The organism is Gemmobacter caeni, assembly GCF_003054195.1.
Lineage (GTDB): Bacteria > Pseudomonadota > Alphaproteobacteria > Rhodobacterales > Rhodobacteraceae > Gemmobacter > Gemmobacter caeni.
In genome coordinates this window covers 1-86782 of the sequence record NZ_QBKP01000019.1, presented here as the reverse complement: position 1 = coordinate 86782, position 86782 = coordinate 1, and the positions used below count along the sequence as shown (strand labels likewise).

The following is an 86782-nucleotide window of genomic DNA, read 5'->3' as shown; positions in this document are numbered from 1 at the left end:
GTCTTGCCATGGTCTTCTCCTCGCTCGCAGCATCATGCTGCTGTTACGCGGAAAATCCACTTATCCCGGCTGTTCAGGTTCCCGCAGCCACCTCTCTCGACCGCCGGGCTCACCGAAGCGGAGGTCGCCGTCGGCGATACTTTCCGGCTGGGCGACGCGCTGATCCAGGTCTCGCAGGGGCGCCAGCCTTGCTGGAAGCTCAACCACCGCTTCGGCGTGGCCGACATGGCGCGGCGCGTGCAGCAGGCCGGACGCACGGGATGGTATTACCGGGTGCTCCAGACCGGCACCGTTACCCCCGGGGACCGTCTGGAGCTGATCGACCGCCTGGCACCGGACTGGACTTTACGACGGCTCTGGCACGCTCTCTATGTGGACCGGATGAACCTGGTCGAACTAGAAGGCATCGCTGAGCTCGATGTCCTGGCCGAGGGCTGGCGCAAATACGCGCTCCGGCGGTTGGAAAGCCGCCGGGTCGAGGATTGGAGCGCAAGACTGGACGGCTCCGCATGAAAGCCCCCCCTTTCGTCATTTCCATCCAGAGCCAGGTGGTCTTCGGCCATGTGGGCAATTCCGCAGCGCTCTTCCCGATGCAGGCGGCAGGCCTCGAAGTGGCGGCGATCCCCACCGTGGTCTTCTCGAATACACCCGATTACCCGACCCTGCGCGGCGGCGCCCTGCCGCCCGAATTCTTTTCCGACCTGCTGCAAGGCGCTCGCGAACGCGGTCTCTCCGAGCGGGCGGATTACATTCTCACCGGCTATATCGGCTCGCTCGACGTGGCCGAGATGGTGGCGGATTTCGTGGCCGAGGCGAAGGCCGCGAACCCGCGCCTGTGCTACATCTGCGACCCGCCTCCCTTGAGGGAACCAGCCGATCGTTGACCCGTGGTGCGGATTTCCCCACTGTGTCGTGATGATTTACGTCCTAGCATATCCACAGTTTGACCCGAGGGCGACAGCGCTCCGCCATCAAGTTTCGCAAGACCTCATTGATTGCAATCAATATTCATGAGATACACCGACTTAAGATCAATCATCGGGACCAAGAACTGAATTTCATGGAGCAGGCGCAAAGGAATCCGTTTTCAGCTGCAGTAACCGTTTTTCACGAGCGCTGGCTCCCCGAGGAGTCCACACCTGCGGGCTATGCTGCGCTGATCGATGCCTATGCGCTCGCAACGCCCCTGCCCCGGACACTTTCCGCCATCGGCCCACGTCACAAGGTCTACGAGGCTGACGGCTGGCGCCTCTACACGCCCCGCCATGAACCCGAGGCGAGCCTCATCGGTCATCTGACCTTCGCGCTGCGCTACGAGGGGCTGGATCTGGCAGTTCTCAAGCGGCTGTTCAAGGCAACCGGGCCAGAGCCGATCCAGGCCATTGTCGAGGCTGCCCCGACGGGCAGCTACGCGCGCAGGATCTGGTTCCTCTATGAATGGCTCCTCGGCGCGGAATTGGAGCTGCCCGACGCTACACGCGGCAATTACGCGCCCGTGGTCGATGCCAGGCTCCAATGGGACGCAGAGGGCGCCCCCTCGACGCGCCACCGGGTCCGCAACAACCTGCCCGGCACCCCGGATTTCTGCCCGATGATCTTCCGCACTCCGGCAATCGAAGCCTTCATTGCCCGCGATCTGGCAGCCGAAGCCCGCGCGGTACTGGCCGAGGTGCCCGCCGATCTGCTCGCGCGCACGGCGGCCTTCCTGCTGCTCAAGGATTCACGGTCGAGTTTCCAGATCGAAGGCGAGAACCCGCCCCAGGATCGTATCCGGCGCTGGGGCCAGATCATCGGTGACGCCGGGCGCCATCCGACCGACCGGGCAGAACTCGAACGCCTCCAACGCATCGTCATCGGCGATGCCCGCTTCGTCCATCTGGGCCTGCGGCAGGAGGGCGGCTTCATTGGCGAGCACGACCGCACGACCGGCGCCCCCCTGCCCGATCACGTCAGCGCCCGGCATGAAGACCTGCCTGCGCTGATCGCCGGGCTCGAAGCGTTCGACCGCGATATCGCCCCGCGGCTCGACCCTGTTCTGGCGGCCGCCAGCCTCGCCTTTGGCTTCGTCTACATCCACCCGTTCGAGGACGGCAACGGGCGCCTTCATCGCTACCTGATCCACCACATTCTTGCTGCACGCGGCTTCAATCCGCCCGGGCTGGTCTTTCCGGTGTCGGCGGTGATCCTCGAACGGATCGAGGCCTATCGGCAGGTGCTCGAGAGCTATTCGCGTCGACTGCTGCCCCATGTCAGCTGGCGCCCAACCGATCGCGGGAACGTCGAGGTGCTGAACGACACCGGCGATTTCTATCGCTTCTTTGATGCCACGCCCCATGCCGAATTCCTCTTCGCCTGCGTGGCCCAGACCATCGACCATGACCTGCCAGCAGAGACCCGGTTCCTGCGTGCCTATGACGGGTTCAAGTCCCGCGTCTCGGGCCTGATCGACATGCCGGACCGCGTGCTCGACCTGCTCTTTCGCTTCCTGCACCAGAACGGTGGCAGGCTTTCCGGACGCGCCAGAGCGAAAGAGTTCGCCGCTCTGACCGATGAGGAGGCTGACCGGATCGAAGCCATCTATGCGGAGTTGCGGGAGGAGTTCTGAGGCCGAACCTCCTCACCCAAACCGTTGGCCGGCTTCAGTGAAGGTGTAGCCGTTGGCGACGATGGTCTCATCGACGACGTCATCCGACGACAGATAGTCAAACTCGCGCTTGAGCTGGCGGTAGAGCCAGCGGGCCAGATCGCGCAACGCCTTGATAACCACCTCCTCGGCGTCGGCGGTCAAGTCCTGCCAGCTCGGGCTATCACGCTCGACCGAGATCGCCATGCAGTACTCATGGTAATAATGGCCGCGATGGGTGGCTTCGGCGCGAAGCTGGTAGAAATTTCGACGCTGGATCACCTGCAGGGCATCGGCGATGCAGTGAAGCTCGGTGTCCTGCGGTGCGTATTCCCTGATCCGGCGTGGGGCGCCCTTGCGGTAGGCATAGAAGATTTCGAAGCACGCGCCATCCCCCTGGCTCCAGAAGCCTCGGAACCAGATGCAAGGCTCCCGTCGGGTGCCGCCGCCCATCAACCGGACGGTTCGGGTCTTGAGGTTCAGCCCGAGGATTTCGGCGACGCGCTGGAAATCCTCATAGACGGCATCGTACCAGTTATGGTCGAAGCCACCCAGACCTTCCCCCCGTCCGTGATCATGGATGCCCGCTGACGCGGGCGAAGACGAAGACCACGACACCTAGTCGAATGAGCGAGAGGGGGGCCAGCTAGGTCCCTTTTCCTTGTCGGTGGCCTGCCGATGGCCCCGCGTTAGCGGGAAATGCCCCCAAGCCTGAAATTCAGCTTGAAGACAAATTTTTATGTTTTTTATCATATATTTGCGTGAATCTCGAAAGCGTGGCATAGCTAGATCACCGAAGCGCAAACGGAAGCCGAAAGGAGGCCCGCCGATGCCAAGATGACCTAGAGAAAGGAGATACACGCTTGGACACTACCTTGATGCTCATGGCCCGCTACGAAGGCCGCCCCATCCTGCCGGTGGAAGTAATCTGCAAGGACTTCTTCCCCCACCTGACCCGCGAAAAGTTTCTGCGTAAGGTGGCGGACGGCGCAATCAAGCTGCCCCTTGTACAGATCGAAGGTTCGCAGAAGAGCGCGAAGGGCGTGGACCTGCGCGACCTCGCGGCGTACTATGACGAACGGCGGGAAGCCGCCCAGAAGGAATTCCACCAGCTTCACGGGTGACGCTCAGTCGCCCTTCTGTATGACTTCCGTATGACCTACCGAAAACGCGCCGCCTAACCAATTGGTTATGCGGCGTTTTTCATTCTGTCGGTAAAATCCATCATAGGCGCCACGGAAAGTTTGTGCGAGGGATACATCGGTGCGGGTTCTGTCATAGGCAGGGCGCCCGTCCGGCGAAGGCAGGGGCCGGTTCGGGCTGGATTACAAGGGCGTCGCTATACACACCTGCGACGACGGGGCCAAGCCATTCGGGCGATTTTGGCATTTTCCGTGCTGCATCGCACGCGGATCGGTGATCTAGAAGATGTAAACTACAGGACAGCCGATGCCGAATCCTTCCGTCACACTCCTGACCGGCCGCGCCGCCCCCCTAACGGGGCGGGATATCCTCAGCGGCATCGCCAAGACGCCTGTCGACCGGCCCCTGTCGCTTGGCCCCGGCGGGCTCGAAGGTGACGAACAGGCCGACCTGCGGGTGCATGGCGGGGTGGAAAAGGCCGTGCATCACTATCCGCTGGATCACTATGCCCTGTGGCGGGCCGAACTGGGCGACCTGCCCCCGTTGCGCGCACCGGGCGGCTTTGGCGAGAATATCTCCGCTGCCGGACTGACCGAGGCGGATGTCGCGGTGGGCGATGTGTTCCGGCTGGGCAGCGCCATCCTGCAGGTGTCGCAGGGGCGCCAGCCCTGCTGGAAGCTGAGCCACCGTTTCGCCGTGCCCGACATGGCGCGGCGCGTGCAGCAAAGCGGGCGCACCGGCTGGTATTACCGTGTGCTGCAATCCGGTACGGTAGCCCCCGGCGACCTGCTGGAGCGGATCGAACGTCCCGTTCCGGAGTGGAGCCTGCACCGGCTCTGGCATGCGCTCTATGTCGACCGGCTGAACCGGGCCGAGCTGGAGGGTATCGCCGCCCTTGACCTGCTGGCCGAGGGCTGGCGCAAATATGCGGTCCGGCGGCTGGAAAGCGGCCGGGTCGAGGACTGGAGCAACAGGCTGGACGGCCCCGCATGACCCCGCCCCCTTTCGTGATCGCCATTCAAAGCCAGGTCGTCTTCGGCCATGTCGGCAATTCCGCCGCGCTGTTTCCAATGCAGGCGGCGGGGCTGGAGGTGGCGGCCATCCCCACCGTGGTGTTTTCCAACACCCCGAATTACCCCACGCTGCGCGGTCGCGCCCTGCCGCCGGAGTTCTTTTCCGACCTGCTGCAAGGCGCGCGCGAACGCGGTCTGGCGGAACGGGCGGACATCCTGCTGACCGGCTATATCGGCTCGCTGGATGTGGCGCTGATGGTGGCCGATTTCGTGGCCGAGGCGAAAACGCTGAATCCGCGGCTGACCTATTTGTGCGACCCGGTGATGGGCGATGCGGGGCCGGGCCTTTATGTGCCCGAGGCAATTGCCGATGTGATGCGCAACCGCCTGTTGCCGCTGGCCGATCTGGCGACGCCCAACCCGTTTGAACTGGGCTGGCTGACCGGAGGGACAACCCGCACGCTGGCGGATCTGCAAACCGCGCGTGACAGGCTGACGCTTGCCCCGGCGGCGCGACTGATCGTGACCGGCTGCGCGCTGGAGGATACGCCAGAAGGCCATATCGAAAGCGTCATCCTTGGCCCCGGAGGAACAAGCCGCCACCCGACACCGCATCTGCCGATTGCCCTGCCCGGCACTGGCGATCTGTTCGCCGGGCTGGTGGTCGCGGGTCTGGGCCGGGGGCTGACGCTGCCCCGCGCGGTGGAAACCGCGCAGGTGCTGACGGCACGCGCGCTGGCCCATGCGCAGGCGCTTGGCGCGGGCGAGGTGGTGCTGACCGAACCGGAGTTCCGCCGCGCACTGCTGACACTGGGAAGCCCCTGACCGGCGCCTCAGCCCTCGCGCCCGTCGGCCCCCAGCAGCGCCGCGAGTTCGATGGCATTGCGCACCCCCATCTTGGCCAGAACCCGGCCGCGATGCACCTCGACCGTGCGCATGGCGATGCCAAGCTGGTCAGCGATCTGCTTGTTCAGCGCCCCGGTCAGCATGGCGCGCAGCACCTCGTCCTCACGACCCGACAGGGTGGCGCGGCGGGCGGCCAGATCGCGCCGCGCCGCCGCCTCGGCCTCGGCCGCCTGATGGGCGGCGATGGCGCGCAGGGCCAGATCGACGATCTGGTTGTCATTGAACGGCTTTTCCACGAAATCGAAGGCCCCGGCCTTCAGCGTGCGCACCGCCACCGGCACATCGGCATGTCCGGTCAGAAAGATCACCGGCACCGGATTGCCCATGGCGCGCAGCCGTTCAAACACCTCCGGGCCGGAAAGCTCGCCCATGCGCACGTCAAGGATGACGCAGGCGCAATCCTCCAGCGGCTGCGCGGCCAGAAATTCCTCACCCGAGGCCCATCCCCGCGCCGCCACCCCGCGCGAGGCCAGAAGGAAGGCCAGCGCGTCGCGGATCGCCTCTTCATCATCGACGATATGGATCATCCCGCTCATTCCGCTGCCCTTTCCTGTTCCCCGGCCACCGGCAGGCTGACCCGGAATACCGTGCCGCCCGAGGCCGCCGCGCGATGGGTCAGCTGCCCGCGGTGCAATTCGATGATCGAACGGCAGATCTTCAGCCCCATGCCCATCCCCTGTGCCTTGGTGGTGGCGAAGGCGTCGAACAGCCGCCCCGCCACCTCGGGCGCGATGCCCGCGCCATGGTCCTCGACCTCGATCACCGCCTGCCCCTCGTCCTGCACCAGCCGCACCGTCAGCGTATCGCCGGACCGCGTGTCGCCCATCGCCTCCATCCCGTTGCGGATCAGGTTGATCAGCACCTGTTCCAGCAGAATCCGGTCCGCTGCGACGCGGGGAACGGCGGAAATCCCGGTCACCAGCCGGACACGGTGTTCGCGTGCATCCGCCGCCAGAAAGCCCACGGTTTCCTCTATCACCTCGTCCAGCGCGATCTGCGAAAACTGCGGCTCGCGCTTCTTCACCAGATCCTGAATGCGGCGGATGATCAGCCCGGCCCGGCCCGCCTGCTGCGCCAGTTTCTCGGTCGCGCCGCGCAACATGGCCGGATCGGCGCGGCCGCTGTCCAGCAGGTTCAGGATGCCCGCCGCGTATGAGGCGATGGCCGACAGCGGCTGGTTCAGCTCATGCGCAAGGGTCGAGGCCATCTCGCCCAGCGTCACCAGCCGCCCGGTGCGCGCCATGGTTTCATCCTGTGCACGGGCCAGACGGGCGGCGCGTTTGGCTTCGGTGATGTCGATGACCGATCCCATCCAGCCGCGATGCGCGCCCTTCGCGTCGATCAGCGGCGCCTCGTAGACCTGCACGTCGATTTCCTGCCCGTCGCGGCGGCGAAAGCGCGTCTCGAAGCTCTGGCTGATTGCACCGCCCGCCGCCAGTGCGCGATGGCGGGCCTGCGTCTCGTCCAGCCGGGCCGGGTCCCAGTAGGGCATCGGCGGGTGATGCCCGACAAGCTCGCCCGCCTGCCAGCCGACCAGATTGCAGAAGGCGGAATTGACGTAGAGAATGCGGCCCTGATGGTCCTTGGCGCGCAGGCCCACGGTCAGGCTTTCCTCCATCGAGCGGCGAAAGGCCGTTTCACCGCGCAGCCGCAATTCGGCGCTGCGCCGCCGCTCGGCCGTGCGGAACAGCACCAGAAGCGCAAGGATGGCAAAAGCGGCCAGCCCCGCGATGGCCCCGATCATCAGGGCAGACCGGAAGCCCGCAGGCGCGTCATAAGCGGTGATGCGCAGCAATGTGCCCCGGATCGGCGGGTCAAAACTGATGGCATGCGAAGGGTTTGCCAGGTCCGGCTCCAGCCGCTGCCGTTCGGCCAGCACCCGGTCATCCCCGGCAAGGATGCGCACGCCATATTGTTCGGCGATCCACCACGGCACATGGCGGTCCAGCATCACCGGCAGGGCCACGGTCGCGCTGACATAACCGCTCTGCCCCGGCAGCGGCAGCGCCAGGGTCACGCGCCCGTCGGCGCCGACCGCGCCGTAGACCGGACGCGTCGCCTGTGCGCCGGTGCGCCGCAACAGCGCCACCAGATCGGCGTCACTGGCAGCCCCCGCGCCGGGCAGCGCGCGGGCCGGACGGCCATTGGCATCATACCAGACGATCGACAGGAGTTCGGGATTGTTGGCGATATGAAGCCGCCCCCGTGCATCCAGCGCCTGCGGTGGCACGCCCCCAGCCGCATCCAGCGCCAGCCGCACCAGCATGTCCTCGTCCACCGACAGCTGGAAGCGCAGGGTCTGTTCCACCCACAGCGCATCGGTGGCGAGCTTCACCCGTGCCTGTTCGGCCTCGCTGCGGCTGACGGCCCAGACCAGCGCGCCCACCGTGGCGACCAGCGCCACGATGGCAACCAGCGGCACCAGCGACAGCAGATCCAGCCGTCGCAGTCGCGGCCGCCCACCCTCGACCGCCCAGGGGTCGCCCTCTGCCCCCGGCGGAACCGCCGATGCCGCCCGCGCCTCCTTGCCCTGCGCCAGTGCCGTAACCTCCCCCTGCGCCGCATGCCCCTGTTAGCGGGCGAATTGCGGAAACCCACAATAGCGGTGGCGCGTCCCGGCTGGCAAGAAGGTGAGGACCGCCGGGAGGGCGGAGAACACGGAGGAGATTCCCATGCTGACACGTCGCAGCCTCGCCCGCCTTGCGGGTGCCGCCGTCATCGCGCTTTCGACCGCGCTGCCCGCGCTGGCCGAACCCATCGTCATCAAGTTCAGCCACGTCGTCGCCCCCGACACTCCCAAGGGCAAGGGCGCCGAGAAGTTCAAGGAACTGGCCGAGGCCTATACCAACGGTGCGGTGAAGGTCGAAGTTTACCCGAACAGCCAGCTTTACAAGGACAAGGAAGAGCTGGAGGCGCTGCAACTGGGCGCCGTTCAGATGCTCGCCCCGTCGCTGGCGAAATTCGGCCCGCTGGGCGTGCAGCAGTTCGAGCTGTTCGACCTGCCCTTCCTCATGGGCAGCTATGACGATCTGCGCAAGATCACCGATGGCGAGGTCGGCAAGGGCCTGCTGGCCAAGCTGCAGGACAAGGGCATCACCGGCCTTGCCTACTGGGACAACGGTTTCAAGATCATGTCGGCCAACTCGCCGCTGCATGTGCCCGATGATTTCCTCGGCCTGAAAATGCGCATCCAGTCCTCGAAGATCCTTGAGGCCGAAATGCAGGCGCTGGGGGCCGTGCCGCAGGTCATGGCCTTCTCCGAGGTCTATCAGGCGCTGCAAACCGGCGTTGTCGACGGCACCGAGAACCCGCCGTCGAACATGTATACCCAGAAGATGAACGAGGTTCAGAAGCACGCGACGCTGTCGAACCACGGCTATCTGGGCTATGCTGTCATCGTGAACAAGGCTTTCTGGGATGGCCTGCCGGAAGATGTGCGCGCCAATCTCGACAAGGCCATGGCCGAGGCGACCGTCTATGCCAATTCGATCGCCAAGGAAGAGAACGACAAGGCGCTGGAAGCGATGAAAGCCGCCGGAACCACCGAGTTCCACGAGCTGACGGACGAAGAACGCGCCGAATGGGTGGCCGCGCTGAAACCCGTGCATGAGCAGATGGCAGACCGTATCGGCGCCGATCTGATCCAGCAGGTCTATACTGCGCTCGGCACCAACTGATCCGGCCTTCCCCAGAGACCGGGTCCACCACCTGCGGGGGCACCACCGCGTGCCCCCCTTTTCACAGCCGCCGCCCGGACCGGGGCCGCCGCTTACCCCAACGAGGTTCGCCATGATCCTGCGCATCCTCGACCGCTTCGAAGAAATCCTCATCTCGCTTCTCATGGCTGCGGCCGTGACGCTGATCTTCGTGGCGGTCGTTCACCGCTTTTCCATCGGCTTTGCCGCCGATCTTGTCGCCTGGGGCCGATCTGCCGATATGGCCTGGCTGCAATCCTTCGGCCGTTCGGCCTTCAAGGCCATCAATTCGATCAAGCTGACTTGGGCCCAGGAAGCCTGTATCTACCTGTTCGTCTGGATGGCCAAGTTCGGCGCCGCCTATGGCGTGCGGCAGGGCATCCATGTCGGCGTCGACATCCTTGTCGAGCGGCTCGAGGGCAATACCCGCAAGCTCATCACCATCATCGCCATGTCGGGCGGCATCCTGTTCACCGCGATCATCTCGTGGATCGGCACGGATTTCGTCTACCACGTCTATCACGGTGGCCAGACCTCGCCCGATCTCGAAATCAAGATGTGGCTGATCTACCTGGCGGTGCCGCTTGGCTCGGCCCTGATGTGCTTCCGCTTCATACAGGCTTTGTATCTGTATCTGACCACCGGCTACATCGCCCATCACGACCATGGCGCCGTGGACGGGCTTGAGGACGAGGCCGACGATCTGGCCAAGGGAGGCCACGCATGACCGCGCTCATCATCTTCCTCATCCTCGCGCTGCTGCTGGTCACGGGGATGCCGGTCTCCATCGCGCTGGGTCTGACCGTCTTCACCTTCCTGTTCGGCTTTACCGAAATCCCGATGGATTCCATCGCGCTGAAGCTGTTCACCGGGATCGAGAAGTTCGAGATCATGGCGATCCCGTTCTTCATCCTTGCCGGCAACTTCCTCACCCATGGCGGGGTCGCGCGGCGGATGATCCGCTTTGCCACCTCGATGGTCGGGCACTGGTATGGCGGCATGGGTCTGGCCTCGGTTCTGGCCTGCGCGCTGTTTGCCGCCATCTCGGGCTCCTCGCCCGCGACGGTGATGGCGGTGGGTTCCATCCTGATCCCGGCCATGGTGAAACAGGGCTACCCGCCGCAGTTCGGCGTGGGCACCATTGCCACCGCAGGCGGGCTTGGCATCCTGATCCCGCCCTCCATCGTGATGGTGATGTATTCGGTCGCCACCTCGGGCATGGTCGTCACCGGCGCTGACGGGCAACCCGTGCTGTCGGCCTCCATCGGCACGCTGTTCATGGCGGGTGTGGTGCCGGGCCTGATGCTGGCGGCGATGCTGGGCGGCACGACGATCTTCCGCGCCTGGAAGAATGGCTATCCGCGCATGCCCCGCGCCTCGATGCGCGAACGGCTGAACGCCTTCCGCGAAAGCGTCTGGGGCCTCATGTTGATCGTCATCATCATGGGCGGCATCTATGGCGGCATCTTCACGCCGACCGAGGCCGCCGCCGTCAGCGCCGTTTATGCCTTCATCGTGGCGGTCTTTGTCTACAAGGACATCAAGCTGACCGAAGTGCCGAAGGTGCTGCTGTCCTCGGCCGCGATGTCGGCGATGCTGCTTTACATCATCACCAATGCCGTGATGTTCGCCTTCATCCTGACGTCGGAGCAGATCCCGCAGGCGCTGTCGGACTGGATCGTCAGCCTTGGCCTCGGCAAGATCGGCTTCCTTCTGATGGTCAACGTCATGCTCCTGTTCATCGGCATGGTGATGGAGCCTTCGGCCATCGTGCTGATCATGGCGCCGATCCTCTATCCGGTGGCTGTGAAGCTGGGGGTCGATCCGGTGCACTTCGGAATCATGCTGGTGGTGAACATGGAAATCGGCCTCTGCACGCCGCCTGTGGGCCTGAACCTTTACGTCGGTTCTGCCATATCCCGGCTGGGGTTGACCGAGGTGACGCGCGCCACCTTCCCCTGGCTGGTCACGGCGCTGCTGTTCCTGATGATCGTGACCTACATACCCGAGGTCTCGCTCGCCTTCCCCAGAATGCTGGGCATGAACTGACGGAAAGGCCGGGCCCTGCGCCCGGCCTTTTCATTCGGTGCCCTGCACCGCACGCATGAAAAAGGGGGCAGGTTGCCCTGCCCCTGAAGTTCGATGAAAGATCCGTGGTCGGGATGGGCTCAGAAGCCCATCACCAGCGACACGCCCAGCTTGTTGTCGGTGCGGATCGCACGGCTGTCGTTGTATTCGGTCAGATAGCTGACGCGGGTCGCGAACTTGTCGGTCATCTTGAAGTTCACGCCGAGGTCGTTGTTGATCCGCAGTGCGGTATCCGAATACAGGATGTCCGTATCGTTGGTCGCGAACACGTTCTCGTTGAACTTGTAGAAGAACCGCGACGAGGCGATGTAGCCGGTTTCGGTTTCGCTGTTGTCCAGACCATCCTTCAGATAGCTCACGCCGATACCGGCCTGAACGCGCCAGGTCATGTCCGGGGTGTTGACCACGCGGTAGCCCGGACCGAAGCCGAGGAAAGCGTCCGTCTTCACGTCCCCTGCGGTCGCGGCCAGGCCATCGGTTTCCACCCGGCCCAGAACGAAGGCATAGAAGCTGTCGTTGAAGTAGTAGTTCGCGTCATAGACCGCGAACACATCTTCCTTGGTCTTCACGCCATCATCATCCGCGAAATCCAGCGCGACGCCGATGTTCTGCACCCAGGGACCCGAGGCGTAGCGCATCCGGGCGCCGGCAGTGAATTCCTGGCTTTCATTGTTGCCGGTCTTGCCCGAGTAGCCCAGCGAGGCCGAGCCCGAGAAACCCTGACGGAATTCCGGGTTCGAGAAACGGGCCGCATCTTCGGCGCGCGCCATATCCTCGGCCACGGCCTCGTCGATATCGTCGATACGGTCATTCAGGTCACGCGTACCAGTCAGATCAGTCTGCGCCATGGCCGGAGCCGCGATCATCAGCGCCAGAGCCGAGACTGCAACATTTTTCCAGATCGTGGTCATCTTGATATCCTTTCACTAACAAGAGCGGGTGCATCGCACTTCCGCCGCTCACGAATGGACATCTAATCCTTTGATTTATCTGGACAATATTAAGAAAACTCGGGTCAGCCTCAAGAATTACTCGTCTCCTTCCCCCTTGAAACCTCCGGTCGTCAGCCCCGAGGCCAAATATTCAGCCTCGGAGGGGATTTAGCGACGCTCCGGCGCCGGTCAGAGGTCATCCAGAAGGTCGTTCACCTCTTCATCCAGACGGGCGACCACCGCTTTCAGTGTCGATTCCGCAACATCGGCAAGCTCTGTTTCCAGGTCAGAACGCCAGATCACCCAGGATTCCAGCGTGAAATTCGGCGCGTCTTCCACAAGATGCAGTTGTCCGGCATCCAGGAATGGCTTCACATAGCGTGCAGGCAGATAGGCCGCGAAAGGGCGCGACCGGATGTAGCTGCCAACCAGCGTGCCCAGGGAAAGCTGGAAATTCGGGATCGGCAGTTCCGGCAGCGCGGTTTCATGGAAGCGCAGGAAATCCGGGCCCCAGTCCGCGAGGATATAATATTTGCTTATGTCCTCAATCTGGCAATCCTCTGTCGGAGCGACCAGAACAAGCTGGTCCTCCAGCAAGGGCTCGCAGCGCAGTCCGGTGCGCGCGATGGGGGTGAAGCTCAGCCCCACATGCATCTCGCCTTCGGCCATCCGGCGCAGGATCGTCTCCCCCCCGCCCAACTCGGCCCGCAGCGTCGCCTCGGGCAAGGCGGTCTTCAGCCCGTCGAGCCAGCGAAACCCCAGCCGCGGCCACAGCGCGGCTTCGGCACCTATGGTCAGGCTGGCGGGTTCCGCCTCCATCGCGCCGACCTGGCGGCGCGCCTGATCCCAGCTTTTCAGGATTGACCAGGCATGGCGGCGGAACTCCCGCCCCGCCGGGGTGGGTTCAACCCCGGTCTTGTGCCGCAGGAACAGCGGGCGGCCAAGCTGGTCTTCCAGCCGCTGCACCCGCAGCGAGACCGCCGATTGCGTTACATGCAGCCGCTCGGCCGCAGAGGCAAAAGCGCCGGTGTCTATCACTTCAAGGAAGGTCCGAAGCAGCTGCATATCCATTGCACATTCTCCACTGGTCCCAGTGGAAAGGAACATGCGGCAGCGCAGGTTCCAAGTGCAGGGGGAATTAATGCAAAGAGATTTCCAGCCGGTCCCGCTCACTTCGTGACGCGCGGGCCTCCCTGCTGTAACATCCCGTTATCGCGGTCGGTTCCCGCGCGGCAGGATTTTCAGCGGTGCGGAAAACCGGGCTTGGCGGCACGCGCCTCGACCTGCACGGGGATCAGTTCACGGCGCACGACCGGCGCCCTGGTGCCGCCGCGCGGACCTTCGTCATCCTGCGCCTGGCGCATCACGGCAATCGCGAACTGGGCACCTGCGAAAATGACCCCGTTGCTCACGAACAGCATCAGACCCGCCAACCAGCCCATTTCGGTTTCCAGCACCAGATGGCCCAGATTGCCGATGTTGAACCACACGAGCAGCGCCACGAAAACGGCGGCGAGCGCATAGCCAATGGCCACATTGACGATATAGAGCCGGACAAGCTTGGGCATGACGAATCCTCCTGTCACCCTGACCCTAACACTCCTGTCGCGGGGCACCAGCGCCAAACCGTCGCAGGTGCAGCATTTTATTGCGCGGAACAGGGCGCTGGCGGCAATTTGCCGAAACTCAGGGCGTTTGCGGAAGGAATTCCAGTTTCAGCCCGTCCGGCCCGGTCAGGATCAGCCGCCCGTCCCGCAGGCTCGCGGCATCGACCTCTGCCATCGCAGCCAGATAGCGCGACTCGGCTTCCAGCGCCGGGCAGGCCATGCGGGTCGCTCCAAACATGCCGAAGCGGAAGGCGGGCAACTGCCCTTCGCGCGCCGCGAACCAGCGGTTGCAGGGCGCCTGCCCCGTGGCGCGGGCGGGGTCGGTCAGATCCAGCGTGGCCCGTTCGGCGAAGGTCTGGCCATTCAGGCGCTCCAGCCGCCAGATACGGGCCAGTTCGGCTTCGGTCGGCACGGGCTGCGAGGCGGACGGTTCGCCGCCCGGCAGACAGGCGGCGAGAAAAACGAGGGAAAGCGTGGCAAGTGGTTTCAACATCACAGGTCTCCTTTCCCCTTCCGACGCAGGGCGCCGGACGATCCTTGGCGGATCAGGCGGAAAAAGCCTGTGGCTTTTCCTCACGCGCCATATGATCCAGAACCGCGTTAACGAACTTCGGTTCCTTGCCTTCGGGGAAAAACGCCTTCGCCACCTCGACGAATTCGTTGATCACCACCTTGGGCGGCGTATCCATCGCCACAAGTTCGGCCCCCGCCGCGCGGAACAGTGCGCGCAGCACCGGGTCGATGCGGTCAATCGGCCATTTCGCCACCAGCGCCCGGTCGGTCATCTGGTCAATTTTGGCCTGCCAGTTCACGGCCTCGCTGACGATCTTGCGGAAATGGGTCAGATCGCCCTCCGCCATTTCGGTGCCGTCCTCGAAGACTTCACCAAACCGGAAGGCCTCGAATTCGCGCACCACACGCTCGACGGTCTGGGACGAGGTTTCCATCTGGAACAGCGCCTGCACCGCAAAGAAGCGCGCGGCGGAGCGTTTCAGCTTGCCATCGGGTTTGCCGCTCATGCCAGATGCCCCCCTTCGGCGCGGAAACCGATGCCCTTGCGGGCTCCGGCCCAGCGACGGGCATGGGCGATCAGATGCAGCGCGGCAGCGGCGGCCCCGCCCCCCTTGTTCTGTCCGGCCGGATCGGCGCGAACCACGGCCTGTTCGCGGTTTTCCACCGTCAGAATGCCGTTACCGATGCAGGCGCCTTGCAGGCCCAGCAGCGTGATGCCGCGGCTGGAATCGTTGCAGACCGTATCGTAATGCGTGGTCTCACCCCGGATCACACAGCCCAGACCGACATAGCCGTCGTAATTCGAAAGCCGCTCCGCCAGCGCGATGGCCGAGGGGATTTCCAGCGCGCCAGGCACCTCGATCACTTCGGATTCCGCACCGCAGGCGGCAGCCATGGCCTGCGCCCCCGCCACCAGATTGTCGGCGATGTCCTTGTAATAGGGCGCCACGACGATCAGGAGCTTCACCGGCTTGTCGAACTGCGGCAGCGGCAGCGTGTAATGCTGTTCATTGGCGGCCATGGGTCACTCCTTGATCGCGCGGGTGCCGGAGATCGACAGGCCATAGGCATCCAGCCCCACGACCTTGGGCGCCTGATGGTTGGTGACCAGCGTGATTTCGGTCAGCCCCAGCGCGGCGAGGATCTGCGCGCCCAGCCCGTATTGCCGCAGCGTCTGCGGCGAGGCCTCGCCCGCCTCCACCAGTTTCATCGAAGTGTCGCGCAGCAGCACGACCACGCCGCGCCCCTCGGACGCGATGACTTTCATCGCCCCCGACAACTCGCCCGCCGTTTCGACGCCGCCGATCCCCAGCACATCGGCCAGCGGATCCAGCGCATGCATCCGCACCAGCACCGGACCGGGCGCCGCGATATCGCCCTTGGTCAGCACCACATGTTCAGCCCCCTGAGCCACATCCGAGAAGATGCGCATGACCCATTCGCCACCGTGAACCGAGGTCACGCGGCGGACGGACGCCTCTTTCACCAGATTGTCGTGGCGGCGGCGATAGGCGATCAGGTCGGAAATCGTGCCGATCTTCAGGCCGTGACGCTGCGCGAACTGCACCAGATCGGGCAGCCGCGCCATGGTGCCGTCGTCATTCATGATCTCGCAGATCACCCCGGCGGGCTTCAGCCCGGCGAGACGCGACACATCGGTCGCGGCTTCGGTATGACCGGCGCGCACCAGCACGCCGCCGTCACGGGCGCGCAGCGGAAAGATATGGCCGGGCGTCGCAATATCCTGCGGACCGGCCTTGTCGTCGATGGCCACCGCGATGGTGCGGGCGCGGTCGGCGGCGGAAATCCCGGTTTCCACCCCTTCGCGCGCCTCGATCGAGACGGTGAAGGCGGTTTCGTGGCGCGACGAGTTTTTCGACGCCATCAGCGGCAGGCCAAGCTGGTCGATCCGCGCGCTGGAGAGCGTGAGGCAGATCAGCCCGCGCCCGTGCGTCGCCATGAAATTCACCGCAGCCGCGTCACACATCTCGGCCGGGATCACCAGATCGCCCTCGTTCTCGCGGTCCTCATGGTCCACGAGAATGAACATGCGGCCCTTGCGGGCGTCTTCAATGATCTCCTCGGTCGAGGAAATGGCGTCGGAAAAGTCGGTCTTGTGTCCGGTCATGGCACGTCTCCGGGAAGGTGTTCCCCTGCCATTACCGCAGCGCCCCGGCGATTGCCAGAGTGCACAGTCACGGGCACAGAGTCAAAGACCTGCGTCAAAGACCCTGCGCGAAGATGCGCGCGGCCGGAAGGTAATAGCCCAGCCGTCCGGCCACCACCCATTCCGGTTCGAACGGCGCATCGCCCACCAGCACCACGCCCTCGGCCGGATGGCCGGCATGGGCAGCCCGCAGCGCCGCGCGGATTTCGCCAAAGCGGCCCCAAGGCCGGGGCGCCGCGTGGCTGGCCTCCAGCAGCGGCTGCGCGGCAGACAGCGCGGCAGGCGTCAGTGGCGCCACCGCAAGGCCGATACGCCCCGCCTGCCCGATCCTGCCCAGCCCCGCATCTGCCCCCGGCACCCGCAGCGCGTTGGAGGAAAACAGGAAGGCCACAACGTCATGCCCGGTCGCGGCACGCACGCTGGCATAGGTTTTGTAATCCAGACCGAGTTCCCTGGCGCGGCGCACCCGGCCGCGCACGATTTCGATGGGCAGATGCGGCACCAGCGCCGCGCGCGCCGAACGCCAGCAATGGCGCCGCCACGACAGGCCATTGGTCTCGGGCCCGCCATTATGGCCGATGCCGGGTAACGGACGATCCGGCGTCACGCCCATTCGCGCAGCCGCGCCACATAGCGGGCCATGGTATCGACCTCGAGGTTGATCTTCTGGCCCACCGCCACCTCGTTCCAGGTCGTCACCGCCTGGGTATGCGGAATGAAGTTGATGCCGAAATCGCAGCCCTCGACCTCGTTCACCGTCAGCGACGTGCCGTTCAGCGCGACAGACCCTTTCGGCGCGATGAACTTCGCCAGCGTCTCCGGCGCGCGGAAGGTCACGCGCAGGCTGTCGCCCTCGGGGCGGATCGCCACCACCTCGGCCACGCCATCGACATGGCCCGAGACGATATGGCCGCCCAACTCGTCCCCCACCTTCAGCGCGCGTTCAAGATTGAGCCGCGTTCCTTCAGCCCAGCCCCCGATATTGGTCTTGCTGACGCTTTCGGCGCTGATCTGCACGTCAAACCAGTTCTGCGGCGCGCGCCCCAGTGCGATCACGGTCAGGCAGACCCCGTTGCAGGCGATCGAGGCGCCAAGGTCGATCCCGGCCACGTCATAGGACGTACCGATCCTTGCGCGCAGGTCGCCCTTCTGCTCCAGCTCCAGCACCTTGCCGATATCGGTGACGATCCCTGTGAACATCGCGTCTCTCCTTGCCGTTTCCCGATGCCTAGCCCTCTGGCGGCAAGCGCGCAAGGGTGGCCACCTGATCGTCACAAAACCGCCGCGCTTTTTGGCAGAATGGTCAAGAATTTGCGGGATTTCCCCTTCATCCCTGGCCCTGCCGTGCTAAGGCAGGAAAAACGGACGAGTGGACATGGTGACAGGCAGACGGATCACGGGAAGCGAGGGCGCAGCCCCTGCCCTGACCGGCGAGGGGCGGCGGTTCCTCTTTCTTCAGGGACCACACGGGCCCTGGTTTCACCGGCTGGGACGGATGCTGCGCGCCGCTGGTGCACAGGTCTGGCGCGTGGGCTTCAACCGGGGCGACCAGGCGTTCTGGCCCGACCGTGACAGCTTCATCCCCTATCGCGGCCCTGCTGCCGACTGGCCTGCGACCTTTGGCACCCTGCTGGACGATCATGCGATCACCGATATCGTGCTTTACGGCGATACAAGGTCCATCCATGCCGAGGCAGTGAAGCTTGCGCGTGCACGCGGCCTGACCGTGCATGTGTTCGAGGAAGGCTATCTGCGCCCGCATTGGGTGACCTATGAACGCGGCGGGTCCAACGGCAACTCGCGGCTGATGGACCTGAGCCTGCACCAGATGCAGGCCGCATTGGCACAATCAGACACCGACCTGCCCGATGCCCCGGCACACTGGGGCGACATGCGCCAGCACATGTTCTACGGCGCGCTTTACCACTGGTTCGTGATGACGGGCGTCTGGCAATATCGCGGCTACCGCCCGCATCGCGCCCTGACCGTGCGGCAGGAGTTCTGGCTTTACTGCAAGCGTCTGGCGCTCTTGCCGCTGCATGCCGCAGAGCGCAGGCTGGCGACGCTGCGCATCCGGCATGGCGGATTTCCCTATCATCTGGTGCTTTTGCAGCTGGAACATGACTCCAGCTTCCAGATGCACTCGCCCTTCCGCACCATGACCGAATTCCTGCAAGTGGTGATCGAGGGTTTCGCCCGTGGCGCGCCGCCGCATCATCATCTGGTGTTCAAGGCGCATCCGCTGGAAGATGGCCGTGTGCCCGTCGCCCGTGCCATCCGTGATCTGGCGCGGGAACATGGCGTGCAGGATCGCGTGCATTTCGTGCGCGGCGGCAAGCTGGCGCTGTTGCTGAACCACGCCCGCAGCGCGGTCACGGTGAACTCCACCGCCGCGCAGCAGGCGCTTTGGCGTGGCCTGCCACTCAAGACCTTCGGCGCTGCGGTCTATGCCAAGCCGGAATTCGTTTCGACCCAGAGCCTCAGCGATTTCTTCCGACAGCCCATCCGCCCCGACAGCCGCGCCTATCGCGACTACCGGCGTTACCTGCTGGAAACCAGCCAGGTGCCCGGCGGCTTCTATTCCGCTCGCGGGCGGCGTGTCCTGCTGCGTCAGGTGGTCGACATGATGCTGTCGCCGGAAGACCCCTATGATGCGCTGACATCGGGAAACGCGGCACCTCGGCAACAGTTACGGCTTGTCAACTGACGTATTTTCGCCGCACGGCACGAGAGGCTGGCGTTTTTTCAACCCCTTGGCTAGGGTTGCAGGAAAAAACTTGAGGCATAATCCATAAAGGAGCCCGAGCAGTGAAAGTGAATACCACCCGGAGGGCCACGCTTGTTGGCCTTGCTGCGGTTGTAGGGATGGTCAGTGGATGCGGGCTCCCCCGTTCCGGTCCCAACAAACGCGAGATTTTTGCGGGTTCCGTGATGAAGAAGGGTGATGCCTTCGTCGTGACCGTGAACAGCCGCGTGACCCGTGCCACTTCCGTCATGCCCGCCTACGGGTTCAGCGATGCGTTCCGCAAGGCCGGGACCGTTGGTTCCGATACGATCAATGCGGGCGATGTGCTGACGCTGACGATCTTTGAAAACGTCAAGGATGATCCGCTGCTGGGCAATACCGGCCAGCGGGTTTCGGTGCTTGATCAGGTTCAGGTCGACGGTCAGGGCTATATCTTCGTGCCCTATGCCGGCAAGATCAAGGCGGGCGGCCAGACGCCCGACGGGCTGCGTCAGGCGATCACCCGCAAGCTGGACAGCCAGACCCCCGATCCGCAGGTCACCGTGCAGCGGCTGGCGGGCGACGGCCAGACGGTCTCGGTCTCCGGCGCGGTCGGCGGGCAGGGCGTCTTCCCCATCGAACGCCCCACCCGCACGCTTTCCGCGATGATCGCCAAGGCAGGCGGCGTGGCCATCGAACCGGCGGTCGCCGTGGTCCGCGTGACGCGCGGCACCCAGACCGGCAAGGTCTGGCTTCAGGATCTGAACGAGAACCCGGCACTGGATATCGCGCTGCGCGGCGGCGACAAGATCGTGGTGGAACGCGACCAGCGTGCCTTCACCGCCCTTGGCGCAACCGGGGCGCAAAGCCTTGTGCCGTTTGAAACCCAGACGCTTTCGGCGATCGAGGCCATCGCTACCGTGGGCGGCCTTGCCACCACCCTGGCCGATCCCACCGGGGTATTCGTCTTCCGCAACGAACCGGCCGAGATTGCCAATCAGGTGCTGGGCCGCAAGGATCTGCGCGGTGATCAGCGCATGGTCTATGTGCTGGATCTGACGCAGCCCACCGGCATGTTCGAGGCGCGTGATTTCCTGATCCGCGATGGCGACACGCTTTACGTCACCGAGGCGCCGTTCACGCAATGGTCGAAAACGATCAATGCGATCACCGGCACCGCCAATGCGGCCAGCAGCCTCGCCAACAGCAGCACATCCGGAAACTGATGCCGCTGCAAACCGCAGAAACACCGGCCGCCGGGGGGCTTCCCCGGCGGCTGTTCTTTTACAACGCGGGCTTTCTGCGCCAGCCGCAGCTGCGCCGCATCCTTGCGCTGGCCGGGCACGAGTTGCGGCTGGGCCTGCCTGGCCCCGCGGATGGCGTGGTGGTCTGGGGCCGGTCGCCTTATGCCGCGCGGGGCGAGGCGGTGGCCGCGCGGCGTGGCGTGCCACTGGTGCGGCTGGAAGATCCCTTCCTGCGCTCCTTGCGGCCGGGACGCGCGGGTGATCCGCCGCTGGGGCTGATGATCGACGGGATAGGCGTGCATTTCGATGCCAGCGCGCCCTCGCGGCTGGAAACGATCCTCGCCCGCGACCCGCTGGACGATGCCGCGCTGTTGCAACGCGCGCGCGACGGGATCGGGCGGCTGCGGGCCTTGCATCTGTCCAAATACAACCTGCACGATCCCGCCGTGCCGCCCCCCGCGCCGGGTTATGTGCTGGTGGTGGATCAGACGCTGGGCGATGCCTCGGTCCGCTGGGGCGGCGCCACGGCGCAGACATTCCAGGACATGCTGGCCGCCGCGCTGGATGAAAACCCCGGCGCGCGCATCCTGATCAAGACCCACCCCGAGACCCTGGCGGGGCTGCGGCCCGGCCATTACGGCCCCGAGGCGCTGTCGGATCGCGTGCAGATTTGCGCCGATCCGGTCTCGCCGCATGATCTGCTGGATGGGGCCATCGCGGTCTATACCGTGTCGTCGCAACTGGGGATGGAGGCGATCTGGGCCGGGCACCGGCCGCGCGTCTTCGGCCAGCCCTTCTATGCGGGTTGGGGGCTGACACGGGATGAACAGCCTGTGCCAGGGCGGGGCCGCCGCCTGACGCCCGCACAGATGTTCGCGGGCGCGATGATCCTTGCCCCGCTCTGGTATGATCCCTGCCGGGACCGGCTGTGCGGGTTCGAAGAGGCGGTGGACCAGCTGGAGGCCGAGGTGCGCGCCTTCCGCGAGGATCGGGCCGGGCATATAGCAACCGGCATGCGGCTGTGGAAACGCGGGCCGCTGCGCGGCTTCTTCGGCGGGCACGGGCGGCTGAGCTTTCGTGACCCGCCCGCGAAGGCTGCCGATCTGGCACGGCGGCGCGGCGCGGGCCTGCTGATCTGGGCCGGGAAAGAACCAGAGGGGCTGGCCGCGCCTGTGATGCGACGGGTGGAGGATGGATTTCTGCGCTCCCGCGGGCTGGGTGCGGAACTGGTGCCACCGCTGAGCCTCGTGACCGATGATCTGGGCATCTATTACGACCCGACGCGGCCCAGCAGGCTGGAGCGGCTGATCGCAACGACCCCGCCGCCCGGCGGGCTGCGCCGGGCCGAGGCACTGCGAACGCGGCTGATCGGCCTTCGCGTGACGAAATACAACCTTGGCGGCGCGCTGCCCGACCTGCCCGAGGGCCATCGCATCCTCGTGCCCGGACAGGTGGAGGATGATGCCTCGATCTGCCTTGGCGCGGGCGAGGTCTGCACCAATCTGGCGCTTCTTCGGGCCGTGCGCGCGGCGCATCCCGGCGCGGTGATTGTCTACAAACCCCACCCGGATGTCGAGGCGGGCCTGCGCCCCGGTGCGGTGCCGCCCGATCTGCTGCGTGCCGAGGGTCTGGCCGATGTGATTGCCGATCGCGCCGATCCGGTGGCGCTGATCGAGGCCTGTGCCGAGGTCTGGACGATGACCTCGCTTCTGGGCTTCGAGGCGCTGCTGCGCGACAAACCTGTCACCTGCCTCGGTGCGCCGTTTTATGCAGGCTGGGGCCTGACCCGTGACCTTGGTCCGGTGCCCGAACGCCGACGCCGTGCGCCCGATGGCCACCCTCTGCCGCGCCCGTCGCTGGACCAGATCGCCCATGCCGCGCTGATCGCCTATCCACGCTATCACGACCCGCTGACCCGCCGCCCCTGCCCGCCCGAGGTCGCGGTGGACCGGCTGGCACAGGGCACAATCCCGCATCAGGGGCCGCTGAACCGCCTCATCGCCAAGGCACAGGGGATGCTGGCCAGCCACGCCTGGATCTGGCGTCAGTAGATATAGCGGATCTGATCGGTCCAGTAGCGTTCCATTCGCTTCAGCGACTGGTTCGCATCCTCGACCATCGCGGGGCTGAGCACACCGCGTTTTTCCAGACCCTCGGCATGGCGCGAGAACAGGTCATGCAATTGGCCACGCACACGCCGCCCCTTTTCGGTCAGTCGCACCCGCACCGAGCGGCGGTCGATTTCCGACCTCTGGTGGTGCATGTACCCCAGTTCCACCAGCTTCTTCAGATTGTAGCTGACGTTCGACCCCTGATAATAGCCGCGCGATTTCAGCTCACCCGCCGTCACCTCGTTGTCGCCGATGTTGAACAGCAGCAAAGCCTGCACCGGGTTGATTTCCAGTATCCCCAGCCGTTCGAATTCATCCTTCACCACATCCAGCAGCAGGCGGTGAAGCCGTTCGATCAGCGCAAGGTTTTCCAGATAGCCCAGCATGAAGGCCCGATGCGAGCCGTCCAGCACCTGTTGATGAACCGTCATCCCTGTCTCCACCTGTCTGATCTGGGTGGAGATTCGGCAGAAAAAGGAAAGATCGCGTAAATTGCCGCGGATAACCGGCGCAATTTTAGGCGTTTTCGCCGGCGTGGCTCAGCGGCCTGGTTGCAGCCTGCGGCGGGCGTAATCACCGATATGGCCGATCAGCGCGGCAAAACGCTCCGGCGCGGGTTGCTGCCCCAGAACCCAGGGCAGCAGATCCTGATCATTCTCGGCCAGAAGCGCGTCGTAAAGATCCAGCGTGTCGGCATCCATCGCCGCCAGATGCACCTCGGCATAGGGGCCAAGCACCAGGTCCATTTCCTTGGTGCCGCGGCGCCAGCTGCGCATCTGCATCCGCTTCAGACGGGCTTCGGCCGTTTCCCTCATCAGGCGCTCACTTCCATCAGGGCTTTCATCCTGCGCTCCATCTGGCCGAGATCGCGCGCAAGGGCAAGGGCCTGCGCACGGATGCGGGCCAGTTCGGCCAGCGCGCGGCGCGTTTCGGTTGCGGCGCTGCGCTCCGGCGCCGGACCGTCCGGCCCCTCGCCCTCACCCGTCAGCAGCCAGACCAGCGAGACATTCAGCATCCCCGCCATCATCTGAAGCCGGTTGGCGCGCGGCTCCAGCATGTCGTTTTCCCATGCCTGCACGGTTTTCAGCTTCACACCAAGCCGTTTGGCAAGCTCGTCCTGCGTCATGCCCGCGCCCTCGCGCGCGCCTGTCACGCGGTCGCCGAAGGTCGCGGTTTCCTCGCTGAACCAGCCCTGGGTATCGGTTTCCGTCATCTTGCCTCTCCTTCTTCTGATAGCGCTTGATAGACCGGGGGGCGCACCCTAAGAGAAAGCGGCAACAAATCCAACCCTTCAGCCCGGATTCCTGTCATGGCCTTCCTGTCCGACACCCTTGCCCGCGTGAAACCCTCGCCCACCATCGCGGTCACCACCAAGGCGGCGGAACTGAAGGCGGCGGGCCGCGATGTGATCGGCCTTGGCGCGGGCGAGCCGGATTTCGACACGCCGCAGAACATCAAGGACGCGGCCAAGCGCGCCATCGACGAGGGCAAGACCAAATACACCGCCGTCGATGGCATCCCCGAGCTGAAGAAGGCGATCTGCGCCAAGTTCGAACGGGAGAACGGCCTGAAATACGCGCCGAACCAGATCACCGTGGGCACCGGCGGCAAGCAGATCCTCTACAATGCGCTGATTGCCACCTGCAATCCGGGCGACGAGGTCATCATTCCCGCGCCCTACTGGGTCAGCTACCCCGACATGGTGCTGCTGGCGGGCGGCACGCCGGTTCCGGTGGTGGCGACGCTGGAGAATGATTTCAAGATCACTCCCGCCCAGCTTGAGGCGGCAATCACGCCGAAAACCAAATGGTTCATCTTCAATTCGCCCTCCAACCCCACCGGGGCGGGCTACAGCCATGACGAGCTGAAAGCGCTGACCGATGTGCTGATGCGCCATCCGCAGGTCTGGATCATGTCGGACGACATGTATGAACATCTGGTGTTCGACGATTTCACCTTCGTCACCCCGGCGCAGATCGAACCCGGCCTTTACGACCGCACGCTGACCTGCAACGGCGTCTCCAAGGCCTATGCGATGACCGGCTGGCGCATCGGCTATGCCGGTGGCCCGGTGGAGCTCATCAAGGCCATGGCCAAGGTGCAGTCGCAATCGACCTCGAACCCCTGTTCGGTCAGCCAGTATGCCGCGCTGGAGGGGCTGACCGGGCCGCAGGAGTTCCTGACGGATAACAAGGTGCTGTTCCAGCGCCGCCGCGATCTGGTGGTCTCGATGCTGAACACCTGCCCCGGCATCACCTGCCCGAAGCCCGAGGGTGCCTTCTATGTCTATCCCGACATCGCGGGCTGCATCGGAAAGACCAGCGCGGGCGGCGCGCATATCGTGGATGACGAGGCTTTCGCCACTGCCCTGCTGGAAGAAACCGGCGTCGCCGTGGTCTTTGGCGCGGCCTTCGGGCTTTCGCCCAACTTCCGCGTCAGCTACGCTACCTCGGACGAGGCTTTGCGCGAGGCCTGCACCCGGATCAAGACCTTCTGCGAAGGGCTGAAGTAAGGAACCGCATGGCCGACCGGATCACCGCCAACCTGCCCAGCCGCGACTTCGGCGCGACCGAAGCCTTCTATGCGCGGCTGGGGTTCACCCGTCAGTGGCGGGACGAGGGCTGGATGATCCTCAAACGCGGCGTGCTGGAACTGGAGTTCTTTCCGCATCCCGATCTGGTCCCCGGCGAAAGCTGGTTTTCCGCCTGCATCCGGGTCGATGACGTGGACACGCTGCACACCGAATGGCAGGCGGCAGGTCTGCCCGGTGATCATCGCGCCATCCCGCGGCTGACCGGCTTCTTCCAGCCCGGCGAAGCGCCGCGCATGTTCGCGCTGGTGGATGCGGATGGCTCGCTGCTGCGCTGCATGGGAAATGGGGGCTGACATGGCGGGCGACCTGCCGGACTATTATTTCCGCATCCGCGAAAACGGCGCCGTGGTGTTCAAGGTCGATACCGAGAACCGGCAGCGCCGCATCGACATGGATGAAATCGCCACCATCAACATCAAGAACGGCAATGTGAAGCCGCATGGCGACCGCAAGCTTTCGGATGCCGAGATGCAGGTGATCCGCGACTGGATGGCCGGGCGCAGCGCCCTGCTGGCACGCCGCGACATCGACGACATCCACCGCGCCGTGGACTACATGAACATCACGACGCAATGGGTGCAATCGAAAGCCAGTGACGCACAACTGGACGAGGTGACCGACTCCCTGCTGCTGGCGATGCACGACCTGCGGTCGGTTCTGGTGCGCAAGAAGGCCGAACGCCTGCTGAAAGCCGCAGGCGAGGAAGCGGCCGAGGAGTGAGCCTGAAGGCGATAGGACTGGCTATTGCGGAACTGCGCGTATGGCGGGCAAAGTGGTCGTTGACCTGATATGCTTTGCCCTGCATCATTTGAACATGTTGCAGGCTATTGTCGATTATTGGCGGAAGCTGAAGGGATCGGTGCATCCGGATGATGCCACGACCTTTGGTAGGTTCGGCGAGCACGGCTTCAATCTCGATTTTCCTCCGCCAGCATACATTGGCGATATTCTGAACGCGCCAATAATCATACTTGATAATAATGGCGGGTTCGACATGCGAACAACGCCTACTGAATTTCCCGATGCACTGGCACATGAGGAATTTCGTGAAGCTTTGGCATTCCCTCAGCGACTTGATTTGTCCGCCAGGACAGTCGCACCATACTATCGTTCCCGGAATTATACACGTTTTCTCATGTCCGGCGCGGCTGCGCTCGTCAACGGTGTGGCGTATCGCTCCGTCAATGGCGATGCAAAAAGAGTTAAAGAACTAACTAGAATTCTCCCTTCAGCAAAGTTTCACCGAAACTGGCTCATCCAATCAGTATTACCCTTAGTCAACAGAGGAGAGCGATTTCTTGTCATTCATAGGTGGGGACGATGGGCGCCCGCCACCGATGTCTTCCGCGCGCACCCAAACGCAATTTTCTCCACAGCACAGATTAGCAAGGATCTATCGAGGCAGGAATTGGCCGCTGCCGAAGCATTTCTTCAACAACTGAAGTGACCGTTCACTCTGGGTCTCAATTTTCTCCCTCGCCCGGAGCCTGCAAACCAACAGTGCAGGTGACGCTGGCCAGCCGCTCAGTTCTGAAATGCAACACAATCGCATTCACACCGGACGGGGCACGCGGCTCCAGAAGCGCCACATCAGCAGGGCTGAGGCGATCAACAGGCCGATGACCAGCCCGAGCCACAGGCCGGTGCCTCCCAGCCCCGCCCGGAAGGCGAGGAACCATGAGGTCGGAATCCCCACTGCCCAATAGGCGAAGCTGGCGATCCACATCGGCACGCGGGTATCATGCACACCGCGCAGAAATCCCAGCGCCAGAACCTGTGCCGCATCGGCAAGCTGGAACGCCGCTGCGAAGGCCAGCAGCAGGCTGCCGAAGGCGATGATCTCGGCCGCCTCGGGGTTGGCGTGGTCGATGAACAAGCCGACGATGGGTTCGGGGTAGCTGAGATACAGCGCCACCTGTGCCAGCCCGACAGTGGCGGAAATGGCGATGGCCACCAGCGCACCACGCCGCAGGTTGCCCCAGTCGCCCGCCCCGGCGAAGCGGCCGGTGCGCACGGTGGCCGCATTCGACAGGCCCAGATGCAGCATGAACCCCAGCGCCGTCACCTGCATGGCGATGCCATGCGCCGCCAGTTGCACGGTGCCGATCCAGCCCATCATCAGCGCCGTTGCCTGAAACAGCCCGCTTTCGGCCAGCCCGGTCAGCCCGATGGGCCAGCCAAGGCGGAACACCAGACCCATGGCGTGCCAGTCCGGCCGCCAGAAGCGCTGGAACAGGTGAAAGCGCCGCAGTTCGGGCAGCCAGCCCGCGTAAAGCGCCAGCGCGGCACTGGTCAGAAGCTGCACCAGCGCCGAGGCAAGACCGGCGCCGCGCACGCCCAACTCAGGCGCGCCCCAATGGCCAAAGACCAGCGCATAGCACAGCGCCCCATTCACGAAGACCGCGCCCAGCGTCAGCCAGAGCACGACTTGCGTGCGCTCCAGTGCGGCAAGATAGCTTTTCAGCGTCATCACCAGCAGTGCGGGGGCAAGACCAAGCCCGGCGATGCGCAGGAAATCCCGCGCCAGCGCCGCCACCTCGGGCTTTTGCCCGGCGGCCAGCAGGATCGGCTCGGCCCACCAGAACAGCGGATAGGCGATGAGGCCGCAACCGATGGACAGCCAGAGCCCCATGCGGGTAGCCCGGCGCACCTCGGTCTCGTCGCCGCGGCCCAACGCCTGCGCCACCATCGGCATGACGGCCTGTGCAAAGCCTGCACCCAGAACGAAGACGACGAAGAAGCATGACCCGCCGATGACTACCGCCGCCAGTTCGGCCACGCCATACCAGCCGACGATGACAGTATCGACCACATGGAGCAGCATCTGCGCCAGGTGGCTGCCGACCAGCGGCAGGCCAAGCGCCAGCAGGGCACGCAGATGCGTTATGGGGGAAAGGAGCCGGATCATGCCTTCGCTTTACCAACTGGTCAAGGCCGCGGCAAGATGCCGCAATTTTAGTCAGAGGGCGGATGTCAGCAACCCGGCCGAGACGATGGCGACCACAAGGCCCACCGCGATCTCGATCATCGGCACCGCGCGGGCCAGCCTGCCGCCTGAAAGCCCCTCGAAAGCGCCCTCGCGCAGGAAGTAGGCCGAGGCGGCGACAGCTACCGTCACCGTGGCCGTGCCGATGCCCATGGCATAGACCCCGGCCACCCCGGCGGCGGCAATGCCCATCTGCCAGCTCAGCACCAGCAGGAACAGCGCCCCGGAACAGGGCCGCAAGGCGATCCCCGCCACCAGCGCGGCGGCATCGCGCCAGCCGGAAATCTGCGCCACCTGTTCCGGGGTCGGGCCATGGGCATGGCCGCAGCCGCAATCGGGACCGTGGGAATGATGATGATCGTGATGGGGATGCGCCTGCCCCCGCCAATGTGCCACGCCGCGCCAGACGAGCCACAGCCCGATGCCGAGGATCATCGCATGGCTGACCGGCGCCAGAACGGTCTCGGTCACGCCTTCAATCTGCGTCCGCGCCCAGCCAAGGCCCACCATCAGCGCATAGAGCAGCACGACGGCGACCGTGGCCTGCGCAAGGCTCGACACCAGCGCCAGTGCCGCCAGCCAGATCAGCGAGACGCGCCGCGCCATGCCATAGCTGCCGATCAGCATTTTCCCATGCCCCGGCCCCGCCGCATGGAAGAACCCATAGGCGAAACAGACCGCCAGCAACCCCGCCAGCGCGCCGGGCGCCCCGGTGGCGATGCCGCGCACCGCGCCCGCCATCTGCTGCTGCACCTCACGCGCGCCGGCCAGCGCCCAGAGCCGCAGCGCGGTGAAACCACCGCCCGCCCACAGCGCCAGCAGGCCCAGCGCCAGAAGGGCCGCGAACAGGATCACTCCGCGCCGCATGTCACCACCAGCTCATCGGCGAAATTGGCGCCCACCGCCGGGAAATCAGCCTCCACATCCTGATCAGCGCCATATTCAGCCAGAGCCGCCAGAAGCTGCTCATTTGCCGCCGTGGCATCTGGGGCCAGCACTTCGGCCTTGCAACCTTGTGGCAGCGCGGGCGTAAAGGTCGGCGGCAGGGCAATCGTATAGGCGTTATAAAAGCTCGGGTCATAGGCCTGCACCCGCAGCGGTTGTTCCAGCGGCAAGGCCGGGTCGATCCGGCGCAGATGCGTGGAGGTCAGCCGCCCGCCCTCGAATTTCGCCGTCCAGTCTTCGGGCGGCCCCAGAGGCACCGGGGTTTCCCCCGACAACAGGTAGGTGTCGCCACTGAAGCCGGTATCCCAGTTCATGTCGAACCCCTGAAGGGCGGCGGTTTCGGCCGCCGTGGCATTGCCGTCATGATCGGCGTCCAGCCCGCGTTCCTCGACCAGCACCATGGAATAGAAATCGTCATAGACCCAGGTGATGCGCAGCGCCTCGGCCCGTCCCCCGGCATCAAACAGAACCTCGACCCCGGTGTCGATCCAGACATGCGGATGCGCCAGCGCCGGAAGCGGCAGGCTTATGGCAATGGCAAGTGCGACAGCCCTCATGCCGACTGCTCCGGCTTACGGGCGATGAAATCGACAAGGGCAGAGCGGCCGGAATGGCCGCGCCCCTCGGAAATCTCGGCATCGTAATCCCCGGCCCGCAGCACCTCCCAGCCCGCGAAATCGGTGCGCAGATCCTCCAGCCGGTACATGTTGGCGGGATCGGACGGTCCGCCGGTGCCATAGCCGACCTGACGGGGCGCGTAGCCGTGCAACAGCACAAGGCCCCCCGGCACCACCGCCTGTGCGATGCCCTGATGGATACGGGCACGCAGGGGCGGAGGGGCGAACTGGATGAAGATGCCGACCACCACATCAAAGGGCTGCGACCAGTCCCAGCCCTCGATCCCCGACTGGCGGAAATCGACCGTCACCCCCCGCGCTTCGGCCAGCGCGCGTGCCTTTTCCAGCGCGACAGGGCTTTGCTCCATCGCCGTCACGCGATGGCCCCGCCCTGCCAGCCAGACCGAATTGCGCCCCTCGCCATCGGCAAGGCACAGAACCCTTGCGCCCTGCGGCATGACCCCGGCCTCGCGCGGCAGAAAGGCTGCCGGTTCGGTGCCGAACAGATAGCCCTCTGCCGAATATCGTTCATCCCACATGGCGCGCCCTCCGATCCTGTCCCCACCGGGGTAAGGCCGAAGCCGCGCCCCGGCAAGAGGCGCGGCACGCTGCGGTCAGGCCTGGGCGGCTTCCTGCGCCCGCGCGGTGGCGGGCGTCTTGCCGGCATCAAACGCCTTGCGGAAATCCGGCGGCAGCGCGGTATCGAGGATATGCCCCGCCCCGCCAATCACCTGACTGGCCCGCCCCACGATCAGCGGATCGGGCGTGCCGATGACCGAAGCATCCTTGCCCGGATAGTCGATGGTCGACAGGAAATGGCGCATGCAGTTCAGCCGCGCGCGTTTCTTGTCGTTCGACTTCACGATGGTCCAGGGCGCATCGGCGGTATCGGTGTAGAAGAACATCGCCTCTTTCGCCTCGGTATAATCATCCCATTTGTCGAGGCTCGCCTTGTCGATGGGCGACAGTTTCCACATCTTCAGCGGATCGGTCTCGCGCGCGGTAAAGCGGCGGTGCTGTTCCTCGCGTGTGACCGAGAACCAGTACTTGTAAAGCCGGATACCCGAGCGCACCAGCATCCGCTCCAGTTCCGGCACCTGGCGCATGAATTCGAGGTATTCCGAGGGGCTACAGAAGCCCATCACCCGTTCGACCCCGGCGCGGTTATACCAGCTGCGGTCGTAAAACACGATTTCCCCGGCGGTCGGCAGATGCTGGATGTAGCGCTGGAAGAACCATTCGCCCTTTTCCTTGTCCGAAGGCTTGGTCAGGGCCACGACACGGGCATAGCGTGGGTTCAGATGTTCCATGAACCGCTTGATCGTGCCGCCCTTCCCCGCCGCATCACGGCCCTCCATCAGCACCACGAACTTCTGCCCGGTCTCCTGCGCCCAGATCTGCACCTTCAGCAGCTCGGCCTGCAACAGCGCCTTCTCTTTTTCATAGGGCCCGCGCCCCATCAGCCGGGAATAAGGGTAGCGGCCGGATTCAAACGCCTCGCGGATCGCATCCTGATCGGCGCGGGGAAACTGGCGCGGACCATGGGCCACGGCAGGGGTGGCGGCGGGCGGCAGTTCGGGCGGGCCATCGGTGGCCGCGGGCGCGGCAATCGGCGCGACGGGCACGGCGGCGGGGTCGGCGATCTTGGCTGCGTCTTCCATACGGGGCTCCCTTGTTACATGCGTTCGGGGCACCTTTTCCGACCGCACAAGCGGGCACATTGATCCGCGTCAATCCGGCGCAGCAGAGCGGGGAAAGTGACAGTTTTGCAACGAGATTGTAACGATCCGAACCGCCAGGCCGAAACAGAAAGGGCGGCAAGCCCCAGACCTGCCGCCCTCTGTGGGGGAAAATGTCTACCTTATCAAAATGACCGCAGTGCCAAAGGCTTTCGTCATGCCGTAACCCTAGCCCCCGGCCTTGGGCGCCGCATACTCCATCTGCGGTAAAAAGGCGTTAACGTGGCAGGAATTCGGCGAGCCGATCTAGAACCTGACGCCATTCGCGGAAGAAAAGCAGCTGCCCGGTTGCAGGCAGAAACTCCACGCGCAACCGGGGGTAATCGTCCATCAATTCTCGAATCGTCTGCACCGGAGTCTGCGGGTCCTGATCTCCCTGAAGCAGCAGCACCGGCACCTTGCAGCGCCGGATCAGCGCGGACCAGTCGCGCTCGGAACTGATGCATTCGCGCGTGAACGCCTCATGCGCGGAGAAGCGCGCCGCCAGACAGACCTCGGAGCCCGCCAGCATCGCTTCGCGCACCTGCGGATCGGCGAAGGTTTCCATATCGGCGGGTGATCCGCCATTGACCTGGGCAAAGAACTTTTCCTTGCCCAGCTTGCGCGCGAGGCTGAACCCGGCCTGCACCAGAAACGGCAGAACCTTCGGGGCATAGCGTGCATTGGCAAGGATGAAGCGCTGCCACTTGTCCATGCGCTCATACTGCGCGGCGGTGCGCAGCGGCAGTTGCGCAGCACAGCCGATCACGCCCGAGACCATCCCCGGCCGCAGATCGGCCAGCGCCAGCGCAAAGCGCAGATCCGCCCCCAGCGCGATGACAGCCACCTGCGCGATACCCAGATGATCCAGCACCGCCGCATAATCCTCGGCCACGCCCTGAACATGGTCGGTCCCGCGCCCGTGCAGATCGCTTTCGCCATAGCCCGCCCGCACCGGCACGATGATGCGCAGACCGCGCCGTTCGGCCTGACGCTCGGCTTCGGCAGGCCAGCGGATCAGGCCATAATCAAGGTGCATGAACAGCACCGGCACACCGCCCGGCGCACCGAATTCGATGAATTCCAGCCTGCGCCCGGCAGGCCCGCGCAGATGCTGGAATTCCACATCCCGCAGAAGCCCCGGCCCCGCCACCTCGCGCACCCCCGAGGTGGGGATGAAAGAGACATCCATCAGCCCCAGCACCACACGCACCAGTTCCGACTGGCTGTGGGTTTCGGTCTTGGCAAGGATCGAGCGCGCCTGCGTCCGCACCGTCTCGATCGAGCGGCCGCGCTGTTCGGCGATATCTTTCAGCGGCAGGCCCAGCGTGATACCGCGCACGATCTCCACCTCGGCCAGCGTCAGCCCGAAGGCCTCCTGCACCGTGGCGCTGAATTCGGCAGGCCAGTAAAGTTCCGTCGAGATGACCAGCGCCAGCGGATGCGGTCCGGGTGCTGCGATGCGGCTGACCCGCAGAATGACCGGGCTGCCGGTGGTGACCGACCGGATGCGCAGTGTCGCCACCTGTTCGCCCAGACCCAGCGCCACTTTGCGGATCACCGCGCGCAGGGTATCCACATCCTCGGCGTCGAAAGGCAGCGCCGTCAGCGCCGCCCCATCGGACAGGCCGAAGGCATGCTGCGCGGGCCGGTTGCAGGCGGTGATCTTCGGCCCGCCGTCACTGACAAACGCGGCAGACCGCGGGATGTCATCCAGCAGCAGGCGATAACCGCCCTCCTCGCGCGTGGCCTCGTAACGGTCCAGGAATACCCGCGCCCGGTTGATATGGGCGTCGATCTCGGGATCGTCCAGCACCACGGCATGATCCACCGGCCCGCTGCGCAACGAGGCCGCACGGTCCTCCCACACCTCCAGCAGTTCCTCAAGCCGGATCGGGTCGAGCGCCACCTCGTAAAGGCGGTCGACAATCTCGGCCTTCTGCTCGCGCTCGGCAAACTGCGCGGTGGGCGGTTTGACAGGACGTTCGGTCATGTTCGCTAGCTTGCGCATCGCAAGGAACGAAGCAAGCGCGCTTTACATTCCGGCCATCAGCTCACCCTTCTTTCCACCGCTTTCACCACTTCGGAATGGCCGTGCCCGCCCCCGGTCAGCAGCAGCGCAACCCCTGCCAGCATCAGGGCAAGCCCGCACAACTCCACGGCAGAGAAGCCATCCCGGAACAGGAATCGCGACAGGATCAGCGCCAGCGTCACCTCGGTGCAGATGATCAGCAGCACGACCTCGGCAAAGCGCGCGCGGCGCAGGGCCTCCATCTCCAGCGCCGAGGCGATGATCAGCGTCACCACAACCCCGGCCAGCGTCACCCAGACCGGGATCTGCCCCCATCCTTTCAGGAAAAGTGCTGCGGTCAGATAGAACAATGCCGCAAGGGCCGCGATGGCGGCCGTCATCAAGCCAGTCATGAAAAACCTCGTCAGATGCAAAAGATTTGAGACGCCGTAAAATCCGGGCGCCTATCGATATCCTGCCCCCAAACCGCGATTCCGGCAAGACGGTTGCCGAATCTGCCCCGCGCATCGGATGAAGGGATATCCCTTCAGGAGGTATCGCCTTGATCACGCTTTACGGCTGCTATCGCTCCCGCGCCTCGCGCCCGCTCTGGCTTCTGGCCGAAACAGGCACGCCCTTCACCCATGTTCCGGTGATCCAGGCCTACCGTCTGCCCGATCCCGGCGCCGCCGATGCGCCGGTCAACACCGCCTCGCCCGGCTTTCTGGCGGTGAACCCCATCGGCCAGATCCCCGCGCTGGTCGACGGCGATCTGGTGCTGACAGAAAGCCTCGCGATCTGCCTGCATCTGGCCCGCCGCGCCGGTGGCCCTCTGGCGCCGAAGGACGAGGCCGAACTGTCGGCCAGCGAAAACTGGGCGCTGTTCGCCGCCACCGCGATCGAACCGCATTCCCTGGCGATCCTGCAATCGCAAGATCCGCAGGTGGTTGAGGCCGAGGCTGCAAAGCTGGCCCGCGGGCTTGCCCGGCTGGAGGCGCATCTTACCGGCCGCGACTGGCTGTCGGACCGCTTCACGGTCGCCGATCTGATGGTGGCCGAATGCCTGCGCTACGCCCAGGGCCACAAGCCGCTGATGGAGGCGCATCCCGCCACGGCCAGCTGGCTGGCCCGCTGTCAGGCCCGGCCGGCGTTTCAGGCCATGTGGCAGGCGCGGTCGGCGGAACCGGCCTGAGGCCTACAAACTGCGGTGACGTCACGGGCGGGACGCAACAGCTTGCGCCCCGCCCGCCCGAATGGTCTAATCGCGCCCCTGAAGACGCCCGCAAAGAGGAATCGAGCAGCCCATGCCCACCGACATGTTCGCCGCCCAGCCCGAAGAATATAACGCCTCCTCCATCGAGGTGCTGGAAGGGCTGGAGCCCGTGCGCAAGCGGCCCGGCATGTATATCGGCGGCACCGATGAACGCGCGCTGCATCACCTTGTCGCCGAGATCCTCGACAATTCGATGGACGAGGCGGTGGCGGGCCATGCGAACCGGATCGAGGTCGAAATGCACGAGGATCATTCCGTCACCGTCCGCGACAACGGGCGCGGCATGCCGGTCGATCCGCATCCGAAATTCCCCGGAAAATCCGCGCTGGAGGTCATTCTGACCGTGCTGCACGCGGGCGGCAAATTCTCGAACAAGGCCTATTCGACCTCGGGCGGTCTGAACGGCGTGGGGTCTTCGGTGGTGAACGCGCTGTCGGATTCGCTGATCGTGCAGGTGGCCCGCAACAAAGAGCTTTACGAACAACGCTTCTCGCGCGGTGTCCCGCAGGGGCCGATTGCAAAGCTGGGCGCCGCCCCCAACCGGCGCGGCACCACCGTGACCTTCCACCCGGACCCCGAGATCTTCGGCTCGCTGAAGCTGAAACCCGCGCGGCTGTTCAAGATGGTGCGGTCCAAGGCCTATCTGTTCTCGGGCGTGGAAATCCGCTGGAAATCCGCCATCGAAGACGGCGAAACCCCGCAGGAGGCCACCTTCCACTTCCCCGGCGGCTTGGCGGATTACCTGAGCGAAAGCCTGCAAAAGGTTGAAACCTATTCGGAAAAGCCCTTCGCCGGTAAGGTGAGCTTCACCGAGAAATACGGCGTTCCCGGTTCCGTCGAATGGGCGATCAACTGGACGCCCGCGCGCGACGGCTTCATCCACAGCTATTGCAACACCGTGCCCACCCCCGAGGGCGGCACGCATGAGGCGGGCTTCTGGGCCGCGATCCTGAAGGGCGTGCGCGCCTATGGCGAGCTGGTCAAGAACCGCAAGGCCGAACAGATCACCCGCGACGACCTGCTCGCGGGAGGCTGCGCGCTGGTGTCGTGCTTCATCCGAGAACCGCAATTCGTGGGCCAGACCAAGGACCGCCTGTCCACCGAGGAGGCCGCGAAATGGGTCGAGGGCGCGGTGCGCGACCATTTCGACACCTGGCTGGCGAATGACACCAAATCAGCGGGCGCGATCCTCGATTTCCTTGTGCTGCGCGCCGAGGAACGGCTGCGCCGCAGGCAGGAAAAGGAAACGCAGCGCAAATCTGCGACCAAACGCCTGCGCCTGCCCGGCAAGCTGACCGATTGCTCCGCCAAGAACCGCGAGGGGACGGAACTGTTCATCGTCGAGGGTGACTCGGCTGGCGGGTCGGCCAAGGGCGCGCGCGACCGCGAATATCAGGCGCTGCTGCCCTTGCGCGGCAAGGTGCTGAACGTGCTGGGCGCGGCCTCGAACAAACTGGCCGACAATGCCGAGATCCGCGACATCTGCGAGGCGCTGGGTGTCAGCATGGGCACGAAGTTCCGCACCGATGACCTGCGCTATGACAAGATCATCATCATGACCGACGCCGATGTGGACGGTGCCCACATTGCCAGCCTGCTGATGACCTTCTTCTTCACCCAGATGCGCCCGCTGATCGACAAGGGCCACCTCTACCTCGCCTGCCCGCCGCTTTACCGGCTGACGCAGGGCGCCAAACGGCTTTACGTCGCCAATGACGCCGAAAAAGAACACTGGCTGGAAAAGGGCCTTGGCGGCAAGGGCAAGATCGACGTGCAACGCTTCAAGGGACTTGGCGAGATGGACGCCAAGGACCTGAAGGAAACCACGATGGACCCCAAATCCCGCACCCTGATCCGCGTCAGCATCGACGAGGACGAACCGGGCGAAACCGGCGATCTGGTCGAACGGCTGATGGGCAAGAAACCGGAACTGCGCTTCCAGTACATTCAGGAAAACGCGCGGTTCGTGGAGGAACTGGATGTGTGAGGGGGCTTCCCCTCACCCCACCGCCACATTCACCGCCAGCGCCAGAATGACGGTGTTGTAGAAGAACGACACCACCCCATGCGCCAGCACAAGGCGGCGCAGGGCGGCACGTTCGACGATAACGTCGGAGACCTGCGCGGTCATGCCCACGGTGAAGCTGAAATACAGGAAATCCCATGGGCCGGGGGTCTGATTGCCCGGAAAGCTCAGCCCCTTCGCGCCCTTGTCATACCAAAGCGCGGCATAATGGAACGCCGTCAGCACATGCAGCACCGTCCAGCCCAGCGGGACCGAGGCGACGGCCAGCGCCACTTCCACCGGGCCACCGTGATTCATCGCCAGCGCAATGGCGCCAAGGCTCAGCCCGACCGAGCCCAGCGCCAGCGCCGCAATCAGCGGCACACCCTCGTCCGACAGTTCGGAATGGCGGCGCAGATCCTCGGGCGACATGCCGCGCAGAAACAGGCCGACAAGCCCAAGATAGACCAGAAAGGCGCTGTCGGCCGCCAGCAGCACGGCGCGTGCGGCACTCAGCCCCCAGAGCCAGCCCGCACCGCCCAGCGCCACGCCAAGCATCAGGGCAAGGACAAAGCGGCGGTGGCGGGCGAACATCGGCTACCAACCCTCGCCAACCTGCCGCATCTCGGGCAGGAAGCTGGCCATCATCGCGGGCAACTGGTTGCGCCCCGGCCCGGCGGCAATGATCACCAGCCGCGATCCCGCCATCCCCTCGGGCCATCCGGGCAGGCTGCGCGGCGGGCTGAGGATATGCTGCACGGCATGGAAGACCGTGGGACGTCCCGGCAGTTCCTGCAATTCCACCAGCCCCTTGAGACGCAGAAGATCAGGGCCATAGGTCGATTGCAACGCGCCGATTGCCATCTGCATCACGCTCGCCTCGATCGGCTGATCGGCCATGAAGCAGAAGGCGGTGACGCTGCCGCCATGGTGGTTGGCACTGTGATGGTGATGATGGTGGCCGGTGCTGGCGAACCGCAACCACTCCGCCACCACCGGCGGCTTGCCCGCCACATCGTAGGCGGCAATCGAAAACAGCCGTTCGGCAGTCAGATCGGCGGCGGTCACCACCCCGGCATTGGGGGCGAGCGCGGTCAGACGCTCAACCACCGGCGCCGGGTCCGCCAGATCGGTTTTCGAGATCACCAGCAGATCGGCGACGCCCACCTGCCGCCGCGCCTCGTCATATCGGTCCAGCGCCTCGGTCGCATTGGCGGCATCGACCACCGTCACCACACCGTTCAGCACGAAATTGTCCAGCATGATATCATTGGTCATGAAAGTCTGCATGACCGGAGCAGGATCGGCGAGGCCGGTCGTTTCGATCACCACGCGGCTGAAGGCGGGGTCCTTGCCGCTGTCCGCCTCATCCTTGAGGCGCAGCAGCGTCAGCCGCACATCGCCCGAGACCGTGCAGCATATACAGCCGGTGGAGGAGGCAAAGGCGCGGTCGCCCACGCCCTCCATCAGCCCGCCATCCACATCCACCGCGCCGAATTCATTGACGATGACCGCAGTATCGCCAAAGCCCGGCTCGGTCATCAGCCGGTTCAGCAGCGTGGTCTTTCCGGCGCCCAGAAAGCCGGTGAGGATGGTGACGGGGATGCGGTCGGTCATGCGGGTCTCCTGTTCCCGCCCATCGGTAGCCGCACCGCCCCTTGCGCGCAAGTCAGCGCGCCAGCGCGAGCAGACCCGGCACGTCCAGATACGCCTCCATGTGATCGGCGAGCGCGTCCAGCGTCGCCTCGACTGTGGCCTCATAGCCCAGCGCCGATGTGGCCCCGAGGCCCCGCAGGAAGGCCGCGCGGAAGGCATCGGCCCGGAACAGCCCGTGCAGATAGCTGCCAATGATGCGGCCATCAGCCGAGACCGCGCCTTCGGGGGCGCCCTCGACAAAGGCGAACGGCCGGGTACGGGCCGGGCCGTCGCTGCGCCCGATATGGATTTCATACCCCTCGACATCGAGGCCGGTGGCGGCATGGGTGGCGCGGGTGCGGGTCAGCCGCTTGTCCGGGGTCATCACCGTCTCAATGTCCAGCAGCCCCAACCCCGGCGTTTCGCCCGCCGGTCCCTCGATCCCCTCGGGATCACGCACCACATGGCCCAGCATCTGATACCCGCCGCAAATGCCCAGCACATGCCCGCCGCGCCGCACATGGGCGGCAAGATCAATGTCCCACCCCTGCGCGCGCAGGAAGGCCAGATCGCCGCGCGTCGATTTGCTGCCCGGAAGGATCACCAGATCGGCGTCGCCCGGAATGGGCTGCCCGGCGGGCAGCAGCGTCAGCCGCACGGCAGGCTCCTGCGCCAGCGGGTCCAGATCATCGAAATTGGCGATCCGCGACAGCGCGAGGCAGACCACATGCAGCGCGCCATCGCCGCGCGCGCGTGGCAGGTCCAGCGCATCCTCGGCGGGCAGCCGCGCGGCATCGCCAAACCACGGCAACACTCCGAACCCACGCCAGCCGGTGCGATCCGCGATCAGCCGGTAACCGCCATCGAACAGGCGAACATCGCCCCGGAACTTGTTGATGATGAACCCCACGATCATCGCAGCATCCTCCGGGTCAAGCACCGCCTGCGTGCCGATCATCTGCGCGATCACTCCACCCCGGTCGATGTCCCCGGCCAATACCACCGGCACATCCGCCGCCCGCGCGAAACCCATATTGGCGATATCGCCCGCGCGCAGGTTGACCTCGGCGGGGCTGCCCGCCCCCTCGACGATCACCAGATCATGCGCTGCCCGCAACCGGGCAAAGCTTTCCTGCACCGCCCCCATCAGACGTGGCTTCAGCGCCGGATAGTCCGCCGCCCGCGTCGTGGTCAGCCGCCGTCCCTGCACCACCACCTGTGCGCCGGTCTCGCTTTCCGGCTTCAGCAGCACCGGGTTCATGTCCACCACCGGCTCCAGCCCGCAGGCCAGGGCCTGCAACGCCTGCGCCCGCCCGATCTCGCCCCCGTCAGATGTAACGGCGGCGTTGTTCGACATATTCTGCGGCTTGAAGGGCGCCACCTTCAAACCGCGTCGCCGCGCTGCCCGGCAAAGCCCCGCGACCAGCAGCGACTTGCCGACATTCGACCCCGCCCCCTGGATCATCAGCGCCGTCATCGCGCCTCTTCCTGGACAGGATGGGGGCGCTGCCCCCTCGGCCCTGCGGGCCTCACCCCCGGGATATTTAAGGCCAAGATGAAATGGCACCCAGCCCGATTTGGGCGCCGCATCCCGGGCCGTTTCCACGGCAGAGACGCGGCGCTTTCACCTTGGGCGGCCATCGGGATCCCTCCCTGTTCCGCCCCTTCAACCTGCCGCGATTCGGTTAACATCTCGTTGCTTTCATCTTGGCCTTAAATATCCCGGGGGAGTCGCGCAGCGACGGGGGCAGAGCCCCCTCCCCGGCCGGTCAGAACTCGACGCCCTTCTGACCCTTGATCCCCGAGCGGAACGGATGCTTCACCAGCGCCATCTCGGTCACCAGATCGGCCAGTTCGATCAGCTCTTCCCTGGCGTTGCGGCCCGTGAGGCAGACATGGGTCATCGGCGGCTTCTCGTCGCGCAGGAAGTCCAGAACCTCGTCCAGCGGCAGATAATCGTAGCGCAGCGCGATATTGATTTCGTCCAGCAGCACGAAGCGGATCTCCGGGTCGCGGATCAGCTCTTTCGCCTTCTCCCAGCCCTTGCGCGCCATGGCGATGTCACGGGCGCGGTCCTGGGTTTCCCAGGTGAAGCCCTCGCCCATGGCGTGAAACTGGCAGAGACCCGCGAAATTCTCTTTGATCAGGCGCCGCTCGCCCGTGTCCCAGGCGCCCTTGATGAACTGCACCACGGCGCAGGGCATACCATGGGCGATGCAGCGCAGGATCATGCCGAACCCGCTGGAGCTTTTGCCCTTGCCCGCGCCGGTATGGACAATGAGCAGCCCCTTTTCGCCTTCTTTCGTCGCCATGATCTTGTCACGGGCGGCTTTCTTCTTCGCCATCTTGGCGGCATGGCGGGCCAGATCCTCTGCCGGAACTTCGGTCTGCGGGGCGGTATCTTGCATCGTATCCTCCTGTTCGCGGGGCAGCATAGCGGTGGCCCTTGTCCACCGGAAGCCGCGAAGCGACGGCCCGCGCGCGGCGCGCGCCATGTCGCGCCTGCCCGCCGAAGCGGCGCGGGCCGCGCTTGACTTCGCCGGGGGATGTGGCACAAGCGGGCCATGCTGGTTCCTGCCGCGAGGCAGGTGAAAAGGGAATGCGACAGGCTCAAGGGCCAAGCGCAGCCGCCCCCGCGACCGTGACCGGAGAGACCCCATACCACTGGCAAACAGCCGGGAAGGTCGGGGTCGGGGAGAAATCCACTCCGCAAGCCGGGAGACCTGCCAGCGATCTGTTTTGACGGGCGGACGGGGTGTTCCGCGACCGGCAGAGGTGACTGCCTGTCACCCCTTCCGCGCCTGCATCCCTTTTGCCAAGGAAGGGATGATCCGATGGCGCAGACCACGCTCCATGTCTGTCTGACCTGCCGGCGCGAGGGGGTGGACCCCGCCGCGCCGCGCCCCGGTGCCGTGCTGCACGAGGCACTGGCTCAGGCAGGCGCGCCGGAAGGCGTGTGTATCGTCGGGGTCGAATGCCTGTCGGCCTGTTCCAACGGCTGTGCCGTCGCACTCTCTGCCCCCGGCAAATGGACCTATGTCTATGGCCGGCTGGACCCCGAAACCCATGTCGCGGCCATTCTGGACGGCGCCACGCGCTATGCCGGAACCGCTGACGGAGTGGTGCCCTGGCGCGAGCGACCCGAGGTGTTCCGCAAGCAATGCCTTGCCCGCATCCCCCCATTCCCCTCTGACGCAACACAGGAAGCCGCCGAATGACCGATCTGACCAAAGTCCCCGTTACCGTGATCACCGGCTTTCTGGGTTCGGGCAAGACCACGCTGATCCGGCATCTCATGGCCAATCCGCAAGGCAAGCGGCTGGCCGTTCTGGTCAATGAATTCGGCACCGTGGGGGTGGATGGCGAGATCCTGAAATCCTGCGCCGATGCGAATTGCCCGGCCGAGAATATCGTGGAACTGGCGAATGGTTGCATCTGCTGCACCGTGGCCGAGGATTTCATTCCGACGATCGAGGCGCTGATGGCGATGCCGCAGCGCCCCGATCATATCCTGATCGAAACCTCGGGCCTCGCGCTGCCGAAACCGCTGCTGAAAGCCTTCGACTGGCCCGCGATCCGCTCGCGCATCACGGTGGATGGCGTGGTGGCGCTGGCCGATGCCGAGGCGGTGGCGGCGGGGCGTTTCGCCCCCGATGTCTCGGCGGTGGAGGCGCAGCGCGCCGCCGATGACAGTCTTGACCACGAAACCCCGCTGTCCGAGGTGTTCGAGGATCAGATCGCCTGCGCCGATCTGGTGTTGCTGACCAAGGCCGACCTCGCGGGCGAGGCCGGTCTGGCCGCCGCGCGCGGGGTGATCGAGGCCGAGGCGCCGCGCAAGCTGCCGATCCTGCCCGTTTCGGAAGGTGTGGTGGACCCGCGTGTCGTGCTTGGTCTGAATGCGGCAGCCGAAGACGACCTTGCCGCCCGCCCGAGCCATCACGATGGCCATGATGACCATGAACATGATGATTTCGACACGGTGGTGATCGAACTGGGCGAGGTGGCGGACCCAGAGGCGCTGCAAGCCGCAATCATCCGGCTGGCCTGCGAACAGGACATCCTGCGCGTGAAGGGCTATGTCGCCGTAGCGGGCAAGCCGATGCGGATGCTGGTGCAGGCCGTGGGCGCGCGGGTACGGGCACAATATGACCGCCCCTGGGGCGACACACCGCGTGCGACCCGTCTGGTGGTCATCGCCGAGCATGACAAGGTGAACGAAGCCGCCATCCGCACCGTGCTGGAGGGCTGAGCCTTGCACGTCGTCTTCCGCGAAAGTCACGGGCTGGAGGAGACCGACACGCCGTTCGATCCGGGGCAAAGCCCGGCGGATCTGGTGGTTCTGTCGTTTTCCGACAGCGACCTTGGCGCTTTCGCGGCAGGATGGCAGCGGGCGAAAGCGGCGGGCGATGTGCCTTCGCTGCGGCTGGTCAATCTGGTGGCGCTGCGCCATCCGGTGTCGGTCGATACCTATGTCGAGGCGACGCTGTCCGGGGCGAAGGGCATTCTGGTCCGGCTGATCGGCGGTGAAAGCTATTGGCCCTATGGCCTCGCCTCGGTGCAGGATCTGTGCCGACGCAAGGGCATCGCGCTGGCGGTGCTGCCCGCCGACGGGCGGCCGGATGCGCGGCTGGACGACCTTTCTACCCTGCCCAGCGGCACGTTGCGCCGTCTGGCGGTGCTGTGTGACGCGGGCGGCGCGGTGGCAGCGCAGGCGGCGCTGGCGCAACTGGCGCTGGCGGCGGGGCTTTACATGGCGCCGGTGGCCGGGGCCAAGACCCTGCCCGATAGTGGCTGGTATTGCCCTGACCGGGGCGTCATTGCCTCGCCCGAAAGTGAAGCGCCGCTGATCGCCGTCACCTTCTATCGGTCTTACCTGACCGCCGCCGATACCGACCCGGTGGATGTGCTGATCCGTGCGGCGCGGGCGCGGGGTTTCCGGGCCTTCGGCCTGTTCGCCCCCTCGCTGAAAGGCCCGCATGCCGCGCTGGTGGCCGGGGCGCTGCAGGCTGCGCAGCCGGTGGCGGTGATCAATGCCACCGCCTTTTCCGCCAGGGGCGAGGCTGGTAACTCGCCGCTGGATGCCCCCGGCTGTCCGGTCTGGCAGGTGGCGCTGTCGACCGCGCGGCGCAAGGATTGGGCCGCCGCAGAACGCGGGCTGTCGCCCGCCGATCTGGCCATGCATGTCGTGTTGCCCGAGGTCGATGGCCGGATCTTCGCCGGGGTGGTCAGCTTCAAGCAACCCAGCCCCCGCGACCCTGACCTGCAATTCTCGCGCTTCGTGCATCGCGCCGATGCAGACCGCGTGGCGGCGGTGATCGACAAGGTTGCCGCGCGCTATCGGCTGGGCGCCACGCCTGTGGCGGAACGGCGGCTGGCGCTGGTGTTGTCCACCTATCCCGGCAAGGGCTGGAACCTTGCCCATGCCGTTGGCCTGGATGCGCTGGCCTCGACAGAGGCCATTGTGGAAACGCTCCGCAGCGCGGGCTACGCGGTGACGCCCGGCACGGATCTGGGCCGCGCGCTTCAGGCCGAAACGCTCGACTGGCCGCTGGCGGATTATCGCGCCGCGCTGGCTGCCCTGCCCGCGCCGCTGCAAACGGCCCTGCACGCCACATGGGGCGCCCCCGAGGATGACCCGGCTTGCGAGGGCCAGTTCTTCCGCTTCCGGGCGCTGCGTCGGGGCGCGGCGCTGGTGGCGCTGCAACCGGAACGCGGCACGGCGGCATTGCGTGATGGCGAATATCACGACACTGGCCGCGTGCCCTGCCATGGTTATGTGGCCTTCTACCTGTGGCTGCGGGCGCAGGGGCTTCATGCGCTGATCCATGTCGGCGCGCACGGCACGCTGGAATGGCTGCCCGGCAAGGCGGTGGCGCAATCCGATGCCTGCTGGCCCGAGGCGCTGGTGGGCGATCTGCCAGTGATCTACCCGTTCATCGTCAATGATCCCGGCGAGGCGGCGCAGGCCAAGCGCCGCATCGGTGCGGTCACCTTGGGCCATATGCCGCCGCCGCTGACGCAGGCGGGCACGCCCCCCGCGCTGTTGCGGCTGGAGCGGCTGCTGGACGAATATTCCACCGCCGACGGGCTGGACCCCGCGCGCCGCGACCGGCTGGTGGCCGATCTGCGGGCCGAGGCGCAGGCGGCGGGCGTCGAGGCCGATCTGGGGCTTGCCCCCGATGCCTCGGCTGCCGAGGCGATGGTGCGGATCGACCGTTTCGTCTGCGACGTGAAAGAAAGCCAGTATGGCGAGGGGCTGCATGTCTACGGCGCATCAAAGGGCGAGGCCGCGGGGCTGCTGACGGCGCTGGACGCGCGGCATGTGGCGCCGGGGCCTTCGGGGTCCCCGGCGCGGGGACGGCTGGACGTGCTGCCGACCGGGCGCAACCTTTATGCCGTCGATCCGCGCGCCGTACCCAGCCGCGCCGCCCATGCGCAGGGCGTGAAACTGGCGGAAGAGCTGATCCGGCGGCATTTGCAGGATCAGGGCGATTACCCGCGCGCGCTTGTGGTGGACCTCTGGGGGTCGGCCACCATGCGCACGGCGGGCGAGGAATTTGCCATGGCGCTGCATCTGGCCGGGCTGGCGCCGCGCTGGGACGAAGGCTCGGCCCGTGTTTCGGGGTTTGAAATCGTGCCGCCCGCCCTTCTGGGCCGCCCGCGCGTCGATGTGACGTTGCGGGTGTCGGGCCTGTTCCGCGATGTCTTTCCGGGGCTTGCGCAATTGTTCCAGCAGGCGGTGGGCGCGCTGGCCGACCGGGACGAGGATGAGAACCCCTATGCCTCCGCCCCCGGCCCCCGCGTCTTTGGCCCGAAGCCGGGCCTTTACGGCACCGGCATGGGCGCCGCGCTGGAGGATTATTCCGATGCCGCCCGCGCGGCGGCAGGCGAAGCATGGCTGAACGCCTCGGAATGGGCCATCGACGCGCAGGGCGCGGTGACCCCCGACCGGGCGGCGCTGGAGGCGCGGCTGCGCGGGGCCGAGGGCTTCGCCCATGTGCAGGATCTGCCCGAAACCGACCTGCTGCTGGCCGCCGACCATGCCGCGCATGAGGGCGGCTTTGCCGCCGCGCTGGCGCGGCTGGGCGCCGAGACCGTGCCGCTTTACCATCTGGACGCCACCCGCCCCGATCGGCCGCAGGCTCGCCTGCTGGGCGAGGAGATCGCCCGCGTGGTGCGCGCCCGCGCCACCCATGCGGGCTGGGCCGAGGGGATGATGCGCCACGGTTTTCGCGGCGCGGCGGAAATCGTGGCGACGGTGGATCACCTTGCTGCCTTCGCCCATCTGACCCGCGCCGTGCCGGGCCATCTGTTTGACCTCTGCCACGAGGCAACCCTGGGCCGGGCCGAGGTGGTGGCGTTTCTGGAACGCGAGAACCCCGAGGCTTTGGCCGCGCTGCGCGACCGCTTCCACGCCTTGCATGCGGCAGGGCTGTGGGTGACGCGGCGCAATTCCATCGCAGCCTGGCTGGAGGGTGCGGCATGAGCGGCGTCGGCAAAGGCGTTCCGGTCGCCGGGGGGCTGTCTGCCCCCCGCGGGGGCTACGCCCCCTCCCCCCGAGGATATTTGGGCCAGGATGAAAGCAGGCCGCCGGGGCCAGACCCGGTCATTCAGGGCTGGTGCCCCGGCGCGTTGCGGCCGATGGTCTCGGGCGACGGGCTGGTGGTGCGGGTGCGGCCCCGGCTGGGGCGGCTGAGCATGGAACAGGCGGCGGGGATTGCCGCTCTGGCCGCCGCGCATGGCAACGGGCGGATCGACCTTTCGGCGCGGGCCAATGTGCAGCTGCGCGGGGTGCGGGCGGAAAGCCATGGCGCGCTGGTCGAGGGGCTGCGCGGGCTGGGGCTGATCGACGCCGATGTGGCCACCGAAACGCGCCGCAACATCGTGGTGCAGCCGTTTCACGACGCGCTGACGCTGCGCATCGCGGCGGATCTGGCGGCGGCTCTGGCTGCGCCGGATGCGCCGGACCTGCCGGGAAAATTTGGCTTCGCGGTCGATACCGGCGCGGCACGCGTGCTGGAGGCCACCGCCGCCGACATTCGGATCGAGCGGCATGGCGACGCGCTGCTGTTGCGCCCCGATGGCACAGCGTTGGCGAAGCCGGTTCCGCCGGACACGGCGGCAACCGAGGCGCTGACACTGGCACGCTGGTTTCTGGCCGCAGGCGGCGTACAGGGCGGGCGAGGCCGGATGGCGGCACTGATCCGCAGCGGTGCCCTGCCGCCGGGCTTCGGGATCGAAACCACAGCGCAGGGATTTGAGCCCCGCCCCGGCCCGGTGCCGGGTGGCGTGCTGGTAGGCTTCGCCTTCGGGCAGATGGAGGCCGGAACGCTTGCCGCGCTGGCGCGGTTCGGCGCGCTGCGGGTGACGCCCTGGCGCATGCTGCTGGTGGAGGGCGCCGCACAGGCGCCGGACCTGCCCGGCCTGCTCACCGATCCGGCCGACCCGCTGCTGCGCGTCATCGCCTGCACCGGTGCCCCCGGTTGCGGGCAGGCGCATCGGCCGGTCCGTGATCTGGCGCGGCAGCTTGCACCGCATCTGGACCGGCTCACGCATGTCTCGGGCTGCGCCAAGGGGTGTGCCCATCCCGGCCCCGCCCCCCTCACCCTGACCGCCACACCCGAGGGCTTTGCCCTCATCCGCAATGGCCGCGCCGATGCGCCGGCGCTTTCCCATACCACCGCCGCCGCGCTCCTGGCCCGGCCCGAACGACTGAGCGACCCCGATGCCACACCTCTATGAAACCGATGGCGCCACGATCTATCTGCATTCCTTCGCCACGATCCGGGCCGAGGCCGATCTGGCGCGCTTCACGCCGGAGGAGGAGATTGTCGCGGTCCGCATGATCCATGCCGCCGGGATGGTGGGGCTGGAGCAGCACATCCGTTTCACCCCCGGCATGGCGGTGGCGGCACGGGCGGCACTGGAGGCGGGCGCGCCGATCCTCTGCGATGCGCGTATGGTCAGCGAAGGCATCACCCGGCCGCGCCTGCCTTCGGGCAATGCGGTCATCTGCACCCTGCATGACCCGGAGGTGCCGGAGCTTGCGCGCGCCATGGGCAATACCCGAAGTGCTGCGGCGGTCGAACTGTGGCGGCCGCATCTGGCAGGTGCGGTGGTGGCCATCGGCAATGCGCCAACCGCGCTTTTCCACCTGCTGAACCTGCTGGAAGACCCCGCCACCCCGCGCCCTGCCGCGATCATCGGCTGCCCCGTCGGCTTCATCGGCGCGGCGGAATCGAAGGCTGCGCTGATGGCAGCCCCGCCCTGCCCGGCCATGGCGGTGGAGGGGCGGCTCGGCGGCTCGGCCATCGCGGTCGCCGCCGTCAACGCGCTTGCCAGCCGGAAGGAATAGGCCATGGCCAGCATCATCTGTGCCGGGCTTGGCCCGGGCGACCCCGACCTGATCTCGGTCCGTGCCGACCGGGCCCTGCGTGGTGCCAGCCAGATCGCCTATTTCCGCAAGGCCGGGCGGCGCGGTCAGGCCCGCAGCATCGTCGAGGGGATGCTCGCCCCCGGTGTCACCGAATATGCGATGGAATATCCGGTCACCACCGAACTGCCCTTCGACAGCCCCGAATATATCGGGGCGCTGGCGCGGTTCTATGACGCCTGGGCTGACCGGCTGGCCAGCCTGCCCGGCGAGGTGGTCGTGCTCTGTGAGGGCGACCCCTTCTTCTACGGCTCGTTCATGCATCTCTACGCCCGGCTGAAGGACCGGGTGGAGGTCAGCGTGATCCCCGGTATCACCGGCATGGCTGGCTGCTGGCACGCCACCGGCCAGCCCATCACCTGGGGCGACGATGTGCTGAGCGTGCTGATGGGTACCCTGCCCGAACCCGATCTGGTGGCGCATATGCAGCGCGCCGATGCGCTGGCGGTGATGAAGACCGGGCGCAACCTGCCGAAGATCCGCCGCGCGCTGGAAAGCGCGGGCCGCCTGTCCGAGGCCTGGCTGGTCGAGCGCGGCACCATGCCCGGTCAGCGCATCGCGCCGCTGGCCGAGGTGGATACCGCCGACTGTCCCTATTTCGCGGTGGTTCTGGTCCATGGCCATGGCCGCCGGCCGGAGATTGCGGAATGACCGGCGCGGTCATCATCGCGGGGCTTGGCCCCGGCGACGCCGCGAAAGTGACGCCCGAGGTCGCGGCGGCGCTGGATCAGGCCACCGATGTGGTGGGCTATATCCCCTACGTCGCCCGCGTGGCGCCGCGCCCGGGCCTGACGCTGCACCCTTCGGACAACCGGGTGGAGCTGGACCGCGCCACCCATGCGCTTGAAATGGCGGCAAAGGGCGCGCGGGTTGTCGTGGTCTCCTCGGGCGATCCCGGCGTTTTCGCCATGGCCAGCGCGGTATTCGAGGCGCTGGAGGCGCGGCCCGACCTCGCGCATGTCCCCATCACGGTGCTGCCCGGCATCACGGCGATGCTGGCCGCCGCCGCCGCCGCCGGGGCACCGCTGGGCCATGATTTCTGCGCCATCAACCTCAGCGACAACCTCAAGCCCTTCGCGCTGGTCGAACGCCGGCTGCGCCTTGCCGCCGAGGCGGATTTCGCCATGGCCTTCTACAACCCCCGGTCAAAATCCCGCCCGCACCAGTTTGCCCGCGTGCTGGAGATCCTGCGCGAATGCTGTGACCCCGCGCGGCTGATCACCTTTGCCCGTGCGGTCTCCACCCCGGAACAGCACCTGCGCACCGTCGCACTGGCCGAGGCGACCGAGGATATGGCCGACATGCGCACGGTCGTTCTGGTGGGCAATTCGGCCACCCGCCGTATCGGCCCCTACGTCTACACGCCAAGATCCGCCTGATGCCCCGCGCCGCAGTTTCATCTTGGCCCAAATATCCCCGCCGGAGGCATCCTGTCCCCGCCACTTGCGCGGCGGCCAGGTCAGCGCGCCAGCCAGCCCATGACGCTCGCGACATCGCCGAACCGCGCGCGCGGCGGGATCGCGGGCCGGTCGATCATCACAACCGGCAAACCCAGGTCACGCGCGGCATCGAGCTTCGCGCGCGCGCCGCTGCCCCCGGCATTCTTGGCGACGACATGGGTGATGCGATGGTCCCGCATCAAAACCAGATCGCCCGCCAGATCGAAGGGACCGCGCGCCACCACCGCCGTCGCATCTGGCAGCGGCAGCACGCCCGGCGGATCGACCAGCCGCAGCAGATAGTGGTTACCGGGTTTCCGGGCGAAATCCGCGACATGCTGCTTGCCGATCGCCAGAAACACCCGCGCGCCCGCCTTGGGCACCGCCGCCACCGCTTCCGCCAGATCAGGCACGCAGGTCCAGCGGTCGCCCGGCCCGGCCTGCCATGCCGGACGCTCCAGCGCGGCCAGCGCAACGCCGGTGGCGGCGCAGGCCGCAACGGCGTTGTGGCTCATCTGCGCCGCGAAGGGATGGGTCGCGTCGATCACATGCGTGATCCCCTCGGCCCGCAGCCAGGCCGTCAGCCCTTCGGCCCCGCCAAAGCCCCCGACACGGGTCGGCAGGGGCTGGGCCAGGGGCGCATCGGTGCGCCCGGCATAGGAAAACACCGCATCCGCCCCGGTCCCGGCCAAAGCGCGGGCAAGGGCGCTCGCCTCGGTCGTGCCGCCCAGAAGAAGAATGCGCGTCATGGCTGATCCCTGGCTCCATATCCTCGGTCTGGGCGAAGATGGCCTTGACGGGCTGCCCGCCGCAAGTCGTGACCTGCTGGATGCGGCGGAAATCATCATCGGCGGGCCGCGCCATCTGGCGCTGGCACAGGCGGGGTCGCGGGGTGTCGCCTGGCCGGTGCCGTTTTCCACCGCCCCGGTGCTGGCGGCGCGCGGGCGGCGCACCGTGGTTCTGGCCTCCGGCGATCCGTTCTGGCATGGCGCGGGCGGCAGCCTGATCCGCGACCTTGCGCCCGGAGAATGGGTCAGCCACCCCACGCCCTCGTCCTTTCAACTGGCCTGCAACCGGCTGGGCTGGCGCATGGAGGAGGTGCTTTGCCTCGGCCTTCACGCCGCGCCCTGCGCCCGGCTGCGACCGCTACTGACACGCGGCACCCGCGCGCTGGTCACCCTGCGCGACGGCGCGGCGGCGACCGGGCTCTGCGACTGGCTGACCGCCAACGGCCATCCCAACGCCCGTGTCACCCTGCTGGAAAGGCTTGGCGGCCCGCAAGAGCGTATCGGCCCTGCGCCGTCTGACGCCCCCGAAGCCCCCCTGCTGGCGGCCATCGAGGCGCACGACCCCGGCCTGCCCCGCACTCCCGGCCTGCCTGATACGCTGTTCCAAAGCGATGGCCAGATCACCAAAGCCCCGGTGCGGGCGCTGACGCTGGCCGCACTGGCGCCACGCGCGGGGGAACATCTGTGGGATCTGGGCGCAGGGTCCGGCTCGGTCTCGGTCGAGTGGTGCCTTGCCGGTGGCAGCGCCTCGGCGGTAGAGGCCCGCGCCGACCGGCTGCCGAACATCCGCGCCAATGCCGAAGCCTTCGGTCTGACCCATCGCCTGCACGCCCACCACGGCGACAGCGCCGAACGGATCGCAGACCTGCCGCGCCCCGATGCCGTGTTCATCGGCGGCGGGCTGACGCCCGATCTGCTGACACAGCTCTGGGCGCAATTGCCCGAGGGCACAAGGCTGGTGGCCAATGCGGTGACGCTGGAAACCGAGGCCACGCTTTACGCGGCCCATGCCACCCACGGCGGCAGCCTGCTGCGCATCGACCTTGCCCAAAGCGGCCGCCTTGGCGCCTTCCGCGACTGGCAGGCCGCCCGCCCCGTGGTACAATGGAGCGTCACCCGATGATCGTCGCCGGGATCGGATTGCGCAGTACGGCCACCGAGGCCGACCTCGCCGCCGCACTGGCACTGGCGCCTTGCACGCCCCAAGTGCTCGCCCTTCCCGAGGACAAGGCCGCACATCCCGCGCTGGCCGGGCGCGCGGTCATCGCCGTACCGCTGGCGGCCCTGCGCGCGCAGGCGACCGAAACCCCCTCGCCCCGCCAGCCCGCACGCTATGGGGCTGGCTCGGTCGCCGAGGCCGCCGCCCTTGCCGCCGCAGGCCCCGGCGCCCCCCTGATCTGCCCGCGTCTTGTTGCCCCCGGCGGGCGTGTGACGCTGGCCCTTGCCCAAGGAATCCCCGCATGACCGTCCATTTCATCGGCGCAGGCCCCGGCGCGGCCGACTTGATCACCCTGCGCGGCCGCGACCTGATCGCCGCCTGCCCGGTCTGTCTTTATGCGGGCAGTCTGGTGCCCGAGGCGCTGCTGAGCCATTGCCCCCCCGGCGCGCGGATCGTGAACACCGCACCGCTGAGCCTTGACCAGATCATGGCCGAGATCGCCACCGCCCATGCCGAAGGTCACGATGTCGCGCGGCTGCATTCGGGCGACCTGTCGGTCTGGTCGGCGATGGGGGAGCAGCTTCGCCGGTTGCGCGCCCTTGGCATCCCCTATGACGTGACGCCCGGCGTGCCCAGCTTCGCCGCTGCCGCTGCGGCTTTGGGCGCCGAACTCACCCTGCCGGGCGTCGCGCAATCGGTGGTGCTGACCCGCACCTCGGGCCGTGCCACCGCCATGCCCGAGGGCGAGGCGCTGGAAAACTTTGCCCGCACCGGTGCGACGCTGGCCATTCACCTTTCGGTACATGTGCTTGAAACCGTAGTGAAAACCCTTTCGCCGCATTACGGCAGCGATTGCCCGGTCGCCGTGGTCTGGCGCGCAAGCTGGCCCGACCAGCTCATCGTCCGCGCCACGCTTTCTACGCTGGAAACCGCTGTGGGGGCGGAGATGGAGCGCACGGCGCTGATCCTTGTCGGCCCCGCGCTGGCCGCCGAGGATTTCGGCGAAAGCCGCCTGTATGCCGGTGACTACGACCGCCGCTATCGCCCGGTCGGCACCCATCCGCGCTTTCCCGAAGGCCTGTAATGCTGCCGCCCGTTTCCCTGCCACCGGGTCTGATCATCTCGGCCCCCGCCTCGGGCACCGGCAAGACAACGGTGACGCTTGGGCTGCTGGCCGCATTCCGTGCCGCCGGGCTGGAGGTGCAGCCGTTCAAAAGCGGGCCCGATTACATCGACCCCGCCTTTCACACCGCCGCCTCGGGCCGGGTTTCTGTCAACCTTGATACCTGGGCCATGCCCGCGCCGCGCATCGGCGCGCTGCTGGCAGCGGCGACAGGGGCCGATCTGGTACTGGCCGAAGGCTCCATGGGCCTGTGTGACGGGGTGGCGGCAGCGGGCGAGACCGGCATCGGCGCCAGTGCCGATCTGGCAGAGTTGACGGGCTGGCCGGTCGTGCTGGTGATCGACACCTCCGGTCAGGCGCAAAGCGCTACCGCCACCGCGCTCGGGTTCCAGGCCATGCGTCCGGGGCTGACCATTGCCGGGGTGGTCCTGAACCGTGTGGCCTCCCCCCGGCACGAGGCACTGATCCGCGACGGGATGGCGGCACATGGTGTTGCGGTGCTCGGCGCCCTGCCGCGCCGCGCCACGATCGAACTGCCGGAACGTCATCTGGGGCTGGTGCAGGCGGGCGAGACCGCAGATCTGCACCGCATCCTTGACGAGGCCGGGGCGTTCATCGCCGCGCATTGTGATCTTGACGCGCTCCGCCATGCCGCCAGGACGACCCGCGTACGGCCCGGTACCGCCCGCCGCATGCCCCCCCCCGGCCAGCGCATCGCGCTGGCGCAGGATGCGGCGTTTTCCTTCACCTATCCGCATCTTCTGGCCGACTGGCGCGCACAGGGGGCCGAGATCCTGCCCTTCTCGCCGCTTGGCGACGAAGGCCCCGACGACAGCGCCACCACCTGCTGGCTGCCCGGCGGCTACCCCGAACTGCATGCAGGCGCGCTGGCGGCGGCAGAGCGTTTCCGCGCCCGCCTGACCGCCTTCGCCGCCACGCGCCCGGTGCATGGCGAATGCGGGGGCTATATGGCGATGGGCGCCGGTCTGGTCGATGCGAAGGGGCAGCGGCATCGCATGGCGGGGTTGCTGGGCCTTGAAACCTCGTATGAAAAGCGCAGGATGCACTTGGGCTATCGCCTTGCACGGCTGGAGGCCGCGATGCCCGGCATGGCCAAAGGCACAAGGCTGCGCGGGCATGAATTTCACTACTCGACCATCCTCGCGCAACCCGATATGCCGCTCGCCCAAGTCGAGGATGCCAACGGCACCGCCGTCCCGGAAACCGGATCGCGCCGGGGGCTGGCCAGCGGCACCTATTTCCACCTGATCGGAGAAGCGACATGACCGGCTTCGTCACCTTCGTATCCTCCGGCCCCGGCGACCCGGACCTGATGACCGTGAAGGCGGTGAAACGGCTCGGGGCCGCCGATGTGGTGCTGTATGACGATCTGTCCTCGGGGCCGATCCTCGATCTGGCGCGGGCCGACGCGGATCTGGTTTCGGTCGGCAAGCGCGCCGGGCGGCCCTCGGCCCGGCAGGAGCATGTGAACCGCCTGCTGGTCGACTATGCGCAGGCGGGTGCCCAGGTGGTGCGGCTGAAATCCGGCGATGCGGGCATCTTCGGGCGGCTGGAGGAAGAAATGACCGCGCTGCGCGACGCGGGCATCAGGTTTGAAATCGTGCCCGGCGTCACCTCGGCCTCGGCGGCGGCGGCGGCGGCGGCGATCCCGCTGACCCGGCGGCTGACCGCGCGGCGGGTGCAGTTCCTGACCGGCGCCGATGTGACAGGCGGCCTGCCCGAAACGCTGAACTGGCCCGCGCTGGCCGACCCCGGCGCGACAACGGTGATCTACATGGGCAAGCGCACCTTCCCCGAACTGGCCGCCGCGCTGATCGCCCATGGCCTGCCGCCCGAGACCCCCGCGCTGCTGGCCCATGGCGTCAGCACTGCCGAGGAACGGCTGGAACGCTTCACCGTCGCCAGCCTCGCCGCCCATCTGGATGGCACAGAATCCACCAGCCCGGCGCTGATCCTCTATGGACCGCTGGCGGAGGCGTGAGACCCTCGCTTCATCCACTACACGAGAAAGCAGGCGCAACAAATTGAAAAGGCGCGAACCTCTCCGGTTCGCGCCTTTCGTTTTCTGCGCCCGACAGCGGGTCAGCTACAGCCGCTGGTGCCGCCGCAGGTGTTGCACTTCATGCAGGTGCCGTTGCGGACCAGCGTGTAGTTGCCGCATTCGCCGCAGGGGTCGCCTTCGTAGCCCTGCATCTTCGCCTTGGTGCGCGCATCCAGCGAGACCGAGCCGGAGGCCAGCGCGGTCGTCGCGCCCATGGTGCCGGTGGCGCGGGTCGCGTCGGGCATCAGCATGTTGACCGCCGCCGGATCGCCGCCCAGCGCGGTGGCGCCCATGCCGCCTTGCAGCACCACAAGCTCTTTCGGCAGCCGCTTGCGCAGATAGCCGGTCGAGGAGATCTGCCGCAGCACCTCCAGCGATTTGGAGGCGGCGCTTTCGCTCACCGGCTCCAGATTGGTGTCGCGCTTGCCTTCGGCCACGCCGCCACCAAGCTCATCGAACGACGCTCCCTTGGGGGCGACATGGGCTAGATCGGTGCGGTCGAGATAGCTGACAGCCAGTTCGCGGAACACATAGTCCAGAATGGACGTCGCGTTCTTGATCGAGTCATTGCCCTGCACCATGCCCGCCGGTTCGAACTTGGTGAAGGTGAAGGCGTCAACAAACTCCTCCAGCGGTACGCCGTATTGCAGGCCAACCGAGACCGCGATGGCGAAGTTGTTCATCATCGCCCGGAAGCCCGCGCCTTCCTTGTGCATGTCGATGAAAATTTCGCCAAGGCTGCCGTCCTGATATTCGCCGGTGCGCAGATAGACCTTGTGGCCGCCCACAACCGCCTTCTGGGTATAGCCCTTGCGGCGTTCCGGCAGCTTTTCGCGGTGGCTGCGCACGATTTCCTTCACGACCACCTTTTCGATGATCTTCTCGGCCAGCACGATGGCCTTTTCCTGCGGGGTGCCGGTGGCGAGGATTTCCTCGACTTCCTCGTCATCCTCGACCAGCGCGGCAGCCAGCGGCTGCGACAGTTTCGATCCGTCGCGATAGAGCGCATTGGCCTTGATGCCAAGCGAATGCGACAGTTCATAAGCCGCCAGCGTTTCCTCGATCGAGGCCGAATTCGGCATGTTGATCGTCTTGGAAATCGCGCCCGAGATGAAGCTCTGCGCCGCCGCCATCATGGTGATGTGGCTTTCGACCGACAGGAAGCGCTTGCCCTTCTTGCCGCAGGGGTTGGCGCAATCGAAGACCGGCAGATGTTCGGCCCTGAGGAAGGGCGCGCCTTCCAGCGTCATGGTGCCGCAAACATGGTCATTGGCAGCGTCGATCTGCGCCTTGGTGAAGCCAAGGTGGCGCAGCAGGTCAAAGCCCGGATCGTTCAGCTTGTCGGCCGGGATGCCAAGGGTCTTCTGGCAGAACTCCTCGCCCAGCGTCCACTGGTTGAAGACAAAGCGGATGTCGAAGGCGGACGGCAGCGCCGCCTCGATCTTCTCGATCTCGCGCGGGCCGAAGCCGTGGCCGATCAGCGCGGTATGGTTGATGCCCGCGCAATTGCCGAGGCTGGCATGGCCCACGGCGTAAGCCACGATTTCCGCGATCTGACCCGAGGAATAGCCCAGCGTTTCCAGCGCCGCCGGAACCGACTGGTTGATGATCTTGAAATAGCCGCCGCCAGCCAGTTTCTTGAACTTCACCAGCGCGAAATCCGGCTCGATCCCGGTGGTATCGCAATCCATCACCAGACCGATGGTTCCGGTGGGGGCAATGACGGTGGTCTGGGCGTTGCGGTAGCCGTGCTTTTCACCAAGGCTCAGCGCCTCGTCCCAGGCCGATTTCGCCAGCGTCACCAGTTCAGCATCCGGGCAGTTGGCGGCATCCAGCGCCACGGGCGAGACGTTCACCGCCTCATAGCCCGAGACATGGCCATAGGCCGCGCGGCGGTGGTTGCGGATGACGCGCAGCATATGCGCGGCATTGCGGCTGTAGCCCGCGAAAGCCCCCAGCTCGCCCGCCATTTCGGCGCTGGTGGCGTAAGTCACGCCGGTCATCAGCGCGGTCAGCGCCCCACAGAGCGCGCGGCCCTCGGTCGAGTCGTAGCCCAGACCCATGTTCATCAAGAGACCGCCGATATTGGCATAGCCAAGGCCCAGCGTGCGGAAATCATAGGACAGTTGCGCGATTTCCTTCGACGGGAACTGCGCCATCATCACGCTGATTTCCAGCGTCACGGTCCAGAGGCGCGTCGCATGCATATAGGCGGTCGCGTCGAACCGACCCTCGCTGAAGAAGGTCAACAGGTTCATCGAGGCAAGGTTGCAGGCCGTGTCATCGAGGAACATGTATTCCGAACAGGGGTTCGAGCCGCGGATCGGGCCATCTTCCGGGCAGGTGTGCCAGGCGTTGACGGTATCGTGGAACTGGATGCCCGGATCGGCGCAGGCCCATGCGGCATGGCCGACCTGATCCCAAAGCTCGCGCGCTTTCACCGTCTTGGCGGTCTTGCCATCGGTGCGGCGCACCAGCGCCCAGTCGGCATCGTCCTTCACCGCTTGCAGGAAGGCATCGGTGACGCGGACCGAGTTGTTGGAGTTCTGGCCGGAGACCGAGATATAGGCTTCCGAATCCCAATCGGTGTCATAGGTCGGGAATTCGATGCTGTCGAAACCCTGCCGCGCATATTGCAGCACGCGGTTGATATAGGTTTCCGGGATCATCGCCTTCTTGGCGGCACGGATCGCGGTTTTCAGCGCCTCGTTTTTGGTGGCATCGCAGGCGTCGGTCACACTGCCGTCCCAGCCACGGATTGCGGCGAAGATCGCGTTCAGGTGCTGTTCGTGCATCTTGGAGCCGGCCACGAGGCTGGCGACCTTCTGCTCTTCGATGACTTTCCAGTTGATGAATTCCTCAATGTCCGGGTGATCCATGTCGCAGATCACCATTTTGGCGGCGCGGCGCGTGGTGCCGCCCGATTTGATGGCGCCCGCCGCGCGGTCCCCGATCTTGAGGAAGCCCATCAGGCCCGACGACTTGCCGCCGCCCGACAGTTTCTCACCCTCGCCGCGCAGCGACGAGAAGTTGGTGCCGGTGCCCGAGCCGTATTTGAACAGACGCGCCTCGCGGACCCAGAGGTCCATGATGCCGCCCTCGTTCACCAGATCATCGCTGACCGACTGGATGAAGCAGGCATGGGGCTGCGGATGTTCATAGGCGCTGTCCGAGCGGGTCAGTTTGCCGGATTTGTAATCGACATAGAAATGGCCCTGGCCGGGGCCGTCGATGCCATAGGCCCAGTGCAGGCCGGTGTTGAACCACTGGGGCGAGTTCGGCGCCGCCATCTGGCGGGCCAGCATGAAGCGCATTTCATCATAATAGGCGCGGGCATCGGATTCAGAGGTGAAATAGCCGCCCTTCCAGCCCCAGTAGGCCCAGGCGCCCGCCAGACGATCGAAGACCTGCTTGGCCGAGGTCTCGCCACCGAAACGGGCGTCTTCGGGCAGTGCGGCCAGCGCCTCGGAATCGGGAACCGAGCGCCACAGGAATTCGGGCACGCCCTTTTCCTTCACGCGCTTCAGGATCGCCGGAACCCCGGCCTTACGGAAGTATTTCTGCGCCAGAACGTCCGAGGCAACCTGGCTCCAGCCCTCCGGAACCTCGACCGCCTCATTGCGGAACACCACCTTGCCATCCGGGTTGCGGATTTCAGAGGTGGTGGTCGAGAAGGACATGGCGCCGTATGCGCCGGTGGTTTCCGTCGTGAACTTCCGCTCGATCTTCATTGGCCCCGCCGTCCTTTGTCACATCTGCATCTGGCGGGTTTCCCGCCGGTTATCATTGTGCGGCATCGCATCGGGCCGGACGCAAAGAGGGCCAGCCTTCCGGTTTGGCGGAAGGGCGCGCGGGCATGGCCTCGCGCATCTTGTGGCATTTTCCTCAGAGCGGCCCCGCTGACACCAGATTTGGTGTCTCATGACGCTGCGACGACAAATTGTCGGAAATCCCGGGGTCGATCAACGGAAAAATCAGCCGCCGGGGCCGCTAATTTGTGTTGACGGGAAATTTACCCACAACGGATAGATGCGCGCGGCGACTCAGCCTGCTGTGGATGAAACAGGGGATGGCTTGCGGATGATCCGGGGCGGGACGGTGAAAAGCCCGGAAATCCGGCAGGTTCCCGGCGGGTTCTGCCGGGGCACCTGAACTGTGGAAAACTTTCCCTTACCCAGCGTCACCCGATATCAGGCCCCCAAAGACGCCTGCCGCCGCGTCATGCGGGTGTGACCTGACTGCGACACCCTGCCCGACCTGCCCGCGGCTCAGGTGCGGCGGTTGACGAGGATGATTCCCGCCGCGACCAGTGCGGCCGATCCCAGAATCGACGGCCCCAGATGCTCTCCCATCAGGGCCCAGCCGAACAGCAGGCTCAGCACCGGGGTGAGGAAGGAGAAGCTCGCCACCGTGGCGGCGGAATAGCGCGACAGCAGCCAGAGCCAGGTGATGAAGCCGCCCGCCACCACGACCGCCGCCTGCAACACCAGCAACAGCCAGTGTTCGGGCCGGATCTCGCGGATCAGCGGCCCGAAGGCCGGGGAGATGATGAGCAAAAGCGGCGCCGAGACCGCGACCATCCACAGAAGCTGCGTCTCCGGTCCGACAGCGGCAAGGCGCGGCCTGCGGGCCAGAAAGGCCGTGGCAGCCCAGCCGATCGCCCCGCCCAGTGCGAAGAGATCCCCCGCAAGACTGCCCTGCCCGCCGCTGCCCGTCCGGTCCAGAATGGCCCAGGCCGTGCCCGCGAAGGCCAGCACGAGGCCGACCCCGCGCAGCGGGCTGAGCCGCTCTCCCGGCAGGCCGAAATGGGCGGCAAGGCCCAGCCAGACCGGCATAGAGTAGAAGATGATGACCGCGCGGCTGATGGTCGTGAGGTCCAGCGCCACAAAGAGGCACAGGAACTCCAGCGCGAAGACCGCGCCGATCAGCAGGCCCGGCAGCAACGTGCCGGGCGTGTAGCGCGGAGGCTTGCCGCGCCAGATCATCCAGCCCGCAACGAAAGGCACCGCCAGCGCGGACCTCAGCCCGGCAAAGAATACCGGCTGCAAGCCCTGGTTGGTCAGCTTCACGACGACCTGGTTCACCGCAAGCAGCAGCGAGATGCCCAGCAGGATCGCCAGCCCCTGCCCGTCCAGCCTTCTCTTTTCCATCGGCCCGTCTCCTGTGCCCGCCGCGCCAGTGGTGGCGGGCGGCGCGGGCGGATGCAAGGCCCTTCCTTTGCCACTTTGGCACTGGAGACTGCCGTGGCCTTCCCCTACAGATCGACGGGACGGCTTCTGGCCGGGAGAAACCGGAAAGGGCCTGCGATGACCGATACCCGCGACAACCTGCGCGGCATCCTTCTGATGGTCGCGGCCATGGCGGGTTTCGCCATCGAGGACATGTTTATCAAATGGGCGGCGGCGGGGCTGCCGACCGGGCAGATCATGCTGATGCTCGGCACCTCCGGCGGGCTGGTCTTTGGCCTTTTCGCACGGTTCCGGGGGGAGCCCATCTTTACCCGCCGCCTCTGGCATCCCGCCGTGGTGCTGCGCAATCTGGGCGAGATGACCGGCACGCTGGGCTTTGTCACCGCGCTTGCACTGACGCCCCTCACCACCGCCACCGCGATCTTTCAGGCCACCCCGCTGGCGGTGACGCTGGGGGCGGCGCTGTTTCTGGGGGAAAAGGTCGGCTGGCGGCGGTGGAGCGCCATTCTGGTGGGTTTTGTCGGCGTGATGATCATCATCCGGCCGGGGTTCGAGGGCTTCCGCCTCGCCTCGCTCTGGTCGGTGCTGGCCGTGGTCGGTCTGTCCGTGCGCGATCTGGCGACACGCCGCATTCCCGCCGATATCAGCACGGCGCAGATTTCGGCCTGGGGCTTCATGACGCTGATCCTGCTGGGCCCGATGATGCTGGCGGTCACGGGCGGCGCGCGGATGCCCGCACCTGCGGAAGCCGGTTACATGCTGGGGGCACTGGCCTTCGGCATCGCCGCCTACTGGGCCATCGTGCAGGCGATGCGACTGGGTGAAGTGTCGGTCATCACCCCCTTCCGCTATTCCCGGCTGGTCTTCGCGCTGATCGTCGGCATCTTGGTCTTCGCCGAAAGCCCCGACCTGCCGACCCTTGCCGGGGCCGCGCTGATTATCGGATCGGGGCTTTATGCCTTTGCACGCGAGCGTTTGCGCAAACGATCCCTTCCCACACCGGGCGACGCGCGCTAAAGACGCGGCCGAGAGCACCGCTTCCCCACAAAGGAACTCGCCATGAGCACGATCATCGACATTCACGCCCGCGAAATCCTCGACAGCCGCGGCAATCCCACGATTGAAGTGGACGTGACGCTGGAAAGCGGCGCAATGGGCCGCGCGGCGGTGCCCTCGGGCGCCTCGACCGGCGCGCATGAAGCCGTCGAAAAGCGCGACGGCGACAAGTCGCGCTATATGGGCAAGGGTGTGCTGGAGGCGGTGGCCGCCGTCAACGGCGAGATCGCCGAAGAACTGATCGGGTTCGACGCGACCGAACAGGTCGGCATCGACCGCACCATGATCGAACTGGACGGCACCCCGAACAAGGGCCGCCTTGGCGCCAATGCCATTCTGGGTGTCTCGCTGGCCGTCGCGAAAGCCGCCGCCGAATATACCGCGCAGCCGCTGTTCCGCTATGTCGGCGGCACCTCTGCCCGCGTGCTGCCGGTTCCGATGATGAACATCATCAACGGCGGCGAACATGCCGACAACCCGATCGACATTCAGGAATTCATGATCATGCCGGTCGCCGCCGCGAATATCCGCGAAGCGGTGCGCATGGGCTCGGAAGTCTTCCATACGCTGAAGAAAGAGCTGTCGGCGGCGGGCCTCTCGACCGGCATCGGAGACGAGGGCGGCTTTGCTCCGAACCTGTCCTCCACCCGCGTCGCGCTGGATTTCATCCTGAAATCCATCGAAAAGGCTGGCTACAAGCCCGGCGAGGACATCTATCTGGCCCTCGACTGCGCCTCGACCGAATATTTCCGGGGTGGCAAGTATGAGATGAAGGGCGAGGGTCTGTCGCTGACCTCGGCTGAGAATGTCGACTATCTGGCGAAGCTTTGCGCCGATTATCCGATCATCTCGATCGAGGATGGCTGCGCCGAGGATGACTGGGACGGCTGGAAACTGCTGACCGAGACGCTGGGCAACAAGGTGCAGTTGGTGGGCGACGACCTGTTCGTCACCAACCCGCGCCGTCTGGCCGAAGGCATCGCCAAGGGCGTGGCGAACTCGATGCTGGTGAAGGTGAACCAGATCGGTTCGCTGACCGAGACGCTGCAGGCCGTCGATATGGCGCATCGCGCGCGCTACACCAACGTCATGTCGCACCGTTCGGGCGAAACCGAGGACAGCACCATCGCCGACCTCGCCGTGGCCACCAACTGCGGGCAGATCAAGACCGGCAGCCTCGCGCGGTCGGACCGGCTGGCGAAATACAACCAGCTGATCCGTATCGAGGAAATGCTGGGCGAAGTCGCCGAATACGCGGGCCGCAGCATCCTGAAGGGCTGAGCCACTTCTGCCGGAAATAGCAAACGGGCGCCCTGCGGGGCGCCCGTTTCGTTTTGCTGCTTGCCCCGCTCAATGCGCCAGCATTTCGGCCACGATCTGCGATTCCGTCAGATCGGCGGGGTAATAGGTGGGCCAGTTGGTCAATTCCTCCAGCAGCGCCGCGCGATCATTGCCCCAGTAAAGGTGATAATGCCCCGCCTTCACCGGCGCGATGGCATGGTCGCTGAACTGGATGAAGGCCGGCGCCCCGGCATCGCCCGCCACTTTGCGGAAGACATAGCGCACACCGCGATTGCCCTTCTCATAGGTCAGGATTTCATAGCCGTCATCGGCATAGCTGCCCGACACCGTGCCCGCTGCGCTGTGAAAGCTCACCTTGTCGCCATGAATCTCGATCCGATCCACGTCGGTCCTGTATCCGGTCTCGTAATAGGCGCGGTAGTCAGCGGCGGTCTTTTCACCGTGTTCGGCCTTGTGCTGCATCACCGGGTCCAGCGCCCCGCCCATCAGCAACGGATAGACCGATTGCCAGTCACCTTCCCAGTCGGACAGTGCCCTTGCGGCAATCTGGCTGTCTTCGAAATAGCCCTTGTAGACGGCATCATCCGCCGCATGCGCATGCGCGTGGCCGTGGTCATGGGGGGCCTTCTGCTGCGCAACCGCGGGCGCGGCCAGCGCCAGTATCGCCAGGCTGGCGAATGCCCCGATCCGGGTCATTGAGTGTTTCCGCATGTCCTGTTCCTTCATTCCGGGCTGTCTTCTGGTCTTCAGTCGAGTCGCGTATTGATATGTTATCTTATAACAAATCCTGCTTGAGATACCCGCCTCCAACAGACAGCGCAACCCCATGCAACGGTTTCCTTCCGCCCCTTGCCGTGGCACAACGGGCCATGGCGCGCCTTATCCTTCTGAACAAACCCTACGACGTGATGTGTCAGTTCTCCGGCGATGGCAGTCGGGCGACGCTGGCGGATCTGGTGCCGGTGGCGGGGGTTTACCCGGCCGGGCGGCTGGATCGCGACAGCGAGGGGCTGGTCCTGCTGACCGATGATGGGCGGTTGCAGGCGCGGATCGCCGATCCGGCGCATCGCATGGCCAAGACCTATCTCGCGCAGGTCGAGGGCGTGCCGGACGAACCCGCGCTGGCTGCCCTGCGCGCGGGCGTCACGCTGAATGACGGGCCGACCCGCCCGGCTGCGGCGCGGGCAATTGCGGCGCCGGACTGGCTCTGGCCCCGCGTGCCGCCGATCCGCGAACGGAAATCGGTGCCCGACGCCTGGATCGAGCTGACGCTGCGCGAGGGCCGGAACCGCCAGGTGCGCCGGATGACCGCCGCCGTGGGCCTGCCGACGCTGCGCCTGATCCGCTGGGCGGTCGGCGACTGGAGCATTGAGGACCTCGCCCCCGGCGAATGGCGTGAGGTCGAGGTGCCGATGCCCGCCGCCCCCTACCGCAAGCCGCATCCGAAAGGCCCCCGCCATGACCGAAGCGCAACGCCTCATCGCCGCCCTCGGGCTTGAGCCTCACCCCGAAGGCGGGTGGTATCGGCAGACTTGGGTCGACGACTCCAGCTCCGGCCGGCCCAGCGGCACCGCCATTCATTTCCTGCTGCAAGCGGACGAGCGCAGCCACTGGCACCGGGTGGACGCAGCGGAGATCTGGCACTGGCATGCCGGGGCACCGCTGATCCTGTCGCTGGCAGAAACCACCGAAGGACCGGCGCGCGACATCCGGCTGGGGCCGGATGTGCTGGCGGGCGAGGCGCCGCAGGTCATCGTGCCCGCCCATCACTGGCAGGCGGCAGCCCCGACCGGCGACTGGACGCTGGTGTCCTGCACCGTCTCGCCCGGTTTCCGGTTCGAAGGCTTCACGCTGGCCCCGCCCGGCTTCGATATTCCGCGAGCCTGAGCGCAATTGTGCCGGTGACAAGTTCGTCATGGTGACGGACCTGCCGAAGTTCTAGGCAGGAAGCATGAACACCGATACCGACTCGCCGCGCGGCCTTGCCTTCGCTCTGGGCGCCTACATGCTGTGGGGCGTCCTGCCCATCTACATGAAGGCGCTGTCTCATGTGCCCGCCGCAGAGGTGCTGGCGCATCGGGTGATCTGGTCGGTGCCGGTGGCGGGTGCCGTACTGATCTGGCTGGGCCGCACGGCGGATCTGACCGCCGCGCTGCGCAGCCCGCGTATGCTGGCGATGGGCGGGCTGACCGCCACGATCATCTCGATCAACTGGGGCATCTATATCTGGGCGATCCAGAACGGGCATACGCTGGATGCGGCACTTGGCTATTACATCAACCCGCTGGTGACCGTCTTTCTTGGCGCCGCGACGCTGGGCGAGCGGCTGAACCGCTGGCAGACGGCGGCGCTGGCGCTGGCAGCCTGCGCGGTGGCGGTGCTGACGTGGGAGGCCGGACGCCTGCCCCTGCTTGCGCTGAGCCTGACCGCGAGCTGGGCCGCCTATGCCTGGTTCAAGAAACAGCTGCCCATCGGTCCCAATCAGGGTTTCATGCTGGAGGTGGTGCTGCTGTCGCCCTTCGCCCTGGCCTGGATCGTCTGGCTGGCGATCACCGGACAGGGCCACTTCGCCAGCGGCGATCTGACGAACTCACTGATGCTGGCCTCGGCCGGGCTGGTAACGGCAGTTCCGCTGATCCTTTACGCCAACGGGGCCAAGCTTCTGCGGCTGACGACCATCGGCATCCTGCAATATGTCAGCCCGACGATGATCTTCCTTGTTGCGGTCTTCCTGTTTCACGAACCGTTCAGCACCGCCAAGGCCGTGGCTTTCCCGATGATCTGGGCGGCGCTGGCAGTCTATACTTTCGGAATGATGCGCGCGCGGCGCGCGCTGGCCTGAGAAACAGGCCTAGGCACCGGGCCGCGAGATGCGGCCTCCGCCCACCAGCGCCGGAACGCCCGTAGTGGCAGGCCCCGAGGTCGGCAGCCCGCGCGCCACCCGCACGGCAAGGTAGGCGAAAGCCTGCGCCTCCAGCATGTCACCGTCCAGACCCGCGGCCTCGACCGGCTCGACCACGCAACCGGGCATCAGCTCGGCCAGATAGGCCATCAGCGTGGCATTGTGCCGCCCGCCTCCACCAACCAGAAGGCGCGTCACCGGCCGGGGGAAATGTTCGGCCCCGCGCGCAACCGCCGCTGCCGCCGCGCGGGTCAGCGTGGCCACCGCATCGGCGTCGGGCAGCTCCGCCACAGCCGAGATCAGATCGTGGAAATCGTTTCGGTCCAGAGACTTGGGCGGCATTCGCAGGAAGTAGCGATGCGCAAGGAAGCCATCGACAATCTGCCGCTGCCAGCGACCGGAGGCAGCGAGCACACCGCCCTCGTCGCGCGGCTGGCCGGTGCGGGCCTGCACCAGATCGTCAATCGGTGCATTGGCCGGGCCGGTATCGAAGGCGAGACAGGCACCCTCCGCCTCCGGCCCCGGCTGCGCGGGGTCAACCCATGTGACATTGCCGACCCCCCCGAGGTTCAGGAAGGCCAGCGGCTCGGTCGCGCCGATATGACGGGCCAGCGCGAAATGGAAGAAAGGCACCAGCGGCGCCCCCTGCCCGCCCAAAGCCACATCGGCGCTGCGGAAATCCCAGACCACCGGCACACCCAATACCTCGGCCAGTACGGCGCCATCACCGGCCTGATGCGTGCCCAGACCACCCGGATCATGCGCCAGCGTCTGCCCGTGAAACCCCACCAGCGCCGCCGATCCGAACTGGCTGAGCAATTCGGCATGGGCGGTTTCCACCACCTCGGCCGCAGGCTCCACTTCGGCCGCACCGGGCCAGAGGCCAAGGGCCGCACGGATCACCGCGCGTTCGTCCTCGTCATAGGGGCGATAGCCGCTTTCGCCAAAGTCGAGAATGCGTTCGCCATCCGTCAGCACCAGCGCCGCATCGACGCCATCCAGCGACGTGCCCGACATCGCCCCCAATGCCCAGACCGGCCCCGCCTTCAACATGGCTTCCCCTTGTTCGCCTGCACCGCTATACCGCGTCACGGCGTCATAAAACACGAGAGTCCGATGACCTACCACCCGAAATCCGACTTCATGCGCGTGATGATCGAGCGCGGCTATCTCGCCGACTGCACCGATTATCAGGGCCTGGACGAAGCCCTGGTCAAGGGGGTGGTGCCTGCCTATATCGGCTATGACGCCACGGCGGCCTCGCTGCATGTCGGCCACCTGCTGAACATCATGATGCTGCGCTGGCTGCAAAAGACCGGGCACAAGCCGATCACGCTGATGGGCGGCGGCACCACCAAGGTGGGCGACCCCTCGTTCCGCGCCGATGAACGCCCGCTGCTGACCCCCGAAAAGATCGACGAGAACATCGCCGGGATGAAGCAGGTCTTTGCCCGCTATCTGGATTATTCCGATGCGCCGGGCGGCACCATCATGCTCAACAATGCCGAGTGGCTGGACCACCTGAACTACCTCGATTTCCTGCGCGACATCGGGCGGCATTTCAGCGTGAACCGGATGCTGAGCTTTGAATCAGTGAAATCGCGGCTGGACCGGGAACAATCGCTGTCATTCCTCGAATTCAACTACATGATCCTGCAAGCCTATGATTTTCTGGAACTGAACCGCCGCTACGGCTGTCTGTTGCAGATGGGCGGGTCGGATCAGTGGGGCAATATCGTCAATGGCATCGACCTGACGCGCCGCGTGCTGGATCAGGAGATCTATGGCCTGACCTCGCCGCTGCTAACCACCTCGGACGGCAAGAAGATGGGCAAGTCGGCCTCCGGCGCGGTCTGGCTGCGCGGCGACATGCTGAGCCCTTACGAATTCTGGCAGTTCTGGCGCAACACCACCGATGCCGATGTGGGCCGCTTCCTGAAGCTTTACACCGATCTTCCGGTGGAAGAATGCACCCGTCTGGGCGCGCTGGCCGGATCGGAAATCAACGCCGCCAAAATCATCCTCGCCAATGAGGTGACAACGCTGCTGCATGGGGCAGAGGCTGCACAAGCCGCCGAAGCCACCGCGCGCCAAGTGTTTGAAAAGGGTGGTATCGGGGCCGATCTGCCGACGGTGGCACTGAATGTCACGGATCTGGCGGATGGCATCACCGCAGCGCAGCTTTTCGTGCGTGCGGGGCTTGCGCCTTCGGGGAAAGAGGCCAAGCGCCTGATCGCCGAGGGCGGCGCCCGTGTGAATGACGATCCGGTGCTGGATGCGGGCCACAAGTTCCATGCGGCCGATTTCGCCGAGCCGCTGAAGCTGACCGCCGGCAAGAAGCGTCACGCGCTGGTGACGTTCAGCTGAGCTGCCAAAGGCCCTGCCCCGAAGATTTCGGGACAGGGCAAATCTTTCTCAGACCAGAAGCTGATCGACGACCGCTTCCACCTGCGCGACAGTCAGGTTGATATTGTCGAGAATGATGGTGCCGCCATCCAGTTTCAGGATCGTATCGCCCCTGGCGTGCGAAACCGTGTAATCGCCCTCGATCACCAGCCTGTCCTGCACCCGCTGGAAGCTGGAAACCACGTCGCGTCCGAAATTGCCGGTGAACACGAAATGATCCGCTCCCGCATCGCCGGTCAGACGGTCATTCCCCGCGCCGCCGTTGAGCGTGTCATTGCCGGTGCCGCCAAACAGGATGTCCTTCCCGAAACCACCGGAAATGGAATCGTTGTCGTTGTTGCCATAGAGCCGGTCGGCGCCGCGCCCGCCGTCAATGGTATCCGCGCCGGTTCCGCCCGTAATGCTGTCGTTGCCACCAAGATCGCCGCCCAGCAGGTCGTTGCCGGTCCCGCCGTCAATCGTGTCGTTGCCCTTGCTGTCATAGATCACATCGTTGCCGCCACCGGCGAGGATGCGATCATTGCCCAGCCCGCCCTGAGCGGAATCCGCCCCGGCAAGCAGTTTGAGCGTCAGCGGCGCGACCATATGGAAGGTGCTGGTGTCGGAAAGATAGAACTCGTCCGCCTTGGCCGTGCCCTTGATCGTCCATTCCATATTGGCAATGGCGGTGCGCAGGCTGGACGCGTTGGCGAAGGCGCCCCCTTCCTCGGTGTCGATCACCAGCCCGAGGTTGCTGATGCTGCCCAGCGCCTTGAGCGTGGAGGGCACGAGAAAGCGAATGGACTGGAGCGTGCCACCCGTCAGGTCGCTGAGGATATCCGCTTCCGACGTCCAGGAAAGATCCGTCCCCGCGAACACCACCCGGATGTTCTGGTTCTCGACCACGATACGGTCGGCGGAGGCGGCTGTGATTGTAAGACCTTGATAAACCGATGACAAATACGCACCAAACTGGGCAAGCCCTGAAATTCCCTGCATCACAGGCATGTCTAATCCTTTCCAGAAAGACTTGGCCCGCAGCCTATGGCTGCGGGCCTGATTTCGTCAACGATTCCTGTGGTGTCACTCCTGGACGGTGACTTTCACCATGCGGTCGGGGGTGCTGACCGAACCGTTCGGCCCGTCACCCTTGCGGATCGCATCCACCACATCCATGCCCGAGATCACCCGGCCGACGACTGTATATTGCCCGTCCAGATGCGGCGCCGGGGCGAACATGATGAAGAACTGGCTGTTGGCCGAATTCGGGTCCATCGACCGCGCCATGCCGACAACGCCGCGATCAAACGGCACCGACGAGAACTCGGCCGGAAGGTCCGGCAGGTTCGAGCCGCCCATACCCGCCTGTGCGCTGCCACCGTTCTTGCCGAACTGCACGTCGCCGGTCTGCGCCATGAAGCCGTCAATGACGCGGTGGAAGACCACATCGTCATATTCGCCCGCTTTGGCCAGCGCCACGATCTGCGCCACATGCTTGGGCGCCACATCGGACAGCAGGTCCACCACGATCTCGCCCTTGGCCTGGCCATCGACGTCGATCACGAGGTTCGGGCCCGGCCCGTCGGTTTCGGCCAGAACGGGGGTGGCGGCCAGCAGCAGGGCCGCAATCAGGGCCTTAGGCGACATCGGCAGCCACCACGACCTTGATCATGCGGTCCGGGTTGGCCGGCGGCTCGCCACGCATGATCTTGTCGACATGTTCCATCCCCGAGATGACCCGGCCGTAAACGGTATACTGGCCGTTCAGGAAATGGTTGTCCTTGAAGTTGATGAAGAACTGGCTGTTGGCCGAATTCGGGTTCTGCGACCGTGCCGCGCCCAGCGTGCCCCGGTCATGCGGGAGCTTCGAAAACTCGGCCGGAAGGTCCGGAAGGTCCGAACCACCCGTCCCGGCGCGGCGCAGGTTGAAGTTGTTTTCCATATTGCCGTTTTCCACATCGCCCGACTGGGCCATGAAGCCCTCGATCACACGGTGGAAGCAGACGTTGTCATAGGCACCGGCGCGGGCCAGTTCCTTCATGCGCTCGCTGTGCTTCGGCGCGACATCGGGCAGCAGTGCGATCACCACGTCGCCGTCCTTCAGCGTCATGATGATGGTGTTTTCCGGGTCTTTGATCTCGGCCATCTCGGTCGGTCTCCTTCTATCCGGGGCGCAAGGTAATGGCGCGGGCGCGCAAGGGAAAGGGCAAACCCGCGTGATCGGTTGACGCGGCGCACGCTTCGGCGGAAAGAAGGGCAACCGCTTGCGAGGAGGCTCTGATGGCTTGGAAGACACTCGACGACATGGATCTGGCCGGCAAGACCGTGCTGACCCGCGTGGACATCAACGTGCCGATGGAGAACGGCGTGGTGACCGACGCGACCCGGATCGAGAAGATCGTGCCCACGGTGAAGGATATTCAGGCCCGGGGTGGCAAGGTCGTTCTGCTGGCGCATTTTGACCGGCCCAAGGGCAAGGTCGTGCCGGAAATGAGCCTTGGCCATGTGCAGGAGGCACTGGCGCAGGCTCTGGGTTGCAAGGTGGTCTTTGGCGCCGATTGCATGGGCGATGTGGCGAAGGCTGCCATTGCTGCCGCCAGCCCCGCCGATGTAGTGCTGCTGGAGAACACCCGTTTCCACGCCGGCGAGGAAAAGAATGACGCCGATCTGGCCAGGGCCATGGCGGAACTGGGCGATGTCTATGTGAACGACGCTTTTTCCGCCGCGCACCGGGCGCATGCCTCCACCGCCGGGATCGCGCATCTGCTGCCTTCCGCCGCGGGCCGGTTGATGGAGGCGGAGCTGCGCGCGCTTGAATCCGCGCTTGGCAAGCCGGTGCGGCCGGTGGTCGCGGTGGTGGGCGGTGCCAAGGTGTCGACCAAGCTTGACCTGCTGGGCAACCTTGTCTCGAAGGTCGATCATCTGGTGATCGGCGGCGGCATGGCCAATACCTTCCTCGTGGCCAAGGGCACCGAGGTCGGCAAGAGCCTCGCCGAACGCGACATGGCCGAGACCGCCCGCGCCATCATGGCCAAGGCCGGGGCGACGGGCTGCACCATCCACCTGCCGCTGGACGTGGTGGTCGCACGCGAATTCAAGGCGGGTGCCGCGAATGAAACCGTCGCGACCGATGCCTGCCCGGCCGATGCGATGATCCTCGACGCGGGCCCCGCGACGGTGGCGGCGCTGGAGACCGTGTTCGCGGATACGAAGACGCTGATCTGGAACGGCCCGCTGGGCGCCTTTGAAATCGAGCCTTTCGATGCCGCGACCAATGCCGCTGCGCGTTCGGTGGCCGCGCTGACAAAGGCGGGCAAGCTGGTGTCGGTGGCCGGGGGCGGCGATACGGTGGCGGCGCTGAACAAGGCGGGGGCTGCGGGCGACTTCAGCTTCATCTCCACCGCCGGGGGCGCCTTCCTCGAATGGATGGAGGGCAAGGAGCTGCCCGGCGTCGCCGCCCTGATGTGACGCCTCCGCCACCTCCCCTGCTCAGGTGATTGACAGGATCGGGGTGACTGCGCCAGCACTGCATACAGGCCCTGCCGGAGACCGGCGGGGCCTTTTTCGAATCCATATTCAAGGCATCGCCATGGCGCTTACGGGCTTCCCCAATTTCCCCACCTTTCCAAATGTCTGGCAGGGCACTGACCGCAACGAAAAGAAGAACGGCACCAAGGGTGTCGATCAGTATTTCGGCATGGATGGCAACGACACGCTGTATGGCGCGGGCGGCAATGACATCCTTGACGGCAACCGTGGCAACGACAAGCTTTATGGCGGTGCGGGGCACGACACGCTGACCATTCTGGGGTCGGATACGCTCAGCGGCGGCACGGGTTTCGACTTCTTCGAAGTGGTGGGCATCAAATATGACATGCGGCTGCCCTCGAACAGCTCGGTCATCACCGACTTCACCGCGAAAGGCGCCAGTCACGACATCCTGCAACTGGCGAATTTCAACTTCAAATGGAAGGATCGCGATGCCGACCTGTCGGACGGTTTCTCGTTCCAGCGCAAGGGCAAGGATACACTGATCACCGCCGAGGATGCGGGCGGCAATGTCTACAAAATCCTTGTGAAGAACGTGCTGCCCGGCGCGCTGACCACCAAGAATGTGCAGCTGATCGACAAACCGGACTTCGGCCTGGCCGCCGCGACCGAGGCTGGCGAGGACTGGACGGGAACCCGCAAGGCTGACAACCACCGGGGGGGCGCGGGGAATGATTTCATCATGGGGCGCGGCGGCAATGACACGCTGCTCGGGATGGGTGGCGACGATTCGCTGAATGGCGAAAAGGGCGCCGATCTGCTGCGCGGCGGGCGCGGCGACGACCGGCTGTATGTTTCGGGCGGGGACAATGCCTATGGCGGCGCCGGGTCCGACATGTTTGTCTTTGCCTCGCATGACCAGCTTCCCACCATGACCGATGCGGGCACCGGCCATGTCCGTGACTTCGACGCGGCCAAAGACCGTGTGGAACTGACCATGTTCGGACTGGACTGGGAGGGCCGCGACGCCGGGCTGGAAGACGGCTGGCAGCTGCGCAAGGTGTCGAATGGCTGGAGGGTGGATATTGCCGACGGGGATGCGGGCCGCATCTCTTTCGTGCTCCACACCACCGCCGAAGCGCTGGACGAAACCCATTTCGTCTTCGGTTTCGCCTGAAAGCAAACGGCCCGCCGGATCGGCGGGCCGATCAATCCGGTGCCGGTGGGCTCAGCCCAGCGGCATCTCGTCGCCAAGCATACGCAGCCGGTCAGCCAGCGTATCCAGATCGGTCCAGTTCAGCACGCGGATGGAATCGCGCCCAAAGTCGATGACGACATCGCCGCCCCGAACCTCGGCATAGGTATCCAGCAGGTCGCGTGCATTCTCCATCCCTTCCCAGCGCACCGCTGCGATGTAGATGGAATCATCGGCCGTCATATCGCCGATCACGTCCTGGCCGTTATGGGTGCCGAAGACGAAGGAATCCGCCCCGGCCCCGCCGCGCAGGCGGTCATTGCCGCGCCCGCCGTCCAGCACATCATCGCCCCCATTGCCCATCAGCATATCGCTGCCCCTGCCGCCCGACAGCGTATCGGCCCCGAAGCCGCCCGACAGCGTATCGTTGCCCGCATCGCCGCGAAGGTTGTCGAGACCGGCATTGCCCTGAATCAGATCATGGCCGAACCCGCCATGCAGCGAGTCATTGCCCTGAAGGCCGCGAAGGGTGTCATCACCGGCGAAACCGCGCAGGACATCGCGGAAGCCCGATCCGGTCATCGCGTCACCATCCGCAAACAGGAAGCGGAAAGCATCGAGACCGTTCGACCCGTCCAGCGCATCAACCAGATCCGCAGCAGACAGTTCAAGCCCCCGGATGCGCAGCACCGGATTGCCCAGCACCTGAAGGTCCAGGCCGGTCACGATGCCGGTGGCATCATTGGCGCCGTTGATCGTGTAGTCGCCGTCCAGCACAACCCGGTTGCCGCCCAGACGCAGCGACACATCCGTAGGATCAGCGGTGTTGAGGGTACCGAAAGCGGCATCGTCATAGCGCGACAGATCCAGTCCGCGCACGAGGAATTTGGTCGGTGCAAGGGTGACCATAACTTGAACTCCAATAATGGCACTTGGCCGGAAAACTTAACAAATCGTTAAATCTCCGCTGCAGCCGGGTCAAGAAAACCGGGATGAAGCGCGCGGTTTCTGCTCGGCCTTCCCGAACCGCGCAGCCGGCTCCGCGACAATCGCGAGCCCCGCCCCGTGATCTGCAATAAACCCGGAACAATCCGCCCGCAGCACGGCCGAATCGACCGTGCTGTGGGCCACTTGCAACAGTCACGCACGGACCGGGCCGGGGCGATTCACATAGTGATTCGGCTGTGTCATATTGGCCAAACCCTCCCGCCGAACGAGGAGGGACGAGGCAGATCGACCATGAATGCGCACCGCCCTTCCATTGGCAGCCTGATGATCTTCGCCCTGGCGCTGACGCTGGGCGGCTATTTTACCTTTGCCGCCGTGCAGGGCGATTACGGCGTGTTCCGCCGCGTGCAGATCAATGCCGAGGCCGAGGCGCTGATTGCCGAACGTGACCGGCTGCGCGCCGAACTGGCCGAATTGCAGAACCGCACCCTGCGCTTGTCCGACGCCTATCTGGATCTCGACCTGCTGGATGAGCAGCTGCGCGATGTGCTGGGATATGTCCGCGCCGACGAGCTGGTGATCCGCTAGGCCTTTGCCGAAATTTAAAGGCCAAGGGGCGGGCATCACCTGCCTGCGCTGACGCTGCGGCGGCAGGCCCTTCCGAAGACCGCCCTGTCCCGCCACACCGATCCCGCCTCGCCATTTTCACCCCTCGAACTGACGCCGCCGGCGCAAGGGCGCAGGGAAGTCCACGCCGCGGCGCGGCGAGAGTTTTACTTGCCAGACCCCTTATTTCTCCGATATTGTGCAGATAGTTTAATGCTGAACTATTTTGCCACATGGGAGGGAGCCGCATGGCCACCAAGAAGGCACCTGAGAGACCCAACGTCTCAAAAGAGGAACTTCTGAAATATTACCGTGAAATGCTGCTGATCCGCCGATTCGAGGAAAAGGCCGGGCAGCTTTACGGGATGGGGCTGATCGGCGGCTTCTGTCACCTGTATATCGGGCAGGAAGCGGTGGTCGTCGGGCTGGAGGCCGCGGCCAAGGAAGGCGACAAGCGCCTGACCTCGTATCGCGACCACGGACATATGCTGGCCTGCGGCATGGACCCGAAGGGCGTGATGGCCGAACTGACCGGGCGCATTGGCGGCTACTCCAAGGGCAAGGGCGGCTCGATGCACATGTTCAGCCGCGAGAAGCACTTCTACGGCGGGCATGGCATCGTGGGCGCGCAGGTGCCGCTGGGCGCCGGGCTTGCCTTCTCGGACTGGTACAAGGGCAATGACAACGTCACCTTCACCTATTTCGGCGATGGTGCGGCGAACCAGGGCCAGGTCTACGAGACCTACAACATGGCCGAGCTCTGGAACCTGCCGGTGATCTTCGTCATCGAGAACAACCAGTATGCCATGGGCACCAGCATGAAGCGCGCCACCAAATCGGTCACGCTTTATGGCCGGGGCGAGGCTTACGGCATTCCGGGCGAACAGGTCGACGGCATGGATGTGATGGCGGCGAAGGCAGCCGCCGAAAAGGCCGTGGCACACTGCCGGGCGGGCAAGGGCCCATATATCCTTGAAATGATGACCTACCGCTATCGCGGCCATTCGATGTCGGACCCGGCGAAATACCGGACCCGCGAGGAGGTCGAGAAGATCAAGACCGAGAAGGACTGCATCGAGCATGTCCGCGACCTGCTGACCCAGGGCGGCCTTGCATCGGATGATGAGCTGAAAGCCATCGACAAAGAGATCAAGGCCATCGTGAACGAGGCGGCCGAATTCTCGAAAGACAGCCCCGAACCGCCGCTCGACGAGCTGTGGACGGATATCTACGCATAAGGGAGGGGAAAGATGGCTACGCAAGTTCTTATGCCCGCGCTTTCTCCGACCATGGAGGAAGGCACGCTGGCCAAATGGCTGGTGAAGGAAGGCGATACGGTCAAATCCGGCCAGATCCTCGCCGAGATCGAAACCGACAAGGCCACCATGGAATTCGAGGCGGTGGATGAAGGCATCATCGGCAAGCTGCTGGTGGCCGAAGGCACGGCGGGCGTGAAGGTGAACACGCCCATCGCGGTGCTGGTCGAGGAAGGCGAAAGCGCGGATGCCGCCGTCGCGGCCCCTGCCCCCGCCGCAGCCGAGGCAGCCCCCGCCGCCGCGCCCGAGGCTGCACCGAAAGCTGCCCCCGTCGCTGCCGCGCCGGTGGCCGTGGTGTCCAAGGCCTCGCCCGACTGGGCCGAGGGCACGCCGGTGAAAACCATGACCGTGCGCGAGGCCCTGCGCGAGGCCATGGCCGAGGAAATGCGCCGCAGTGATGCGGTGTTCCTGATGGGCGAGGAAGTCGGTGAATATCAGGGCGCCTACAAGATCAGCCAGGGTCTGCTGGATGAGTTCGGCCCCAAGCGCGTGATTGACACGCCGATCACCGAACACGGCTTTGCGGGTATCGCCGTCGGCGCGGCCTGGGGCGGTCTGAACCCGATTGTCGAGTTCATGACCTTCAACTTCGCCATGCAGGCGATTGACCACCTGATCAACTCGGCCGCCAAGACGAACTACATGTCCGGCGGGCAGCTGGGCTGTCCCATCGTGTTCCGGGGTCCGAATGGCGCGGCGGCACGGGTCGCAGCACAGCACAGCCAGGATTACGCGGCATGGTATGCGGCAATCCCCGGCATGAAGGTGGTGATGCCCTATTCGGCGGCCGATGCGAAAGGTCTGCTGAAACAGGCAATCCGTGATCCGAACCCGGTGGTGTTCCTTGAAAACGAAATCCTATACGGCAAGTCCTTCGAAGTGCCGGATGTCGAGGATTTCACCATTCCCTTCGGCAAGGCCAGGATCTGGCGCGAAGGCACGGATGTCACCATCGTCAGCTTCGGCATCGGCATGACCTATGCGCTGGAGGCCGCCGACAAGCTGGCGGCCGAGGGCATCAGCGCCGAAGTGATCGACCTGCGCACGCTGCGCCCCATCGACTATGACACGGTGCTGGCTTCGGTGATGAAGACCAACCGCTGCGTCACGGTCGAGGAAGGCTTCCCTGTCGGCTCCATCGGCAACCACATCTCGGCGGTGATCATGCAGCGCGCGTTTGACTATCTGGACGCGCCGGTGATCAACCTCTGCGGCAAGGATGTGCCGATGCCCTATGCGGCCAACCTTGAGAAGCTCGCACTGGTGACGACCGCCGAAGTGGTCGAAGCCGTGAAATCCGTCTGCTATCGCTGAGGTGTGAGATGGCCATTCAAGTTCTGATGCCCGCCCTTTCGCCCACGATGGAAGAGGGCACGCTGGCCAAATGGCTGGTGAAGGAAGGCGACGAGGTGAAATCCGGTCAGGTGCTCGCCGAGATCGAAACCGACAAGGCCACGATGGAATTCGAGGCCGTGGATGAAGGCGTGATCGGCAAGATCCTGATCGCGGAAGGCAGCGCGGGGGTGAAGGTGAACACCCCCATCGCCGTGCTGCTGGAAGAAGGCGAGGATGCCTCGGCCGCTGCGGCGCCTGCGCCCAAGGCGGAAAGCGCCGCGCCTGCGGCGGCTCCGGCGGCAGCTGCGCCTGCTGCGGCCCCAGCCCCTGCGGCGCCGGTCGCTTCTGGCGGCGCGCGGGTGTTTGCCTCGCCGCTGGCCCGTCGCATCGCTGCGGAAAAGGGTCTGGACCTGAGCGCGGTCAAGGGGTCCGGCCCGCATGGCCGGATCGTCAAGGCGGATGTGGAAGGTGCCGCGGCAGCCCCGAAAGCTGCCGCCCCGGCTGCGGCTGCGACACCTGCCGCTGCGGCGGCCCCGGCCCCGGCTGCTGCGCCGGCAGCGCCTTCGGCGGATGCGGTGAAGAAGCTTTATGCAGATCGCGCCTACGAGGAAGTGCCGCTGGACGGGATGCGCCGCACCATCGCCGCACGTCTGACCGAAGCCAAGCAGACCATCCCGCATTTCTACCTGCGCCGCGAAGTGCAGCTGGATACGCTGATGGCCTTCCGCGAGCAGCTGAACAAGTCGCTGGAAGGACGCGGGGTGAAGCTGAGCGTCAATGACTTCATCATCAAGGCCTCGGCGCTGGCGCTGCAAAAGGTGCCGGATTGCAATGCGGTTTGGGCGGGCGACCGCATCCTAAAGATGAAGCCCTCGGATGTGGCGGTGGCCGTGGCCATCGACGGCGGTCTGTTCACCCCGGTTCTGAAGGATGCCGACAAGAAATCGCTGTCGGCCCTTTCGGCCGAGATGAAGGATCTGGCGGCGCGGGCGAAATCGAAGAAGCTGGCCCCGCATGAATATCAGGGTGGCAGCTTCGCGATTTCCAACCTCGGGATGATGGGGGTCGAGAATTTCGACGCCGTGATCAACCCGCCGCATGGCTCGATCCTCGCGGTCGGCGCGGGCGTGAAGAAGCCGGTGGTCAACAAGGCGGGAGAGATCGTGGTGGCCACCATGATGTCGATGACGCTTTCGGTGGATCACCGCGTGATCGACGGCGCGCTGGGGGCCGAGTTCCTCAAGGCGCTGATCGAGAACCTCGAAAACCCGATGATGATGCTGGCCTGACAGCCAGCACCGCAATGCAAAAGGCCCCGGAGCGATCCGGGGCCTTTTCGTTTCCGCTTGCGACCTGGTTCAGCAGTCGCAGTCCTTCAGGATCTGGTTCATGCTGACGGCGGGCTGCGAACACCCCGCTTCCCCCACCACCTTGGCCGGAACGCCTGCGACGGTCGTGCAGGGCGGCACGTCCTGCAACACCACCGACCCCGCCGCGATGCGCGAGCAATGGCCGATGCTGATATTGCCCAGCACCTTGGCTCCCGCCCCGATCAGCACGCCGTCGCCGATCTTGGGATGACGGTCGCCGTCTTCCTTGCCCGTCCCGCCCAGCGTCACGGAATGCAGCATGGATACGTTGTCGCCCACCACTGCCGTTTCACCGATCACGATGGAATGGGCGTGGTCGATCATGATGCCGCGCCCGATGCGGGCTGCGGGATGAATGTCGACGCCAAAGACCTCGGACACCCGCATCTGCACAAAATAGGCCATGTCTGCCCGGCCCTGCCCCCAGAGCCAATGGCCCACGCGATAGGCCTGCACCGCCTGATAGCCCTTGAAGAACAGCATGGGCTGCAAATAGCGATGGCAGGCGGGGTCACGGTCGAACACCGCTACCAGATCGGCCCGCGCCGCCTGCCCCAGCGCCGGATCGGCGGCATAGGCGGTATCCGCGATCTCGCGCAGCAGCTGTTCACTCATCTCGCCGCTGGCGAGTTTCAGCGAAAACCGATAGGCGAGCGCACGTTCCATCGTCGGATGGTGCAGCAGGCTGGAATGAACCAGCCCGCCCAGAAGCGGTTCTGCCGCGACCGCCGCCAGCGCCTCTTCGCAGACACGCGACCACACCGGATCAACCGGGGTGAGCTTTGCTCGGGTCTCTGCCATCGGGAACTCCATCATTCAGATCTCGAACGGCATTATAGGCGATTTTCCTCCGCATTCCAGACGTCACCCGTCCATGCGATCATACCAGCGCAGCAAGCGGCCCAGCGTCAGGGTCAGTGCCGCCAGAAACAGGCGATCCGAGGGGTGGGCCTCGTGCCGCAAGGGGCACAGCATGGCCCGCGACATCAGGCTGCCGTCACCAAGGCCCGGATGCATCCGGCCAAGGCGTTTGACGATGCGATGTGCCATATGTGCTTCGGCAATCAGCCTGTCGGCCAGCGGCCTCCATTCGGCAGGGGGCCGCGCCATCAGCGCCCGCGCGGCCGCATGCAGATCTCCGGGAAGAATCGCACGCACTACAGCGTAACCTCCAGACTTGCTGCGGGTCCGGCACCAAAACTGGCGGACAATTGCGCAACACGCAGCAGCACCGTGGCGGTAGCGCCATCAGCAGATTGCATCGCGCCAGTATAGACCCAGCCGGGCGCCGAGCAACGATCCTCACGCAGAAGCACCGCCCCTTGCCAGAGCTGCACGAGGTAATCCTCGCGCTCCTCCCCCATGGGCACGTCGGCGGCCTGCCAGCTGTCCCCGTCGATCCGGCTGCGGCGCACCCAGGTGAACGCCAGATCCCCCGCCTGTCGCTGCTCCTTCAGGTGACAGGGCGCATAGGGACGCAGGCCCACACCCGTGAAAGCCGCCACCCGATGCGTGACCGTCGGATGGTCATACCCCCGTGCGGCGACACCAATCCGGTAGTGCCGCTCCAGCCCGCGCAGGCTGGGCGGCAGGTCGATCTGCGCCAGCGCCCCGTCCAGCAGAACGATCTGGCTGCCGATGGGCCATTCACCGGGCATCACGCCGTCGGTGCCCGCCTGCCCGCGCAGCCGCATCCGCAGCTCGTAGGTCATCGGCGCCACAAGCTGCGCTTCGGTGAACTGAAACACCTCCCAGTTGCCGCTGTCCGGATCACCGATGGCCATGGCGTTGGCCCCGCCCAGCACCCTGCGCGGCCCGGCCGAAATCAGATGCCCCGAGCTCAGCCGCACCCGCAACCCCGCGCCGCGATCCCAGCGCCCGGCAGGCGCGCGCGCCAGCACCGTTTCGGTCCGCCCGATTGTGGCACTCCGGTTGAGAGTGGTGTTCAGCGCATAGCCCGCATCCTCCGCCGCCGACCACAGCGCGACCGTTCCCGGCCAGGGCCGACCGCCCACAGCCAGATGCGGCGCCCCGGGAACCTCAGAGCCTGTCAGCAGCGGCAGGTCGAGAAACACCGGATAAACCGGCAGCGGCGCCAGATATGCACGGGGCTCCGGAATTTCCTCGGCATGGGGCGCAGGCAGGTACATCCCGCGTTCCGTGCGCACACCTTCGGCCATCAGAACATCACCATGTTCCAGCCGGTCGATGCGGTAGTCTGCCCCAGCAACCCGCGCGACCTCGCCCACGCGCAACGCCATGGCCGAGCGTGGCAGTGCGAAACGCAGGGTATCGCGCGCCACCTGCGCCTCGGCCAGCCAGCGTTCGGCGATGGCAGCACCCTCGGCCCGCGTCAAAACCAGCGGCAGATCGGATTGCGCCACCGTCGGCACCGCATCCCCCGGCGCCACGGCCCCCGCCTGTCGCGACGCAAAATCACCATCGGCCTCGGTAAAGCCCAGCATCACCCGCCCGGCACTCTCCGGCTCGGGGCTGCGGCTGGTCTCCACCGGCCCAGACAGATCGGCCGAAACCGCGAGGCGATCCGTTGCGAATGCCGCCCCCATCTGCCCGTCGCGCATGCGAAACACCAGCTTACCGCCCTGATCCGTCGCATCAAACCCGTAGGCCAGCATCAGCGGTTGCAAGGCCGCGCGGGCCGATCCGATCTCGGTCAGGTAAAAGCCCCGCACCACGCCGACCAGATCAGAGACATCGAAATCCGTCAGCCCTGCGCGCTCGCAAATCTCGGCCACAACTGCCGCAAGCCGCTGCCCGGCCATGCGCCCGGTGATCCAGTGGCCACGCGCGTAATTGCCACCATCGTTCCAGACGCTCGCCACCGCCGGAAAGGCCGGATAGGGCCGTGCATCCCAGGCCCAGACATGCGACCGCGCCGTATCAAGCATCGGCCCGTCATAGAGCGCAGAGCGCGGGTTATGATCCGGGTCGGTCCAGTATTCATGAAAGGCCAGCAGATAGTGCATCTGCATCAGATCGTCGCGCCGCCCGGTGGAAAACTTCGGCAGCACGGATTCCGAAGATTTCGGGTCCAGAAACTTGTTCGGCTGGTTAGTGCCCTTGTCGATGGCCGCACAGCCAGATGCGCCGCTCCAGCCGCTCCAGCGCACCGTCGATCTGCGTCAGCCGGTATTCCAGCGCACTCCACCGCTCCTCCGCGACCCGCTCGTTCGCCTCGATCCGCGCCGCGGCCGCATCGAAACTGTCGTAAAGATAGCGCGACCCGCCCGAGGCCCGCTCGCGCCCGCTCATTCCTCCTCCACCAGCCGTGGCAGCCCCAGGATCGCCCGCTTTTCGGCCTGCGTCAGGAAATCAGCCGCCCCGACCCGCGCCCATTGCTGGTCACGCTCCACCGCCAGCGCCGGCACCTGATCCAGATCGGGGCGCAGCTCCACCGCCTCGCCGGTGAAGCCTGCCAGCCAATGCGACACCGCCGCCGTGACCTTGCCCACCAGCGGCAGCACCGTCAGCCGATAGAAGGCGCGGTTCGCCTCCTGATAATTCGCATAGGTCGCGTCGCCCGGAATCCCGATCAGCATGGGCGGCACCCCGAAGGCGATTGCGATTTCCCGCGCCGCTGCCTCCTTGGTCTTCTGGAACTCCATGTCGCTGGGCGAAAACCCCATCGGCTTCCAGTCCAGCCCGCCCTCCAGCAGCATCGGCCGCCCGGCATTGCGCGCGCCCTGATGGTTCGCCTCGATCTCGGTCACCAGCCGGTCATATTGATCGGGGCTCAGCACCGCCTGCCCGTCGCCCCCCTTGTAGACGATGGCCCCCGAGGGCCGCGCCGCATTGTCCAGCAGCGCCTTCGACCAGGCACTCGCCGCCGAATGCACATCCAGCGCCACCGCCGCCGCCTGCATCGGCGCGAAACCGTAATGGTCGTCCTGCGGATGGAAGCTGCGGATATGGCAGACCGGCACCACCTCCCCCGTCATGTCGAACCGATGCACCCGGCCGCCGACTGTATAGTCATAGGCGACAGGCCAGCCATCCGCCCCCGGCACAAGGCTCATCCGGTCGGAACGCAGCACATGCAATTCGCCCGGCATCCGCCCCGCGCCCGGCACCGCCTCCAGATAGGCGTTGCCCGACAGCAGCAACTGCGCATAGACCGCCTCAAACAGATCCGCCCGCCCCTGCGCCGGATTGGGCCGCCGCACCAGATCCAGCACCGGGTGCTGCTCATAGCGCCGCTCGGCATCCTGCAAGACCAGAGGCAGCGCCGCCGCCGCCTCGGCGATCAGCTTCACCGCGCGAAACCCCACCGGATTGCCCTGAAAGCCGTTGCGCACAAGGCTCACCGTATCCCGCGCGCTCCAGACCGACCGGCCCGAAAGCCCGAAGGCCACCACCCGCCCCGTGGCCGAGGCTTTCTGCTCCGGCGCCACCCTTTCGGCGCGCCGCAGGAAATCGAACACCATCCCGCTCTCCTTCATCCGGGCAACAGCCCACCATGCCCGCACGCCAGCGCGCGAGACCCGGAGCCTCTTGCTTCTTGTCCAAATACTCCCGCCGGAGGCGCCTACAGCCGCCGCACCTGCGGGCTGGCCTGCCGCTGCGCAGGCTCCACCATCAGCGCGGTCAGCGCCCAGACCAGCGCGTCCACCCGGTCGGGCGAGCCACGGCCTTCATACCCCCGCGCCGTCATCCGGCACATCTGATCCTCCACCTGCGCCATGGCCTCGCGGTCATAATAGAAGGTCAGGATCGCATAGCAGAGGCCGGTGCCGACCATATCGGCGGTCCAGGGCCGGTCAGGATGCGTGCCATATCTGGCCAGCAGCATCGGATCGGCGGCGGTCTGGCTGCCGTCGTAATACCTGATCCAGGCATGGCCCTCGTAATCGCCGAGGATCGGCAGGCCGTAGCCGACATAGTAAACGTTGAAAACGTCGACATTGATGTCGTGGCAAGTCAAGTGGAGACATAGCTACATGCTTGCGGCCGCGATGTTCCCAAGTATTGAGCGTTCGGCCATATTGATGGGGAATATAGTGCGCTAAGGTGTTGCGATGGCGATTTTCGATATCGAAAAGGATGACTTGCTTCGGCTGTCTGACGCTCTTCTGGAAGAGTTGATTGCAAGGTTGGCCGAAGCAGAGATTGCTACACATGGGCATAGTCCAGCAGGTGTCAGTTGGTCGGGCTCGATCAAGGCGCCTGACGAGGGCATTGACATCCATGTGCAAGTAAATACTCCCGAACTGGACACAGGCTTCCTCAGTCGCCCAAACACGATCCTCCAATCCAAGAAGGACACGATGCCAAAATCTGCAATCTCAAAAGAGATGCAGAAGGATGGCAAACTCAATGCAGCCATCTCAAACCAAGCGAAGATCGGCGGCAGCTATATCATGGTGAGCCTTGCTGACGATTGCTCACCGCCCATGAAGAAGGATCGCCTTGATGCGATGCGGGCAGCTGTCGCAAATGATCCGAACAAAGACCAGATCCACTTGGACTTCTTTGACCGCTCGAAACTGGCTCAGTGGATACGACAGCACGCATCGGTTCTGCTCTGGGTGAAAGGCAAACTCGGCCAAGGCTATTCGGGTTGGCAACCATATGGAGCCTAGAGCAACCCACCGAAAGGGTCACAGGACACGCTCATCTCGGCCCCGGGTGTTATTGTCCACCTGCCGACGGAACGTGACCAAAAGTTTTCAATCGAAGACGCCATCGAACCAATGCGTCGTCTCATACGCACATCGAACAAGGCAATCCGCGTCACGGGACTTTCCGGTGTCGGAAAGACAAGGATTGTTCAAGCACTCTTCGAAGAAAACGTGGGAAGCGACCCTCTCGACAGAACGATTGCCGTCTACGTCGACACCGGAGAGGCCCCAGACCCTTCAGCATCCGCGATGCTGGATCGGCTGATTGCTGAAGGGCGTCGGGCGGTGATGGTCCTCGATAACTGCCGTTCCGATCTGCACTCTGCATTAGCAAGCAAGGTGTCGGCTGGAAGTGGTGATGTCAGCCTGATCACAGTTGAATATGATATCAGGGACAACAAGCCACAGACCACAGAGGTCATTCACATCGAAGCTCACGGACCAGACGTTGCCGAGGAGCTATTGTTGCGACGGTTTCCAGAAATCGGCCAGGGAAACGCACGAAAGGTAGCTGAATTTGCTGATGGAAATGCCAGAGTAGCCTTGGCCATCGCAGAGCAGGTTGAACACGGCGAAAGCCTTGCTCAGCTAACAGCCGCCGACTTGTTTGACCGAATTTTCCAACAGCGGAAAGGGCAAGATGGCGATCTGCGCGAACAGGCCGAAACACTTGCTCTAGTATATTCCTTCTCAGTGTCTGATCCCGAGGTCGGTCAGAATGAGTTGGATATCATGGGCACACTTTCAGGCCACTCGAGGGCGCAATTGTATCGAACTGTGACGAAGCTTGCAGAGCGCCATGTAGTGCAAAAGAGAGCGCATTGGAGGGCAATCCTTCCGCATGCTGTTGCCAACAGGCTTGCTGGTTCGGCGCTTGAAAGCATTCCTGTTGACACTCTGAGATCGACGTTTGAAGCGCCCGGGAACAGTCGGCTTCTTGTGTCGTTCGCACACAGGCTTGGCCTTATGCACGATCATCCTGTGGCAGAGAAAATTGTCAAATCATGGCTCCAGCCTGACAGCCTCTTAGGGAGTATCTTGGACCTTGATGACAACGGATCGAAAATACTCGGTTATGTCGGCCCCGTCGCGCCAGATATGCTGCTAGACCGGATCGAAGCCGAGCTTATGGTTCCAGATTTCCGGGGCCTAGAGCCGAAATATAACCCTCGAAGAACCACTATCCTCAATCTGCTTCGCTCCTTGGCATATGAACCAAATGCGTTTGATCGCTGCATGTCGCTTTTGCTCCACATTGCAGACCATGAAGACGAAAACAACAACTATGATGCCGTCAGGAACAAGATTGCAGAGTTCTTCCAACCCTATCTATCCGGCACGCACGCTTCATTGCAACAGCGCCTTGCCATTGTTGAGAAGTGCTTGAGTGCTCATGATTTGGCGCGGCGTTCTTTGGGAAGCAAATTGCTCTCAAGCGCACTGGATGGCCCCCCTTGGACTAGCCGCGGGCTCAATGAGTTCGGGGCGCGTCCAAGGGACTACGGTTATCGACCAGATCATGATCAACTTGTCGAGTGGCGCAATGCCTTTATTGGTCTGGCTGTGCGACTTGCAAATTCAGATGACAATGACCTCAAAGGCCGAGCACGGTTAGCTCTGGCCAACAAGTTTCGTGGGTTGTGGCGCGATGAGGCAATACGTGACCAGTTGATCGAAGCAGCAAGAAAAATCAATGATCACCAGTCATGGGTTGAAGGTTGGAAAGCCGTCCGGTCTGTAATCTATTTCGATCATACTAGGCAGAAGGACGAACTTGAGCCCGAGCCGCTTCCTCAATGCCTCGCCGATTTAAACCGGGACTTGGAGCCTCGTAACCTGATCGCAAAGATCAAAACATATGTTCTGGATAAAAGGCATGACTGCTGGACGCTTGATGATGATTTCGACGATAGCAGCGACCAAAAATATAGCAATGCTTTCGAGCGGCTAGTAGCCAAGGCTTCGGACTTAGGCGCGAGCTTCGCAGCGTCAGAACATCAACTTGAAGAATTGGGTTCCGAGATTTTCTCTAGTGAACATATGAGTTATCGCAAGGCCTTCGGGGTCGGCCTTGCGAAGGGAGCCCTCAACCATCGTGAGTGTTGGAGAGATTTACTCGAACACCTCGCTAGGTCATCCGATTCGAACCATGACTTTTCGGTCATTGGAGGCTTCATCGAGGGGGTTGCTATCCATGACACTCAGCTGTCGAGAGAGCTACTAGAGCGGAAACACCACGCGGCGGAACAGCCGCAGCCCGTGCGCGCCAAGGTTTTGCGCCGCTTCTTCCATCGAACGGTCAATGTTGCGCAGGCTGGCCGACAGGTTGATCAGGATGAAGGGGAAGTAATGGATCGACTGCACGAGGGTCACACCGTTCAGCCCCTCCATGAAGGGAATGGTAAAGCCCAGGTGCTGCCGCAGCAGCAGATTGATCGTGCCATTGCGCCCGAAGATCAGCTGCATCGCCACCGCGCCGACGAAGGGCGGCATGATCAGCGGGATGAAGCCAAGGCTCTGGATCAGGGCCGAGCCGCCGAAGTTGAACCGCGTGGTGATATAGGCCAGCGGCAGCGCGATCACCGTCGCCACCACCACCGACATGGCCGAGACGTAGAAGGAATTGACAAAGCTCTCGCGGAACAGCGCCGTGGCGAAGAAATCACCGAAATTCTGAAGCGTCAGCGCGCCGGTCGCCGGGTTCTGGAAGGCGACATGGATGACCTGAAGCACCGGGAAGATCAGGAAACCGATCAGGAAGATGGCGAGGAAGACGCCGGTCAGCGCGATGGGGCTGAGGCGCGGAAACAGGAAGGTGGGAAGCCGGTCGGCAAGCGTCTGCCGTCCCGTGCCCGTGGCGGGTCTGTGGCTCATGGGGGTGGTCCTGCTGGAAAGGGTGCGTGGTGCCGCCGGGGGCGGCCGCACCACGCTGACGGGCGCCGCGGGGCCCTACTTTCCGCGGCGCCGGTTCGGGCATCACATGCCGGCGGCTTTTTCCGCCAGTTCACGGGCCTTGGCGTAATTGGCCACGACCATCGCATCCCATTGTTGTTCAAGCTCGGCCTGGCGCTGGCCGATCTCGTCGCCCTGTTCCTTGCGGACTTTGGTGAAGGCGCCTGCAAAGGCCGGGTCGAGGCTTTGTTCCTCGGTGATCGGCATGGCCTCGATCAGCTTGCGCGCCTCGGCGATCAGCGCCTTGGCCTCGGCATTGTCGCTGTCCGCATGCTTTTCTTCGGCCAGTTGTACTGCGCGTACGGCGGCGCGCAGATCGTCCAGCCGGTAGGTGACCATCACGTCGAACAGCGAGCTGACGACGTAGTAACGCGCGCCCGATTTATCGACATCAAACTTCACCGCCGCACCGATGGAATTGTCGGTGAACGGATTCGGCAACCCTTCAGCCTGCATTCCCCAAGTGGCGTGTCGTTTGAGGTGAAGATCGCCTGTATCCGAGCGCTAGACAAGGATTTTCTGCCGCAAGCGGCACCTGCGGTCG

The 86782-nt window shown here is 65.2% G+C and carries 84 protein-coding genes, 2 pseudogenes and 1 riboswitch; of the genes and pseudogenes, 43 read left to right on the top strand and 43 right to left on the bottom strand.

Translation table 11 applies throughout. From position 1 onward, the window contains the following. The 3 genes and pseudogenes from C8N34_RS21485 to C8N34_RS21475 form a co-directional block, all read left to right on the top strand. A partial coding sequence (locus C8N34_RS21485; protein ID WP_244910754.1) for an MOSC domain-containing protein occupies positions 1–513 on the top strand: 513 nt, incomplete at its 5' end. After that, a pseudogene (locus tag C8N34_RS21480) lies at positions 510–854 on the top strand (pyridoxal kinase); the annotation flags it as partial. The gene C8N34_RS21485 and the pseudogene C8N34_RS21480, both read left to right, overlap by 4 nt. Positions 855–1060: 206 nt before the next feature. Then, a complete protein-coding gene (locus tag C8N34_RS21475; RefSeq protein ID WP_108130451.1) occupies positions 1061–2605 on the top strand; it encodes a Fic family protein in 1545 nt (514 codons plus the stop codon). A 12-nt stretch (positions 2606–2617) separates the two neighbouring features. On the opposite strand, the gene C8N34_RS21470 is transcribed toward C8N34_RS21475, so the two are convergent. Beyond that, positions 2618–3205, bottom strand: coding sequence for an antitoxin of toxin-antitoxin stability system (locus C8N34_RS21470; RefSeq protein WP_229825243.1), 588 nt, complete (start codon positions 3203–3205; stop codon positions 2618–2620). A 281-nt stretch (positions 3206–3486) separates the two neighbouring features. Between C8N34_RS21470 and C8N34_RS21465 the strand changes: the two genes are divergently transcribed. From C8N34_RS21465 to pdxY, 3 genes are all read left to right on the top strand, one after another. After that, positions 3487–3747 (top strand): pyocin activator PrtN family protein, encoded by a 261-nt coding sequence (locus C8N34_RS21465; protein ID WP_242013870.1) that lies wholly within the window; start codon positions 3487–3489, stop codon positions 3745–3747. Between the two features lie 325 nt (positions 3748–4072). Then, on the top strand, positions 4073–4759 hold the full coding sequence (locus C8N34_RS21460; RefSeq protein ID WP_108130446.1) for an MOSC domain-containing protein: 687 nt from the start codon (positions 4073–4075) through the stop codon (positions 4757–4759). After that, positions 4756–5604 carry a pyridoxal kinase gene (gene pdxY, locus C8N34_RS21455; RefSeq protein WP_054303775.1) on the top strand — a complete coding sequence of 283 codons (849 nt, stop codon included), beginning with the start codon at positions 4756–4758 and terminating at the stop codon, positions 5602–5604. Before C8N34_RS21460 ends, pdxY begins: the two co-directional genes overlap by 4 nt. 8 nt (positions 5605–5612) lie before the next feature. Here the strand turns inward: pdxY and C8N34_RS21450 are convergent, their stop codons facing one another. Together C8N34_RS21450 and C8N34_RS21445 are read right to left on the bottom strand one after the other, a co-directional pair. Beyond that, positions 5613–6221, bottom strand: coding sequence for a response regulator transcription factor (locus tag C8N34_RS21450; protein ID WP_108130445.1), 609 nt, complete (start codon positions 6219–6221; stop codon positions 5613–5615). Beyond that, the gene (locus C8N34_RS21445) at positions 6218–8224 is read right to left on the bottom strand and encodes a two-component system sensor histidine kinase NtrB (protein ID WP_422387676.1); all 2007 of its coding nucleotides are present in this window, start codon (positions 8222–8224) and stop codon (positions 6218–6220) included. The genes C8N34_RS21450 and C8N34_RS21445 overlap by 4 nt, the downstream gene beginning before the upstream one ends. Positions 8225–8357: 133 nt before the next feature. Between C8N34_RS21445 and C8N34_RS21440 the strand changes: the two genes are divergently transcribed. From C8N34_RS21440 to C8N34_RS21430, 3 genes are all read left to right on the top strand, one after another. Further along, a complete protein-coding gene (locus C8N34_RS21440; RefSeq protein WP_054303778.1) occupies positions 8358–9362 on the top strand; it encodes a TRAP transporter substrate-binding protein in 1005 nt (334 codons plus the stop codon). A gap of 112 nt (positions 9363–9474) precedes the next feature. After that, on the top strand, positions 9475–10107 hold the full coding sequence (locus C8N34_RS21435) for a TRAP transporter small permease (protein ID WP_108130443.1): 633 nt from the start codon (positions 9475–9477) through the stop codon (positions 10105–10107). Continuing rightward, a complete protein-coding gene (locus C8N34_RS21430) occupies positions 10104–11429 on the top strand; it encodes a TRAP transporter large permease (protein WP_054303780.1) in 1326 nt (441 codons plus the stop codon). The genes C8N34_RS21435 and C8N34_RS21430 overlap by 4 nt, the downstream gene beginning before the upstream one ends. A 119-nt stretch (positions 11430–11548) precedes the next feature. On the opposite strand, the gene C8N34_RS21425 is transcribed toward C8N34_RS21430, so the two are convergent. The 9 genes from C8N34_RS21425 to C8N34_RS21385 form a co-directional block, all read right to left on the bottom strand. Further along, positions 11549–12379 (bottom strand): DUF481 domain-containing protein, encoded by an 831-nt coding sequence (locus tag C8N34_RS21425; protein ID WP_054303781.1) that lies wholly within the window; start codon positions 12377–12379, stop codon positions 11549–11551. A 210-nt stretch (positions 12380–12589) separates the two neighbouring features. Further along, the gene (locus tag C8N34_RS21420; RefSeq protein ID WP_054303782.1) at positions 12590–13471 is read right to left on the bottom strand and encodes a LysR family transcriptional regulator; all 882 of its coding nucleotides are present in this window, start codon (positions 13469–13471) and stop codon (positions 12590–12592) included. Between the two features lie 170 nt (positions 13472–13641). Next, positions 13642–13968 (bottom strand): hypothetical protein, encoded by a 327-nt coding sequence (locus C8N34_RS21415; protein WP_108130442.1) that lies wholly within the window; start codon positions 13966–13968, stop codon positions 13642–13644. Between the two features lie 118 nt (positions 13969–14086). Continuing rightward, on the bottom strand, positions 14087–14500 hold the full coding sequence (locus tag C8N34_RS21410; RefSeq protein ID WP_108130441.1) for an META domain-containing protein: 414 nt from the start codon (positions 14498–14500) through the stop codon (positions 14087–14089). Between the two features lie 52 nt (positions 14501–14552). Beyond that, the gene (gene nusB / locus C8N34_RS21405; RefSeq protein WP_054303785.1) at positions 14553–15026 is read right to left on the bottom strand and encodes a transcription antitermination factor NusB; all 474 of its coding nucleotides are present in this window, start codon (positions 15024–15026) and stop codon (positions 14553–14555) included. Then, positions 15023–15541, bottom strand: coding sequence for a 6,7-dimethyl-8-ribityllumazine synthase (locus tag C8N34_RS21400; protein WP_108130440.1), 519 nt, complete (start codon positions 15539–15541; stop codon positions 15023–15025). The genes nusB and C8N34_RS21400 overlap by 4 nt, the downstream gene beginning before the upstream one ends. A 3-nt stretch (positions 15542–15544) precedes the next feature. Next, positions 15545–16648 carry a 3,4-dihydroxy-2-butanone-4-phosphate synthase gene (gene ribB / locus C8N34_RS21395; protein ID WP_108130439.1) on the bottom strand — a complete coding sequence of 368 codons (1104 nt, stop codon included), beginning with the start codon at positions 16646–16648 and terminating at the stop codon, positions 15545–15547. Positions 16649–16742: 94 nt separating this feature from the next. Then, the gene (locus tag C8N34_RS21390) at positions 16743–17300 is read right to left on the bottom strand and encodes a hypothetical protein (protein ID WP_108130438.1); all 558 of its coding nucleotides are present in this window, start codon (positions 17298–17300) and stop codon (positions 16743–16745) included. Beyond that, positions 17291–17887 (bottom strand): riboflavin synthase, encoded by a 597-nt coding sequence (locus C8N34_RS21385; RefSeq protein WP_108130437.1) that lies wholly within the window; start codon positions 17885–17887, stop codon positions 17291–17293. Before C8N34_RS21385 ends, C8N34_RS21390 begins: the two co-directional genes overlap by 10 nt. A 175-nt stretch (positions 17888–18062) precedes the next feature. Between C8N34_RS21385 and C8N34_RS21380 the strand changes: the two genes are divergently transcribed. The 3 genes from C8N34_RS21380 (at position 18063) to C8N34_RS21370 (ending at position 22707) form a co-directional block, all read left to right on the top strand. Continuing rightward, a complete protein-coding gene (locus C8N34_RS21380) occupies positions 18063–19394 on the top strand; it encodes a capsule biosynthesis protein (protein ID WP_054300944.1) in 1332 nt (443 codons plus the stop codon). 101 nt (positions 19395–19495) lie between these two features. Continuing rightward, on the top strand, positions 19496–20638 hold the full coding sequence (locus tag C8N34_RS21375) for a polysaccharide biosynthesis/export family protein (protein WP_369814573.1): 1143 nt from the start codon (positions 19496–19498) through the stop codon (positions 20636–20638). Beyond that, positions 20638–22707 (top strand): capsular polysaccharide biosynthesis protein, encoded by a 2070-nt coding sequence (locus C8N34_RS21370; protein WP_108130436.1) that lies wholly within the window; start codon positions 20638–20640, stop codon positions 22705–22707. The genes C8N34_RS21375 and C8N34_RS21370 overlap by 1 nt, the downstream gene beginning before the upstream one ends. Here C8N34_RS21370 and C8N34_RS21365 read toward each other — a convergent pair. The 3 genes from C8N34_RS21365 to C8N34_RS21355 form a co-directional block, all read right to left on the bottom strand. Further along, positions 22701–23198, bottom strand: a complete 498-nt coding sequence (locus tag C8N34_RS21365) for a MarR family winged helix-turn-helix transcriptional regulator (protein WP_054300947.1) — start codon at positions 23196–23198, stop codon at positions 22701–22703. The genes C8N34_RS21370 and C8N34_RS21365 overlap by 7 nt on opposite strands. 108 nt (positions 23199–23306) lie before the next feature. Continuing rightward, complete coding sequence (locus C8N34_RS21360) at positions 23307–23582, bottom strand: FAD assembly factor SdhE (protein ID WP_108130435.1); 276 nt, start codon at positions 23580–23582, stop codon at positions 23307–23309. After that, complete coding sequence (locus tag C8N34_RS21355) at positions 23582–23980, bottom strand: helix-turn-helix domain-containing protein (RefSeq protein ID WP_054300949.1); 399 nt, start codon at positions 23978–23980, stop codon at positions 23582–23584. Before C8N34_RS21355 ends, C8N34_RS21360 begins: the two co-directional genes overlap by 1 nt. Before the next feature lie 96 nt (positions 23981–24076). Here C8N34_RS21355 and C8N34_RS21350 point away from each other — a divergent pair, with 96 nt between their 5' ends. From C8N34_RS21350 to C8N34_RS26015, 4 genes are read left to right on the top strand one after another with little or no spacing between them, the layout of a single operon-like run. Next, on the top strand, positions 24077–25279 hold the full coding sequence (locus tag C8N34_RS21350; RefSeq protein ID WP_108130434.1) for a pyridoxal phosphate-dependent aminotransferase: 1203 nt from the start codon (positions 24077–24079) through the stop codon (positions 25277–25279). A gap of 8 nt (positions 25280–25287) precedes the next feature. Continuing rightward, positions 25288–25653 carry a bleomycin resistance protein gene (locus C8N34_RS21345; protein ID WP_108130433.1) on the top strand — a complete coding sequence of 122 codons (366 nt, stop codon included), beginning with the start codon at positions 25288–25290 and terminating at the stop codon, positions 25651–25653. A gap of 1 nt (position 25654) precedes the next feature. After that, positions 25655–26080, top strand: coding sequence for a hypothetical protein (locus C8N34_RS21340; protein ID WP_108130432.1), 426 nt, complete (start codon positions 25655–25657; stop codon positions 26078–26080). 40 nt (positions 26081–26120) lie between these two features. Beyond that, positions 26121–26807, top strand: coding sequence for a hypothetical protein (locus C8N34_RS26015; RefSeq protein WP_145693674.1), 687 nt, complete (start codon positions 26121–26123; stop codon positions 26805–26807). Between the two features lie 105 nt (positions 26808–26912). Here C8N34_RS26015 and C8N34_RS21335 read toward each other — a convergent pair whose 3' ends face one another. From C8N34_RS21335 to C8N34_RS21305, 7 genes are all read right to left on the bottom strand, one after another. Further along, positions 26913–28268, bottom strand: a complete 1356-nt coding sequence (locus C8N34_RS21335; protein WP_108130431.1) for an MATE family efflux transporter — start codon at positions 28266–28268, stop codon at positions 26913–26915. Between the two features lie 51 nt (positions 28269–28319). After that, a complete protein-coding gene (locus tag C8N34_RS21330) occupies positions 28320–29213 on the bottom strand; it encodes a nickel/cobalt transporter (protein ID WP_108130430.1) in 894 nt (297 codons plus the stop codon). After that, entirely contained in the window at positions 29198–29848 is a 651-nt protein-coding gene (locus tag C8N34_RS21325; RefSeq protein ID WP_108130429.1) for a DUF1007 family protein, read from the bottom strand. The genes C8N34_RS21330 and C8N34_RS21325 overlap by 16 nt, the downstream gene beginning before the upstream one ends. Continuing rightward, positions 29845–30447 carry an SAM-dependent methyltransferase gene (locus tag C8N34_RS21320; protein WP_108130428.1) on the bottom strand — a complete coding sequence of 201 codons (603 nt, stop codon included), beginning with the start codon at positions 30445–30447 and terminating at the stop codon, positions 29845–29847. Before C8N34_RS21320 ends, C8N34_RS21325 begins: the two co-directional genes overlap by 4 nt. A 75-nt stretch (positions 30448–30522) precedes the next feature. Then, on the bottom strand, positions 30523–31569 hold the full coding sequence (gene ppk2, locus C8N34_RS21315) for a polyphosphate kinase 2 (protein WP_422387675.1): 1047 nt from the start codon (positions 31567–31569) through the stop codon (positions 30523–30525). 295 nt (positions 31570–31864) lie between these two features. Further along, entirely contained in the window at positions 31865–33619 is a 1755-nt protein-coding gene (locus C8N34_RS21310) for a bifunctional helix-turn-helix transcriptional regulator/alpha/beta hydrolase (RefSeq protein WP_158640769.1), read from the bottom strand. A 56-nt stretch (positions 33620–33675) separates the two neighbouring features. Next, positions 33676–34050, bottom strand: coding sequence for a hypothetical protein (locus C8N34_RS21305; protein WP_145693672.1), 375 nt, complete (start codon positions 34048–34050; stop codon positions 33676–33678). 149 nt (positions 34051–34199) lie between these two features. On the opposite strand from C8N34_RS21305, the gene C8N34_RS21300 reads away from it, so the two are divergent. Beyond that, positions 34200–34829, top strand: coding sequence for a glutathione S-transferase family protein (locus C8N34_RS21300; RefSeq protein WP_054300959.1), 630 nt, complete (start codon positions 34200–34202; stop codon positions 34827–34829). A gap of 112 nt (positions 34830–34941) precedes the next feature. Next, entirely contained in the window at positions 34942–36897 is a 1956-nt protein-coding gene (parE, locus tag C8N34_RS21295) for a DNA topoisomerase IV subunit B (protein WP_108130425.1), read from the top strand. 12 nt (positions 36898–36909) lie between these two features. Here parE and C8N34_RS21290 read toward each other — a convergent pair whose 3' ends face one another. From C8N34_RS21290 to cobO, 4 genes are all read right to left on the bottom strand, one after another. Further along, entirely contained in the window at positions 36910–37509 is a 600-nt protein-coding gene (locus tag C8N34_RS21290; RefSeq protein WP_108130424.1) for a DUF1345 domain-containing protein, read from the bottom strand. 3 nt (positions 37510–37512) lie between these two features. Further along, positions 37513–38532, bottom strand: coding sequence for a CobW family GTP-binding protein (locus C8N34_RS21285; RefSeq protein WP_158640768.1), 1020 nt, complete (start codon positions 38530–38532; stop codon positions 37513–37515). Between the two features lie 52 nt (positions 38533–38584). Then, positions 38585–40027 carry a cobyric acid synthase gene (locus C8N34_RS21280; RefSeq protein ID WP_108130422.1) on the bottom strand — a complete coding sequence of 481 codons (1443 nt, stop codon included), beginning with the start codon at positions 40025–40027 and terminating at the stop codon, positions 38585–38587. 292 nt (positions 40028–40319) lie between these two features. Next, complete coding sequence (cobO, locus tag C8N34_RS21275) at positions 40320–40958, bottom strand: cob(I)yrinic acid a,c-diamide adenosyltransferase (protein WP_108130448.1); 639 nt, start codon at positions 40956–40958, stop codon at positions 40320–40322. Between the two features lie 143 nt (positions 40959–41101). Continuing rightward, positions 41102–41295, top strand: a riboswitch (cobalamin riboswitch). 89 nt (positions 41296–41384) lie between these two features. Here cobO and C8N34_RS21270 point away from each other — a divergent pair. Genes C8N34_RS21270 through cobJ form a run of 7 tightly spaced genes read left to right on the top strand, consistent with a single transcriptional unit; the run spans position 41385 to position 49362 of the window. After that, positions 41385–41768, top strand: coding sequence for a DUF1636 family protein (locus C8N34_RS21270; RefSeq protein WP_108130421.1), 384 nt, complete (start codon positions 41385–41387; stop codon positions 41766–41768). Next, the gene (gene cobW, locus C8N34_RS21265) at positions 41765–42799 is read left to right on the top strand and encodes a cobalamin biosynthesis protein CobW (RefSeq protein WP_108130420.1); all 1035 of its coding nucleotides are present in this window, start codon (positions 41765–41767) and stop codon (positions 42797–42799) included. The genes C8N34_RS21270 and cobW overlap by 4 nt, the downstream gene beginning before the upstream one ends. Positions 42800–42802: 3 nt before the next feature. Continuing rightward, positions 42803–46036, top strand: coding sequence for a cobaltochelatase subunit CobN (gene cobN, locus C8N34_RS21260; RefSeq protein WP_108130419.1), 3234 nt, complete (start codon positions 42803–42805; stop codon positions 46034–46036). Then, a complete protein-coding gene (gene cobG / locus C8N34_RS21255; RefSeq protein WP_108130418.1) occupies positions 46033–47292 on the top strand; it encodes a precorrin-3B synthase in 1260 nt (419 codons plus the stop codon). Before cobN ends, cobG begins: the two co-directional genes overlap by 4 nt. Beyond that, positions 47276–47905, top strand: a complete 630-nt coding sequence (locus C8N34_RS21250; RefSeq protein ID WP_108130417.1) for a precorrin-8X methylmutase — start codon at positions 47276–47278, stop codon at positions 47903–47905. The genes cobG and C8N34_RS21250 overlap by 17 nt, the downstream gene beginning before the upstream one ends. A 3-nt stretch (positions 47906–47908) precedes the next feature. Then, positions 47909–48634: a precorrin-2 C(20)-methyltransferase gene (cobI, locus tag C8N34_RS21245; RefSeq protein ID WP_108130416.1), complete on the top strand. Its 726-nt coding sequence runs from the start codon at positions 47909–47911 to the stop codon at positions 48632–48634. Next, on the top strand, positions 48631–49362 hold the full coding sequence (cobJ, locus tag C8N34_RS21240; RefSeq protein WP_108130415.1) for a precorrin-3B C(17)-methyltransferase: 732 nt from the start codon (positions 48631–48633) through the stop codon (positions 49360–49362). The genes cobI and cobJ overlap by 4 nt, the downstream gene beginning before the upstream one ends. 80 nt (positions 49363–49442) lie before the next feature. Here cobJ and C8N34_RS21235 read toward each other — a convergent pair whose 3' ends face one another. Next, complete coding sequence (locus C8N34_RS21235; RefSeq protein WP_108130414.1) at positions 49443–50171, bottom strand: cobalt-precorrin-6A reductase; 729 nt, start codon at positions 50169–50171, stop codon at positions 49443–49445. Here C8N34_RS21235 and cbiE point away from each other — a divergent pair. The 5 genes from cbiE to cobA are packed head-to-tail and all read left to right on the top strand — an operon-like array spanning position 50170 to position 54494. Beyond that, positions 50170–51333: a precorrin-6y C5,15-methyltransferase (decarboxylating) subunit CbiE gene (gene cbiE / locus C8N34_RS21230; RefSeq protein WP_108130413.1), complete on the top strand. Its 1164-nt coding sequence runs from the start codon at positions 50170–50172 to the stop codon at positions 51331–51333. The genes C8N34_RS21235 and cbiE overlap by 2 nt on opposite strands. Beyond that, positions 51330–51674, top strand: coding sequence for a cobalamin biosynthesis protein (locus C8N34_RS21225; RefSeq protein WP_108130412.1), 345 nt, complete (start codon positions 51330–51332; stop codon positions 51672–51674). Before cbiE ends, C8N34_RS21225 begins: the two co-directional genes overlap by 4 nt. After that, positions 51671–52453 carry a precorrin-4 C(11)-methyltransferase gene (gene cobM, locus C8N34_RS21220; RefSeq protein WP_108130411.1) on the top strand — a complete coding sequence of 261 codons (783 nt, stop codon included), beginning with the start codon at positions 51671–51673 and terminating at the stop codon, positions 52451–52453. Before C8N34_RS21225 ends, cobM begins: the two co-directional genes overlap by 4 nt. After that, a complete protein-coding gene (locus tag C8N34_RS21215; RefSeq protein WP_108130410.1) occupies positions 52453–53778 on the top strand; it encodes a cobyrinic acid a,c-diamide synthase CobB in 1326 nt (441 codons plus the stop codon). Before cobM ends, C8N34_RS21215 begins: the two co-directional genes overlap by 1 nt. Next, positions 53775–54494, top strand: coding sequence for a uroporphyrinogen-III C-methyltransferase (gene cobA / locus C8N34_RS21210; protein ID WP_108130409.1), 720 nt, complete (start codon positions 53775–53777; stop codon positions 54492–54494). The genes C8N34_RS21215 and cobA overlap by 4 nt, the downstream gene beginning before the upstream one ends. A 101-nt stretch (positions 54495–54595) precedes the next feature. On the opposite strand, the gene C8N34_RS21205 is transcribed toward cobA, so the two are convergent. Beyond that, positions 54596–58285, bottom strand: a complete 3690-nt coding sequence (locus C8N34_RS21205) for a vitamin B12-dependent ribonucleotide reductase (protein ID WP_108130408.1) — start codon at positions 58283–58285, stop codon at positions 54596–54598. Between the two features lie 537 nt (positions 58286–58822). Continuing rightward, positions 58823–59704 carry a DMT family transporter gene (locus C8N34_RS21200; RefSeq protein ID WP_054300978.1) on the bottom strand — a complete coding sequence of 294 codons (882 nt, stop codon included), beginning with the start codon at positions 59702–59704 and terminating at the stop codon, positions 58823–58825. 156 nt (positions 59705–59860) lie between these two features. On the opposite strand from C8N34_RS21200, the gene C8N34_RS21195 reads away from it, so the two are divergent. After that, positions 59861–60760, top strand: coding sequence for a DMT family transporter (locus C8N34_RS21195; RefSeq protein WP_108130407.1), 900 nt, complete (start codon positions 59861–59863; stop codon positions 60758–60760). 42 nt (positions 60761–60802) lie between these two features. Continuing rightward, positions 60803–62080 carry a phosphopyruvate hydratase gene (gene eno / locus C8N34_RS21190; RefSeq protein WP_108130406.1) on the top strand — a complete coding sequence of 426 codons (1278 nt, stop codon included), beginning with the start codon at positions 60803–60805 and terminating at the stop codon, positions 62078–62080. A gap of 69 nt (positions 62081–62149) precedes the next feature. Here eno and C8N34_RS21185 read toward each other — a convergent pair whose 3' ends face one another. Then, positions 62150–62812, bottom strand: a complete 663-nt coding sequence (locus C8N34_RS21185) for a ZinT family metal-binding protein (RefSeq protein ID WP_229825154.1) — start codon at positions 62810–62812, stop codon at positions 62150–62152. 158 nt (positions 62813–62970) lie between these two features. Here C8N34_RS21185 and C8N34_RS21180 point away from each other — a divergent pair, with 158 nt between their 5' ends. The 3 genes from C8N34_RS21180 to rarD all read left to right on the top strand — a co-directional run bounded on the left by C8N34_RS21180 (position 62971) and on the right by rarD (position 64943). Further along, positions 62971–63600 (top strand): pseudouridine synthase, encoded by a 630-nt coding sequence (locus tag C8N34_RS21180; protein ID WP_108130405.1) that lies wholly within the window; start codon positions 62971–62973, stop codon positions 63598–63600. Continuing rightward, positions 63560–63988: a cupin domain-containing protein gene (locus C8N34_RS21175; protein ID WP_108130404.1), complete on the top strand. Its 429-nt coding sequence runs from the start codon at positions 63560–63562 to the stop codon at positions 63986–63988. The genes C8N34_RS21180 and C8N34_RS21175 overlap by 41 nt, the downstream gene beginning before the upstream one ends. 64 nt (positions 63989–64052) lie before the next feature. Beyond that, on the top strand, positions 64053–64943 hold the full coding sequence (rarD, locus tag C8N34_RS21170; RefSeq protein WP_054300983.1) for an EamA family transporter RarD: 891 nt from the start codon (positions 64053–64055) through the stop codon (positions 64941–64943). Positions 64944–64952: 9 nt separating this feature from the next. On the opposite strand, the gene C8N34_RS21165 is transcribed toward rarD, so the two are convergent. After that, a complete protein-coding gene (locus C8N34_RS21165; protein WP_054300984.1) occupies positions 64953–66056 on the bottom strand; it encodes an anhydro-N-acetylmuramic acid kinase in 1104 nt (367 codons plus the stop codon). A gap of 63 nt (positions 66057–66119) precedes the next feature. On the opposite strand from C8N34_RS21165, the gene tyrS reads away from it, so the two are divergent. Then, on the top strand, positions 66120–67370 hold the full coding sequence (gene tyrS / locus C8N34_RS21160; RefSeq protein ID WP_108130403.1) for a tyrosine--tRNA ligase: 1251 nt from the start codon (positions 66120–66122) through the stop codon (positions 67368–67370). Positions 67371–67418: 48 nt separating this feature from the next. On the opposite strand, the gene C8N34_RS21155 is transcribed toward tyrS, so the two are convergent. From C8N34_RS21155 to C8N34_RS21145, 3 genes are all read right to left on the bottom strand, one after another. Next, the gene (locus C8N34_RS21155) at positions 67419–68294 is read right to left on the bottom strand and encodes a calcium-binding protein (RefSeq protein WP_158640767.1); all 876 of its coding nucleotides are present in this window, start codon (positions 68292–68294) and stop codon (positions 67419–67421) included. 177 nt (positions 68295–68471) lie between these two features. Then, positions 68472–69035: a peptidylprolyl isomerase gene (locus C8N34_RS21150; RefSeq protein ID WP_108130401.1), complete on the bottom strand. Its 564-nt coding sequence runs from the start codon at positions 69033–69035 to the stop codon at positions 68472–68474. Next, entirely contained in the window at positions 69025–69534 is a 510-nt protein-coding gene (locus tag C8N34_RS21145) for a peptidylprolyl isomerase (RefSeq protein WP_054300988.1), read from the bottom strand. Before C8N34_RS21145 ends, C8N34_RS21150 begins: the two co-directional genes overlap by 11 nt. A gap of 134 nt (positions 69535–69668) precedes the next feature. Here C8N34_RS21145 and C8N34_RS21140 point away from each other — a divergent pair, with 134 nt between their 5' ends. Next, entirely contained in the window at positions 69669–70856 is a 1188-nt protein-coding gene (locus C8N34_RS21140) for a phosphoglycerate kinase (protein ID WP_108130400.1), read from the top strand. A gap of 121 nt (positions 70857–70977) precedes the next feature. Continuing rightward, positions 70978–72054 carry a calcium-binding protein gene (locus tag C8N34_RS27190; protein ID WP_108130399.1) on the top strand — a complete coding sequence of 359 codons (1077 nt, stop codon included), beginning with the start codon at positions 70978–70980 and terminating at the stop codon, positions 72052–72054. Between the two features lie 51 nt (positions 72055–72105). On the opposite strand, the gene C8N34_RS21130 is transcribed toward C8N34_RS27190, so the two are convergent. Next, entirely contained in the window at positions 72106–72981 is an 876-nt protein-coding gene (locus C8N34_RS21130) for a calcium-binding protein (protein ID WP_108130398.1), read from the bottom strand. Between the two features lie 330 nt (positions 72982–73311). Here C8N34_RS21130 and C8N34_RS21125 point away from each other — a divergent pair, with 330 nt between their 5' ends. The 4 genes from C8N34_RS21125 to C8N34_RS21110 all read left to right on the top strand — a co-directional run bounded on the left by C8N34_RS21125 (position 73312) and on the right by C8N34_RS21110 (position 77566). Beyond that, positions 73312–73608, top strand: a complete 297-nt coding sequence (locus tag C8N34_RS21125; RefSeq protein ID WP_054300992.1) for an FtsB family cell division protein — start codon at positions 73312–73314, stop codon at positions 73606–73608. A 266-nt stretch (positions 73609–73874) separates the two neighbouring features. Further along, complete coding sequence (pdhA, locus tag C8N34_RS21120) at positions 73875–74864, top strand: pyruvate dehydrogenase (acetyl-transferring) E1 component subunit alpha (RefSeq protein ID WP_108130397.1); 990 nt, start codon at positions 73875–73877, stop codon at positions 74862–74864. A gap of 12 nt (positions 74865–74876) precedes the next feature. Further along, positions 74877–76256, top strand: coding sequence for a pyruvate dehydrogenase complex E1 component subunit beta (locus C8N34_RS21115; protein WP_108130396.1), 1380 nt, complete (start codon positions 74877–74879; stop codon positions 76254–76256). A gap of 8 nt (positions 76257–76264) precedes the next feature. Then, positions 76265–77566, top strand: coding sequence for a pyruvate dehydrogenase complex dihydrolipoamide acetyltransferase (locus C8N34_RS21110; protein ID WP_108130395.1), 1302 nt, complete (start codon positions 76265–76267; stop codon positions 77564–77566). 69 nt (positions 77567–77635) lie between these two features. On the opposite strand, the gene cysE is transcribed toward C8N34_RS21110, so the two are convergent. The 6 genes and pseudogenes from cysE to C8N34_RS21080 form a co-directional block, all read right to left on the bottom strand. Then, a complete protein-coding gene (gene cysE, locus C8N34_RS21105; RefSeq protein ID WP_054304651.1) occupies positions 77636–78448 on the bottom strand; it encodes a serine O-acetyltransferase in 813 nt (270 codons plus the stop codon). Between the two features lie 63 nt (positions 78449–78511). Further along, positions 78512–78805 (bottom strand): DUF7742 family protein, encoded by a 294-nt coding sequence (locus tag C8N34_RS21100; protein ID WP_054304649.1) that lies wholly within the window; start codon positions 78803–78805, stop codon positions 78512–78514. Then, positions 78805–80778, bottom strand: a complete 1974-nt coding sequence (locus C8N34_RS21095) for a baseplate megatron protein TIM-barrel domain-containing protein (protein WP_108130394.1) — start codon at positions 80776–80778, stop codon at positions 78805–78807. Before C8N34_RS21095 ends, C8N34_RS21100 begins: the two co-directional genes overlap by 1 nt. Then, on the bottom strand, positions 80720–80920 hold the full coding sequence (locus tag C8N34_RS21090; RefSeq protein ID WP_108130393.1) for a GTA head formation protein, RCAP_rcc01685 family: 201 nt from the start codon (positions 80918–80920) through the stop codon (positions 80720–80722). Before C8N34_RS21090 ends, C8N34_RS21095 begins: the two co-directional genes overlap by 59 nt. Continuing rightward, positions 80917–82092: a phage portal protein gene (locus tag C8N34_RS21085; protein WP_108130392.1), complete on the bottom strand. Its 1176-nt coding sequence runs from the start codon at positions 82090–82092 to the stop codon at positions 80917–80919. The genes C8N34_RS21090 and C8N34_RS21085 overlap by 4 nt, the downstream gene beginning before the upstream one ends. 101 nt (positions 82093–82193) lie before the next feature. After that, a pseudogene (locus C8N34_RS21080) lies at positions 82194–82349 on the bottom strand (ATP-binding protein); the annotation flags it as partial. Positions 82350–82683: 334 nt separating this feature from the next. On the opposite strand from C8N34_RS21080, the gene C8N34_RS26690 reads away from it, so the two are divergent. After that, positions 82684–83247 (top strand): hypothetical protein, encoded by a 564-nt coding sequence (locus C8N34_RS26690; RefSeq protein ID WP_199750739.1) that lies wholly within the window; start codon positions 82684–82686, stop codon positions 83245–83247. A 2259-nt stretch (positions 83248–85506) separates the two neighbouring features. Here the strand turns inward: C8N34_RS26690 and C8N34_RS21070 are convergent. Beyond that, positions 85507–86160 (bottom strand): ABC transporter permease, encoded by a 654-nt coding sequence (locus C8N34_RS21070; RefSeq protein WP_244910753.1) that lies wholly within the window; start codon positions 86158–86160, stop codon positions 85507–85509. A 102-nt stretch (positions 86161–86262) separates the two neighbouring features. Then, positions 86263–86679, bottom strand: a complete 417-nt coding sequence (locus C8N34_RS21065; protein WP_145693820.1) for a hypothetical protein — start codon at positions 86677–86679, stop codon at positions 86263–86265. Between the last annotated feature and the right edge of the window lie 103 nt (positions 86680–86782).

Excerpts from the sequence above, each read along its gene's own strand:
- C8N34_RS21475 (WP_108130451.1), top strand. The coding sequence starts at position 1,061 with ATGGAGCAGGCGCAAAGGAATCCGTTTTCAGCTGCAGTAACCGTTTTT.
- C8N34_RS21460 (WP_108130446.1), top strand. The coding sequence starts at position 4,073 with ATGCCGAATCCTTCCGTCACACTCCTGACCGGCCGCGCCGCCCCCCTA.
- pdxY (WP_054303775.1), top strand. The coding sequence starts at position 4,756 with ATGACCCCGCCCCCTTTCGTGATCGCCATTCAAAGCCAGGTCGTCTTC.
- C8N34_RS21450 (WP_108130445.1), bottom strand. The coding sequence starts at position 6,221 with ATGAGCGGGATGATCCATATCGTCGATGATGAAGAGGCGATCCGCGAC.
- C8N34_RS21440 (WP_054303778.1), top strand. The coding sequence starts at position 8,358 with ATGCTGACACGTCGCAGCCTCGCCCGCCTTGCGGGTGCCGCCGTCATC.
- C8N34_RS21435 (WP_108130443.1), top strand. The coding sequence starts at position 9,475 with ATGATCCTGCGCATCCTCGACCGCTTCGAAGAAATCCTCATCTCGCTT.
- C8N34_RS21430 (WP_054303780.1), top strand. The coding sequence starts at position 10,104 with ATGACCGCGCTCATCATCTTCCTCATCCTCGCGCTGCTGCTGGTCACG.
- C8N34_RS21425 (WP_054303781.1), bottom strand. The coding sequence starts at position 12,379 with ATGACCACGATCTGGAAAAATGTTGCAGTCTCGGCTCTGGCGCTGATG.
- C8N34_RS21420 (WP_054303782.1), bottom strand. The coding sequence starts at position 13,471 with ATGGATATGCAGCTGCTTCGGACCTTCCTTGAAGTGATAGACACCGGC.
- C8N34_RS21415 (WP_108130442.1), bottom strand. The coding sequence starts at position 13,968 with ATGCCCAAGCTTGTCCGGCTCTATATCGTCAATGTGGCCATTGGCTAT.
- C8N34_RS21410 (WP_108130441.1), bottom strand. The coding sequence starts at position 14,500 with ATGTTGAAACCACTTGCCACGCTTTCCCTCGTTTTTCTCGCCGCCTGT.
- nusB (WP_054303785.1), bottom strand. The coding sequence starts at position 15,026 with ATGAGCGGCAAACCCGATGGCAAGCTGAAACGCTCCGCCGCGCGCTTC.
- C8N34_RS21400 (WP_108130440.1), bottom strand. The coding sequence starts at position 15,541 with ATGGCCGCCAATGAACAGCATTACACGCTGCCGCTGCCGCAGTTCGAC.
- ribB (WP_108130439.1), bottom strand. The coding sequence starts at position 16,648 with ATGACCGGACACAAGACCGACTTTTCCGACGCCATTTCCTCGACCGAG.
- C8N34_RS21390 (WP_108130438.1), bottom strand. The coding sequence starts at position 17,300 with ATGGGCGTGACGCCGGATCGTCCGTTACCCGGCATCGGCCATAATGGC.
- C8N34_RS21385 (WP_108130437.1), bottom strand. The coding sequence starts at position 17,887 with ATGTTCACAGGGATCGTCACCGATATCGGCAAGGTGCTGGAGCTGGAG.
- C8N34_RS21380 (WP_054300944.1), top strand. The coding sequence starts at position 18,063 with ATGGTGACAGGCAGACGGATCACGGGAAGCGAGGGCGCAGCCCCTGCC.
- C8N34_RS21370 (WP_108130436.1), top strand. The coding sequence starts at position 20,638 with ATGCCGCTGCAAACCGCAGAAACACCGGCCGCCGGGGGGCTTCCCCGG.
- C8N34_RS21365 (WP_054300947.1), bottom strand. The coding sequence starts at position 23,198 with ATGACGGTTCATCAACAGGTGCTGGACGGCTCGCATCGGGCCTTCATG.
- C8N34_RS21360 (WP_108130435.1), bottom strand. The coding sequence starts at position 23,582 with ATGAGGGAAACGGCCGAAGCCCGTCTGAAGCGGATGCAGATGCGCAGC.
- C8N34_RS21355 (WP_054300949.1), bottom strand. The coding sequence starts at position 23,980 with ATGACGGAAACCGATACCCAGGGCTGGTTCAGCGAGGAAACCGCGACC.
- C8N34_RS21350 (WP_108130434.1), top strand. The coding sequence starts at position 24,077 with ATGGCCTTCCTGTCCGACACCCTTGCCCGCGTGAAACCCTCGCCCACC.
- C8N34_RS21345 (WP_108130433.1), top strand. The coding sequence starts at position 25,288 with ATGGCCGACCGGATCACCGCCAACCTGCCCAGCCGCGACTTCGGCGCG.
- C8N34_RS21340 (WP_108130432.1), top strand. The coding sequence starts at position 25,655 with ATGGCGGGCGACCTGCCGGACTATTATTTCCGCATCCGCGAAAACGGC.
- C8N34_RS26015 (WP_145693674.1), top strand. The coding sequence starts at position 26,121 with ATGGCGGGCAAAGTGGTCGTTGACCTGATATGCTTTGCCCTGCATCAT.
- C8N34_RS21335 (WP_108130431.1), bottom strand. The coding sequence starts at position 28,268 with ATGATCCGGCTCCTTTCCCCCATAACGCATCTGCGTGCCCTGCTGGCG.
- C8N34_RS21330 (WP_108130430.1), bottom strand. The coding sequence starts at position 29,213 with ATGCGGCGCGGAGTGATCCTGTTCGCGGCCCTTCTGGCGCTGGGCCTG.
- C8N34_RS21325 (WP_108130429.1), bottom strand. The coding sequence starts at position 29,848 with ATGAGGGCTGTCGCACTTGCCATTGCCATAAGCCTGCCGCTTCCGGCG.
- C8N34_RS21320 (WP_108130428.1), bottom strand. The coding sequence starts at position 30,447 with ATGTGGGATGAACGATATTCGGCAGAGGGCTATCTGTTCGGCACCGAA.
- ppk2 (WP_422387675.1), bottom strand. The coding sequence starts at position 31,569 with ATGGAAGACGCAGCCAAGATCGCCGACCCCGCCGCCGTGCCCGTCGCG.
- C8N34_RS21310 (WP_158640769.1), bottom strand. The coding sequence starts at position 33,619 with ATGACCGAACGTCCTGTCAAACCGCCCACCGCGCAGTTTGCCGAGCGC.
- C8N34_RS21305 (WP_145693672.1), bottom strand. The coding sequence starts at position 34,050 with ATGACTGGCTTGATGACGGCCGCCATCGCGGCCCTTGCGGCATTGTTC.
- parE (WP_108130425.1), top strand. The coding sequence starts at position 34,942 with ATGCCCACCGACATGTTCGCCGCCCAGCCCGAAGAATATAACGCCTCC.
- C8N34_RS21290 (WP_108130424.1), bottom strand. The coding sequence starts at position 37,509 with ATGTTCGCCCGCCACCGCCGCTTTGTCCTTGCCCTGATGCTTGGCGTG.
- C8N34_RS21285 (WP_158640768.1), bottom strand. The coding sequence starts at position 38,532 with ATGACCGACCGCATCCCCGTCACCATCCTCACCGGCTTTCTGGGCGCC.
- C8N34_RS21280 (WP_108130422.1), bottom strand. The coding sequence starts at position 40,027 with ATGACGGCGCTGATGATCCAGGGGGCGGGGTCGAATGTCGGCAAGTCG.
- cobO (WP_108130448.1), bottom strand. The coding sequence starts at position 40,958 with ATGCAAGATACCGCCCCGCAGACCGAAGTTCCGGCAGAGGATCTGGCC.
- C8N34_RS21270 (WP_108130421.1), top strand. The coding sequence starts at position 41,385 with ATGGCGCAGACCACGCTCCATGTCTGTCTGACCTGCCGGCGCGAGGGG.
- cobW (WP_108130420.1), top strand. The coding sequence starts at position 41,765 with ATGACCGATCTGACCAAAGTCCCCGTTACCGTGATCACCGGCTTTCTG.
- cobG (WP_108130418.1), top strand. The coding sequence starts at position 46,033 with ATGAGCGGCGTCGGCAAAGGCGTTCCGGTCGCCGGGGGGCTGTCTGCC.
- C8N34_RS21250 (WP_108130417.1), top strand. The coding sequence starts at position 47,276 with ATGCCACACCTCTATGAAACCGATGGCGCCACGATCTATCTGCATTCC.
- cobI (WP_108130416.1), top strand. The coding sequence starts at position 47,909 with ATGGCCAGCATCATCTGTGCCGGGCTTGGCCCGGGCGACCCCGACCTG.
- cobJ (WP_108130415.1), top strand. The coding sequence starts at position 48,631 with ATGACCGGCGCGGTCATCATCGCGGGGCTTGGCCCCGGCGACGCCGCG.
- cbiE (WP_108130413.1), top strand. The coding sequence starts at position 50,170 with ATGGCTGATCCCTGGCTCCATATCCTCGGTCTGGGCGAAGATGGCCTT.
- C8N34_RS21235 (WP_108130414.1), bottom strand. The coding sequence starts at position 50,171 with ATGACGCGCATTCTTCTTCTGGGCGGCACGACCGAGGCGAGCGCCCTT.
- C8N34_RS21225 (WP_108130412.1), top strand. The coding sequence starts at position 51,330 with ATGATCGTCGCCGGGATCGGATTGCGCAGTACGGCCACCGAGGCCGAC.
- cobM (WP_108130411.1), top strand. The coding sequence starts at position 51,671 with ATGACCGTCCATTTCATCGGCGCAGGCCCCGGCGCGGCCGACTTGATC.
- C8N34_RS21215 (WP_108130410.1), top strand. The coding sequence starts at position 52,453 with ATGCTGCCGCCCGTTTCCCTGCCACCGGGTCTGATCATCTCGGCCCCC.
- cobA (WP_108130409.1), top strand. The coding sequence starts at position 53,775 with ATGACCGGCTTCGTCACCTTCGTATCCTCCGGCCCCGGCGACCCGGAC.
- C8N34_RS21205 (WP_108130408.1), bottom strand. The coding sequence starts at position 58,285 with ATGAAGATCGAGCGGAAGTTCACGACGGAAACCACCGGCGCATACGGC.
- C8N34_RS21200 (WP_054300978.1), bottom strand. The coding sequence starts at position 59,704 with ATGGAAAAGAGAAGGCTGGACGGGCAGGGGCTGGCGATCCTGCTGGGC.
- C8N34_RS21195 (WP_108130407.1), top strand. The coding sequence starts at position 59,861 with ATGACCGATACCCGCGACAACCTGCGCGGCATCCTTCTGATGGTCGCG.
- eno (WP_108130406.1), top strand. The coding sequence starts at position 60,803 with ATGAGCACGATCATCGACATTCACGCCCGCGAAATCCTCGACAGCCGC.
- C8N34_RS21185 (WP_229825154.1), bottom strand. The coding sequence starts at position 62,812 with ATGCGGAAACACTCAATGACCCGGATCGGGGCATTCGCCAGCCTGGCG.
- C8N34_RS21180 (WP_108130405.1), top strand. The coding sequence starts at position 62,971 with ATGGCGCGCCTTATCCTTCTGAACAAACCCTACGACGTGATGTGTCAG.
- C8N34_RS21175 (WP_108130404.1), top strand. The coding sequence starts at position 63,560 with ATGACCGAAGCGCAACGCCTCATCGCCGCCCTCGGGCTTGAGCCTCAC.
- rarD (WP_054300983.1), top strand. The coding sequence starts at position 64,053 with ATGAACACCGATACCGACTCGCCGCGCGGCCTTGCCTTCGCTCTGGGC.
- C8N34_RS21165 (WP_054300984.1), bottom strand. The coding sequence starts at position 66,056 with ATGTTGAAGGCGGGGCCGGTCTGGGCATTGGGGGCGATGTCGGGCACG.
- tyrS (WP_108130403.1), top strand. The coding sequence starts at position 66,120 with ATGACCTACCACCCGAAATCCGACTTCATGCGCGTGATGATCGAGCGC.
- C8N34_RS21150 (WP_108130401.1), bottom strand. The coding sequence starts at position 69,035 with ATGTCGCCTAAGGCCCTGATTGCGGCCCTGCTGCTGGCCGCCACCCCC.
- C8N34_RS21145 (WP_054300988.1), bottom strand. The coding sequence starts at position 69,534 with ATGGCCGAGATCAAAGACCCGGAAAACACCATCATCATGACGCTGAAG.
- C8N34_RS21140 (WP_108130400.1), top strand. The coding sequence starts at position 69,669 with ATGGCTTGGAAGACACTCGACGACATGGATCTGGCCGGCAAGACCGTG.
- C8N34_RS27190 (WP_108130399.1), top strand. The coding sequence starts at position 70,978 with ATGGCGCTTACGGGCTTCCCCAATTTCCCCACCTTTCCAAATGTCTGG.
- C8N34_RS21130 (WP_108130398.1), bottom strand. The coding sequence starts at position 72,981 with ATGGTCACCCTTGCACCGACCAAATTCCTCGTGCGCGGACTGGATCTG.
- C8N34_RS21125 (WP_054300992.1), top strand. The coding sequence starts at position 73,312 with ATGAATGCGCACCGCCCTTCCATTGGCAGCCTGATGATCTTCGCCCTG.
- pdhA (WP_108130397.1), top strand. The coding sequence starts at position 73,875 with ATGGCCACCAAGAAGGCACCTGAGAGACCCAACGTCTCAAAAGAGGAA.
- C8N34_RS21115 (WP_108130396.1), top strand. The coding sequence starts at position 74,877 with ATGGCTACGCAAGTTCTTATGCCCGCGCTTTCTCCGACCATGGAGGAA.
- C8N34_RS21110 (WP_108130395.1), top strand. The coding sequence starts at position 76,265 with ATGGCCATTCAAGTTCTGATGCCCGCCCTTTCGCCCACGATGGAAGAG.
- cysE (WP_054304651.1), bottom strand. The coding sequence starts at position 78,448 with ATGGCAGAGACCCGAGCAAAGCTCACCCCGGTTGATCCGGTGTGGTCG.
- C8N34_RS21090 (WP_108130393.1), bottom strand. The coding sequence starts at position 80,920 with ATGAGCGGGCGCGAGCGGGCCTCGGGCGGGTCGCGCTATCTTTACGAC.
- C8N34_RS21085 (WP_108130392.1), bottom strand. The coding sequence starts at position 82,092 with ATGGTGTTCGATTTCCTGCGGCGCGCCGAAAGGGTGGCGCCGGAGCAG.
- C8N34_RS26690 (WP_199750739.1), top strand. The coding sequence starts at position 82,684 with ATGGCGATTTTCGATATCGAAAAGGATGACTTGCTTCGGCTGTCTGAC.
- C8N34_RS21070 (WP_244910753.1), bottom strand. The coding sequence starts at position 86,160 with ATGAGCCACAGACCCGCCACGGGCACGGGACGGCAGACGCTTGCCGAC.